At 69.6% G+C, this 113,314-nt stretch carries 106 protein-coding genes and 1 pseudogene (1 of these 107 running past the window's edge); 48 read left to right on the top strand and 59 right to left on the bottom strand.

What is annotated here, in order from left to right; genetic code table 11:
* Positions 1-452: 452 nt before the first annotated feature.
* Positions 453-1,022: a Uma2 family endonuclease gene (locus OG801_RS26800; protein WP_355016978.1), complete on the top strand. Its 570-nt coding sequence runs from the start codon at positions 453-455 to the stop codon at positions 1,020-1,022.
* On the opposite strand, the gene betT is transcribed toward OG801_RS26800, so the two are convergent.
* From betT to OG801_RS26785, 3 genes are all read right to left on the bottom strand, one after another.
* A complete protein-coding gene (gene betT, locus OG801_RS26795) occupies positions 1,003-3,150 on the bottom strand; it encodes a choline BCCT transporter BetT (RefSeq protein WP_406032073.1) in 2,148 nt (715 codons plus the stop codon). The two genes, OG801_RS26800 and betT, sit on opposite strands and share 20 nt — an antisense overlap.
* A gap of 71 nt (positions 3,151-3,221) precedes the next feature.
* Positions 3,222-4,958, bottom strand: a complete 1,737-nt coding sequence (betA, locus tag OG801_RS26790) for a choline dehydrogenase (protein ID WP_406032072.1) — start codon at positions 4,956-4,958, stop codon at positions 3,222-3,224.
* A gap of 5 nt (positions 4,959-4,963) precedes the next feature.
* Complete coding sequence (locus tag OG801_RS26785) at positions 4,964-6,466, bottom strand: aldehyde dehydrogenase family protein (protein ID WP_406032071.1); 1,503 nt, start codon at positions 6,464-6,466, stop codon at positions 4,964-4,966.
* Positions 6,467-6,633: 167 nt separating this feature from the next.
* On the opposite strand from OG801_RS26785, the gene OG801_RS26780 reads away from it, so the two are divergent.
* The 4 genes from OG801_RS26780 (at position 6,634) to OG801_RS26765 (ending at position 11,750) form a co-directional block, all read left to right on the top strand.
* Positions 6,634-7,206: a TetR/AcrR family transcriptional regulator gene (locus OG801_RS26780; protein ID WP_406032070.1), complete on the top strand. Its 573-nt coding sequence runs from the start codon at positions 6,634-6,636 to the stop codon at positions 7,204-7,206.
* Positions 7,207-7,527: 321 nt separating this feature from the next.
* Positions 7,528-9,432, top strand: a complete 1,905-nt coding sequence (locus tag OG801_RS26775; protein WP_406032069.1) for a family 20 glycosylhydrolase — start codon at positions 7,528-7,530, stop codon at positions 9,430-9,432.
* 98 nt (positions 9,433-9,530) lie between these two features.
* Complete coding sequence (locus tag OG801_RS26770) at positions 9,531-10,736, top strand: NAD(P)/FAD-dependent oxidoreductase (RefSeq protein WP_406032068.1); 1,206 nt, start codon at positions 9,531-9,533, stop codon at positions 10,734-10,736.
* Positions 10,737-10,892: 156 nt separating this feature from the next.
* A complete protein-coding gene (locus OG801_RS26765) occupies positions 10,893-11,750 on the top strand; it encodes a phosphatidylinositol-specific phospholipase C/glycerophosphodiester phosphodiesterase family protein (protein ID WP_406032067.1) in 858 nt (285 codons plus the stop codon).
* 104 nt (positions 11,751-11,854) lie between these two features.
* Here the strand turns inward: OG801_RS26765 and OG801_RS26760 are convergent, their stop codons facing one another.
* Complete coding sequence (locus tag OG801_RS26760) at positions 11,855-11,980, bottom strand: hypothetical protein (RefSeq protein WP_406032066.1); 126 nt, start codon at positions 11,978-11,980, stop codon at positions 11,855-11,857.
* Positions 11,981-12,089: 109 nt separating this feature from the next.
* Between OG801_RS26760 and OG801_RS26755 the strand changes: the two genes are divergently transcribed.
* Entirely contained in the window at positions 12,090-13,037 is a 948-nt protein-coding gene (locus OG801_RS26755) for an RNA polymerase sigma-70 factor (protein ID WP_406032065.1), read from the top strand.
* A gap of 36 nt (positions 13,038-13,073) precedes the next feature.
* On the opposite strand, the gene OG801_RS26750 is transcribed toward OG801_RS26755, so the two are convergent.
* From OG801_RS26750 to OG801_RS26740, 3 genes are all read right to left on the bottom strand, one after another.
* The gene (locus tag OG801_RS26750) at positions 13,074-14,405 is read right to left on the bottom strand and encodes an MFS transporter (RefSeq protein ID WP_406032064.1); all 1,332 of its coding nucleotides are present in this window, start codon (positions 14,403-14,405) and stop codon (positions 13,074-13,076) included.
* Between the two features lie 66 nt (positions 14,406-14,471).
* On the bottom strand, positions 14,472-15,332 hold the full coding sequence (locus OG801_RS26745; protein WP_406032063.1) for a shikimate dehydrogenase: 861 nt from the start codon (positions 15,330-15,332) through the stop codon (positions 14,472-14,474).
* A 134-nt stretch (positions 15,333-15,466) separates the two neighbouring features.
* Positions 15,467-16,099, bottom strand: coding sequence for a TetR/AcrR family transcriptional regulator (locus tag OG801_RS26740; protein ID WP_355016966.1), 633 nt, complete (start codon positions 16,097-16,099; stop codon positions 15,467-15,469).
* Positions 16,100-16,182: 83 nt separating this feature from the next.
* Between OG801_RS26740 and OG801_RS26735 the strand changes: the two genes are divergently transcribed.
* Complete coding sequence (locus OG801_RS26735) at positions 16,183-17,988, top strand: bifunctional sugar phosphate isomerase/epimerase/4-hydroxyphenylpyruvate dioxygenase family protein (protein ID WP_406032062.1); 1,806 nt, start codon at positions 16,183-16,185, stop codon at positions 17,986-17,988.
* Between the two features lie 81 nt (positions 17,989-18,069).
* On the opposite strand, the gene hppD is transcribed toward OG801_RS26735, so the two are convergent.
* Positions 18,070-19,275 carry a 4-hydroxyphenylpyruvate dioxygenase gene (hppD, locus tag OG801_RS26730; RefSeq protein ID WP_406032061.1) on the bottom strand — a complete coding sequence of 402 codons (1,206 nt, stop codon included), beginning with the start codon at positions 19,273-19,275 and terminating at the stop codon, positions 18,070-18,072.
* A 119-nt stretch (positions 19,276-19,394) separates the two neighbouring features.
* On the opposite strand from hppD, the gene OG801_RS26725 reads away from it, so the two are divergent.
* The 7 genes from OG801_RS26725 to OG801_RS26695 all read left to right on the top strand — a co-directional run bounded on the left by OG801_RS26725 (position 19,395) and on the right by OG801_RS26695 (position 26,271).
* The gene (locus OG801_RS26725; protein ID WP_355016963.1) at positions 19,395-19,865 is read left to right on the top strand and encodes an Lrp/AsnC family transcriptional regulator; all 471 of its coding nucleotides are present in this window, start codon (positions 19,395-19,397) and stop codon (positions 19,863-19,865) included.
* A gap of 119 nt (positions 19,866-19,984) precedes the next feature.
* Complete coding sequence (locus OG801_RS26720) at positions 19,985-21,106, top strand: 4-oxalomesaconate tautomerase (RefSeq protein WP_406032060.1); 1,122 nt, start codon at positions 19,985-19,987, stop codon at positions 21,104-21,106.
* On the top strand, positions 21,103-22,140 hold the full coding sequence (locus OG801_RS26715) for an amidohydrolase family protein (RefSeq protein ID WP_406032059.1): 1,038 nt from the start codon (positions 21,103-21,105) through the stop codon (positions 22,138-22,140). The genes OG801_RS26720 and OG801_RS26715 overlap by 4 nt, the downstream gene beginning before the upstream one ends.
* Before the next feature lie 120 nt (positions 22,141-22,260).
* Entirely contained in the window at positions 22,261-22,944 is a 684-nt protein-coding gene (ligK, locus tag OG801_RS26710; RefSeq protein ID WP_406032058.1) for a 4-carboxy-4-hydroxy-2-oxoadipate aldolase/oxaloacetate decarboxylase, read from the top strand.
* A 4-nt stretch (positions 22,945-22,948) separates the two neighbouring features.
* Complete coding sequence (locus tag OG801_RS26705; protein ID WP_406032057.1) at positions 22,949-23,860, top strand: amidohydrolase family protein; 912 nt, start codon at positions 22,949-22,951, stop codon at positions 23,858-23,860.
* Positions 23,853-25,232: an MFS transporter gene (locus tag OG801_RS26700; RefSeq protein WP_406032056.1), complete on the top strand. Its 1,380-nt coding sequence runs from the start codon at positions 23,853-23,855 to the stop codon at positions 25,230-25,232. The genes OG801_RS26705 and OG801_RS26700 overlap by 8 nt, the downstream gene beginning before the upstream one ends.
* 10 nt (positions 25,233-25,242) lie before the next feature.
* Entirely contained in the window at positions 25,243-26,271 is a 1,029-nt protein-coding gene (locus tag OG801_RS26695) for a VOC family protein (protein WP_406032055.1), read from the top strand.
* 49 nt (positions 26,272-26,320) lie between these two features.
* On the opposite strand, the gene OG801_RS26690 is transcribed toward OG801_RS26695, so the two are convergent.
* Both OG801_RS26690 and OG801_RS26685 read right to left on the bottom strand, forming a co-directional pair.
* Positions 26,321-27,409, bottom strand: coding sequence for a sensor histidine kinase (locus OG801_RS26690; RefSeq protein ID WP_406032054.1), 1,089 nt, complete (start codon positions 27,407-27,409; stop codon positions 26,321-26,323).
* A 10-nt stretch (positions 27,410-27,419) separates the two neighbouring features.
* Positions 27,420-28,085 carry a response regulator transcription factor gene (locus OG801_RS26685; RefSeq protein ID WP_141804182.1) on the bottom strand — a complete coding sequence of 222 codons (666 nt, stop codon included), beginning with the start codon at positions 28,083-28,085 and terminating at the stop codon, positions 27,420-27,422.
* Positions 28,086-28,170: 85 nt separating this feature from the next.
* On the opposite strand from OG801_RS26685, the gene OG801_RS26680 reads away from it, so the two are divergent.
* Together OG801_RS26680 and OG801_RS26675 are read left to right on the top strand one after the other, a co-directional pair.
* Positions 28,171-29,298 (top strand): lipid II:glycine glycyltransferase FemX, encoded by a 1,128-nt coding sequence (locus tag OG801_RS26680; protein WP_406032053.1) that lies wholly within the window; start codon positions 28,171-28,173, stop codon positions 29,296-29,298.
* Complete coding sequence (locus OG801_RS26675; RefSeq protein WP_406032052.1) at positions 29,298-29,879, top strand: VanZ family protein; 582 nt, start codon at positions 29,298-29,300, stop codon at positions 29,877-29,879. The genes OG801_RS26680 and OG801_RS26675 overlap by 1 nt, the downstream gene beginning before the upstream one ends.
* On the opposite strand, the gene murF is transcribed toward OG801_RS26675, so the two are convergent.
* Positions 29,835-31,163 (bottom strand): UDP-N-acetylmuramoyl-tripeptide--D-alanyl-D-alanine ligase, encoded by a 1,329-nt coding sequence (murF, locus tag OG801_RS26670; protein ID WP_406032051.1) that lies wholly within the window; start codon positions 31,161-31,163, stop codon positions 29,835-29,837. The genes OG801_RS26675 and murF overlap by 45 nt on opposite strands.
* Positions 31,164-31,370: 207 nt before the next feature.
* On the opposite strand from murF, the gene OG801_RS26665 reads away from it, so the two are divergent.
* The 3 genes from OG801_RS26665 to vanX are packed head-to-tail and all read left to right on the top strand — an operon-like array spanning position 31,371 to position 34,010.
* A complete protein-coding gene (locus tag OG801_RS26665; RefSeq protein ID WP_406036309.1) occupies positions 31,371-32,366 on the top strand; it encodes a D-isomer specific 2-hydroxyacid dehydrogenase family protein in 996 nt (331 codons plus the stop codon).
* The gene (gene vanA / locus OG801_RS26660; protein ID WP_406032050.1) at positions 32,359-33,399 is read left to right on the top strand and encodes a D-alanine--(R)-lactate ligase; all 1,041 of its coding nucleotides are present in this window, start codon (positions 32,359-32,361) and stop codon (positions 33,397-33,399) included. The genes OG801_RS26665 and vanA overlap by 8 nt, the downstream gene beginning before the upstream one ends.
* Positions 33,396-34,010 (top strand): D-Ala-D-Ala dipeptidase VanX, encoded by a 615-nt coding sequence (gene vanX / locus OG801_RS26655; RefSeq protein ID WP_406032049.1) that lies wholly within the window; start codon positions 33,396-33,398, stop codon positions 34,008-34,010. Before vanA ends, vanX begins: the two co-directional genes overlap by 4 nt.
* 1 nt (position 34,011) lies before the next feature.
* Here vanX and OG801_RS26650 read toward each other — a convergent pair whose 3' ends face one another.
* Both OG801_RS26650 and OG801_RS26645 read right to left on the bottom strand, forming a co-directional pair.
* Entirely contained in the window at positions 34,012-34,854 is an 843-nt protein-coding gene (locus OG801_RS26650; protein WP_406032048.1) for a CHAD domain-containing protein, read from the bottom strand.
* A 10-nt stretch (positions 34,855-34,864) separates the two neighbouring features.
* Positions 34,865-35,857 (bottom strand): hypothetical protein, encoded by a 993-nt coding sequence (locus tag OG801_RS26645; protein ID WP_406032047.1) that lies wholly within the window; start codon positions 35,855-35,857, stop codon positions 34,865-34,867.
* Between the two features lie 112 nt (positions 35,858-35,969).
* Between OG801_RS26645 and OG801_RS26640 the strand changes: the two genes are divergently transcribed.
* Positions 35,970-36,584 carry a TetR/AcrR family transcriptional regulator gene (locus OG801_RS26640; protein ID WP_355016948.1) on the top strand — a complete coding sequence of 205 codons (615 nt, stop codon included), beginning with the start codon at positions 35,970-35,972 and terminating at the stop codon, positions 36,582-36,584.
* Here the strand turns inward: OG801_RS26640 and OG801_RS26635 are convergent.
* From OG801_RS26635 to OG801_RS26610, 6 genes are all read right to left on the bottom strand, one after another.
* Positions 36,572-37,075, bottom strand: a complete 504-nt coding sequence (locus OG801_RS26635; RefSeq protein ID WP_406032046.1) for a hypothetical protein — start codon at positions 37,073-37,075, stop codon at positions 36,572-36,574. The genes OG801_RS26640 and OG801_RS26635 overlap by 13 nt on opposite strands.
* The gene (folP, locus tag OG801_RS26630; protein WP_406032045.1) at positions 37,072-37,932 is read right to left on the bottom strand and encodes a dihydropteroate synthase; all 861 of its coding nucleotides are present in this window, start codon (positions 37,930-37,932) and stop codon (positions 37,072-37,074) included. Before folP ends, OG801_RS26635 begins: the two co-directional genes overlap by 4 nt.
* Positions 37,932-38,846 (bottom strand): glucosyl-3-phosphoglycerate synthase, encoded by a 915-nt coding sequence (locus OG801_RS26625; protein WP_355016945.1) that lies wholly within the window; start codon positions 38,844-38,846, stop codon positions 37,932-37,934. The genes folP and OG801_RS26625 overlap by 1 nt, the downstream gene beginning before the upstream one ends.
* A gap of 69 nt (positions 38,847-38,915) precedes the next feature.
* Positions 38,916-39,428: a DUF3830 family protein gene (locus OG801_RS26620; protein ID WP_406032044.1), complete on the bottom strand. Its 513-nt coding sequence runs from the start codon at positions 39,426-39,428 to the stop codon at positions 38,916-38,918.
* On the bottom strand, positions 39,425-40,876 hold the full coding sequence (locus OG801_RS26615) for an amidase (protein ID WP_406032043.1): 1,452 nt from the start codon (positions 40,874-40,876) through the stop codon (positions 39,425-39,427). The genes OG801_RS26620 and OG801_RS26615 overlap by 4 nt, the downstream gene beginning before the upstream one ends.
* A complete protein-coding gene (locus OG801_RS26610; protein WP_406032042.1) occupies positions 40,873-41,802 on the bottom strand; it encodes a D-2-hydroxyacid dehydrogenase in 930 nt (309 codons plus the stop codon). Before OG801_RS26610 ends, OG801_RS26615 begins: the two co-directional genes overlap by 4 nt.
* 161 nt (positions 41,803-41,963) lie before the next feature.
* On the opposite strand from OG801_RS26610, the gene OG801_RS26605 reads away from it, so the two are divergent.
* The 4 genes from OG801_RS26605 (at position 41,964) to OG801_RS26590 (ending at position 45,745) form a co-directional block, all read left to right on the top strand.
* Positions 41,964-42,674 carry an Asp/Glu/hydantoin racemase gene (locus tag OG801_RS26605; RefSeq protein ID WP_406032041.1) on the top strand — a complete coding sequence of 237 codons (711 nt, stop codon included), beginning with the start codon at positions 41,964-41,966 and terminating at the stop codon, positions 42,672-42,674.
* Positions 42,671-43,390, top strand: coding sequence for a maleate cis-trans isomerase (locus OG801_RS26600; protein ID WP_355016940.1), 720 nt, complete (start codon positions 42,671-42,673; stop codon positions 43,388-43,390). Before OG801_RS26605 ends, OG801_RS26600 begins: the two co-directional genes overlap by 4 nt.
* Positions 43,391-43,548: 158 nt before the next feature.
* Complete coding sequence (locus OG801_RS26595) at positions 43,549-44,925, top strand: MFS transporter (RefSeq protein WP_355016939.1); 1,377 nt, start codon at positions 43,549-43,551, stop codon at positions 44,923-44,925.
* A 163-nt stretch (positions 44,926-45,088) separates the two neighbouring features.
* On the top strand, positions 45,089-45,745 hold the full coding sequence (locus tag OG801_RS26590) for a GntR family transcriptional regulator (protein WP_406032040.1): 657 nt from the start codon (positions 45,089-45,091) through the stop codon (positions 45,743-45,745).
* On the opposite strand, the gene OG801_RS26585 is transcribed toward OG801_RS26590, so the two are convergent.
* Complete coding sequence (locus tag OG801_RS26585) at positions 45,742-46,557, bottom strand: helix-turn-helix transcriptional regulator (RefSeq protein ID WP_355016937.1); 816 nt, start codon at positions 46,555-46,557, stop codon at positions 45,742-45,744. The genes OG801_RS26590 and OG801_RS26585 overlap by 4 nt on opposite strands.
* A gap of 94 nt (positions 46,558-46,651) precedes the next feature.
* On the opposite strand from OG801_RS26585, the gene OG801_RS26580 reads away from it, so the two are divergent.
* Positions 46,652-48,079, top strand: coding sequence for an aldehyde dehydrogenase family protein (locus tag OG801_RS26580; protein ID WP_355016936.1), 1,428 nt, complete (start codon positions 46,652-46,654; stop codon positions 48,077-48,079).
* Positions 48,080-48,135: 56 nt separating this feature from the next.
* On the opposite strand, the gene OG801_RS26575 is transcribed toward OG801_RS26580, so the two are convergent.
* On the bottom strand, positions 48,136-49,602 hold the full coding sequence (locus OG801_RS26575) for an NAD-dependent succinate-semialdehyde dehydrogenase (protein ID WP_406032039.1): 1,467 nt from the start codon (positions 49,600-49,602) through the stop codon (positions 48,136-48,138).
* Between the two features lie 107 nt (positions 49,603-49,709).
* On the opposite strand from OG801_RS26575, the gene OG801_RS26570 reads away from it, so the two are divergent.
* From OG801_RS26570 to OG801_RS26560, 3 genes are read left to right on the top strand one after another with little or no spacing between them, the layout of a single operon-like run.
* A complete protein-coding gene (locus OG801_RS26570) occupies positions 49,710-50,963 on the top strand; it encodes an aspartate aminotransferase family protein (RefSeq protein WP_406032038.1) in 1,254 nt (417 codons plus the stop codon).
* A 16-nt stretch (positions 50,964-50,979) separates the two neighbouring features.
* Positions 50,980-51,165, top strand: coding sequence for a hypothetical protein (locus OG801_RS26565; RefSeq protein WP_091046932.1), 186 nt, complete (start codon positions 50,980-50,982; stop codon positions 51,163-51,165).
* A 43-nt stretch (positions 51,166-51,208) separates the two neighbouring features.
* Positions 51,209-51,856, top strand: a complete 648-nt coding sequence (locus tag OG801_RS26560; protein WP_406032037.1) for a GNAT family N-acetyltransferase — start codon at positions 51,209-51,211, stop codon at positions 51,854-51,856.
* Positions 51,857-51,862: 6 nt separating this feature from the next.
* Here the strand turns inward: OG801_RS26560 and OG801_RS26555 are convergent, their stop codons facing one another.
* Genes OG801_RS26555 through OG801_RS26545 form a run of 3 tightly spaced genes read right to left on the bottom strand, consistent with a single transcriptional unit; the run spans position 51,863 to position 54,516 of the window.
* The gene (locus OG801_RS26555; RefSeq protein ID WP_406032036.1) at positions 51,863-52,609 is read right to left on the bottom strand and encodes a DoxX family protein; all 747 of its coding nucleotides are present in this window, start codon (positions 52,607-52,609) and stop codon (positions 51,863-51,865) included.
* Positions 52,610-52,650: 41 nt separating this feature from the next.
* On the bottom strand, positions 52,651-53,772 hold the full coding sequence (locus OG801_RS26550; RefSeq protein ID WP_406032035.1) for an FAD-dependent oxidoreductase: 1,122 nt from the start codon (positions 53,770-53,772) through the stop codon (positions 52,651-52,653).
* 48 nt (positions 53,773-53,820) lie between these two features.
* Positions 53,821-54,516, bottom strand: a complete 696-nt coding sequence (locus tag OG801_RS26545) for a polysaccharide deacetylase family protein (RefSeq protein ID WP_406032034.1) — start codon at positions 54,514-54,516, stop codon at positions 53,821-53,823.
* Positions 54,517-54,649: 133 nt separating this feature from the next.
* Between OG801_RS26545 and OG801_RS26540 the strand changes: the two genes are divergently transcribed.
* Together OG801_RS26540 and OG801_RS26535 are read left to right on the top strand one after the other, a co-directional pair.
* Positions 54,650-55,066 carry a hypothetical protein gene (locus tag OG801_RS26540; protein ID WP_406032033.1) on the top strand — a complete coding sequence of 139 codons (417 nt, stop codon included), beginning with the start codon at positions 54,650-54,652 and terminating at the stop codon, positions 55,064-55,066.
* Between the two features lie 34 nt (positions 55,067-55,100).
* Entirely contained in the window at positions 55,101-55,487 is a 387-nt protein-coding gene (locus OG801_RS26535) for a nuclear transport factor 2 family protein (protein WP_355016928.1), read from the top strand.
* A 5-nt stretch (positions 55,488-55,492) separates the two neighbouring features.
* On the opposite strand, the gene OG801_RS26530 is transcribed toward OG801_RS26535, so the two are convergent.
* Together OG801_RS26530 and OG801_RS26525 are read right to left on the bottom strand one after the other, a co-directional pair.
* Positions 55,493-55,804: a hypothetical protein gene (locus OG801_RS26530; RefSeq protein WP_357352657.1), complete on the bottom strand. Its 312-nt coding sequence runs from the start codon at positions 55,802-55,804 to the stop codon at positions 55,493-55,495.
* 82 nt (positions 55,805-55,886) lie between these two features.
* A complete protein-coding gene (locus OG801_RS26525; RefSeq protein ID WP_406032032.1) occupies positions 55,887-56,504 on the bottom strand; it encodes a TetR/AcrR family transcriptional regulator in 618 nt (205 codons plus the stop codon).
* A gap of 86 nt (positions 56,505-56,590) precedes the next feature.
* Between OG801_RS26525 and OG801_RS26520 the strand changes: the two genes are divergently transcribed.
* Positions 56,591-58,831, top strand: a complete 2,241-nt coding sequence (locus tag OG801_RS26520) for an MMPL family transporter (RefSeq protein ID WP_406032031.1) — start codon at positions 56,591-56,593, stop codon at positions 58,829-58,831.
* A gap of 5 nt (positions 58,832-58,836) precedes the next feature.
* On the opposite strand, the gene OG801_RS26515 is transcribed toward OG801_RS26520, so the two are convergent.
* From OG801_RS26515 to OG801_RS26475, 9 genes and pseudogenes are all read right to left on the bottom strand, one after another.
* Entirely contained in the window at positions 58,837-60,096 is a 1,260-nt protein-coding gene (locus tag OG801_RS26515) for an alpha/beta hydrolase family esterase (protein ID WP_406032030.1), read from the bottom strand.
* A gap of 131 nt (positions 60,097-60,227) precedes the next feature.
* Complete coding sequence (locus tag OG801_RS26510; RefSeq protein ID WP_406032029.1) at positions 60,228-60,851, bottom strand: flavin reductase family protein; 624 nt, start codon at positions 60,849-60,851, stop codon at positions 60,228-60,230.
* 58 nt (positions 60,852-60,909) lie between these two features.
* On the bottom strand, positions 60,910-62,214 hold the full coding sequence (locus tag OG801_RS26505; protein ID WP_406032028.1) for a hypothetical protein: 1,305 nt from the start codon (positions 62,212-62,214) through the stop codon (positions 60,910-60,912).
* A 39-nt stretch (positions 62,215-62,253) separates the two neighbouring features.
* Positions 62,254-62,637 (bottom strand): DUF6508 domain-containing protein, encoded by a 384-nt coding sequence (locus OG801_RS26500; RefSeq protein ID WP_406036308.1) that lies wholly within the window; start codon positions 62,635-62,637, stop codon positions 62,254-62,256.
* A gap of 72 nt (positions 62,638-62,709) precedes the next feature.
* A pseudogene (locus OG801_RS26495) lies at positions 62,710-63,186 on the bottom strand (O-acetyl-ADP-ribose deacetylase); the annotation flags it as partial.
* The gene (locus OG801_RS26490) at positions 63,183-65,648 is read right to left on the bottom strand and encodes a non-ribosomal peptide synthetase (protein ID WP_406032027.1); all 2,466 of its coding nucleotides are present in this window, start codon (positions 65,646-65,648) and stop codon (positions 63,183-63,185) included. The gene OG801_RS26490 and the pseudogene OG801_RS26495, both read right to left, overlap by 4 nt.
* Positions 65,645-66,682, bottom strand: a complete 1,038-nt coding sequence (locus tag OG801_RS26485; protein ID WP_406032026.1) for an ABC transporter ATP-binding protein — start codon at positions 66,680-66,682, stop codon at positions 65,645-65,647. Before OG801_RS26485 ends, OG801_RS26490 begins: the two co-directional genes overlap by 4 nt.
* Complete coding sequence (locus OG801_RS26480) at positions 66,679-68,220, bottom strand: iron ABC transporter permease (protein ID WP_355016919.1); 1,542 nt, start codon at positions 68,218-68,220, stop codon at positions 66,679-66,681. The genes OG801_RS26485 and OG801_RS26480 overlap by 4 nt, the downstream gene beginning before the upstream one ends.
* 5 nt (positions 68,221-68,225) lie before the next feature.
* Entirely contained in the window at positions 68,226-69,230 is a 1,005-nt protein-coding gene (locus OG801_RS26475) for an iron ABC transporter substrate-binding protein (protein WP_406032025.1), read from the bottom strand.
* 206 nt (positions 69,231-69,436) lie between these two features.
* Between OG801_RS26475 and OG801_RS26470 the strand changes: the two genes are divergently transcribed.
* On the top strand, positions 69,437-70,828 hold the full coding sequence (locus tag OG801_RS26470; protein ID WP_406032024.1) for a purine-cytosine permease family protein: 1,392 nt from the start codon (positions 69,437-69,439) through the stop codon (positions 70,826-70,828).
* Between the two features lie 33 nt (positions 70,829-70,861).
* Here OG801_RS26470 and OG801_RS26465 read toward each other — a convergent pair whose 3' ends face one another.
* The 5 genes from OG801_RS26465 to OG801_RS26445 are packed head-to-tail and all read right to left on the bottom strand — an operon-like array spanning position 70,862 to position 75,515.
* On the bottom strand, positions 70,862-71,779 hold the full coding sequence (locus tag OG801_RS26465; RefSeq protein ID WP_355016916.1) for a LysR family transcriptional regulator: 918 nt from the start codon (positions 71,777-71,779) through the stop codon (positions 70,862-70,864).
* A gap of 20 nt (positions 71,780-71,799) precedes the next feature.
* Entirely contained in the window at positions 71,800-73,254 is a 1,455-nt protein-coding gene (locus tag OG801_RS26460) for an aspartate ammonia-lyase (RefSeq protein WP_406032023.1), read from the bottom strand.
* The gene (locus OG801_RS26455) at positions 73,251-74,390 is read right to left on the bottom strand and encodes a M20 family metallopeptidase (protein ID WP_406032022.1); all 1,140 of its coding nucleotides are present in this window, start codon (positions 74,388-74,390) and stop codon (positions 73,251-73,253) included. The genes OG801_RS26460 and OG801_RS26455 overlap by 4 nt, the downstream gene beginning before the upstream one ends.
* 4 nt (positions 74,391-74,394) lie before the next feature.
* Positions 74,395-75,063: a DUF1028 domain-containing protein gene (locus OG801_RS26450; protein ID WP_355016913.1), complete on the bottom strand. Its 669-nt coding sequence runs from the start codon at positions 75,061-75,063 to the stop codon at positions 74,395-74,397.
* Complete coding sequence (locus OG801_RS26445) at positions 75,060-75,515, bottom strand: RidA family protein (RefSeq protein ID WP_406032021.1); 456 nt, start codon at positions 75,513-75,515, stop codon at positions 75,060-75,062. The genes OG801_RS26450 and OG801_RS26445 overlap by 4 nt, the downstream gene beginning before the upstream one ends.
* 167 nt (positions 75,516-75,682) lie before the next feature.
* On the opposite strand from OG801_RS26445, the gene OG801_RS26440 reads away from it, so the two are divergent.
* The 3 genes from OG801_RS26440 to OG801_RS26430 all read left to right on the top strand — a co-directional run bounded on the left by OG801_RS26440 (position 75,683) and on the right by OG801_RS26430 (position 79,308).
* Complete coding sequence (locus OG801_RS26440; RefSeq protein ID WP_406032020.1) at positions 75,683-76,942, top strand: flavin-containing monooxygenase; 1,260 nt, start codon at positions 75,683-75,685, stop codon at positions 76,940-76,942.
* A 411-nt stretch (positions 76,943-77,353) separates the two neighbouring features.
* On the top strand, positions 77,354-78,595 hold the full coding sequence (locus OG801_RS26435) for a DUF222 domain-containing protein (protein WP_406032019.1): 1,242 nt from the start codon (positions 77,354-77,356) through the stop codon (positions 78,593-78,595).
* 272 nt (positions 78,596-78,867) lie between these two features.
* On the top strand, positions 78,868-79,308 hold the full coding sequence (locus OG801_RS26430; RefSeq protein WP_406032018.1) for an AAA family ATPase: 441 nt from the start codon (positions 78,868-78,870) through the stop codon (positions 79,306-79,308).
* Positions 79,309-79,428: 120 nt separating this feature from the next.
* Here OG801_RS26430 and OG801_RS26425 read toward each other — a convergent pair whose 3' ends face one another.
* The 3 genes from OG801_RS26425 to OG801_RS26415 are packed head-to-tail and all read right to left on the bottom strand — an operon-like array spanning position 79,429 to position 84,505.
* Positions 79,429-81,480: an FAD-dependent oxidoreductase gene (locus OG801_RS26425; RefSeq protein WP_406032017.1), complete on the bottom strand. Its 2,052-nt coding sequence runs from the start codon at positions 81,478-81,480 to the stop codon at positions 79,429-79,431.
* The gene (locus OG801_RS26420) at positions 81,477-82,991 is read right to left on the bottom strand and encodes an APC family permease (RefSeq protein WP_406032016.1); all 1,515 of its coding nucleotides are present in this window, start codon (positions 82,989-82,991) and stop codon (positions 81,477-81,479) included. The genes OG801_RS26425 and OG801_RS26420 overlap by 4 nt, the downstream gene beginning before the upstream one ends.
* 29 nt (positions 82,992-83,020) lie before the next feature.
* Entirely contained in the window at positions 83,021-84,505 is a 1,485-nt protein-coding gene (locus tag OG801_RS26415; protein ID WP_406032015.1) for an aldehyde dehydrogenase family protein, read from the bottom strand.
* A 99-nt stretch (positions 84,506-84,604) separates the two neighbouring features.
* Between OG801_RS26415 and OG801_RS26410 the strand changes: the two genes are divergently transcribed.
* Positions 84,605-85,258 carry a TetR/AcrR family transcriptional regulator gene (locus tag OG801_RS26410; RefSeq protein WP_406032014.1) on the top strand — a complete coding sequence of 218 codons (654 nt, stop codon included), beginning with the start codon at positions 84,605-84,607 and terminating at the stop codon, positions 85,256-85,258.
* Positions 85,259-85,260: 2 nt separating this feature from the next.
* On the opposite strand, the gene OG801_RS26405 is transcribed toward OG801_RS26410, so the two are convergent.
* The 4 genes from OG801_RS26405 to OG801_RS26390 all read right to left on the bottom strand — a co-directional run bounded on the left by OG801_RS26405 (position 85,261) and on the right by OG801_RS26390 (position 88,158).
* Positions 85,261-85,848: a GNAT family N-acetyltransferase gene (locus tag OG801_RS26405; RefSeq protein ID WP_406032013.1), complete on the bottom strand. Its 588-nt coding sequence runs from the start codon at positions 85,846-85,848 to the stop codon at positions 85,261-85,263.
* Between the two features lie 65 nt (positions 85,849-85,913).
* Positions 85,914-86,477: a PIN domain-containing protein gene (locus tag OG801_RS26400; protein WP_406032012.1), complete on the bottom strand. Its 564-nt coding sequence runs from the start codon at positions 86,475-86,477 to the stop codon at positions 85,914-85,916.
* Positions 86,474-86,860 (bottom strand): excisionase family DNA-binding protein, encoded by a 387-nt coding sequence (locus tag OG801_RS26395; protein ID WP_378837717.1) that lies wholly within the window; start codon positions 86,858-86,860, stop codon positions 86,474-86,476. Before OG801_RS26395 ends, OG801_RS26400 begins: the two co-directional genes overlap by 4 nt.
* Positions 86,861-86,934: 74 nt before the next feature.
* Positions 86,935-88,158 carry an MFS transporter gene (locus OG801_RS26390; protein ID WP_406032011.1) on the bottom strand — a complete coding sequence of 408 codons (1,224 nt, stop codon included), beginning with the start codon at positions 88,156-88,158 and terminating at the stop codon, positions 86,935-86,937.
* A 26-nt stretch (positions 88,159-88,184) separates the two neighbouring features.
* On the opposite strand from OG801_RS26390, the gene OG801_RS26385 reads away from it, so the two are divergent.
* The 8 genes from OG801_RS26385 to OG801_RS26350 all read left to right on the top strand — a co-directional run bounded on the left by OG801_RS26385 (position 88,185) and on the right by OG801_RS26350 (position 96,043).
* On the top strand, positions 88,185-88,841 hold the full coding sequence (locus tag OG801_RS26385) for a FadR/GntR family transcriptional regulator (RefSeq protein ID WP_406032010.1): 657 nt from the start codon (positions 88,185-88,187) through the stop codon (positions 88,839-88,841).
* A 133-nt stretch (positions 88,842-88,974) separates the two neighbouring features.
* On the top strand, positions 88,975-89,664 hold the full coding sequence (locus OG801_RS26380) for a sensor histidine kinase (protein WP_406032009.1): 690 nt from the start codon (positions 88,975-88,977) through the stop codon (positions 89,662-89,664).
* Positions 89,665-89,728: 64 nt separating this feature from the next.
* Positions 89,729-90,496 (top strand): ANTAR domain-containing protein, encoded by a 768-nt coding sequence (locus OG801_RS26375; protein ID WP_406032008.1) that lies wholly within the window; start codon positions 89,729-89,731, stop codon positions 90,494-90,496.
* 61 nt (positions 90,497-90,557) lie between these two features.
* Entirely contained in the window at positions 90,558-91,157 is a 600-nt protein-coding gene (locus OG801_RS26370) for a chemotaxis protein CheB (protein ID WP_406032007.1), read from the top strand.
* Positions 91,157-93,082 carry a CheR family methyltransferase gene (locus tag OG801_RS26365; RefSeq protein WP_406032006.1) on the top strand — a complete coding sequence of 642 codons (1,926 nt, stop codon included), beginning with the start codon at positions 91,157-91,159 and terminating at the stop codon, positions 93,080-93,082. The genes OG801_RS26370 and OG801_RS26365 overlap by 1 nt, the downstream gene beginning before the upstream one ends.
* Before the next feature lie 26 nt (positions 93,083-93,108).
* Positions 93,109-93,957 carry a GAF domain-containing protein gene (locus tag OG801_RS26360; protein ID WP_406032005.1) on the top strand — a complete coding sequence of 283 codons (849 nt, stop codon included), beginning with the start codon at positions 93,109-93,111 and terminating at the stop codon, positions 93,955-93,957.
* A gap of 80 nt (positions 93,958-94,037) precedes the next feature.
* Positions 94,038-94,916 carry a DUF1295 domain-containing protein gene (locus OG801_RS26355; protein WP_406032004.1) on the top strand — a complete coding sequence of 293 codons (879 nt, stop codon included), beginning with the start codon at positions 94,038-94,040 and terminating at the stop codon, positions 94,914-94,916.
* Positions 94,913-96,043 carry an FAD-dependent oxidoreductase gene (locus OG801_RS26350; RefSeq protein WP_406032003.1) on the top strand — a complete coding sequence of 377 codons (1,131 nt, stop codon included), beginning with the start codon at positions 94,913-94,915 and terminating at the stop codon, positions 96,041-96,043. Before OG801_RS26355 ends, OG801_RS26350 begins: the two co-directional genes overlap by 4 nt.
* On the opposite strand, the gene OG801_RS26345 is transcribed toward OG801_RS26350, so the two are convergent.
* The 8 genes from OG801_RS26345 to OG801_RS26310 all read right to left on the bottom strand — a co-directional run bounded on the left by OG801_RS26345 (position 96,040) and on the right by OG801_RS26310 (position 106,844).
* Positions 96,040-98,157: a hypothetical protein gene (locus OG801_RS26345; RefSeq protein WP_406032002.1), complete on the bottom strand. Its 2,118-nt coding sequence runs from the start codon at positions 98,155-98,157 to the stop codon at positions 96,040-96,042. The genes OG801_RS26350 and OG801_RS26345 overlap by 4 nt on opposite strands.
* 95 nt (positions 98,158-98,252) lie before the next feature.
* A complete protein-coding gene (locus OG801_RS26340) occupies positions 98,253-98,390 on the bottom strand; it encodes an RICIN domain-containing protein (RefSeq protein ID WP_406032001.1) in 138 nt (45 codons plus the stop codon).
* Between the two features lie 59 nt (positions 98,391-98,449).
* Positions 98,450-99,301 (bottom strand): class II fructose-bisphosphate aldolase, encoded by an 852-nt coding sequence (locus OG801_RS26335; RefSeq protein WP_406032000.1) that lies wholly within the window; start codon positions 99,299-99,301, stop codon positions 98,450-98,452.
* 1 nt (position 99,302) lies between these two features.
* Positions 99,303-100,211, bottom strand: coding sequence for a hexose kinase (locus OG801_RS26330; protein WP_406031999.1), 909 nt, complete (start codon positions 100,209-100,211; stop codon positions 99,303-99,305).
* Positions 100,208-101,146, bottom strand: coding sequence for an ROK family protein (locus OG801_RS26325; RefSeq protein ID WP_406031998.1), 939 nt, complete (start codon positions 101,144-101,146; stop codon positions 100,208-100,210). The genes OG801_RS26330 and OG801_RS26325 overlap by 4 nt, the downstream gene beginning before the upstream one ends.
* A gap of 4 nt (positions 101,147-101,150) precedes the next feature.
* On the bottom strand, positions 101,151-102,071 hold the full coding sequence (locus OG801_RS26320) for an SIS domain-containing protein (protein ID WP_406031997.1): 921 nt from the start codon (positions 102,069-102,071) through the stop codon (positions 101,151-101,153).
* Between the two features lie 91 nt (positions 102,072-102,162).
* The gene (locus OG801_RS26315; RefSeq protein WP_406031996.1) at positions 102,163-102,945 is read right to left on the bottom strand and encodes a DeoR/GlpR family DNA-binding transcription regulator; all 783 of its coding nucleotides are present in this window, start codon (positions 102,943-102,945) and stop codon (positions 102,163-102,165) included.
* Positions 102,946-102,983: 38 nt separating this feature from the next.
* A complete protein-coding gene (locus tag OG801_RS26310) occupies positions 102,984-106,844 on the bottom strand; it encodes an endo-alpha-N-acetylgalactosaminidase family protein (protein ID WP_406031995.1) in 3,861 nt (1,286 codons plus the stop codon).
* Between the two features lie 105 nt (positions 106,845-106,949).
* On the opposite strand from OG801_RS26310, the gene OG801_RS26305 reads away from it, so the two are divergent.
* Together OG801_RS26305 and ilvD are read left to right on the top strand one after the other, a co-directional pair.
* Complete coding sequence (locus tag OG801_RS26305) at positions 106,950-108,719, top strand: glycoside hydrolase family 35 protein (protein WP_406031994.1); 1,770 nt, start codon at positions 106,950-106,952, stop codon at positions 108,717-108,719.
* Positions 108,720-108,745: 26 nt separating this feature from the next.
* Positions 108,746-110,440 carry a dihydroxy-acid dehydratase gene (gene ilvD / locus OG801_RS26300; protein ID WP_406031993.1) on the top strand — a complete coding sequence of 565 codons (1,695 nt, stop codon included), beginning with the start codon at positions 108,746-108,748 and terminating at the stop codon, positions 110,438-110,440.
* On the opposite strand, the gene OG801_RS26295 is transcribed toward ilvD, so the two are convergent.
* The gene (locus OG801_RS26295; RefSeq protein WP_406031992.1) at positions 110,430-111,245 is read right to left on the bottom strand and encodes a helix-turn-helix domain-containing protein; all 816 of its coding nucleotides are present in this window, start codon (positions 111,243-111,245) and stop codon (positions 110,430-110,432) included. The two genes, ilvD and OG801_RS26295, sit on opposite strands and share 11 nt — an antisense overlap.
* A gap of 18 nt (positions 111,246-111,263) precedes the next feature.
* Here OG801_RS26295 and OG801_RS26290 point away from each other — a divergent pair, with 18 nt between their 5' ends.
* Both OG801_RS26290 and OG801_RS26285 read left to right on the top strand, forming a co-directional pair.
* Positions 111,264-111,629: a DUF4345 family protein gene (locus OG801_RS26290; RefSeq protein WP_406031991.1), complete on the top strand. Its 366-nt coding sequence runs from the start codon at positions 111,264-111,266 to the stop codon at positions 111,627-111,629.
* 143 nt (positions 111,630-111,772) lie between these two features.
* The gene (locus OG801_RS26285; protein ID WP_355016884.1) at positions 111,773-112,210 is read left to right on the top strand and encodes an NUDIX domain-containing protein; all 438 of its coding nucleotides are present in this window, start codon (positions 111,773-111,775) and stop codon (positions 112,208-112,210) included.
* On the opposite strand, the gene OG801_RS26280 is transcribed toward OG801_RS26285, so the two are convergent.
* The 3 genes in view from OG801_RS26280 to OG801_RS26270 are tightly spaced (at most 52 nt apart) and all read right to left on the bottom strand, a layout consistent with a single transcriptional unit that may run on beyond the window.
* Entirely contained in the window at positions 112,173-112,502 is a 330-nt protein-coding gene (locus OG801_RS26280; protein ID WP_406031990.1) for a hypothetical protein, read from the bottom strand. The genes OG801_RS26285 and OG801_RS26280 overlap by 38 nt on opposite strands.
* Positions 112,483-112,887 (bottom strand): RidA family protein, encoded by a 405-nt coding sequence (locus tag OG801_RS26275; RefSeq protein WP_406031989.1) that lies wholly within the window; start codon positions 112,885-112,887, stop codon positions 112,483-112,485. Before OG801_RS26275 ends, OG801_RS26280 begins: the two co-directional genes overlap by 20 nt.
* A 52-nt stretch (positions 112,888-112,939) precedes the next feature.
* On the bottom strand, positions 112,940-113,314 hold the 3' portion of the coding sequence (locus tag OG801_RS26270; RefSeq protein WP_406031988.1) for a nitroreductase family deazaflavin-dependent oxidoreductase. The gene runs 3 nt beyond the window's last position; 375 of the gene's 378 nt are visible here — the last part of the coding sequence; the start codon falls outside the window, past its right edge; it ends in the stop codon at positions 112,940-112,942.

The raw sequence follows: 113,314 nt of genomic DNA, 5'->3' as shown, positions 1-113,314 counted from the left end.
ACACTCGCGGTTCCCTCCTGGCGGGGACACTTCCCCACCCCGGTGAAGGTTCCCCACGCTCCGGAGGGTGGGGAACCTGCGCGCCCGTGGGGATCTCTTCGAATCAGTGGGGAACTCCTCACCCTGCCAGCACCGAGCCGCCCGCGCACGACCAGCCACAGCCCCAAGCACGCACCCAACTGAAACCGCTGCGCCACACCCTCGCCGCCGACCCGATACAGGCCAAATCTTTCTCGATCGCGCGCCGGGTCAAGGATCGCCGGAGGCGACCGGCGAAGCCGGCGGCCGAAGGCCGTCCTTGACGCGGTGCGTGATCGAGAAACAATCGAACCAAGGGTCGGCGGCGAACCCTGAAACGAAGCCACGGCGACTTCCGCGCGGCGAACCGAGACCAAACCAAGACTCGACAAAGCCCCACCACCGACCCCACCAACAGGCGGTATCCTCGAAACATGACCGCGTTGCCCGAGTGGATGCACCCTCCCCGTGAGGAGGGTTGGTACTCCGAAGACCTCGACATGCTCGTCGAGGCGCCGCGTCATACCGAACTCATCGACGGAGCCCTGGTCTTCAATATGTCACCGCAGCGCCGCTGGCACAGTCGGCTCGTCACGGCCCTGACCAACTCGCTGACGGCGCAGGCGCCGGACGGGTTCGAGGTGGATCGGGAGCTGACGGTGGTGCTGGACCGGCGCAACCGGCCGGAGCCGGACGTGCTGGTGAGCACGGCACGGATCTCCGACCAGGCGTCGTTCTACGATGCTGATTCCGTGGTCCTGGTGATCGAGGTGGTCTCGCCGGAGTCCGAGCACCGCGACCGGTCGGTGAAACCGCAGAAGTACGCCGAGTCGGGCATCTCCCACTACTGGCGGATCGAGAACGAGGACGGCGCGCCCGCGATCCATGTCTACGAGCGCGACGACCTCACCAACGCCTACGTCCCGATCGGGATCTTCCGCGACCGACTCGACGTCCCGGTGCCGTTCCCGGTCAAGATCGACCTCACCGATCTGCTCCGCTGACGTCCTCCGTCGGCACCTCGGGCACCTCGGCGTGTAGCTGTTCCTGCTGGACGAGGTGGAGGTAGGAGAGGTGGCGCTCGTACTGGTCGAGGACGTCACCCATCAGCTGCTCGTGTGAGTAGCCGTTGACGTCGTAGCCCTGGGTGCCCTCGGCGAGGTGGACCTCGGTGCGGAAGTAGACCTCGCCGGTGACCCGGCCGACCGCGAAGGTCGGCGCCGGGCACGGCAGCGGGGTGAGCTTGTAGACGAACGCCGGCGCGTCCTCGAGATCGGTGTGGAGCTGGACACCGGCGATGCCGCGTACGGCCTTGGTCTCGGTCACGACCGAGGACAGCCCGTGCGAGGAGAGCTCGGCGGCGACCTCCTCGAGGACCGGCTTCGCGACCGTGCCGATGAACCGCTCGGTGTCCCTGGCCGTGGGATAGGTGACCGAGCGGCGCAGCCGCTGCGACAGCGACGGACGTACGCCTCCCTCGGCTGCCCCGACCAGGCGGGCCGAGGAGATCGCGGCCGGGAGGGCGTAGCGCACACTGTCGGTCTTGAACGACTCCAGCCGTAGCGATCGGTAGAGGCCGACCGCGACCAGCGCCAGCACTATCGAGAACGGCAACCCCATGATGATCGTCGCGTTGGTCAGTGTTGTCAGCCACGCGTCCCCGCCGGCGAACATCAGGGCGAGGGTGAGCGCGCCGATCGCGAACGACCAGAAGATCCGTACCGGGATCGAGCAGTCGGCCATCGGGTGCGGCAGCCGCGAGGTGAAGTTGCCCATCACCAGCGCGCCGGAGTCGGCGGAGGTGACGTAGTAGAGGAAGCCGGTCAGCGTGGCGACCGCGATCACCAGGGTCGCCGCCGGGTAGGCGTCCAGGAAGGCATAGAAGCCCTGGGCGTAGTTGCTGTTGGTCAGCTCGCCGAACTCGGCGTCCCCACCGCGGATCCGGCCCAGAGCGCTGTTGCCGAAGATCGAGACCCACAGCAGGATGAAGCCGAACGGGATCATCATCACGCCGACCAGGAACTGCCGGATCGTGCGCCCACGCGAGATCCGCGCCAGGAACAGCCCGACGAACGGCGACCAGGCCACCCACCAGGCCCAGAAGAAGAGGGTCCACAGGTTCTTCCAGACCCCGACGTCGGGGTTCTCGACGGTGTCGTACGGCATCGTGTCGAAGCTCATCCCGGGCAGGTGCACCAGGTAGTCGCCGAGGTTCATCACCAGCGAGTTGAGCAGGAACGCGGTGTTGTCGGAGAAGAGCACGTAGAGCATCAGCGCCAGGGACAGCAGCACGTTGAGCTCGGAGAGCCGGCGGATGCCCTTGTCGACCCCGGAGACCGCCGAGATGGTGCCGAGCAGCACCGCGACCACGACCAGGCCGACCTGCGCGCCGCGGCCCTCGGGGATGTCGAAGAGGACGTTGAGCCCCGCGTTGAGCAAGGCGATCGAGATGCCGAGCGAGGTCGCGATGCCGAAGATGGTGCCGAGCACCGCGGCCATGTCGATGCCGTCACCGAGGCGCCCGTGGACCCGCTTGCCGAAGATCGGGTAGAGCGCGGAGCGGATCGAGAGAGGCAGCCCGTGACGGAAGGAGAAGTAGCCCAGCGCCATGCCCATGACGGCGTACATCGCCCAGCCGGACAGGCCGTAGTGGAACAGCGTCCAGCCCACCGCCTGCTCGGCGGCCGCGATGGTGCTGCCCTCGCCTGTCGGCGGGGTGAGGTACTGCGAGACCGGCTCGGCGACGGAGTAGAACATCAGGTCGGCGCCGATGCCGGCCGCGAAGAGCATCGCGGTCCAGGTGAACATCGAGTATTCCGGCCGGGACTCCTCCGGGCCGAGCCGGATCCGTCCGTAGCGGGAGAGGCAGATGAACAGCACGAAGGCGATCAGCCCGGCGGCGAGGGCGAAGTACCACCAGCCGAAGTACGTCGAGATCCACCCGACCACGTGGCCGATCGCATCGCCTGCGGTGTCCGGCGCGAGCAGCGTGAAAAGCGTGAACGCGACCACCACCCCGGCGGAGCCGAAGAAGACGGTCTTGTTCAGCTCCGGCTTCGTCGTCGGCATCTGGTCTGGGTCCGCGGCGGGTTCGCCCAGGGGCGTACGCGACGGGTCGATTGTCTCCGGCATGAGCTGTCTCCTCCGGTTCGGGTGCCCGGCAGGCTAGTCCACCCGGTGCCGGTTCGGGTCACGATTGGATTTCAGGACTGGTTGCGCGGGTCCCCCGCGGGCCACAGCGGCGAGTCGTCGCGGTGGCGGTAGTAGGGAACGTCAGAGGGCGCCAGCGGAGTGTTCCCGGCGATCAGGTCGGCCGCCTTCTCCGCGACCATCATCACGGGCGCGTAGATGTTGCCGTTGGTGACGTACGGGAAGACGCTCGCGTCCACGACCCGTAGGCCTTCCGTGCCGTGCACCTTCATCGAGGTGGGGTCGGTGACGGCCATCTCGCCGGTCCCCATCGCGGCGGTGCAGGAGGGGTGCAGCGCGGTCTCGGCGTCCTTGCGGACCCACTCGAGGATCTCCTCGTCGGTCTCCACGCTCGGCCCCGGCGACATCTCGCCGGCGTTGAACGGCGCGAAGGCCGGCTGGTTGAGGATGTTGCGCGCCACCCGGACCGCCTCCACCCACTCCTTGCGGTCCGTCGCTGTGGAGAGGTAGTTGAAGAGCATCGAGGGCTTCTGCATCGGGTCGGCGCTCTTGATCCGCACGTAGCCGCGAGTGTCGGCGTACATCGGGCCGATGTGCACCTGGTAGCCGTGCTGGCCCTTCTCCTGGCCGGGCGCCATCGACCCGTCGTAGCGGATCGCGATCGGCAGGAAGTGGAACATCAGGTTGGGCCAGTCCACGTCCTCGTTGGACCGGGCGAACCCGCCGCCCTCGAAGTGGTTGGTCGCGCCCAGACCCTTCTTCTGGAAGAGCCACTGCCAGGCGATCTTGGGCCGCTGGTGCCACACCAGACCGGGTGCGATCGAGACCGGCTGCTTGGAGGCGTACTGGATGTAGACCTCGAGGTGGTCCTGGAGGTTCTCCCCAACGCCGGGGAGGTTGTGCACGACGTCGATCCCGTGCTGCCGCAGCAGCGACTCCTCCCCCACGCCGGAGAGCTGGAGGAGCTGGGGCGTGTTGATCGCGCCGCCGCAGCAGATCACCTCGCCGGCACTGACGGTGTGCTCCCGGCTCGCCCGGCCGACACCGCGTACGTAGTCCACGCCGGTTGCCCGCGGGACGTCACCGGAGGTGTCGAAACGGATCTTGGTGGCGTACGCGAAGGTCTCGACGTCGAGGTTGGGGCGGTTCATCACCGGGTGCAGGTAGGCGCGCGCGGCCGACCAGCGGCGGCCGTCCTTCACGTTGCGGTCGAAGGGGGCGAACCCCTCCTGGCGGTAGCCGTTGACGTCGTCGGTGAGCGGGTAGCCGGCCTCCTGGGCGGCCTCGAAGAACGCCGAGAAGAGCGGGTTGGAGGCCGGGCCGCGCTCGAGGTGGAGCGGCCCGGAGCCACCGCGCCACTGGTCGGCGCCGGAGGTGCCGTCCTCGAGGAAGCGGCTCTCCATGCGCTTGAAGTAGGGCAGGCAATGGCGGTAGTCCCAGGTCTCCATGCCGGGGTCGGCGGCCCAGCGCTCGTAGTCCATCGGGTTGCCGCGCTGGAAGATCATGCCGTTGATCGAGCTCGAGCCGCCGAGCACCTTGCCGCGGGCGTGGTAGACCTTGCGGCCACCCAGGTGCGGCTCGGGGTCGGTCTCGTAGGCCCAGTCGTAGAACTTCGAGCCGATCGGGAACGGCAGCGCTGCCGGCATGTGGATGAACGGGTCGATCTTGAAGTCGCTGTGACCGGCCTCGAGGACCAGAACCCTCGTGGACGGGTCGGCGCTGAGCCGGTTGGCGAGCGCGGAGCCGGCCGAGCCACCGCCGACGATCACGTAGTCGTAGGTCTGGGTCATCGTCTTCACTTCTCCTCGGCGGTGCTTGTTTTGGGGGAGGTCGGGGCGAACCAGTGCTGCGGGCTCGGGTCGATGTTGTGCCAGATGTGCTTCGTCTCGCGGTACTCCTCCAGCCCGGCCTGGCCGAGCTCGCGCCCGATCCCGGACTGCTTGTAGCCGCCCCACTCGGCCTGGGCCACGTAGGGGTGGTAGTCGTTGATCCAGACCGTGCCCATCCGGAGCCTGGCGGCGACCCGCTCCGCGCGGCCGGCGTCGGAGGTCCACACCGCGCCGGCGAGGCCGTAGATGGAGTCGTTGGCGATGCGGACGGCGTCGTCCTCGTCGGTGAAGGTCTCCACGGTCAGAACCGGCCCGAAGGACTCGTCCTGGGTGACGGACATGTCGGTGGTGCAGTCGTCGAGGATCGTCGGCAGGTAGTAGAAGCCGTCGGCGAGCGCGGGGTCGTCGGGGCGCTTGCCACCGGTGCGGAGGGTGGCACCCTCGGCGAGACCCTTCGCGACGTACGCCTCCACCTTGTCGCGGTGGGCGCTGCTGGTCAGCGGGCCGGTCTCGGCCTCCTCGTCGAAGGGGCCGCCGAGACGGATCTGCTCGGCCCGGGCGACGAGCTCGTCGACGAAGCTGTCCTTGATCGACTCCTCGATGATCAGCCGCGCTCCGGCGGAGCAGACCTGCCCGGAGTGCAGGAAGACGGCGGTCAGCGCGAAGTCGAGCGCGGTCTCGCGGTCGGAGTCGGCGAAGACGATGTTGGGGTTCTTGCCGCCGAGCTCGAGGGCCACCTTCTTCACCGTCGCCGCGGCGTTGGCCATCAGCCGCTTGCCGGTGGCCAGGCCACCGGTGAAGGAGACCAGGTCGACGCGGGGGTCCTCGGACAATGGGGCGCCGGCGGTCGGACCCTCACCGAGAACCAGGTTGGCGACACCAGCCGGCAGGCCGGCCTCCTCGAGCACCTTCATCAGATGGATGGCACTGTGCGGCGTGATCTCGCTGGGCTTGAGCACGAACGTGTTGCCCGCGGCCAGGCACGGCGCGACCTTCCAGGCGACCTGCAGCAGCGGGTAGTTCCACGGGGTGATCAGCCCACAGACCCCGATCGGCTCGTGCACGATCCGGCTCTTCACCGTGCTGGATCCGGTGTCGACGACCCGGCCGGCGTCCTCGGTGGCGATGTGACCGAAGTGGCGGAAGACGGAGACCACGTCGGCGACGTCGTACTCCCCCTCGACCAGCCGCTTCCCGGTGTCGAGCGACTCCGCGCGGGCGATGATCGCGGTGTCCCGCTCGAGCAGGTCGGCAACCCGCAGCAGCAGGTCGCCCCGCTCCCGCGCGGGCGTCGCCGGCCACTCGCCACTGTCGAAGGCGTTCCGCGCCGCGGCGATCGCGGCCCGGGTGTCCTCCGCTCCAGCCTCCGCAACGGTTCCGACGACCGCGCCGTCGGCGGGACAGCGGATCTCCCGCTGCTCGCCCGACTGCGCAGGCAACCAGCGCCCGTCGATGTAGATCTGGCTCATGCAAACCTCCGACGTCGGGTTGCGCAACAGGCAACCGCGGGTGAATTACAAATGATCCTGCGCCGACTGAAGGGCCAGGTCAAGGGCTGGGAGAACAAAGTTGTTGCAGGTGGTACAAATTTGTTGCAGCCGATACAAATGGCTCAGCCAGTTGTTACAGTCGCCGCATGACGACCGCTGGGACCGCGCCCGCGAAGGATCCACAGCGCCGCGCTGCCTGGGCCGAGCTGGCGACCGACTACGTCCACGAGCACGGCCTGATCGGCCTGAGCCTGCGCCCACTGGCGGCCGAGCTGGGCACCAGCAACCGGGTCCTGCTCTACCACTTCGGCACCAAGGACCAGCTGGTCGCCGACGTGCTCCGCACATCCAACGAGCGGTCGGTCGCCGAGGTCGCCGCGCTCGAGCCCTCCAAGGACCTGCGTTCCGCCGTCCACGACCTCTGGTCAGTGATGGAGGGCGACCGGTGCAGCTGGATCTATGTGGAGGCGGCCGCGCTCGGCCTATTCGGCAGGGAGCCGTACGTCTCCGCCGTCCAGGAAGCCAACACACTGTGGATCGCCGGTCTCATCGCGCATCTGAACAAGTCCGGAGTGGATCCCGCCGTCTCCGAACGGGCAGCCCACGTCATCGACGCCGCCTTCATGGGGTTTCAGCTCAGCCAGGGTCCCGACGGCAGCCTCCCGGAGCGTGCCCGGTCCGTCGACGATCTAGCGGACGCCGTCGCCGCTCTGGCCTGATCGGCGCCCCGCGACGCGGATCGCTCCAGTCGATGTCACACCGCCGGGTCCTGGACAGAGATCGAACCCCGATCGCTTGATTTCGCGACGCTGCGGCGCCGACGCCGTTAGCCTCGATGGTTGACCGAGTTGGCCGCTGATGGAGGCATGCGCATGATTCGTTCGGGCTCTATCCAAATTCTGACAACGGCGTTGGCCGTCGGCGTCACCACGATGCTCCTCGCCACTTCGACGACGTCATCCGCCACAGCTCAACCCCGGGCCGAGCGCCCGAGCAAGGCGGAGACACCACTGCCAGGCCTGGTGCCGAAGCCGCTCCAGGTGAGCGCGAGAGGCGGGTCCGGTTTCGTCCTGACCGAACAGGCCCGGATCGTCGCGCGTGGCACTGACGCCGACGAGGTCGGTGTCCTCATGGCCGCCGAACTGCGCCCGGGGACCGGCTTCGACCTCCCGGTCGTCGCCGGCAGGCCGACCCGTCGCGATGTCGTCCTGACCATCGACCCCAAGGCCGGGTTCGGCGAGGTCGAGGGCAACCCGGAGGCGTACAAGATCTCCTCGACGGCCAACGGGGTCAGGGTCACCGGGGCGAGTCGCCACGGGCTGTTCAACGGCACCCAGACGCTTCGGCAGCTTCTGCCGGCGTTCGCCGCGTCTTCCTCGCGCGTCAACACGACGTGGACGGTGCCAGCGGTCTCGATCCTGGACGCGCCGCGATTCAGCTATCGCGGACTCATGCTCGATGTTGCCCGCTCGTTCCTCGAGGTCGACGAGGTCAAGCAGGTCATCGACGCCGCGGCGGCGGCCAAGATCTCGGTGCTGCACATGCACCTGGCCGACGACCAGGGATGGCGGATCGACATCACCAACTCCGGTCGGGCGGCCGGTGACGACATCGACTACACGGCGCTGACCCGGGTCTCGGGCGCGACCGCGGTGCTCGGCAACCCGTATCAGAGCGCCGACGGTCACACCGGGTTCTACACCCAGGACGACTACCGCTCGCTGGTGCGGTATGCCGCCGAGCGCGAGATCGAGATCATCCCCGAGATCGACATCCCTGGCCACACGAATGCCGCCCTGGCCTCGATCCCTCAGCTCAACACCGCAGGGTCGAGCCACCCGGCGACCGAGGACGAGCCGGTTGCGCCCCACAACGGGACCATCGACGTCGGCTACTCCTACCTCGATCCGACCTCCGAGGTGACCTACACCTTCATCGAGCACGTCTTCTCGCAGCTCGCTGCGCTCACGCCGTCCGAGTTCCTGCACGTCGGCGGCGACGAGTCGCATGCGATGACGCAGCGCTATGGCCACGCCGGCTACGTGGCGTTCGTCGAGCGGGCGCTCGCGATCGTCCACGGACTCGGTAAGAAGACGATCGGCTGGAACGAGTACGCCGAATCCGGGCTCACCGCGGGTGATGGTGTTCAGTACTGGGCCGGCACGACCGAGCACGCGAAACGCGCCGTCATCGAGGACGGCGCCAAGCTGCTCGTCTCGCCGGGCAACATGTCCTACCTCGACATGAAATATCACCCGAAGACGCCGATCGGGCTCTCCTGGGCGTGCTCGGGCGACTGCGACGTCGCGCACTACTACGACTGGAGCCCGCAGGAGGTCATCGCGGGCGTCGGGGACGAGCACATCCTCGGCACCGAGGCGCCGCTGTGGTCCGAGACGATCCGGGGCGTGGACCAGGCCGAGTTCATGATCTTCCCACGCGTCCTCGCGCACGGGGAAACCGGCTGGACCGCCGAGTCGCTACGCTCGCCGTCGGACTTCGCGGCGCGGCTCGCCTCGGTCGGTCCGCGACTGGCCGCCGCCGGCACCAACTTCTACGACGGGCCGCAGATCGCCTGGTCGACCGAGTTGGCCGGAACCGATGCTGCGCTGTCGGTCGGCTCGGCCGGATCGGTGTCGGTCGGACTGCTCGCCGCCCCCGGGACCAAGACGGACGGGACCGCGGTCACCGTCGACGAGGTCGACGACGCGGACAGCACCGGTGGCTCGTCGCTGACCGCACCGCTCACGGCGACGGTCGACTTCGGGGACGGGTCGGCTCCGGTCCCCGCACGGTTCACCGTGTCTGAACCCCGGGATTCGCTCCACGCTGCCGGGGTCTATGCGGTGACGGCCGCTCATGCGTACGACTCCCCGGGGACGTATCGCGGCAAGATCACGGCCTCCGACGGCTCGAGGGCGAGGTTCACCATCACGGTCTCCTGATCGAGTGGAGGTTGTGAAGCTGAGAGTGACCTATGGCTCACTCTCGGCTTCACAACCTCCCGATGTCACAGACCTCGCGGGACCGGTGTCCTTGGGGTATGAGCAACCAAGAAACCTTCAGCAGGAGCCGGGTCGTGGTCATCGGCGGCGGATACGCCGGTGTGATGGCCGCCAATCGGCTCACCAAGCGCGACGACATCGCCATCACCCTGGTCAACTCGCGCGACCACTTCGTCGAGCGGATCCGGCTGCACCAGCTGGTAGGCGGGACCTCGGAGGCCGTGGTGGCCTACACCGACGTGCTCAGCCCGCGCGTGGAACTGGTGGTCGACACCGTGGCGTCCATCGACGCGAGCGCGCGGACCGTCGCGCTTGGGAGCGGGCAGGTGATGACGTACGACTACCTGGTCTACGCCGTCGGCAGCACCGGCGAGACGCAGGTAGCGGGAGCGAAGGAGCATGCCTTCGGCATCTCGACCTACGAGGAGGCGACCCGGCTGCGGGCCGCGCTGGCGACGACGCCGGCCGACGCCCCGGTGGTCGTCGTCGGCGGCGGCCCCACCGGCATCGAGGTCTCCTCCGAGCTCGCCGAGGCCGGCCGGAACGTGGCGCTGATCTGCGGAGACAGGCTCGGCCCGTGGCTGCACGAGAAGGGCCGTGCGGTGGCCGAGCGCGACCTCCGGCGGCTCGGGGTCGGCATCGTCGAGGGCGCCCGGGTGGCGGAGGTGCTGGACGGCCGCGTACGTCTCGACAACGGCCGAGAGCTGCCCAGCTCGGTGACGATCTGGACCGCCGGTTTCGCCGCGCCCGACCTGGCACGCGCGAGCGGGCTCTCCACCGACGAGCTCGGCCGCCTGGTCACCGACGAGACGCTCACCAGCGTCGACGACGACAGGATCGTCGCCACCGGCGACGCCGCGGCGCCGTCGGGCGTGGCGTACCGGATGAGCTGCCAAGCCGCCAACCAGCTCGGGCCCCTAGCCGGCGAGACGGTGCTCGCCCGGCTCGCCGGCGCGACCCCGAAGCCGGTGAGCATCGGGTTCGTGGGTCAGTGCATCAGTATCGGCCGTGAGCTCGGGTTGACGAACCTCTCCCGCCGCGACGACTCCGCCGTCGCCGGCCGCGTCCGCGGCGTGCCGGCGGCGAAGATCAAGGAGCTGGTCTGCCGCAGCACGGTCTGGGTCATGTCGATGGAGGCACGTCGCCCCGGGTCCGCGTTCGGGCTCAAGGACCGTTCGCGTGCCGGAAAGGTGCAGGCGGCCGCCGTGCCTCTCGCCTCAGCGACACCACCGGCGGCGTCGTGACCAGGGGCATCGTCAACCTCGCGTACGCCGGGCTGGCCCTCTTCGTCTGCCTCGGCTGAGCCTTCGGGAGGAGTTCAGGCAGGCGACGTACGGCGGTTGCCACGGGATCACGCGGTCCGGCCAGGTTGAGGGCCTCCCCCACCGAAAGAGATCCCGATGCGTCCCTTCGTCCGGTCGCTGACCGCGGTGCTCGCCGCGGCGGCATTCCTCTCCCCCACCGCCGCCACGGCGAGCACGACCGAATCCGCGCGGACCTCCGCCGAGCTCGGTACGCCGCACGCGCAGGCGCATGCCCACAACGACTACGAGCACGAGCGTCCGCTGCTCGACGCCCTGGAGAACGGCTTCACGAGCGTCGAGGCCGACGTGTGGCTGGTCGACGGCGAGCTTCTGGTGGCGCACGACGCGGAGGACCTCGACCCGGGGCGGACACTGGAGGGTCTCTACCTCGCCCCGCTCAAGAAGCTCGTCAAAGGTAAGGGGCGCGACGTCTATCCGGGCTACGACGGGACGTTTCAGCTCCTGATCGACATCAAGAACACCGGCGAGGCGACCTACGCGGCGATCGAGAAGGAGCTCGGAGACTACGAGGAGCTCTTCACCCGCTACGAGAACGGCGCCGTCAAGGACGGTCCGGTCGGGGCGGTCATCAGTGGCGACCGGCCGCTGGAGACGATGCGGAGCGCGACCGAGCGGTTCGGCTTCTACGACGGCCGGATGAGCGACCTCCACTCCCGCATCCCGGCCTCGCTCATGCCGTTGGTCAGCGACAACTGGACCAAGGTGTTCGTCTGGCAGGGCATCGGCCCGATGCCGGAGACCGAGCGCCGTAAGCTCCACGAGATCGTCGACCACGCTCACGCCCAGGGCTACCGAGTGCGCTTCTGGGCGACGCCGGACACAGACGGCCCCGCACGCGAGGCGGTCTGGACCGAGCTGCTCGCAGCCGGTGTCGATCACATCAACACCGACGACCTCGCCGCCCTCGACGCCTTCCTGACCGACAGAGCCTGACCGCGAACCGATAGCCGGAGCTCACCGCCGGATCGGCGGCCATCCAGCGACGTCACACTGACCGTGCACGTTGCTGCCGGCCGCGAGAGCAGCGTGGTGATGGGTCAGGCCGTCGCCTCGTTGGCGAAGGCGCGAACCATCTCGTGATTGACCCCGTCGATCATCTCGACCCGCATGCCGGTGTCGAAGTAGCCGCACTTGCGATAGGCACCCTGCCCTGCGTCGAACATTTTCGGCAGACGTACGGCTCAACGGGGCGCCGCGCCCGGGCACCATGTCACAGTCCCGGGCGCCGTCTCGTCCCAAGGGTGGAAGATGTGGACCTGAGGGAGGACGACCGTGACACCTGAGACCGAGATCGAGTTCGAGGAGCTGCGACCGCTGCTGTTCTCGATCGCCTACCGGATCCTCGGCAGCGTGACCGAGGCGGAGGACGCCGTGCAGGAGACCTGGCTCCGACTGGAGGGGACCTCGACGCAGCCCGACTCGCTCAAGGCCTACCTGTCGACCGTGGTCACCCGGATCTCCCTGGACGTGCTGCGCTCCGCGCGCGTGCGGCGGGAGGCGTACGTCGGGCCGTGGTTCCCCGAGCCGCTGCCGACCGACACCCACGTCGATGACCATGCGGGTCTCTACGCCAGCCCGGAGCGCGCGACGGAGCTGGCCGACTCGGTGTCGATGGCGGCGCTGCTGCTGCTCGAGCGGCTCAGCCCGCTGGAGCGGGCGGTCTTCGTGCTGCGCGAGGTCTTCCACTTCGGCTTCGCCGACATCGCCGCGGCGGTCGACCGTTCCGAGTCCGCCTGCCGTCAGCTCGCCTCCCGGGCGCGGCGACACATGGACGAGGGCAAGCCGCGGTTCGAGGCCGACCGGCGCAAGCGCGTCGAGCTCTCCAGCCGGTTCTTCGAGGCGCTGCGCGACGGCGACCTGGACCAGCTCCAGGCTCTGCTGGCGGCCGATGTGGAGACCGTCAACGACGGTGGTGGTGTCGCCGGTGGCGCCGGCGGCCGGTTCGGTGCGGAGAAGGCCGCGCGCATCCTGATCGCGGCGGTGCCGCCCCTGCTCGCCATCGGTGCTCGCCTGGAGCAGCGCGAGCTCAACGGCGAGCCGGGCGCCATCCTGCGCGATGCCGACGGTGCCATCCTCGGCACCTGGACCCTCGACATCCTCGACGGCCAGATCCAGCGGATCCGCTCGGTCACCAACCCCGAGAAGCTGGGGCACCTGGGCCCGGTCGCCGACCTGAAGGACGTCGTACGCCGCCGCAACCGCCACCGCCGCGGGCTGTGACCGGTGGCCACAGCCCGCGACGCGGGGGTCAGCGGGTCAGACCGTCGCGCCCTGCGGGGTCGGGGCCGGCCGCACACCGAGGTCGGCGGTGCGTACGTCCTTGGTCTCGCGGGCGGTCAGAGCGGCGATCGACGCGACGAGGCAGACGACCGCGGTGTAGCCGGCGGTGACGACCCAGCCGCCCTCCTGCACGCCACCCAGAGCGGTGACGATCGACGGCGTGAACCCGGCAAGCAGGAAGCCGATCTGGGTGCCGATCGCGACACCGGAGAAGCGCACCGGGGTCGGGAACATCTCGCCGTAGAAGGACGGCCAGGTCGCATTCGCGGCCGCGTAGCCGAACGAGAAGGTCAGGACCGCGAGCGCGAAGACGAGCAGCTCGCTGCCCTGGCTCATCGAGAGCAGGTAGAACGGCATCATCACCGCGCTGGCCACGGCGCCGTAGATGAAGACCGGCTTGCGCCCGATCTTGTCCGCGAGCCGGCCGAACATCGGCTGGGTGAACAGCGCGACGACGTTGGCCGCGACGACCAGCCACAGCGTGATCGAGTCGACCATGCCGACCGCGACTCCGTAGGCGATGGCCAGGTTGCCGAAGACCGTGGAGACGGCCGCGATGAAGGCGCAGCAGATGACTCGCACAACGTCGACCCAGTGGTCACGCAGCAGCACCGCGAGGGGCAGCTTGGCGACCTCGTTGTTGGCCTTGGCCTCCTCGAACTCCGGAGTCTCGTTGAGGCGGCTGCGGATGAAGAACGCCACCAGGACCACGATCGCGGAGAGCCAGAAAGGGATCCGCCAGCCGATGCTGTACTTGATGTCGTCCGGCAGCGCGACGACCGGGATGAAGACGAGCGCGGCCAGGATCTGGCCGCCCTGGGTGCCGGTGAGCGTCCAGGACGTGTAGAAGGAGCGCTGATCATCGGGGGCATGCTCGAGCGTCAGCGAGCTGGCACCGGCCTGCTCACCAGCGGCCGAGAGCCCCTGGAGCAGCCGGCAGAAGACCAGCAGTGCGGGCGCGATCCAGCCGGCCTGGTCGAACGACGGCAGACAGCCGATCAGGAACGTGCTGCCGCCCATCAGCAAGAGGGTGAACAGCAACACCTTCCGGCGGCCGATCCGGTCACCGAAGTGACCGACGAAAACCGCACCGACCGGGCGGGCGACGTACGCGAAGGCGAACGTCGCGAACGACATCACCAGCGCGGCGTCGCCGGCGCTGGGGAAGAAGACGTGCGGAAAGATCAGCGCCGCGGCAGAGCCGAAGACGAAGAAGTCGTAGTACTCGACGGCACTGCCCATGAAGCTGGCCAGCGCGGCCCGGACCGGGGTCTTGCCTTCTTGGTTCTCGGTGTCAGGTCCCGCCATCGGGTCCTCCTCGGGTAGGCCCGCGGTTCCTGACCGCGGACGGGTGGGGGGTGTCTGAAGTTTGGGTCAGCCGGCCGCGGCCAGCTCGCGCAGGTGGGCGAGCATCCGTTCGGCATCGGGGTCGATGCCGGTGATCAGCCGGAAGGCGTCGACGGCCTGGTAGACCGCCATGTGGCCTCCGTGGAGCGTCCGGCAACCGACCTCACGCGCCGCCTGCAGCAGCGCGGTGTCCAGAGGCCGGTAGACGATGTCCGCCACCCACAGGTCGGGGCGGAGGAGGCTCGTCTGGAGCGGCGTACCGGGGTGGTCGGCCATGCCGACCGGGGTGCAGTTGACCAGTCCGTCGGCGTCAGGCAGGAGCGCCGGCACCTTGTCGACGTGGCTCGCCTCGACGGTGCTCTCCGGGTGGTGACGCCGGATCTCCTCCACGCGCGCCTGGGCGCGGTCGAGGTCCATGTCGGCGATGACCAGCCTGTCGACGCCCTGGCCCACGAGCGCGTGAGCGACGGCCGAGCCCGCCCCGCCCGCGCCGAGCTGCACGACGGTGCCGAGCGGGGCATCCGGCATCCCGGTACGCAGCGCGTGGCCGAAGCCGGTCGTGTCGGTGTTGTAGCCGACCGCACCCTCGTCGGTGAAGACCACGGTGTTGACCGCACCGAGCCGGGCCGCGGTCTCGTCGAGCCGGTCGAGGTGCTCGATCACGAGCTCCTTGCACGGGTGGGTGATGTTGAGCGCGTCGAAGCCGAGTCGCCGGGCGTCCCTCAACAGGTCGCCCACGCCCTCGGCCGGGATCCCCAGATCGGTGATGTCGAGCGTCTTGTAGACGTACGACAACCCGTGCTCGAACCCTTCGCGCATGTGCAGCGCCGGACTCAGCGAGGGTCCGACGCCCGCGCCGATCAGGCCGACAAGAAACGAAGACTTCATCCAGGCGATCCTTAATGTACGAACTAGTACGTTACGAAAGTGAAGGGGATCACATCCCGCCCCGGATCGTCAACCCGACACCGGAAAGAGCCCGTCCCCGCGGCGCGGGGACGGGCTCTTTCGCGGGCATGTGTTCAGTGAGCAGTGAGCCAGCCGACGACGATGTCGCCGAGGATGCGGCGGTGGCGCTCGCGTACGTCGGGGGCGAGCATGTCGCGACCGAAGAGGTAGCCGAAGGTGGCGCTGTTGGCGACCTGGAAGACGCAGTAGGAACTGATGAGCATGTGCACGTCGATGGCGTCGACGTCGGCGCGGAGCTCACCGGAGGCACGGCCGCGAGCGAGGACCACGTCGAGGAGGGAGGCCGCCGGGGTCCCGAGGTCACGGAGCGACTCGACCTTCCCCAGATGCTGGCCGTGATGGATGTTCTCGACCGAGACGAGACGGATGAAGGCGGGGTGGCCATGGTGGTGGTCGAAGGTCAGCTCGGCGATCCTCCTCACCGCCTCGACCGGCGCCAGGTCGTCTGCGTGGATGCTCTGCTCCGTCTCACGGATGCGCCGGTAGGCGGCCTCGAGCACGGCGAGGTAGAGCCCCTCCTTGCCGCCGAAGTAGTAGTAGATCATCCGCTTCGTGGTGCGGGTGCGCTCGGCGATCTCGTCGACCCGCGCACCGGAGTAGCCCTGCTCGGAGAAGATCTCGGTCGCGATCTCGAGCAGATCAGCCCGGGTGCGTTCGGCGTCTCGTAGCCGCTCTGCCGACTTCATGTCCCCGAGCCTAGAGCACGGCCGGCTTCCCAACCCACAGCATTGTATGTACCGTTTCGTACATTAGCGACGAACGGAGAACCATGCGCACCTCGATCGCCACGGTCTGCCTCAGCGGCGGCCTGGTCCAGAAGATGTACGCCGCGGCCGAAGCCGGCTTCGACGCGATCGAGATCTTCGAGCCCGATCTCATCGCCGCACCTCAGTCCCCCGAGGAGATCCGGGCGCTCGCCGACCGGCTCGGGCTCACCCTCGACCTCTACCAGCCCTTCCGCGACGCCGAGGGCGTCGACGAGACCGCCTTCCAGGACGTGCTGCACCGCGCCGAGGCGAAGTTCCAGCTGATGAACCGGCTCGGCATCGACCTGATGCTGGTCTGCAGCAACGTCGGCACCGCGACCGTCGACGACGACGAGGTCTCCGCCGGACAGCTGCGGCGCCTGGGTGATCTGGCTGCGACGTACGACATCCGACTCGCGTACGAGGCGCTCGCCTGGGGACGGTTCGTCGACGACTACCGGCGCTCGTGGCGCATCGTCGAGCTCGCCGACCACCCCAACGTCGGGATCTGCCTGGACAGCTTCCACATCCTCTCCCGCGGCCACGACCCCAAGCAGATCGAGGAGATCCCGGCCGAGAAGATCTTGTTCCTGCAGCTCGCCGACGCTCCGGCGCTCAGCATGGACGTGCTCTCCTGGAGCCGGCACCACCGGCTCTTCCCCGGTGAGGGCAGCTTCGACCTGCCGGCCTTCCTCGGCCACGTCCTGCGCGCCGGCTACGACGGCCCGCTGTCGCTGGAGGTCTTCAACGACACCTTCCGCCAGACCGACCCGGTCCGCACCGCCCGTCAGGCCCAGCGCTCGCTGCGCTGGCTCGCCGACCGCACCGCCGATCTGCTCGGCGAGGAGGCCGACCGCGAGGCGGGTCCGCTCCCCCGGCTGCCCCAGGTGGCCGCGCCCGAGGCCTTCGACTTCGTCGAGATCAAGGCACCGGACACCTCCGGTGTCGAGGTGCTGCTCGAGCAGCTCGGCTTCGACTTCGGCGGCCGCCACCGCAGCAAGCAGGTGCGCCTGTGGACCTGGGGCGCGGCCCGCGTCGTGTGCAACGACGTACCCAGCGCCACCCCTGAGCCGCGCATCGCGGCCGTCGGCTTCGATCTCGCCGACTCGGACCCGGCCGCCGAGCGCGCCGCCCGGCTGATGGCGCCGGCGGTCCACCGCCGGACGTACGCCGGTGAACAGGCTCTGCGCGCCTTCACCTCCCCCGACGGCACCGAGGTCTTCCTCTCGCACGCGGAGGACTGGATCGGCGAGTTCGACGGCGGAGTGTCGAGCACCGGGCGCGGCGCCCAGATCGACCACGTCAACCTGGTCCAGCCCTGGCACAGCTTCGACGAGGCGGTCCTCTTCTACACCAGCGTGCTGTCGCTGACGCCGCAGGCGACCCAGGAGGTCGCCGGCCCGGCCGGTCTCGTACGCAGCCAGGTGATGAGCTCACCGGCCGGCGGCGTACGTCTTCCGCTCAACCTGCTCCCGAGCGGGCAGCTCCCCAACGATCAGCAGGGCCATGCTCAGCACATCGCGCTCGCGTGCCACGACATCATTGGCGTCGTCGCGGCCGCCCGGGAGCGCGGCCTGCGCCCGCTCGAGGTCCCGGGCAACTACTACGACGACCTGGTCGCCCGGTTCGGCCTGCCCGACGACCTCGTCGCCACCCTGCGCGAGCTCGACCTGCTCTACGACCGCGACGCCGACGGTGAATACCTGCACTGCTACACCGAGACCGTCGGCGAGGTCTTCTTCGAGCTCGTCGAGCGCCGCGAGCGCTACGACGGCTACGGCGCAGGCAACGCCCCGGTCCGCCTGGTCAGCCAGGCGACCGCTGGTTGAGCCCGGCGAGCGCCAGCGAGCCGGTGTCGAGACCAACACAGTTCGTACACGACTGTGTTGGTCTCGACACGACCAGCGGGATCAGAAGTTGCCGCGGCGCTCCTGCTCACGCTCGATGGCCTCGAAGAGGGCCTTGAAGTTGCCCTTGCCGAAGCCGAGGGAGCCGTGGCGCTCGATCATCTCGAAGAAGACCGTGGGGCGGTCGCCGATCGGCTTGGTGAAGATCTGCAGCAGGTAGCCGTCCTCGTCGCGGTCGACCAGGATGCCGCGCTTCTGCAGCTCCTCGATCGGCACGCGCACCTCACCGATCCGGGCGCGCAGCTCGGGGTCCTCGTAGTAGGAGTCGGGGGTGTTGAGGAACTCGATCCCGGCGTCGCGCAGCGCGTCGACGGTGGCCAGGATGTCGCCGGTGGCCAGCGCGAGGTGCTGGGCGCCGGGGCCTTGGTAGAACTCCAGGTACTCGTCGATCTGCGACTTCTTCTTGGCGATGGCCGGCTCGTTGAGCGGGAACTTCACCCGGTGGTTGCCGTTGGCGACGACCTTCGACATCAGCGCGGAGTAGTCGGTGGCGATGTCGTCGCCGATGAACTCGGCCATGTTGGTGAAGCCCATGACGCGGCCGTAGAAGTCGACCCACTCGTCCATCTTGCCGAGCTCGACGTTGCCGACGACGTGGTCGAGCGCCTGGAAGAGCCGCTTGGGGGCGCCCTCGGGCTTCTTCAGCGTCGAGGCGCGGGTGACATAGCCGGGCAGGTAGGGGCCGTCGTAGCCGGACCGGTCGACCAGCGTGTGGCGGGTCTCGCCGTAAGTGGCGATGGCGGCGATGCGTACGGTGCCGTGCTCGTCGCTCACATCGTGGGGCTCCTCCAGGACCCGGGCGCCCTGCTTTCGAGCGTGCTCGATGCAGCGGTCGACGTCGGGCACCTCGAGGGCGATGTCGATGACGCCGTCACCGTGGCGGGCGTGGTGGGTGATGATCTCGCTCTCGGGCGCGACGCCGCCCTTGATCACGAACCGCACTCCCCCGCTGCGCAGCACGTAGGAGTGGTGGTCGCGGTTGCCGGTCTCGGGACCGGAGTAGGCGACCAGCTCCATGCCGAAGGCGCTCTGGAAGAAGTGGGCGGTCTGGGTGGCGTTGCCGACAGCCCATACGACCGCGTCCCAGCCGGTGACCGGGAAGGGGTCGGAGGTGTCGTCGTAGGCCACCAGGCCGACGAGCTGCTCCAGCTCGGCCAGCCCGAGTCCGGCGAGCTTCTCTTGGTTGGTCAGGGTGTCTGCAAGCGTCATGCGGGCAAGTCAAGTGGGCCGAGTCACACCAAACAAGTTGACCACCGAGCACTGGTCAATCTGTCAGATCGGACCAGCCCTGCCCACGCTTTGCTAGGCAATCTGACTACGATTGAGCCATGAACCTCGATGACCTCGACGTCACCCTGCTGGAGACCCTGCACGCCCACCCGCGAGTGGGCGACCTCGAGCTCTCCCGGGTCGCCGGCGTCGCCCGCGCGACCGTGCAGAGCCGTCTGCGCAAGCTGACCGAGGCGGGCGTGATCCGCGACTGGGCGCCGACGGTCGACCCGGCCGCCGCCGGCCACACGGTGCAGGCGTTCGTGACCCTGGAGATCTCCCAGGGAGCCCTCGAGGACGTGCGTCGCGACCTCGCCGAGATACCTGAGGTACTGGAGGCGTACGTCACCACGGGCTCCTTCGACGTCTTCTGCAAGGTGGCGACCGGGTCGCACGCGAAGCTCCAGGAGGTGCTCGTACGCATCGACCAGTCCCACGCCGTGGTCCGCTCTACCAGCGTGGTCACCCTCTCCACTCTCATCGAGCCGCGCACTCTGGACCTGCTGCGCACCGGAGCCACACCGCGCTGATCTCCGCCTGGCGAGATTTTCGTTGACGAGATTGCTAACAATCTTGTGAATGATCTATGGTCTGTGACGTGCGTCATGCCTCAGACCTCCGACCCCAGACACCCGTGCGGTGTCTCCTCATGCGCGGCGGGACCTCTCACGGGCCGTTCTTCGACGCCCGCGACCTGCCCGCGGACACCGCGCAGCGCGACGCGGCGCTGCTGGCGGTGATGGGCTCACCCGACCCGCTCCAGATCGACGGGATGGGCGGCGGTCACCCGCTGACCAGCAAGGCCGGCATCGTCGCGCCCGGGCCTGCCGGGGACGAGCGGCGCATCGACGTCGAGTGGACCTTCGCCCAGCTCCAGCCCGACTCGGACCGGGTCGACACGACACCCAACTGCGGAAACATGCTCGCCGCGGTGCTGCCGTTCGCGATCGAGACCGGCATGGTGATCCCCGACGGCGACACCACCACGGCACGCGTCCTCACCCGCAACACCGGTGCGGTCGCCGAGATCACTGTGCAGACACCCGCCGGACCGGACGGGCAGCGCTTCGTACGCTACGACGGCGACGCCCGCATCGACGGCGTCCCCGGCACGGCGGCGCCGGTGCGGATCGGGTTCCTCGACACCGCCGGCTCGGTGGCCGGTAGCCTGCTGCCGACGGGCAACGTACGCGACACCGTGGACGTCCCCGGTGTCGGCTCGATCGACGTCACCCTGATCGACAACGGCCAGCCGCTGGTGATCGTCGACGCCCGAGACCTCGGCGCGACCGGCGCCGAGAGCCCCGAGGAGATCGACGCCGACGACGCGCTCCGGGCGCGGATCGAGGCGCTGCGGATCGTCGCCGGCCACGCGATGGGGCTGGGTGATGTGACCAGCAGGCCCTTCCCCAAGATGACGCTCGTCTCCGCCCCGGGGAACGGCGGCGCGATCAGCACCCGCAGCCTCATCCCTCACCGCACCCACCGATCGATCGGTGTCCTGGCCGCCGTCACCGCCGCCACCGCGGCCGTGCTGCCCGGCTCCGTGGCCCACGACCTCGCGGTGCTGCCTTCGGTCACCACCACGCCGGACGGGGGCGAGACCACGCTCAGCGTCGAGCACCCCACCGGCGAGTTCAGCGTGACGCTGGGCCTCGACCCCGACGACCCGACGCACGTGACCCGATCCGCCCTGCTGCGTACGGCTCGCCTGATCATGGCCGGCCAGGCCATGGTCCCGAGCGCCGTCCTCCGAGGAGACTCCGCATGATCATCGACATCCACGGCCACTACACGACCGCGCCGGCGCCGCTGGGCGAGTGGCGCGACGCGCAGGTCGCGGCACTGACCGACCCGAGCGTCGCGCCGGACCCGGGCGGGCCGCGGATCTCCGACGACCAGATCCGGGAGACCATCGAGGCCAACCAGCTGAGGCAGATGGACGAGCGCGGTATCGACCTGACCGTCTTCTCGCCGCGGGCCTCGTTCATGGCCCACCACATCGGCGACCTCTCGACCTCCACGGAGTGGGCGCGGATCTGCAACGACCTGTGCGCCCGGGTGGCCGAGCTCTACCCGACCCGGTTCGCCGCCGGCGCGATGCTGCCGCAGTCGCCCGGCGTCTCCCCCGCGACCTGCGTCGCTGAGCTCGAGCGGGCGGTCACCGAGCTCGGCGCGGTCGCGGTCAACGTCAACCCCGATCCCTCCGGCGGCCGCTGGGACTCCCCTCCGCTGACCGACAGGTCCTGGTATCCGGTATGGGAGAAGCTCTCCGAGCTCGACGTACCGGCCATGATCCACGTCTCCACCAGCTGCAACCCGGCCTTCCACACCACCGGCGCCCACTACCTCAACGCCGACACGACCGCGTTCATGCAGCTGCTGACCGGCGACCTCTTCGGCGACTTCCCCGACCTGCGCCTGGCGATCCCGCACGGCGGCGGCGCGGTCCCCTACCACTGGGGCCGCTTCCGCGGACTGGCCCAGGCCCTCGGACGCCCCGACCCAACCGAGACCCTGATGAAGAACGTTTTCTTCGACACCTGCGTCTACCACCAGCCCGGGATCGACCTCCTCCTCGACGTCGTTCCGCACAGCAGCGTGCTGTTCGCCTCGGAGATGATCGGCGCCGTACGCGGCATCGACCCGGACACCGGTCACCACTTCGACGACACCCGCCGCTACGTCGAGACGTACGCCGCCCGCAACGCACTCACCGAGGCCGAGGTCGCCGCCCTGACCGAGACCAACGCCCGCCGGGTCTACCCCCGCCTCGACCAGCGGCTCACCGCTCAGGGCCGCTGAAGCCCATGTAACACGTCGTTCGTAGGACTACTCGCCCTAAATGAACGACCGGATAGTCCGACGAACAGCGTGTTACACCCCGCCGCCCCGCGCGAAACCCCCAGCAAGGAGACCCACCACGTGTACGAGCTCGGAGTAGTTCACACCAAGATCCGCCGCGCCGACCGCGCGGCCGTCGACGCCCTGGCGCAGTTCGGCGTCGCCACGATCCACGAGGCGATGGGGCGGCTGGGGCTGATGCGGCCATACATCCGCCCGGTCTACGAGGGCGCGAAGCTCTGCGGCACGGCCGTGACCGTGCTGCTCCAGCCCGGCGACAACTGGATGCTGCACGTCGCCGCCGAACAGGTCCAGGACGGCGACGTCGTCGTGGCCGGCTGCGTGACCGAGTCCGAGGACGGCTTCTTCGGCGAACTGCTGGCCACCTCGCTGCGCAGCCGCGGCGCCAGCGGCCTGGTCATCGACGGCGGCTGCCGAGACGTCGATGAGCTGCGCGAGATGGGCTTCCCGGTCTTCTCCCGGGCGATCAACGCCAAGGGCACCGTCAAGGCGACCCTCGGCTCGGTCAACGTCCCGGTCAACGTCGCGAACGCGCTGGTCAACCCCGGTGACGTGGTCGTCGCCGATGCCGACGGCGTGGTCGTCGTCCCGGCCGCCCGCGCGGCCGAGGTCGCCGAGGCCTCCCGCAGGCGCGAGGAGGCCGAGGCCGACAAGCGGACCCGCTTCGAAGCCGGCGAGCTCGGCCTCGACATCTACGACATGCGCCCGAAGCTCGCCGAGCTCGGCCTCACCTACAAGGACTGATCCGATGGTCACCCCCGGCTGGCTGCACTGGTTCGAAGGACCCACGAAGCCCACCTTCAAACTCCCCGAGGGAGCGGTCGACGCGCACTGTCATGTCTTCGGTCCTGCCGAAGAGTTCCCGTTCGCGCCCGAGCGCAAGTACACCCCCGTCGACGCCTCCAAAGACCAGCTCTTCGAGCTCCGCGACCACCTCGGCCTGGCCCGCAACGTCCTCGTCCAGGCGACCTGCCACGGCGCCGACAACAGCGCGCTTCTCGACGCGCTCGAGCACTCGGACGGAAGAGCCCGCGGGGTCGCGACCGTCCGAGCCGATGTCAGCGACGAGGAGCTCGTGAGGCTCCATGAGGCAGGGGTGCGCGGCGTACGTTTCAACTTCGTCAAACGCCTCGTCGATGCCACTCCCACCAAGGAGCTGGAGACGATCGCGGCCCGGATCGCCCCGCTCGGCTGGCACGTGGTGATCTACTTCGAAGCCGCGGATCTGCACGACCTGAAGGACTTCTTCGCGAGCCTGCCGGTGCCGCTGGTCGTCGACCACATGGGCCGCCCCGACGTGACCAAGGACCCCGACGGTCCCGAGTTCGCGGAGTTCCTCGACTTCGTCGCGGCCAACGACGTCTGGGTCAAGGTCTCGTGTCCCGAGCGCCTCACCGTGACCGGCCCGCCGGCCCTGGACGGTCAGCGGCAGGCCTACCGGGACGTCGTCCCGTTCGCCCGCAAGGTCGTCGAGCGCTTCCCCGACCGCGTGCTGTGGGGCACCGACTGGCCCCATCCCAACCTGAAGGACCACATGCCCGACGACGGGCTGCTGGTCGACCACATCCCGCACATCGCCCCCACCCCCGAGCTGCTGCAGGCGCTGCTCGTGGACAACCCCATGCGCCTGTACTGGCCCGAAGGAGAGCGCAGTGCCTGACCTCACCCCCACCAGCACCCCCACCAACGCAGCCAACCGGCTCGACCGGCTGCCCATCTCCAGGTTCCACAAGCTCGCCACCGTCGCCCTCGCGTTCGCCTACTTCTTCGAGTTCGCCGACATCAACACCTTCGCCACGACGGCTCCGGTGATGCGCGAGCAGTGGGGCGTGACGATCAACCACATCGCGTACGTCACCTCCCTCTCGTTCGTCGGCATGTTCATCGGGTCCGTGGTGGCCGGCGGCCTGGCCGACCGGCTCGGCCGGAAACGTACGCTCGTGGCGACCACGATCTGGTTCTCGATCTGGTCCTTCGCCAGCGTCTTCGCCTGGGACATCGTCTCGATGGGCTTCTTCCGGGTGATGACCAGCGCCGGGCTCTCCGCGATGACCGTGGTCGCCGTGGTCTACATGAACGAGCTCTTCCCCCGCGCCAAGCGCGGCAAGTTCCAGGCGTACGTCATCATGATCGGCATCTGCGGCACCCCCGCGACCAACCTGATCGCCTCCGCGGTGGTGCCGATCGCCGACTGGACCTGGCGCCTGGTCTTCCTGTGGGGCGCCTTCGGCGTCCTCTTCCTCTTCTTCGTGCGCCGCCTGGTGGAGTCGCCGCAGTGGCTGGAGTCGCGAGGGCGCCATGCGGAGGCCGAAGAGATCCTGGTCGGCCTGGAGCGCGACGCGACCGCCGAGCACGGCACCCTCCCCGAGGCGCTGCCGCCGCTCGACGCCGGCCCTGCCACCCGGGCCGGGCTGGGGATGCTGAAGGACAAGCGGTTCCTCTACCCGACGATCCTGCTCTCGGTGCTGTGGATCTCCCAGACGATCGGCTTCTTCGGCTTCTCCTCCTGGGCGCCCACCCTGCTGGCGGCCGAGGGCGTCAGCGTCGAGGACTCGATCTTCTACGTCGCACTGACCACCATCGGCGCCCCGCTCGGCTCCTTCCTGGCCTCGCTGGTCACCGACCGCTACGAGCGCAAGTGGTGCCTGGTCGTCTTCGGCCTGATCATCGCCGGGTCCGGTCTGCTCTACGGGCTGACCTTCACGCCACTGCTGATCGTCGCCTTCGGGTTCCTGGTGAACCTGTTCGAGCGCGGCTACACCGCGCTGGCCTACGCCTACTCCCCCGAGCTCTACGACACCAGGGGCCGCTCCCTCGGCACCTCGCTCTCCTACGGTCTCGGCCGGCTCTCCAACGCCGCCGGACCGCTGATCATCGCCGGTCTCTACAGCGGGCTGGGCTACCAGGCCGTCTTCTTCTTCATCGCCGGCACCTGGGTGGTCGGGGCACTCGTCCTGGCGATCTTCGGCCCGGCCACCCGCAAGGCCCGTCTGGCCGCCGAGGCCGCGGCCGTCCCGGCAACGTCACGCTGAAGGACTGAACATGACCAACCCAGTTCCGGAGAACCTGACCACGCTCAAGCGGATGGTCGCCGACACCCCCACCCGCCCACCGCTGGGCGATGTGGCGCACATCGGTCACGCCCAGCTCTTCACCCCCACCCCTGCGGCGACGGTGGCGTTCTTCACCGACTTCCTCGGCCTGACCGTCTCGGGGCAGGACGGCGAGAGCACCTACCTGCGCACCTGGGACGACTACGAGCACCACAGCGTCGTCGTCACCGAGCGCGCCACACCCGGCATCGGACGTACGGCACTGCGCTGCTCGTCCCCGGAGGCGCTGGAGCGCCGGATCGATGCGGTCGAGGCCACCGGGGTTCACGGTGAGTGGACGAATGACGAGCCGGGCATCGGGCCGCTGTGGGTGACCCAGGATCCCGACGGACACGAGTTCGCGCTCTACCACGAGACCGAGTACTGGGAGGCACCGAGCGACGAGCTCCGGCCCGGACTGAAGAACCAGCCCCAGGCCAAGCCCGGCCACGGGGTCGCCGTGCGGCGTCTGGACCACATCAACTACCTGGCCCGCGACGTCGAGACGACGACCGGCTTCGTGATCGACGCCCTCGGCGCCCGGCCCACCGAGCAGATCAGGCTCGACGACGGCCACATCGGCGCGCGCTGGTCGACCTTCACCCAGAAGTCGTACGACGTCGTCTACACCGAGGACTGGACCGGGTCGACCGGCCGGCTGCACCACCTGGCCTTCGCCACCGACTCCCGCGAGGACATCCTCCGGGCCGCCGACCTCGCCCTGGACACCGGCGTGTTCATCGAGACCGGACCGCACAAGCACGCGATCCAGCAGACGTTCTTCCTGTACGTCTACGAGCCCGGCGGCAACCGGATCGAGCTGTGCAACCCGCTGACCCGCCTGGTCCTCGCCCCCGACTGGCCGCTGATCACCTGGACCGAGGCCGAGCGGGCCAAGGGCCAGGCGTGGGGCCTGAAGACGATCTCGTCCTTCCATACCCACGGCACTCCCACGTTCGACGAACCGCCTGGGTTGTGAAGCTGAGAGTGGCCCAGGGGTCACTCTCAGCTTCACAACCCGAGGCCACCTAGTCGCGCGTCCTGGGCAGCTCCACCGAGACCCGGAGCCCGCCCCCCGAACGCGCGAGGACGGCGAGGTTGCCGTCGTGGGCGCGGGTGATGCTCTTGACGATCGCCAGGCCCAGACCGACCCCGGCGTGGTCACCGTGGATGCGCTGGGTGCCTCGCTGGAACGGCTCGGTGAGCGTGGCGACGAGGTCGCGGGAGAGCTCCTCGCCGGTGTTCGCGACGGTGAGGACCACGCTCCTCTCGTTGGCGGCGATGGTGACCGACACCGACCCGTTCTCGGGCAGGTTGTGGACGATCGCGTTGTGGATCAGGTTGGTCGCGACCTGCAGCAACAGCGCGGGCGAGCCGCTGACCGATGCCTGGTCTCCGGCGGTCTCGATCCGCACGCCACGCTGCTCGGCCAGCGGGAGCAGCGTCTCGACCGCCTCCTCGGCGACCAGCGACAGGTCGACCGGCTCGCGGGCGAAGGAGCGCTGGTCGGCGCGGCTGAGCACGAGGAGGGCCTCGGTGAGGTCGATCGCGCGGGAGTTGATCAGGCGCAGCCGTTCGAGGAGCTCGTCGACGTCGCGGTTCGGGTCCTTGCTCGCCACGTCGAGGAGGGTCTGCGTGATCGCGAGCGGGGTACGCAGCTCGTGGGAGGCGTTGGCCGCGAACCGCTGTTGCTCGGCCACCTGCGACTCGAGCTTCGCGAGCATGTCGTCGAAGCCGTCGGCCAGCTCACGGAACTCGTCGCCGGGGCCCTCGAGCTCGATCCGGTGTGAGAGCGACCCGGTCGCTGCCGTACGCGTGGCCTCGGTGATCTTCGTCAGCGGCGCCAGCATCCGGCCGGCGAGAATCCAGCCTCCTACCAGCCCGAACACGACGAGGAAGCCCATCATCGTGGCCGCCCGCGGGACGAAGGCGCGCTCAAGATCCGACCGGTTCGGGACGAAGGGAGCGCTCGGACTCCCCGGCTGCTGCGGCCACTCCAGCCATACCCCGTCGGGGACGTAGCGCAGCAGGAAGACCCACACGACGGCGAGCAGCAGCACGCCCGTGACCACGATGACTCCGGCATAGCTGAGCGTCAGCTTGAGCCGCACGCTCATCCCCGGGCGTCTAGGAATCGACATCGATCCGGTATCCGACGCCCGGCACGGTGGCGATGATCGCCGGCTCGCCGAGCCGTTTACGCAGTGCGGAGACGGTGATGCGTACGGCATTCGTGAACGGGTCGGCGTTCTCGTCCCAGGCCCGCTCCAACAGCTCCTCGGCGCTGACCACGCCGCCCTCGGCGGCGGCGAGCACCTCGAGCACCGCGAACTGCTTGCGGGTCAGCGCCACGTAGCGGCCGTCGCGGTAGACCTCACGCCGGAACGGATCGACCCGCAGGCCGGCGATCTCGCGCACCGGCGGGCGGTTGTAGGCACGCCGCCGGTCGAGCGCCCGCAGCCGCAGCACCAGCTCACGCAGCTCGAACGGCTTGGTCAGGTAGTCGTCGGCGCCGAGCTCGAACCCGGACGCCTTGTCGTCGAGGCGGTCGGCGGCGGTGAGCATCAGGATCGGCATCCCCGTGCCGGAGGCGACGATGCGCTTGGCGACCTCGTCGCCCGAGGGCCCGGGGATGTCGCGGTCGAGCACGGCGATGTCGTAGGCGTTGACGCTCAACAGCTCCAGAGCCGTGTCGCCGTCACCGGCGATGTCGGCGGCGATCGCCTCCAGCCGCAACCCGTCCCGGATCGCTCCAGCCATCAACGGCTCGTCCTCGACCACCAGCACCCGCATGCTCTGATCCTAGGTTGATGACATATCGCCGACGTATCCGAAAGGCCATACGCCCCGACGACATCGCCGCGGGTTTACTGGCACGGTGACCTTCACTGTCCGACCGATCAGTCCTGCCGAGCACCTCGACCACGTCCGGTCGCGGCGGTCGGTCAGCTTCCTGCAGACCCCGGCCTGGGCCGATGTGAAGACCGAGTGGCGCAGCGAGTCGCTGGGTTGGTACGCCGGCGACCGGCTCGCCGGGACCGGGCTGGTGCTGCACCGGCCGGTGCCGCGGCTCGGCTACACGCTGGCCTATCTGCCGTGGGGCCCCGACATCGACTGGGCCGGCGGCCTCACCGTCTGGTTCCCGCCGCTGGTCTCCTACCTGCGCTCGCAGGGCGCGTTCGCGATCCGGGTCGCTCCCCCGGTGCCCACCGACACCTGGAACGCCGCACAGGTCAAGGAGGGCATCGCCGACCCCGAGGTCGTACGCCTCACCGACATCCCGGGGCGGACCGATCCGGTCGGCGACGAGGTGACCCGCTTTCTCCGCGACTCCGGCTGGATCCCGCAGAACCCCGTGGACGGGTTCGGAGCGGGGCAGCCGCAGTTCACGTACGAGATCCCGCTGCGCCACCGCGACGGGACCGCCCGGTCCGAGGACGACGTGCTCGCCGGGATGAACCAGCTCTGGCGGCGCAACATCAAGAAGGCCGCCAAGGCCGGCGTGGAGGTGACCACCTCGGTCGGCGGCGAGGACCTGAAGGCGTTCCACGACCTCTACGTCCACACCGCCGAGCGCGACCACTTCACGCCACGGCCGCTGGCCTACTTCGAGAAGATGTTCACGGCGTTGTCCTCCGAGGACAACGAGCGCATCAAGCTCTATCTGGCCCGTCACGACGGCGACCTGGTGGCCGCGACGATCTACGTCCGCGTCGGCGCCCACGCCTGGTACGTCTACGGCGCCTCCTCCACGGAGAAGCGGGACGTACGCGGCTCCAACGCATGCCAGTGGGCGATGATCCGCGACTCGCTGGCGGCCGGCTGCGACGTCTACGACCTGCGCGGGATCACCCCCACCCTGTCCATCGACAACTCCCACGTCGGCCTGATCCAGTTCAAGGTCGGCACCGGCGGGCAGGCGGTGAGGTACGTCGGCGAGTGGGACCTGCCGCTGCGGCCGATCGTCTACCGGGCCTTCGACCTCTACATGAGGCGGGGCCGGTGATGGTGAACGATTCGGGCTCACTCACCTTCACGGGCATCGCCCTGCTCACCATCCTGGCTCTGCCCGTGGCGGTGCTGGCGGTGCCGGTCCTGGCGCTGTTGCGCCGGGCACTCGGTCTCGCGCCGGGCCGGGAATGGCGTACGTCGCTGGCCGAGGTCGCGATCGTCTACGGCACCGTGCCGTTCGTACTGCTGACGATGGTCCCCGGGCCGATGGCCGGCCTGGTCGACGGCAGCGTGAGCCTGGTGCCGCTCGAGGACCTGCCGACCATGACGACCATCGGTGTCGTCGGCAACCTGCTGCTCTTCGCCGCGGCCGGCTTCTTCGGCCCGATCCGCTTCCGGGCGCTGCGCTCGGTGGGGCGGGTCCTGGCGCTCGGCGTGGCCGGCTCGGTGACGATCGAGACCCTGCAGTACACCCTGCGGCTGGACCGGGTCTCCTCCATCGACGACGTACTCCTCAACGCCGGCGGCGCCACGCTGGCCGCGATCTTGTCGTGGCCGTGGTGGCGCCGCCGGCGATCCGTTCCGCCGACCTCAGACCAGCGCCGCGGCGACCTGGTCGAGGCGGGCTCCGCGTGAGGCCTTGACCAGCACCACGTCGCCGGGAGCGAGGTGGCCCCGCAACCAGTCGATCGCGGCGGCGTTGTCGGGCAGGGCGACCGCCCGCTGACCCGCGCCATCCGCGATGACGGCGGCGGCCTCGCCGACGGTGAGGACCAGGTCGGCCCGGGTGGCGGCGTACGTCCCGATCTCGTGGTGCGCGTCGCGGCTCGCCTCGCCGAGCTCGAGCATCTCGCCGAGCACGGCGATGCGGCGCCTGGCGTCGATCGAGGCGAGCGCGTCCAGACCGGCGCGGGTGGACTCGGGGTTGGCGTTGTAGGAGTCGTTGAGGAGGGTCGCGCCGCTGGCGAGGGCGCGCAGCTCCATGCGCCATTTCGAGATCGAGGCGGTGTTCAGCGCGGTCGCGGCCTGCTCCAGGGGGACCCCGGCGGCCAGCCCCGCCGCCGCGGCGGCCGCGGCGTTGAGCGTCCAGTGGGCGCCCACGAACGGGAGCGCGACGACGGCCGTGTCGTCCACGTGCTGAAAGGTGAAGGTGGGCCGGCCGAGCCGGTCCAGGGCGAGGTCACGCACTCGTACGCCTGCCCGCTCGCCGGCACCGAAGGCCAGCACCGGACCGTCGGTGAGCTCGCCCATCGCGAGCACCCGCGGGTCGTCGGCATGGAGCACCGCCGTGCCGTCGATCGCCAGCCCCCGCACCAGCTCGCTCTTGGCGGTCGCGATGGCCTCGCGGGACCCGAACTCGCCCAGGTGGGCCTGGCCGACGTTGGTCACGACGGCGATGTCCGGCGCGACCAGTCCGGTCAGCTCGGCGATGTCGCCGATGTGCCGGGCCCCCATCTCCAGGACGAGGAACCGGGTGGTCGCGTCGGCGCGCAGCATGGTGAGCGGTACGCCGAGCTCGTTGTTGAACGAGCCGGAGGTCGCGACGGTCGGTGCCGCGCTCGACAGCACCGCCTCGATCATGTCCTTGGTGCTGGTCTTGCCCTGGGAGCCGGTGACCGCGACGACGGTCATCTCGTCGCGCAGCAGCGCGATGACGTGGGCGGCCAGGCGTTGCAGCGCGGCCTGCGCGTCGTCGACGACGACCGTCGGGAGCGTCGTCGGGCGGGAGCCGAGCACGGCGACGGCACCGGCCGCGGCGGCCTGGGGTGCGTACTCGTGGCCGTCGGTGTGCTCGCCCGCGAACGCGACGAAGATGCCGCCCGGGTCTGCCTCGCGGCCGTCGATCACGGCTGGCGCGCTCACGGTCACCGAGCCGTCGCCGACGACCTTCCCGCCGACCAACGAGGCGATTTCGTCCAAGCTGAGGGGAATCATCCCATCAGTCTTCGAAATCCCACGTTGCCGGCGTGTATCCGCTAATCGATATACGGACGATAACTCTGCCCAGGTCCGCGATCTACCTATCGTCGGCATATCAGAAATTCCATACGGGCCCGCAACTTCTCCTGAGGTTTGCTGGCGTCGATGATCTACCACGAGCCGACCCTGACGGCACCGACCGAGCCGATGGAGCAGACCGTGATCTCGCCGACCGTCGGGATCACGGTCTACGGCTGCGCCCCTGATGAGAGCCGCATTTTCGACGTGTTGGCGCCTGGTCTCGGGGTCTCGCTGAGGACCACGACCGAGCCCGTCTCCCAGGACAATGTCGAGTTCGCGGTCGGAGACCGGTGCATCAGCGTCAGCCATAAGTCGCCGATATCGAACGACACGCTTCTCGCCCTGCAGAAGTCTGGTGTCAGGTATATCTCGACGCGAAGCGTCGGTTTCAACCACATCGACGTCGACTTCGCGAAAAGCATCGGGATAACGGTCGGAAACGTCTCCTATTCACCGGACTCCGTGGCCGACTACACGTTGATGCTGATGCTCATGTCGGTGCGTCAGGCGAAGTCGACGATCCGGCGCACCGACGCCCACGACTACCGCCCGGCGGACACGCGCGGCCGCGAGCTGCGCGACCTGACCGTCGGCGTGGTCGGGACCGGGCGGATCGGCGCGGCGGTCATCGACCGGCTGCGGGGCTTCGGCTGCGACGTACTCGCCTATGACATCCGGCCCCGGCCCGCGGCCACCGGCGTGGAGCACGTCGATCTGGGCACGCTGGTCGAGCGCAGCGACATCGTCACGCTGCACGCGCCGCTCAGCGCGGAGTCGCACCATCTCCTCGACCGGCGGCGCATCGACCGGATGCGCCCCGGTGCGTACGTCATCAACACCGGTCGCGGAGCGCTGATCGAGACCCCGGCGCTCATCGAAGCCCTCGAGGAGGGCCGGCTGGGCGGTGCGGCCCTCGACGTCATCGAGGGCGAGGAGGGCATCTTCTACGCCGACCTCCGTGGGCGGGATGTCCCCAACACCTGGCTGGCACGGCTCCAGGAGATGCCGAATGTGCTGGTCAGCCCCCATATCGCCTACTTCACCGACCATGCCCTCATGGACACGGTCGAGAACTCCATCGTGAACTGTCGTGAATTCGAAAGCAGGTTTCCGCATGTCTAAGGTCAAGGTCGGCATCATCTTCGGTGGCGTCTTCGAGGAGCACCCCGTCTCGGTGAAGTCGGCGCAGGAGGTTGCCAAGAACCTCGACGCCGACAGGTACGAGGCCTACTGGATCGGCATCACCAAGAGCGGTGACTGGCGCCTGTGCGACGGCCCCGAGGCGAGCTGGGAGGACGGCGCGCACCGCCCGGTCGTACTCTCCCCCGACCGCAGCGTCCATGGCTTGCTCGTCCTCGACGGGGGCAGCTACGAGACGATCCGGCTCGACGTCGTGCTCCCGGTCCTGCACGGCAAGCTCGGTGAGGATGGCGCGATCCAGGGGCTCTTCGAGCTCTCCGGGATCCCGTACGTCGGCTGCGACGTGCAGAGCTCGGCGCTGTGCATGGACAAGTCGCTGGCCTACACGGTCGTCGGCGAGGCGGGCATCCCGACGCCGAACTTCTGGATCCTCGGCCCCGGCGAGTCGGTCGACCCCGGTGTACTCCCCTATCCGGTCTTCGTGAAGCCTGCCCGCTCCGGGTCCTCCTTCGGGGTCAGCAAGGTGACCTCGGCCGAGGAGCTGGCCGACGCGGTGGCGACGGCGCGGCAGTACGACGAGAAGGTGCTCGTCGAGGAGGGGGTCGTCGCCGAGGAGATCGGCTGCGCGATCCTCGGCAACGGTGCCGAGCTGGTCACCGGAGAGGTCGACCACGTCGCGCTCTCGCACGGCTTCTTCAAGATCCACCAGGAGGACGCCCCCGAGACCGGCTCGGAGAACGCGACCTTCATCGTGCCCGCCGACATCCCGGCGGAGGCGCAGGAGCTGGTCAAGGCCGAGGCGCAGCGGGTCTACCGTGCGCTCGGCTGCCGTGGCCTGGCGCGGGTCGACATGTTCCTCAAGGCGGACGGCACCGTGGTGCTCAACGAAGTCAACACCCTGCCCGGTCTCACCTCGTACAGCCGCTATCCACGGATGATGGCCGCGGCCGGGATCTCGATGACCGAGTTCCTCGACCGCGCGGTCACCTTGGCTCTTGAAGAGACCCGGCGATGAAGGACGGGTTCGGCTTCGTCGACGAGCTGGCGCCGGGCATCCGCTGGGACAGCAAGTACGCCACCTGGGACAACTTCACCGGCAAGCCGGTCGACGGCTACCTGGTCAACCGCATCGTCGGGACCCGCGAGCTGTGCGCCGCGCTCGCCCAGGCGCGGGACAAGGCCGCCGCCCTCGGGTTCGGGATCCTGCTGTGGGACGGCTATCGCCCCCAGCGCGCCGTCGACGCGTTCCTGCGCTGGGCCGAGGAGCCCTCGCCGGACGACGACGAGCGCAAGCGGGTGCACTACCCCTCGATCACCCGCCCGGAGATGTTCGAGAAGGGGTACGTCGCCACCAAGTCCGGTCACAGCCGCGGCAGCACCGTCGACCTGACCCTCTTCTCCTTGGCCACGGGGGCGCTGCTGGACATGGGCGGCGACCATGACCTGATGGACGAGATCTCCCACCACGGCGCGGCCGGGGTCTCGGAGGCCGCGGCGCGCAACCGGTCGCACCTGTGCTCGGTGATGGAGTCGTGCGGGTTCAGCCGCTACGAGAACGAGTGGTGGCACTACTCGCTGATCGAGGAGCCTTACCCGGACACCTACTTCGACTTTCTTGTCGGCTGACTCAGGGACTCAGCCAGCCGTGGACCTTCGAGCGGTTCGCCTTCTTCCAGACGGAGGCGAACCGCTCCTCGGCGGCGTCGGCGGCGGCCTCCTCGGCCTCGAGGAGCTCGCGGATGGCGTCGTCGGGCGCTGGGACCTGCCCGATCGTCGAGATCATGACGGCGGCGTCGTTGAGGTCGCCGAGGGTCGACTGGACCGACTTTGCTGCCTCGGCGAGACGCTCGGCGTCATTGCCGAAGACCGCGCCCAGTGACTCGGCCGCATAGCGGACCCGCTTGGCCTTCTTGCGCACCTCGTGGAGCCGCCGGCGACGCTCGTCGGCATCAGCGGCCTCATCGGCGGCATCGACCGCGGCCACCAGACGTCGCCAGCTCCGGCGGAGCCGCTTGCGCAGAGCCTTCTTGCCCGGGTCCGCCTCTGACCAGGGCGGACCGTCGGCGAGGGCCGCGATCAGTGCGCGGTAGCGGTCGCTGTCCAGCTCCGGCAAGAGCCGGGCGCGCCCCTGGGCCTGGCGATCGGCGAGCGCCGCCCGCAGTGCGTCGACACCGGTCGGTCCCGGGCCGTGCTCGGCTGCCCAGCGTGTCAGCCGTTTGCGGAGCACCTCTGCGTCGCGTACGTCTCCGAGGAGAGCAGCCAGCCACTTCAGCTCCGCGCGCAGCGGCTCGGTCTGCTCGGTCTCGAGGAGCGGGCGGTACGTCGCCAGGACGCTGCGGAGCCTGCGTACGGTCACCCGCATCTGGTGGACCGAGTCGTCCTCGTCACGCAGCACGAGCCGGCTCCAGCGGTGGAGCGCCACCACTTGGTCGCGCCACCACTCGCCGACCGGCTCGCGTGGATGACTCATCCGTACTGTTCTACCGTGCCACGGCGTCCAGGTCACGCTCGTCTCCAGCTCCCGCGTCCTCCGCGCTGCCCTTCTCGCGGTGCGGGATCAAGGTCAGGAGCAGGCCGACACCGGCCCAGCAGGCGAGGACGATCAGCGGCATCGTGGTCCCGGCGCCGTCGAAGAAGGAGAAGCCGCGAAGCGCCGACCCGGCCGCGCCCGGGGGCATCAGCTGGCCGAGCCAGCCGAACGGCACCATCTCCGGCGCGGAGGTGATCCCGGAGAGCGGGTTGCCGACGAGCAGGATCAGCAGCGCGACGATGCCGACGCCTGCGGGGCCGATGAGGTGGCGCAGGCCGATGATCGGGAGTGCGACGGCGAGGATGCCGAGGGCGACGACTCCGGCGTTGGCCAGGTAGCTGCCCTCGAGGGCTCCGAGCCAGCCCTGGACCACGCCGGTCATCGCGAGACCGCCGCCGATCGCGATCAGGAAGGCGGCCGCGACCCGGTCACGGGTGCGGGTCAGCACCAGCGAGGTGATCGCGCCGGCCATGATGCCGCCGATCACCAGCGGCAGCGCGGACGCACCGAAGACGATGCCGCGCGGGTCGTCCTCCGCACTCGCCACGACGTCGGTCACCTGGAGCTGCGTGCCGGTCTCGGCGCCCATCGCGGTGGCCATCTGGGTGAGCTGCTGAGCGACGTTGGCACTGGCGGCGGAGGCGACCAGGAACTCCGGGCCCTGCGGGCCGACGACGATCGCGCCGTACGCCTCCCGGTCCTCGATCGCCTCGACCGCCTCGTCGCGGTCCTCGACCGCGGTGATCTCGAAGGCGTCCTCCCCCGCGTTGGCGGCGAGCTGGGTCTCGATCTGGGTGACCGCGGCCTCGGGGCCGGCGACGACCAGCGGTAGCGACCTGGGCTCCAGCTCGCTGGTGGGCCAAGCGAACGCGGAGATGAGCAACGTGAGCAAGGTGACCAGACCGAGGCTGACCCCGATCACGGCTTTGGCTGACTGGGACATGGCAGGTTCCCTTCAAAAAAACGAATGTTCATTCTCTTTGAAGGAACTCTCCTCCACATCGCCGGATTTATCAAGAATGAATATTCGTTTTCTTTTGAGGTATGCTTCCGGTATGCCGAAGATCAGTGAGGAGCATCGCGCCGAGAAGCGCCAGCAGATCATCGCGGCGACGCTGCGCTGCGTGGAGCGTGATGGCTTCCACAAGACGACGATGGCCGCCGTGGTCAAGGAGTCCGGGCTCTCCGCCGGCTCGGTCTACACCTACTTCCGCGGCAAGAACGACATCATCCGCGCGATCGCCGAGTCGGGCCTGACGACCATCGTGGAGGCGATCACTCGTTTCACCCCGGACCCGAGTTCCGATGAGGACGCTCTCCCGCCTTCACGGGCGATCGAGGCCGCGACCCAGCACTTTCTCGACGTCTCCGAAGAGCTCGGTGTCGACCTCCCCCGGATCGCCCTGCAGACCTGGGCCGAGGCCGCCCGCGACCCGGAGATCCGAGAGGTGATGGCCCCCGAGGCGCGCCGCATCCGGGCCGCCTGGCGCAGCTACGCCGAAGGCGCCATCGCGGCCGGCCGGTTCCGCAAGGACGCTGATCCCGAACGGATCGCGATGGTCCTCACCGGCCTGCTGCCCGGCTTCATCCTGCAGCGGCTCATGCTGGGCGACGTCACCCCGAAGATCTACGCCGCTGGGCTCACCGACCTGCTCGACTACGCCGACTGAGACCAGCGGGCGACCCAATAGCGCACCCCATAGGGGTCGTCGTCGTAGTCGACCGCCACCGTCTCGACGCTGCGCAGCAGGTCGGCCGCCTCCCTGATCGGGCCGACGTCGGCCCAGAGCTCATCGGCGAACCCGAGATCGAGCGCGCCGAGCGCCTCGGGGTCGGGCGTGACCAGCGCCTTGCCGAGCGCCTCGTCGAACCCGGCAGCCCGCGGGTCGAGGTGGCCCGGCGCCTTCTCGCTGCGGCAGGCCGAGCCGTTGCCGACGATGAGGTACGCCGCCTCGCCGCTGGTCACCGGAGCCGTGCCGACCTCGGCCAGCAGCGAGGAGGCGACCCGGGCACCCTGCGCACCGGCGATCACGCGTACGTCCTCGCCCAGCCAGGCCACCGCGGCCAGGCAGGCAGCACGGAGCTCGTCGACCGGGTCGTCGAGCGAGGCGTACTCCGGCAGCAGGGCCAGGCATCCCGGAACCAGCGCCACTCGAGTCACTGCAGTCCCCTGATCGCTCGCTTCGGACGTCGCCGGCCGGCGATCGTCCAGACCATGTCGACGGTCTGCCGGGTCTCCGGGACCTGGTGGACGCGGTAGATGCGGGCACCTGCCAACGCACAGACCGAGGTCGCGGCCAGGGTGCCGAGGAGGCGCTCTCCGACCGGCTGATCGAGCGTCTCCCCCACGAAGTCCTTGTTGGAGAGCGAGACCAGCACCGGCCAGCCGGTCGCGACCATCTCGCCGAGCCGGCGGGTGATCTCGAGCGAGTGGAAGGTGTTCTTCCCGAAGTCGTGGGCCGGGTCGATGACGATCGAGTCCTTCGCGACACCGGCGTCCAGGGCGCGCTGGGCGTAGCCGAGGGTGGAGTCGATCGCGTCGCGGACCACGTCGTCGTACTCGATCCGGTAGGGCCGTGTCCGCGGAGTCACGCCTCCGGTGTGGGTGCACACGATCGCGGCGCCGTGGGCGGCGGCGACGTCGACGAGCTCCGGATCGGCCCCGCCCCAGGCGTCGTTGATGACGTCGGCACCGGCCGCGCACACCGCGTCACCGACCTCGGCGCGCCAGGTGTCCACCGAGATCACCAGCGCCGGGAACTCCTCGCGTACCCGAGCGACGAAGTCGACCACGCGGGCCTTCTCCTCCGCCGCGCCGATCTCGGCCCCAGGCGCCGCCTTGATCCCGCCGATGTCGACGATCTCCGCACCCTGGGAGGCCACCAGACGTACGCGCTCGAAGGCCGCGTCCTCGGCCCAGGTCGCTCCCTTGTCGAAGAACGAGTCCGGGGTGCGGTTGACGATCGCCATCATCAGCGCGTCGTCGTCGCCGAAGGAATGTCGTCCAAGGCGCAGCATCAGGCGACCATACCGCCCGCGCCGTCGCGCACCGGCGGCCGCTCCAGAAGGCTCACGGAGCGGTCGACGACCTTGGTCGAGCCGTCGATCGGGATGTACTGCCGCAGCTCGACGTCGTCGCCCGCCGGACCGGTGCCTAGGCGGCGCGACATCATGCCGACGATCTGGGTGGCCATCAGGCCGAGATCGAAGAGATCCTGGTGGCTGTGGTCGCGCTGGCCCAGGTCGACCTGGGCGATCGCCTCCATCCCTCGCGTGTCCAGGGTGTCGACGAGGGCGGCGAGCTCCACGCCGTAGCCGATCGGGACCCGCAGCCGCTCGAACAGCGAGCGCCGGATCGACCACTCCCCCGCCAGCGGCTGGATCAGGTCGCGCAGCGGCCTGCGATGGAGGGCCAGCAGCGGGCGAGCCACGAGCTCGGTGACCCGACCGCCGTCGAGACCGTGCTCCCCCGGGCGCCGGTAGAAGCCCTTGACCAGCTCGATCGTCGGATTGTTGACAAGGGGGCCGATCAGGCCGCGTACGAAATGGGTGTCCCAGTCGGTCAGGTCGGCGTCCATGAAGACGATCAGCTCGCCGGTGGTCACGAACTGCGACTTCCACATCGCCTCACCCTTGCCAGGGTAGGAGCCGAGCTCGGGCCGGATCGCGGCCGAGGCGTAGACGTCGGCCCCGGCGTCGGCCGCGATCCGCGCGGTGTCGTCGGACGAGTCGGAGTCGATGACGACGAGCTCGTCGACCAGATCGGAGGTCTCCATCAGGCTCGTGCGCAGCTTGTCGACCAGGCCGCCGACGGTCGCGGCCTCGTTGCGCGCCGGCACCACGAGGCTCACCCGCTGCCCCTGCTTGGCCGCGACGAGGTCGGCCAGCGACCAGTCGTCCCAGTGATGGGTGTTGCTCTCCGACCACGACATGTCCAAACCCTATCGACGGTGTCCTCGAACACCGGATCGATACCCGATCCGTCCGGTTCCCAGCCGTCGCTACTGTGCGTCGTCGTGCGAGCGCGCGAAGGTGAGGATCTCGTCGGTGGCGCCGTTCATCCAGACGTCCTGGCAGGCCTGCGCCATCTCCTCGAGGCCGTCGACGATCGTGCCGAACACGTTGCCCGGCACCCATCCCTGGTCGCCGTTGATCAGCAGGTTGTTGCGGCCGTAGAAGAGCGCGAGGTCGACGATCTCGGTCATTTCTCCCGGTCCGCGGTCCTCCGGGTAACCGTAGGACGGATTGCCGAGGTCGTCGGAGGAGAAGGCGAAGTAGCACAGGTCGCCGGGGATCGGGGTGACCGTCGTGTTCTCCTTGCCCGGATCCTTCGCGGCGAAGGCAGGCACGAGGTTGTAGATCTCGTTGCGGGCGTACTTGCCGTGGAAGACCTGGCCGCCGAGCGGCAGTGCGTCCCACACGGCGCCGGCCGTGCGTGGCGCCTCCTCGTCGAGCAGGCGGGCTAGACAGGAGACACCGCGGCGCTCCAGGGTGACGGTGATGTAGCGGCTCATCGCGCTCCTCGAGGATTGTCGACAGGTCGGACGAACAGCTCGCCGCTGGCCCGCTCATAGGCCCGCGCCGCGCGCAGCACCCGGGCATCGTCGTGGCGGGCACCGACGATCTGGAGGCCGACGGGCAGCCCCGCCTCGGTGGTGCCGCAGGGCACGCTCGCCGCCGGCTGCTGGGTCATGTTGAAGGGGTAGGTGTAGGGCGTCCAGCTCGGCCACCACTGCGAGGGCCAGCCCTTGGGCGCCTGCAGCCCCCGCTCGAAGGCGGTGATCGGCATGGTCGGGGTGACCAGCAGGTCGTACGTCTCGTGGAACCGCCCCATCAACCGGCCGAGGTCCATCCGGACCGCGGTGGCGTCCAGGTAGTCGGCCGCGGAGCCTCGGCCCTTGGTCTCGATGCCTTCGCGCAGCAGCAGATCGATCTTGTCGATCGAACCAGGAGGATAGGCGTCGATCACCTTCGCCGCACCGCAGAACCAGAGCACCTCGAACGCCTCGACCGGGTCGGAGAAACCGGGGTCGACCTCCTCGACCCGGGCACCCTCGGCCTCGAGCACGGCGACCGCCTCGCGGACCAGCCGCTCGACCTCCGGGTCGTTCTCGACGTACCCGAGCGTGGGTGAGAACCCGATCCTCAACCCTTCGACGCCGTCCTCCAGGCCGGCCAGGAACGAGGCTCCCGGTGTGGGCATCGCCGACCAGTCGCGAGAGTCGAAGCCGGCAATCACGTCGAGCAGCGCCGCCGCGTCGGTGACGGTCCTGGTCATCGGGCCAGCGTGCGAGAGGGTGCCGAAGGGGCTGGCGGGATGGAGCGGGATCAGCCCGTAGGTCGGCTTGATCGTCACCGTGCCGGTGAAGGAGGCCGGGATCCGGACCGAGCCGCCGCCGTCGGTGCCGAGCGCCCACGGGCCCATGCCGAGACCGACCGCCGCCGCGGCACCGCCGCTGGAGCCGCCCGAGGTCAGGCCCGGGTCCCAGGGGTTGCCGGTGGAGCCGTGGCGGAGCGAGTCGGTGACTCCCTTCCAGGCGAACTCGGGAGTCGTCGTCTTCCCGGTGACCACCGCACCGGCCTCGCGCAGCCGCGCGACCGCGGGCGCGTCCTCGAGCCACGGCCCGGCCTCGTCGATGAGCCAGGTGCCGCGGATTGTCGGCAATCCTGCGGTCCACAGGATGTCCTTGACCGAGGTCGGTACGCCGTCGGCGCTGCCGAGCGGATGCCCGGCCCGCCATCTCTCCGTGGACGCGGTCGCCTGCGCCAGCGCGCCATCGGGGTCGACCCGGACGAACGCGTTCACCGCGGCGTCGCGTTCCTCGATCGTGTCGAGCACCGACCGTGTCGCGTCGAGCGGGGTGAAGGCGCCCGAGCGATATCCGGCCACCAGCTCGACGGCGGTCAAGGCGCTGAGCTCGGACCCGGACGCGGTCTTCGGGTCGGTCATCGGGTCGGTCACGACCTCTCCCCCTGCTCCGCGACGACGAAGCCGCGCTGCTTGTCGACGACGTTCATCAGCGGCTCGCCGCTCAGCCAGCGCCGGGCGTTGTCGATGAACTGGTCCGCCAGCGCCTCCCGCCAGCCCTCGTAGTCGCCGGACATGTGTGCCGAGACCGCCACCTCTGGCATGGTCCACAACGGACTTTCGGCCGGCAGCGGCTCGACCTCGAAGACGTCCAGGGACGCCGCCTCGACCGGGCCGTCTCGGAGCGCGGAGACGAGCGCGGCCTCGTCGACGATCTGCCCGCGCCCGACATTGACCAGGTGGCTGCCCGGCTTCATCGCCGCGAGCACGTCTTCGCTGATCAGGCCACGGGTCTCGTCGGTCAGCGGCGCCGTGACGACCACATGGTCGGCCCAGCCGACGTGTGCGGCCAGGTCGGCGCTGGCGAGGACCTCGCCGAAGTCGGGATCACCGCTGCGGGCAGTGCGGCCGGCACCGCGTACGTCCATCCCGGCCGCGCGCAGCAGCCGGGCCGTCTCGCGACCGATCGCGCCGGTGCCGACCACGAGCGCGGTCTCGGCGCTGATCAGCCGAGTCTCGCGGCGCAGCCACTTCCGGGCCGACTGCAGGTCGTGGCTGAGGTGGATGTCCTTGGCCACGGCCAGGATCGAACCGAGCACGAACTCCGCCATCGCCCGGTCGAAGATCCCGCGGGCGTTGGTGACGACCACGTCGGAGGCGACCAGCTCCGGGAACAGCAGCTTGTCGACCCCTGCGGCGGCGACATGAAGCCAGCGCAGCGAGCCGGCGCTCGGCCAGGCGTCACGGACGGCCTCGGAGAAGTAGTCCCACAGCAGTAGCGCCTCGGCTCCGCGAAGTGCTTCGGCCAGGCCGGCGGCATCGGTGTAGGTGAGCTCGGCATCCGCCTCGAGGCGTTCCACCCCAGCGGGTCTGCCGCCGCCAGGCGGACAGAGGATCGTGATCGCGGGGCGCCGGGACGTCTCCAAGAAAAATCCTCCGTCGCATCGACACACCTCCGCAATAATCCGAGACTACGCTAGGAGAGCCGATTGCAGATTGTCAACAATCTTAGCGAGGTGCGATGTCCCCGACGGTACGCATCGCCGTGGTCGTTCCGCATGACATGGTGCTCGACCACGAGCTGTGGCGGTGGGCCCCGGCCGACACCTGCCTGCTCTTCAACCGAACGCCCTTCACCGACCGTGCGGTCACCCTCGAGATGGCCGAGGAGATCAGCGAGACCGCGGCCGTCGAGCAGGCCGTACGCGACCTCGCGGCCGCCGATCCCCACCTCTACGTCTACGCCTGCACCTCCGGCAGCTTCGTCCACGGCCGGCACGGCGAGCGGAGGCTGGCCGCGGCGATGAGCCGCGCCGGCGGCGCACCCGCGATCACCACCTCCGGCGCGGTGCTGGAGTCGCTCTCCGCTCTCGGCGTCTCCCGGGTCGCGGTCGCCACCCCCTACGACGTCGCGCTCGCCGCCAGGTTCGGCAGCTTCCTGGCCGAGGCCGGGGTCACCGTGGTGAGCACAGGCGACCTCGGGCTGGGCCACCACATCTGGGAGGTTCCCTACGAGACCACGCTCGCCCTGGTGCGGGCCGCCGACACCGACGCCGCCGAGGCGGTCGTCGTCTCGTGCACGAACCTGGCGACGTACGACATCATCGGCCGGCTCGAGGCCGAGCTCGGAAAGCCGGTGATCTCCGCGAACCGGGCGACCATGGAGGCCGCGCTCCGGATGGTCGGACGCACCCCGCCGACCGCCGAGGATCTGTTGGGGCATGCCTCATGACCCGGCCGCCGGTCGTTGGGCTGCTCTATCCCGGCTACGCGGCCGAGGACGACTTCCCGGCGCTCGAGAACGCGCTCGGCGGTGCGATCTGGCTGCCGCTGGTCCACACCTCCATGGGTCGCGACGAGCACACCGTCGAGGCCCTCCTCGACACCGGCTCCGAGGACCGGCTCGCCGCCGGCGCCGATGCGGTCGCGGTCCACTCCCCCGACGCAGTGATCTGGGCGTGCACCTCGGGCAGCTTCGTCTACGGCCCGGACGGCGCCGCAGCCCAGGCCGCCGCGATCAGCAAGCGTCTCGGCGTCCCCGCCTCGTCGACCTCGATCGCGTTCGTCGAGGCAGCCAGGGCCCTCGGGCTCGGTGAGGTCGCCGTCGCCGCCTCCTACCCCGAGGATCTGGCCGGACACTTCACCTCCTTCCTGGCAGCAGGCGGGATCGACGTGGTCTCCTTCGGTGCCAGCGGGATCTTCACCGCCGTCGACGCCGGCCGTCTGGGCCCGGACGCGGTCCTGGAGATGACCCTGGCCGTCGACGTTCCCGAGGCCGAGGCCGTCCTCGTCCCCGACACCGCGCTGCACACGCTGACCTGCATCGATACGTTGGAGAAAGCCCTCGGGAAACCCGTGCTGACGGCCAACCAGGTGACCGTCTGGGAGGGCCTGCGCCTCGCCGGGTCGCCCCGCCCCCTGCCCGGGCTCGGGGCGCTCTTCAGGTAAAGTCGCGGCTTTACATAAACCTCCCGTCGCACCCCGCGCCACCTAGCCATGTCGCACAGACAGCGCTAACGTGGCGCGAATTGTTGACAAACCTACAGTCGACACTGCGGGTCAAACGCGGTCCCCAGCCATCAATCACACCGAATAGGTGAGAAGAAATGTCAGGAACCCCAACCATCCCCTCCGACGAGGCACAACCCGACAAATCGAAGCTCCGAAGAGCGATCACCGGCTCAGCGGTCGGCAATGCGACAGAGTGGTTCGACTACGGCGCCTTCGCCTACGTCGCGACCGAGATCACCGCGAACTTCTTCCCCGAGCAGGGCTTCACAGGCACCGCTCTGACCTTCGCGATCTCCTTCATCCTCCGCCCGCTCGGCGGCATCTTCTGGGGCCCGCTCGGCGACCGCATCGGGCGCCAGCGTGTCCTCGCGATGACGATCATCCTGATGGCGGCTGCCACATTCTGTGTCGGCTTGCTCCCGACGTACGACTCGATCGGCATCTGGGCCGTGGTCCTGCTCGTACTGCTCCGGGTGATCCAAGGCTTCTCGACCGGTGGCGAGTACGGCGGCGCGGCGACGTACATGGCCGAGGTCGCCCCCGACAAGAAGCGTGGGTTCTACGGCAGCTTCCTGGAGTTCGGCACCATCGTCGGCTTCACCGCCGCCATCGCCGTCGTCTTCACCACCGAGTCGATCATCGGTGACGCGGCGATGACCGAGTGGGGTTGGCGGATCCCGTTCCTGATCGGTGGTCCGATCGGCCTCATCGGCCTCTACATCCGGACCAAGCTCGAGGAGACACCTGTCTTCCAGGAGCTCGAGTCGCAGGACGCCATCGAGGGTGGCGCCGGCGCCGCCCTGAAGGACCTCTTCGCGCTGTTCTACAAGCCGATCCTCACGCTGATCGGCCTGGTCGCCGCGCTCAACATCGCCAACTACACGCTGCTCGCCTACATGGCGACCTACCTGCAGGAGGAAGCCGGCTTCAGCAGCACCGACGCCGACCTGCTGGTCATCTTCGGACAGGTCGCGATGCTGGTCTTCCTGCCGATCGCCGGAGCGCTCTCGGACAAGGTCGGCCGCAAGCCGATGTGGGGCGGCTCCTTCATCGGGCTGATCATCCTGTCGGTCCCGATGTTCCTCCTGATCGGTCAGGGCTTCTGGCCGGCGGTGCTCGGGTTCACCGTGCTGGGCATCGTCTACGTCGCCCAGCTCGCGACGATCTCGGCGACCTTCCCGGCGATGTTCCCCTCGCAGGTGCGCTACGGCGGCATGGCGATCGGCTACAACATCTCCACCGCCGCCTTCGGTGGCACGGCGCTGTACGTCAACAACGCGCTGATCGGCGCCACCGGCGACGTGCTGATGCCGGCCTATTACATGATCGCCGGATCCGTGGTCGGTCTGATCGCGCTGTTCTTCGTCGTCGAGACGGCGGGCAAGTCGATCCGGGGCACGGAGATCCCGGGTACGCCGGAGTCCGAGGCGGAGCTCGCCGAGCTCGACAGTCTCGACAACAAGACCGTCTGACCGGCGTCTGCGAACGAGCGTGCCGGGTCCGTCCCGCGTACCCGGCACGCTCGGTCGATCCGCTCACTGCCGGACCGACCACATGCAATGATTGTCAACAATCAAACTCTTTCTCGGTGACCCATCGGAGACCACGTTGACAGTGACATCGAGCTTCGAACCCGTGCACAGGGAGTCGACGGCCTCGGTCATCGCTCGCCAGCTGCGCACGGCGATCATGGAGCGCACCCTGCAGCCCGGTGCACAGCTGAGCGAGACCGCGCTCTCGGCCCAGTTCGGCGTCAGCCGCGGCCCGCTGCGTGAGGCGATGCAGCGCCTGGTCCAGGAGGGCCTGCTCCGCAGCGAGCCCAACCGCGGGCTCTTCGTGATCGAGCTCGACGAGGCCGACATCCGAGACATCTACCTGGCCAGGGCAGCCGTCGAAGGTGCCGCCGCCACGATGATCGCCAAGGCACGGGTCCCCGCGGCGCTGCGCGAGCTACGCGCCGCCTGCGACGCGATGACCAAGTCGCTCGAGCTGGGCGACCCCGCGGCCCTGAGCGATGCCGACTTCCACTTCCACGACGTGCTCGTGCAGTGCTCCGGGAGCCGGCGCCTGGCCCGGATGCACCAGACCCTGATCGTCGAGACGCGGATGTGCCTGACCGCGCTGGAGGGCACCTACCAGCAGCCTCTCGAGCTGGTCGAGGAGCACAACCAGATCGTCGACGCCATCGAGGCGGGCGACGTGAAGCTGACCCTCAAGCGCGTCGAGCTGCACATGGACGAGGCGCTGCGGCGCCTGATCCACGCCGAGGACAACGACGAGGGCTACGTCTAGACCCGTGACAACATCCTGAGTCGACGCTCGCTCTCACTCCCGGGCTCGGCCGTGAACACTGTCAGAGCCTGGGGTCGCTCGGGGTCGTGCAGAGTCTGGCCGTGCAGCTCGAGCTCGCCGACCTCGTCGTGGATCAGGCGTTTCGCATCGCAGTAGGGCCCGACCACTGGGTGTTGGCTCCACAGCTCCTCGAACTCGGGGCTCGAGCGCCGCAGCTCGGGGATCATCGCGTCGGCGCGGGGACACCTGTTGGACGCGGCGGTGTGCGCGAGCTGGGCAACCAGCGCGCGGCTGTGAGCGGGATGATCCTCGGTCGGCGTGCGCCGGCGCGTCGCAGGGTCGGTGAACCATCGATAGATGCGGCTCCGCATCATCCCGGAGTAGCGGGTCTCGTCCCCGAGCAGGGCGACCGCCGCGGGAGTCTGCAAGAGGGTCTCGCCGACCTCGTCGACGATGAGAGCCGTCTCGTCCTGGAGCCGGTCGAAGATCCGCCGCAGGCCCGGGCTGATCCCGTGCGGCGGGTCCGCCGGACGTACGGGTGGATGGCCGGCCAGGCGCTGAAGATGATCGAGCTCGTCGGAGTTGAGCTGCAACCCCCGGCCGATGGCCGCGAGCACCTGTGCTGACGGCACCGGGCCACGCGGTTGCTCGATGCGGGTGTAGTAGTGCGTCGAGATCCCACTGAGCTCTGCGACCTCGTCGCGCCGGAGTCCTGGCGTACGGCGGTGACCACCCCTGGGAACTCCGACGTCCTCTGGTTGAAGCGCCTCGCGGCGCGTGCGCAGAAACTCTGCGAGTCGTACGCGATTCACGTCGTCCCAACAACGGCAGGCGATCTCTTACTCCCCGCCAGCCTTGTCATGACCGGGCATGGATGGGGTCCGTCGGGCGAAGCACCGTAGTGGCATGACAAGCATCGACCTGACCTATGACGTTCCCGGCCACTGGGTGGCCGGCACCGTCGTCCCCGCGACCACCACGATGGAGATCGTCAGCCCCGTAGACGGGCGAGTGGTCGCCATCGCTCCGCTCGGCACCGCCGCCGACGTCGACCGGGCGGTCGAGGCCGCTCGTACGGCACTTCCGGGTTGGGCCGGCCTCGGCCCCGCCGCCCGAGCCGATGTGTTGGGAGTCCTCGCGGACGAGCTGACCGCTCGCAGCGAGCGAATCGCTCACGCCATCTCGACCGAGATCGGCGTTCCGATCGGGTTCTCCCGGCTCGCGCAGGCGGCTTTCCCACCGTTGGTGACCAAGGCAGTCGCCGCCCTGGCCGCCGAGGTCTCGTGGGAGGAGCGGGCCGGCAACGCATTGCTCGTCCGTGAGCCCGTTGGTGTCGTCGGCGCCATCACCCCGTGGAACTTCCCGCTCCAGCAGGTCGTGACGAAGGTCGTCCCGGCGCTGCTGGCCGGCAACACGGTGGTCCTCAAGCCGGCCGAGACCGCTCCGCTGACCGGACCGATCCTGGCCGAGGCAGCAGTGGCCGCCGGGATCCCGGCTGGCGTGTTGAACATCGTCTACGGCACCGGAAGCGTCGTCGGCGAGGCCATCGCGGCGCACCCGGGCATCGACATGGTGTCGTTCACGGGCTCGACGGCCGCGGGCAGGCGTGTCGCAGCGGTCGCGGCCGACACGGTCAAACGAGCGGGGCTCGAGCTCGGCGGCAAGACCGCCAGCATCGCGCTCGACGACGCCGACTTCGACGAGGTGGTCGCGGAGACCCTGCAGTACGCCTGGAGCAACAGCGGTCAGGCCTGCGGCGCCTGGACGCGGCTGCTCGTCCCCGCCGCACGACGCGATGAGATCGTGGCGAAGCTGCGCGAGGCCGCCGCCGAGTACACGGTAGGCGACCCTGCCGATGAGACGACCAGACTGGGACCGGTGGCGTCCGAGGCCCAGTGGCAACGGGTGAACGGCTACATCGAGAAGGGAATCGCGGAGGGAGCCGAGCTCGTCGTCGGCGGGCCTGGACGGGTTCCCGGCCTCGAAGGCGGTGCGTTCATCCGCCCGACGATCTTCGCGAACGTCGACCCGGACTCGACGATCGCCCAGGAGGAGATCTTCGGACCGGTGCTCGTCGTCATCGACTACACCGACGAGGACGATGCGGTGCGCATCGCCAACGGCACGCCGTACGGCCTCACGGCGGCGGTGTTCGGGAGTCCCAGCCGAGCTCTCTCGATCGCACGGCGGCTCGAGGTCGGCCAGGTCCATGTCAACGGCGGGGCGTTCACGCCGCTGGCGCCTTTCGGTGGACGCAAGCAGTCCGGGACCGGCCGAGAGATGGGCAAGGCCGGGATCGAGGAGTTCACCGAGCTGAAGGCGATCCTGCTCTGAGGTGGCCCATGCCAGCGCCTCGGTTCCGGGGCGCAGGCATGGGCCAGGTCTTCGGCTCACATCGCGATCCCGACGTACTTGGTCTCGAGGAACTCCTCGATCCCGGTACGCCCGCCCTCCCGCCCCAGTCCCGAGGCCTTGACACCCCCGAAGGGCGCGGCCGGGTTGGAGACCACGCCCTGGTTCAGCCCGACCATGCCGGACTCGAGCGCCTCGGCGACCCGCAAGCCACGGCGCAGGTCGTTGGTGAAGACGTAGTTGACCAGGCCGTACTCGGTGTCGTTGACCGCCTCGACCACCTCGTCCTCGGTGTCGAACGGCGTCAGCGGCGCGACCGGCCCGAAGATCTCCTCGCTGCCCATCTTCGCGGAGGCGGGGACGCCGGTGAGCACGGTCGGCGGGTAGAAGTAGCCCGGCCCGTCAGGAGCGGTGCCTCCGGTCAGCACCCTCGCGCCGCCGGCCACCGCGTCGTCCACGAGGGTCTGCACCTTCTCCCTGGCCGCCTCGTCGATGAGTGGCCCGACGCGTACGCCCTCCTCGACGCCACGGCCGACGGGCAGCTCGGACATCGCCTTGGCGAGCCGGTCGCCGAACTCCTCGATGACCGAGCGCTGTACGAAGATCCGGTTGGCGGCCGTGCAAGCCTCCCCCGTGTTGCGCATCTTCGCGGCCATCGCGCCGGCGACCGCCTCGTCGATGTCGGCGTCCTCGAAGACGACGAAGCCGGCGTTGCCGCCGAGCTCCATGGACGTACGCAGCACCTGCTCCGCGCTCTGGGCGAGCAGCACCCGCCCGACCGCCGTGGAGCCGGTGAAGGAGAGCTTGCGGATCACGCCGGAGCGCAGCAGCGGCTCGGTCAGCTCACCTGGCCGGGTCGTCGGCAGAATGTTGACAACGCCGTCGGGCACGCCGGCCTCACGCAGGATCTCCCCCAGCGCCAGCATCGAGAGCGGCGTCTGCTGGGCCGGCTTGATGATGCTGGTGCAGCCGGCCGCGATCGCCGGCCCGATCTTGCGGGTCCCCATCGCCATCGGGAAGTTCCACGGCGTGATCAGCAGCGCCGGCCCGACCGGCTGCTTCGTGATCAGGAACCGGGAGCCGCCGGCGGGCGCGGTCTGATAGCCGCCCTCGATCCGCACCGCCTCCTCGGCGAAGTGACGGAAGAACTCCGCTGCGTACGCGATCTCGCCCCGCGCCTCGGCCAGCGGCTTGCCCATCTCGAGCGTCATCAGCAGCGCGAGGTGGTCGATCCGCTCGTGCAGGAGGTCGAACGCGGCCATGAGCATGTCCGCCCGGGCCCGCGGCGCGGTCGCGGCGAACGCCTTCTGCGCGCCCGCCGCGGCGTCGAGCGCACGGCGGCCGTCCTCGAGGGTCGCGTCGGCGACGGCACAGAGCACTTCTGCCGTCGACGGGTCGAGCACGTCGAAGGTCGCTCCGTCGCCGGCATCCACCCACTGACCTGCGACAAGAAGCCCCTTCGGCACCTCTGCCACGACCCGTGCCTCGTTCGGTTCTCCGCCCATCCCGCATCAGCCTCCAAGGTCAGCGTCCGACTGTCCTACTGACAGCCACCGGACGCTCGCCTACTGTAGTAGCCAGTCGGATTGTCGACAATCAACAGGAGGTCACGGTGGCCAAGCTCTCCCCCATCCTCAAGCAGGCAACTCCGGTCGTGGCGGCTCGCGGCGAAGGCGTCCAGCTCTTCGACGAGGACGACCGCCGCTATCTCGACTTCACCGCCGGCATCGGCGTGACCAGCACCGGCCACAGCCACCCGAAGGTCGTCGAGGCCACCCAGCGCCAGATCGCCAACCTGGTCCACGGGCAGTACACGACGGTCAGGCACCGCCCGCTCCTCGACCTGGTCGACCGCCTCGGCCCCGTCCTCCCCGAAGGACTCGACAGTCTCTTCTTCGCCAACTCCGGCTCGGAGGCCGCCGAGGCCGCGATCCGGCTGGCCCGCCAGGCCACCGGCCGCCCCAACATCGTCGTCTTCCACGGCGGCTTCCACGGCCGGACCGTCGCGGCCGCCTCGATGACCACCTCGGGCACCAAGTTCCGTGCCGGCTTCAGTCCGCTGATGGCCGGCGTCGTGGTCTCTCCCTTCCCCGACGCACCCCACTTCGGCTGGCCGCAGGAGCAGGCGACCGAGTTCGCGCTGCGCCAGCTCGACTACACGCTGCAGACCCAGAGCGCCCCGGCCGACACGGCTGCGTTCCTCGTCGAGCCGGTCCTCGGCGAGGGCGGCTACGTGCCCGCCGACGAGACCTTCCTCAACGGCCTGCGCGAGCGCGCCGACCGACACGGCATCGTGCTCATCATCGACGAGGTGCAGACCGGCTTCGGCCGCACCGGCGAGTTCTGGGGACACGACCACTTCGGCGTACGTCCCGACATCATCATGACTGCCAAGGGCCTGGCCTCCGGGTTCCCGTTGTCCGCGATCGCGGCGAGCGAGGCGCTGATGTCGAAGGCCTGGCCCGGCTCGCAGGGCGGCACCTACGGCGCCAACGCCGTCGCCTGCGCCGCGGCCCTCGCGACCCTCGACGTCATCGAGGAGGAGGGCCTGGTCAAGAACGCCGCCGAGCGCGGCGCCGAGCTCCGCACCGCCCTGGAGCAGGTCGCGAGCAAGCACGAGGCGATCACCGACGTACGCGGCCTGGGGCTCATGCTCGGCAACGAGTTCCGCACCCCCGACGGCGAACCCGACGGCGCCACCGCCGCCGCGGCCCAGCAGGAGGCTGTCCGACGTGGCCTGCTGCTGCTCACCTGCGGCGCCTGGGGCCAGGTCGTGCGGTTCATCCCCGCCCTCGTCGTCGACTCCGCGGCCATCGACGAGGCCGCCGGCCTCTGGGCCCAGTCCGTCGACGCCGTCCTCGGCTGACCGCACGGACCACGAGATGACGTACGACCTCGAGCGACTGCTCCGCTGGGAGCAGGCCGGCGCGACCTGGGAGGCGATCTGGCCACGCGCCGGCGAGGTGACCATCGTGCTGTGCACCTGCGACAGCGGCGAGGAGGTCGACCGCTACACCTCGGCGGCAGCCGACCTGCTCGACCACGTGAGGAGTCACTCCGAGGAGTGATATCCGGTTGCCCGCGGCGTACGCGCTCTCGAATGATGGCCGGATGACTCCGACCGAGGTGTGGCCGCTGTTCGGCCTGGTGATCCGGACCCCGCGCCTGGAGCTGCGGCTCCCGACCGACGTCGAGCTCGCGCGCTTGGCGCAGGTCGCGGCCGACGGCGTGCACGAGCCGACCCAGCGGCCGTTCCTGACTCCGTGGGCAGAGCGGCCACCGCTGGAGCGGGCCCGCCACGTGATGCGCGGCGCCTGGTCCAGCCGAGGCGACTGGAAGCCCGACGACTGGAGCCTGGGGCTGGCCGCCTTCCTCGACGGCGACCCGATCGGGGTCGTGTGGGTCTCGGCGAGCGAGTTCGCCACTCGGCGCGAGGTCAGCACCGCGTCCTGGCTCGGCCTGCGACACCACCGCCGCGGCTTCGGCGCCGAGGCCCGCCTCGGTGCCCTCACCCTGGTCTTCGACCACCTCGGCGGTGCCTACGCCACCTCCGAGGCTTTCCCCGACAACGCCGCCTCGGTCGGGGTGTCGACCAACCTCGGCTACCAGCCCGACGGCATCTCCCGCGACGTACGCGACGGCGAGGTGCTCGTCTCCCACCGCCTCCGGCTCGGCCGGGAACGGTGGGAGCTGAACGACCGCAGCGAGATCGAGGTCAGCGGCCTGGAACCGTGCCTGCCCCTGTTCGTCGCCGCGTAGACCGGCTCAGCCGAGGAAGCAGAAGACGAAGACGGCCACGCACAGGACCAGTGACCCCGTTGCGTTGAGGACGAAGTTGCGGCCGAAGTCGCGGGCCCGGATGTGGGCCGAGACGGCGAGCACGAAGTAGACCACCAGTGCCGCGCTGGTCAGCGCGCCGACGTACGGCACCCACAGCCCGGTGACCAGGCCGGCGGTGGCGGCGACCTTGACCCACGGCATCACCGGCCACAGCGCCCGCGGCAGCCCGACATCGGTGAAGCACCGGGCGATGAAGCTGGCCGGCTTGAAGCACATCGCCGCGTCGCCGATCTGGATCACCGCGAGCAGCACGACCGGCCACCACGGGTCCGGAAGATCGTTGACGTACGCCGCGACGACCCCGCCCAGATCGTCCCGCCCCGCCGCGTACATCCCGGTGACGACGAGCGTCGCCAGCGAGAGCGCGAGCCCACCGCCCGCGCGGCCCAGGCTCCGGTCCTCCACTCGCAGGTGCGCCCCGATCGCGAGCACGAAGAAGACCACGAACCCGGCGGCGGCGACGATCCCGACCGCCGGGACAGCCAGTCCGATGAGCAGGCCCAGGAAGCCCAGCGCGTAGGACGCCCCGATCGGGAACCTCAACCATTCCATCGGCACCGAAAGCCGTTGGGCCTCGGTCACCGGTATCCGGTGACCGGTCAGGTTGAGCACCGCCCCGCCAAGCGCGGCGATCGAGGCGATGAGCGTCAGAGTGAGATAGGTAGCCGTCATGGCCATCCAGACACCGGCGGCGCCGCGGCTGTGACGCCGACCTACCTGCTCAGCAGTCCCGCGATCGCGCCGAGCCCCGCGAGGCCCGCGTCACGGACGGCCACCACCGTGCCGTTCTCGACCTGGCCGAGCGCTCCGACCAGCCTGGAGGCCCGTACCAGCCGCTGGGTTGCTGGCCGCCGGGTGCGGTCGTAGGCCACCAGCGCACTCTCGATGCGGGCATGGCCGGCGAGCTGCGCGGCCAGCACTGCGGCGTCCTCGATCGCGGCGCAGGCGCCCTGGCCGAGGTTGGGCGTCGTCGCGTGCGCGGCGTCACCGAGGAGCACGACCCGCCCGTGGTCGAACCGCTTCAGCGGCAGCCGCAGGTCACAGATGTCTCCTCGGAGCACGGCGCTCGGCGGCGTCGCCGCCAGCAGCTGCGGGATCGGCTCGTGCCAGTCACCGACCAGCGCGGTGACGTCGGCGTGGTGGTCCCCGCCAGTCTCCCCCGCGGGCCGGTTGGCGGTCACGAACCAGTACGTCCGGCCATCCACCAGCGGGACATAGCCGACGCGCACCCCGGTCCCCCAGGTCTCGCCGCCCGTGGTCGACGCCTCACCCGGCACCGGCTCCGCGGTGACGCCGCGGTAGGCGGTGTAGCCGGCATAACGTACGTCCTCGCGCTGGTGCAGCTCGTTCCTGATCGTGCTGCGGATCCCGTCGGCGGCGACCACCACGTCGGCCGGACCGCGACCGTCGACGGCGTCGATGTCATCGAGATCGGCCAGACCGGTGACGGTCACCCCGGTGCGTACCTCGATCCCCTCGCGCGTCTCCAGCTCGCCCACCAGAGCCTCGTGCAGCCGGGCCCGATGCACCATCACCGGGGTCCGCTCGGCGGCGTCGGGACCCACCTTCGCCAACCAGCGCCCGTCGGGCCGCCGCAACCCCGCCTGGATCGCCGGCCGGGTCCCGTCCACGAGCCGATCCGCGACCCCGAGATCGGCGAGGATCTTCCACGCCCGCGGCCAGATCGAGAGGCCGGCGCCGACCTCGCCCAGCTCCGGCGCGCGCTCCAGCACGGTCACCTGCCACCCCACCCGGGACAGCGCGAGCGCCGTCGTGAGCCCGCCGATCCCCGCACCGACCACCAGGGCACTCCGGCTGCTCGTCGATCCACTCACGACGCGCAATCTAGCCGACGTCGCCGGCCCCGGCCGAGGCCGAGCCGCCTACGGCCTGGGCGTCCAGTCTGCGCCCGGGATCCCGCCCTGCGGCAGGGTGAAGGTGTATCCCTCCGCAAGCTTCTCCGGGAGCACCGTCTCGATCGCGTCGACGGTGTTCTCGCGGTTGCCACCACCGTCGTGGGCCAGGGCCACCGCGCCGGGCTGGATCGCCGCGCGGAGGTTGCTCGCCAGCGTCTCCTCGGACAGGTCGTTGCCGTCCCAGTCGAAGATCACGTTGCCCAGCCCGAGCGGCTGCATGCCGAGGGATGCGGCGACCTCTCCGGTGTTGCCCCAGCTGCCGTTGGGAGCCCGGAAGTAGGGCACCTTCTGAGCCGGGTTTCCCAGCACCTCTCGGATCGTCGCGAGGTTGGCCTTGAGATCCCGCTCGACCTGGGCGTGCGACCAGCTGCCCATGTCGGCGTAGGACGTGGAGTGATTGCACAGCGTGTGGCCTGCGGCGACGATGCGTCTCAGGATCTCGGCGCCGCCGGGGGCGGCGATGTTCTGGCCGATGACACAGAACACCGCGGTGACCTGGTGAACCGCCAGGATCTCCAGCAAGCGATCCGTTTCGCCGGGGTTCGGGCCGTCGTCGAAGGTGAGGGCGGCGACGTTGCCCGTGCCTCTGGCTGCGGCGAGCGGCGCCGACGTCGGACGGACCGCGCCTCCCGGCACGAACCCGGGGTCCTGGCTGGCAGTCATGGCACGGACTCCTTCGAAATCGTTGTCGAACACGATCGAGGCGTAACCGACCCTTGTCAAGGGTCGAGTCGTTCCCGCAAGTCTGAGTATTCGCACTCATGCGCCCCGCAGCCCGATCAGCGAGGCTGGAGACATGAAGCTCCTCGTACGCCTCGCCGTGATCCTCGGCGGCAGCCTCCTGTTCTCGATCGTGATGACCAACCTCTTCCCCACGGAGGACGCGAACATCGGCGCCGGCCTGATCTACTTCGCGCTGCTGCTCACCGTCTCGGGAATCTGGGGGCTGTGGGACGGCCACCACGCGAAGGCCCTCCCGCCCGTCTTCGTACGCTGGGCGCTGATCGCCTGCGTGGTCGGCCTCAGCGGCCCGTTCCGGATCTGGTTCGAGGAGGGTCGCGACTTCGGCGTGCTGTGGAGCGACCTGTGGAACCTGACCCCGTTCCTCCCCGGGCTCGTCCTCGCTCCCGCGGCGGTCGGGATCGGTATCGGCTACGCCCTCAACAGCGGTCGGAGGCTCGCGCGGAGCACGCCGCACCACCCGTCCCTCTAGGCTCTCCCCAGCAACCGACCCAGGAGGAGCCCAGATGACCACCTTCCGTGAGGCGATCGAGGCCAAGGACATGGACGCCGTGGAGGCGATGCTCGCCGACGACGTCGTGTTCACCAGCCCGGTCGCGTTCAAGCCCTACCCCGGCCGGGCGATCACCGCCGCGATCCTGCGCGCCGTGGTGAAGGTGTTCGAGGACTTCACCTACGTCCGCGAGATCCACGACGGCGTCCACCACGCCTACGAGTTCACCGCCAAGGTCGACGGCCTCGAGCTCAACGGCTGCGACTTCCTCACCTACGACGACGAAGGCCGGATCGTCGACTTCAAGGTGATGGTCCGCCCGCTGCGTGCCGCCGAGGCCCTCGCCACCCGGATGGGCGAGCAGTTCGAGGAGATCAAGGCCGCCGCCATGCGAGGCTGACGCCGTCAGTCGACGGGTCGCCCCTGCCGGCGCTCCTCGAGCCGCTGCTGTGCCTCGGGCAGGAACTTCAGGCACGGCGCGTCCGCCTCGGGATGCTTCTGCGTCAGATGGAAGATCCATCGGTCCATCGCCGCCATGAAGCCGTTGTCCTCACCGGCACGGTAGGTCGCCCACTTGATCCTGTCCCTGACGACGCACTCCGTGCAGGTGATCTTGTAGACGAACTGCTCCTGCGCGTCGAGGTCGATCCTCACCGTGGCCAGGGGCCCGGCCTGCGAGGCTGCCTTCCGCTCACGAGCGGACCTGCTCGCTGTCATGCTGCACCTCGTTCTGATCGGGAGACGAAGCCTACGTCAGCCACGCCGGACAGTTCGCCTCGGAGTCAGCACGACGCGGGGTTCAAGCGCGAGTGAGATAGCCGGCCAACGCAGTGCGGAGCTCGGCCGTGAGCGCCTCACGGGTTGCCGGATCGGGAGCCTCGGTGATCAGCGGCATCATGCCGCGAACGATCTGGATCGCGACGGTGGCGATGCGATCGACGTCTGCCGGGTCGCGCTCGGTCATGAACCGTGCGATCAACGTCGCGACCGTCTGGTGCATGGCCTGCTGAACCGGGGCGACGGCATCGCGCATGTCGGCCGGAAGGTCGGATCGCGCGAAGAGGGCCTTGAACCCGGGGTGAGCGAGGCTGAACGCAACCAGCGGACCGACCACGGCGTCGATCGACGCCTCGATCGACGTCCCCTGGCCGACGTCCATGATCGTCTGGCGCACACCGGAGAGCTCGGCGGCGTAGTGCTCGCTGAGCGCGCGGGCGATGTCGGCCTTGCTGCTGAAGAACTGATAGAGCGAGCCCGGCGAGATCCCGGCCTCGGCCGCGATCGCGTTGGTCGTCGCCGCTTCCGGTCCGCGTTCGGCGAAGACCACCGCGGCGGCACGCACGATCTCGCGGATTCGCTCTTCCCCACGCGCCTGCCGCTTGCGGCGTGTCCGGATCGGAACCGCAGGATCGGTCATCGTCGCCCTTCCTTGAAATATACGAGTAGATACTCGTATATTTATCGCGAGCATCTACTCGTAAAACTAGCAGGGAGAGCGCGACAATGGTCGAGCCGATCCGCGAACTGATCCCCACCTCCGCCCCCACCACCCCCACCGCGCCGGCATTCCGCTCGACCTGGCTGGCGAAGCTGGGCCGCGTTGTCGCCCGTCGTCCCGGATGGATCCTCGGCATCGCGATCAGCGCGTTGCTCGTTCTCGGGTTCGTCGCCTCCGGGGCGATGTCATCGTTCGTACTGTCTCGCTGGGAGGTGCCCGGCACCGAGTCGGTGGCAGCACAGGACGAGCTCACCGAGCGCTTCGGCACCGGCACCGCGAACGTCATCCTGCTCGTCGAGGCGACCGGCGGATCGGTCGATGACCCCTCGGTCGAGCGGGAGGCCATGGCAGTCTCCGCCGACCTCGCCGATGAGTCGCGGGTGGCGGAGGTCTGGTCCTACTGGTCGAACGGACGGGACCCTTCCATGCGCAGCGACGACACTGGCTCCGCGGTTGTTCTCGCCCACGTCGCCGGCGACGCCACGAGTGCGCGTGAGGTGATCGCGGGCCTGATCCCCGCCTACACGGTGCACGGCGAGGCGATCGACGTACGCGTGGCCGGCGGAGAGGCCGCCTCGACCCAGATCAGCGAGCAGGCGGCGCTCGACTTCGTGCGCGCCGAGCTGATCATCCTTCCGCTGATGTTCGTCCTCCTGCTGATCATCTACCGCCGGCTCAGCTTCGCGCTGCTGACCCTGGGCGTCGGTGTCTTCGCCGTGGTCGGCACGCTGGCCGGACTGCGCGCCCTGACCGGCGTGACCGAGATAGCCTCGTTCGCCGCGAACATCACCCTGGTGATGGGCATCGGCCTGGGCGTCGACTACAGCCTGTTCGTGATCTCCCGATTTCGTGAGGCCCTCGGCGCAGGTCGATCGGTGCCGGACGCTCTGGCCGAGACCCTGGACACCGCCGGACGTACGGTGATCTTCAGCGGTCTGACGGTCGCGGCGGCGATGTCGATGCTGTTCGTCCTGCCGTACGACTTCCTGCGCTCCTTCGCATGGGCCGGCGTCCTCACCGTCCTCACCACGGGCATCGGCGCCATCGTCGTCCTCCCGGCTGCGCTCGCGCTCATCGGCGCGCGAATGGCCCGGCGCGGCAGCACTCCCCCCGCCGCAAGGCCGGTCGAGGCCGGGCGCTGGTACCGGCTGGGGCGACGGGTGATGGATCGTCCGCTCGCCTGGGGTGGGATCGCGCTGATCAGCCTGATCGCTCTCGCCGCGCCCGCGGCAGGGGTTCAGATCGGAGTCCCCGACGACCGCGTACTTCCTCCAGGACATTCCGTGCGCGACACCTACGACGAGCTGCGCGCAGGCTTCTCGGCCGAACCCAACGATGCCCTTCAGGTCGTCAACACCGGCCCCACCGTGGCTCCCCAGGACATCGTCGAGTACGCGATCGCCCTCTCCGCCGTGGACGGGATCGTGCAGGTCAACTCCCCCGCCGGGGTCTTCGCCGACGGCACCCGCATCGCCCCGGCACCCGATCGCCTCGACCAGGCCGACGGGCAACGCCTCGAGGCGGTCCCGTCACGCGCTGCGCTCGATGCCGGTGTCCCGACCGAGCTCGTCCACGAGGTGCGTTCTCTGGACAGCCCCTTCACCGAACAGGTGGTCGGTGGTGACCCGGCGGAGCTGGTCGACTTCCGCGACGCACTGATGGAGCGGCTCCCGCTGGCCGGCGTCCTGATCCTGATGGTCACGTTCGTGCTGCTGTTCCTGTTCAGCGGCAGCCTGCTGATCCCTCTGAAGGCAGTGCTCCTGAACATGGTGAGCATCGCCGTGATGTTCGCGGTGCTCACCGTCGTCTTCCAGAACGGGATGTTCGCGGACCTCCTCGGCTTCACCCCCATCGGCACTCTCGATCCCGCCTTCCCGATACTCATGTTCTGCGTCGTCTACGGGCTGTCGATGGACTACGAGGTGTTCATGGTCTCCCGCATCCGCGAGGAGTACGACCGAACCGGCGACAATCGGCAAGCCGTGCTCCTCGGCCTGCAACGCTCCGCCCCGCTGATCACGGCTGCCGCCGTGACCCTCGCGGTCTCCTTCGCCGTCTACGCCTCCGGCGAGGTCATGTATCTGAAGATGATCGGCATCGGTACGGCCGTGGCCATCCTCGTCGACGCCACCATCATCCGCGGTGTCCTCGTCCCGGCGGCCATGCGGCTGGGCGGCAGCGCCAACTGGTACCTGCCGCCCTGGCTCAACCGCATCTTCGGCCGCCTCAGGCTCCGCGAGTCGTGACCCGATCAGCAGGCGGTGACCACGTCGAAGCGGCCGCCCGCCGACTCCTGCAAGGTCGTCACGGTGACGTCGCCCTGCCCCAGGTAGTCCTCCGAGACGTTCGCGTAGAACGGGTTGTACGGGTTGGTGCCGTAGGAGTGGGCGCGGCCGGCGGCCTCGTGCTGGGCGTTGGTCGCAGCGCCGCAGTAGAGGCCCGGCTCGGTCGGCGGGTCGGTGGGCTCCTCCGTCGGCGGGTCGGTCGGCTCGGTGCCCCGCTCGACGCGGCGGTTGTTGTCGAAGAAGAAGTCCGTGACGTACGCCGGGTAGTCGATCGAGTTCGTCGTGACGTACGAGCCACCGGGGCCGCCGCCGGCCGGCCAGTTGTGTCCCATCCCGGTGTTCTGGATCAGGGATACCCTCGCGCCGGTGCCGTCCGACCACAGCGTGCCGGAGCCGGCGGTGTTGTTGCCTGCCAGGCCGGACAGGGAGAAGGACGACTGCGACCCGGCACCGTAGATTCCGGCCATGACCTGCGCGTTCAGGGTGTTGTAGCCGGGGGCGACTGTGGTGTCGTTGGAGCCGTAGATCACCGAGGTGAGCTGGCTGCCGAATCCCGAGGAGGCAGAGCCGGCGAACGTACGGCAGGTGTTGGTGACCTGCGACTGGGTCACTGCCACCGAGCCGATCTGCCCCGAGGTCGTCCCGACCGAAGGGCCGGCGTTGATCCCGATCCCGGCGAACACGTCGGGCGCGAGACAGCCCATCACCATCGTCTCGCCACCACCCGAGGACAGCCCGGACAGATAGACCTGGTCGGGGTCGATGTCCAGGGCCGGATCGGCGAGCAGGTCGCTGACCAACTGGAGGAGGTTGTCGTCGTGCCGCCCCGGCGAGGTCCGGGAGTGGTTGCTGTCGTAGTAGTCCCAGCAGCCGAGGAGTACGCCGCCGTTCGGTGCCGCGGGGATCGCCACGACCATCCCGCGCGCGTCCGCGGTCGCGGTCCAGTTGCCGCCGTCGCGCAGGGCGGCCGAGGTCTGGACGCAGCCATGCAGGTTGACCATGAGCGCCCGCCCGGTGCCGAGCGTCGGAGCGGTGCTGGGGACGTACAGCTGGGTGGTCATCCCGCCCGCCGTCCTGGCCGACCAGGAGCCCGCCGCAGCCGTGGAGGCCTCGGTCGGGGCGATCGCCACGGCCGCTCCCCCGGCCAGCACCAGGCCGAGGCCCGCGAGCGCGGCGCCGATCCGTTGCTGCCGAAGCCTGGACGAGATCCGAAACCCGAGACCCATGACCGATCCTCCTGAGCGAGACCAGCCCACCGCCTCCCGGCAGGCAGACCGACCGTAGATGTGACGCCCGCCACAGGTCTATGTCGACGCGGACCACAATCCGGTGCCCGGACGTGTCGATCCGGCGCCGCTCACCGATAGAGCTCCTCGTCGATGCTCGCCAGCCTCGACGGATGGACCCGCTCCCCCAGCCCGTAGAACTGCTGGAAGCTCATCACCAGTGGCCGCCAGCGATCAGGATCGATCCGGTGGTCGTGGCCGTCGAGGCGTAGCTCCGGTGCGACCCGCACCGCGGTCACCGCGACCTCCACGGCCAGCAGCTTCGGCTCACCGAGATCGTGGAGCGCTGCCACCGTTCCCTCGATGTGCACCGGGCACTCCGTCACCGACGTCGGTAGCACGGTGTCGGATCCGTACGCCGTCAGCCCGGCGTGCGCGTACTTGTCGGACACGTGCACATACCCGCGCTCGGCCTTCGCCGCCGACATCGCCGCGTTCCCCGTGGTCAGCGCGAGCCGGTCGACCTGGGTGACGAGGTCGACATTCGGAAGGTTGAGCACGATCTCAGGCCGCTCCCTCACGTTGCGCGCCGTCTGCGATGACCCGCCGATCCCGAGGACCGCCGTACGTCCCAGCCAGAAGACCGACGACATCGGCATCAGGTTCGTGGTGCCGTCCTCGTTGAGAGTGGAGAGCAATACCACCGGCGTACCGAAGTAGAGGATGGCCGGATCGATGTCGACATGCGTACCCATGCCTCGAAACTAGGGCCCCTCAGCGGCGACTTCCGGCGGTTATCCGACGGCGCAGCGTTCACCCCGTCCACGCCCTCGAGATCGCGTCGAGCAAAGGCCGGACCTCCTCGCGCCGTTCCGCTTCGGACACCTCGATCTTGTCTCCGGCGCTCCGGAAGGTGACCTCCCGCCCCTGGTCGTCACGGACGGTGACCAGCCTCCCGAAACCAGCGAGGGGCTTGATCACCTCCACCATGTCGGAAACCTCGTCGATGGCCACGTGTACCGAGAGGACGTCATCAGCCAAAGCGAACGGCGCGTACGCAGCAAGCCGCGGTGCCGCAGCGACTCGCTCAGCGACCACGTCCGGGGGTCCGGCAATCTGGTATCGCTCATCCCCGGCGACGGTGCCGGAGATCGAGATCCGGCTGAGACCAGCGGCCTCCGGGTCCTGTGCAGCCTGCTGATGGATGGCGACGACGTCGTTCACGTCGACGCCACCGATCTGGAGGCCGCGAACATCGCTGCTGACCGACCCCACCGACGAGAGCGCAGCGAGATCGAGGACGAGCTGAGCAGCGGGCACGTCCCGGCTCCAAGCGTTGATCTTGCCGCCGCTGACGCTGACCCGTTGACCGGGCGTCTTGCGCGCGAGCTCGTCGGCCGCGACCACGTCCTCACCGCGACTCATCCCCAGAACCAGCGAGCCCGGCCTGATCGCATAGCTCACGACGTCGAGCCGATCCCGGATCTCGCGGAGGCTGACGATGGGCTTCGATATCGAAACCGCTTCAGGCAACGTGTCGACGTGCTCCCAGTAGTCAGGCGCATCGGTGACGCTCTGATCCTTTCCGTGGGTCACCAGCACACCGGCGCGCTCACAGCCCGGCGTCGCGGCCCGGAGCGAAACCAAGCCGTCATAGGCCGTCACTGCATCCGCACTCGCTTTCGCCGCGACGACACAGGCCTGTGACCCGGCACCGTAGGCGATCGTCGCGCTGCTCAGATCGGTGCGCTGCCGCACCTCGTCGAGCAACCGCAACCCGCTCGCGTTGCTCTCCTCGGATGGGCTCACCTGGAGATCGACGCGGTCGATCCCGAGCATGAGCTCGTAGTCGGGACTCTCCCCGGACACGTAGGGCTCGAGGATCGCGGCGATCTCAGCGGCCCGCGCCGTGCTGATCCCGTCCTCCAAGACGATGGTTCCGCTGGCGTCACCCGCGAACGGCAGCACGTTGTTGCCACCGACCTCCACCCGCTCGATGCCGTCGACACCCTCGAGCCGTTCGCTCAGCTCATCGGCCAGCTGGTCGCCCCGGTTGGCCGCACACGACGACGCGATCAGCGCGATCGCGAGCGCCATGACGACAGTGCGAGTCCTCACAATGCTTCCTTTCGGTCCCGAAACATGGGTCATCGCTGCTCAGCGCTCGCTCTCGAACCACGTACGCAGCCGGCCGACGATAGCGTCGATGGACCCGTCTTGAAGAGCATGCCCGAAGACACCGTCGTTGAACCGTTCGCCCCGCGTGTAGACCGTGGCCAGGCGGGCGGCGTCGGCGATCGGCGCGGCGGTGAGTAGCGAGGGGTCGGAGAGAAGCGGATTGCCCCGCATCCACTTCATCCAGTCGATAGAAGCACCCGGGAGCGAGCGGTAGAGCTGGCGGACACGGTCGCTGTAGGCGGGATACGGCATCTGGATCGCGCCGCTCTCGGTCTTCTGGCCGCCACCCCAGGCGAAGTCGCGGTCCTCGGCGGTCAGCGCATCGGCGGCCTCGAAGGCCTCGAGCCACGTCGCATCCGGCACGCTCCGCAGCTCGGCCTCGACCAGGGCATCGGAGGGATCGAGGGCCTCGCGCGCGCGGTCGAAGGTGTCGTACGCCTTCTGGTCGAAAAGCACGACACGAACCTCTTCGACAGAGGTCGGGGTCCGGGCGAGGGTCCACAGGGAGACGTACGCAGCCTCCTCGAGCGGGTAGCGGTAGACGCCGGTCGAGATCGCCGGGAACGCCACCGTGTGCGCCCCGAGCTCGTCGGCCACCCGCAGCGATTCACGGAAGCACGAGGCCAGCACGGCGGCGTTGTCCTGGCCGTCTGTATAGACCGGCCCTACCGTGTGGATCACCCACCGCGCCGGGAGGTCGCCGGCCGTCGTCGCGACCGCCTGCCCGACCGGCAGACCTCCGCCGAGATATCCGGCCCGCAGCCGCCGGCACTCCTCGAGGATGGCCGGGCCGCCGCGCCGGTGGATCGCCCCGTCCACCCCTCCCCCGCCCAGCAGCGAGGAGTTGGCGGCGTTCACGACCGCGTCGACCTGCTGTTCGGTGATGTCCCCGCGTACGACCGTGATCCTCACGCGGTCAATCTAGCCACCCGGGCTCGGGCGACCCACGCCGCCGGGCCGAGCGCGGCGGCGACGCCGGCCGCGACCGAGCAAAGGACGCCCAGCCACCCCAGCCCGGCGGCCTCGAGGCCGGGATAGATCTGCCAGTGGACGAGGTAGATCCACAGCGACGCCGCGGCGAGCACGGCGGCCAGCCGGGCCAGCGGCCAGGGCAGCAGGGGCGGCCACGGGACCAGCAGGACGAGGATGCCGAGGGCGACCGTCGCCTCACGGACGGGGTCGCCGAAGAAGCCGTACGTCGCGACCACTGCCGTCACCGCGACGAGCACACGCTGCCAGGGCCGCTGCGCCTCGGCCGCCGCCCATCCCAGCGCGAGGCACCACAGGACGCAGCCGATCGTGTAGCGCTCGGTGGCGCCGGCCTCGAGGCCGACCCACAGGTACCGCACCAAGAGGGTCGCACCCACCACCACGACGGCCGCGCCGAAGCGGTGGCGCCGCTGCCACCGGTCGAGGACGGGCACCAGCAGCAGGAGGGCGAGACCGGCGAAGGACCAGGTGATGACCTCCAGGAACCACAGCTGCCAGTCGCGGGTCCACCCGTCGCTGCCGAGCACCTGGTTGAGCCCCAGGGCGGTCGGCCAGTGGTAGCGGTCGCTGACCAGGGCCACCGTGCCCACCCAGAGGGCCGCCGGGAGCGCGATCGCGGCGGCGCCCCGGAGCAGGCGACGCGCGCGCAGGGTCCGGGTGGGAGCGGTGAGCCCGAAGCGGGCGAGGTTGAAGCCGGCCACCGCGAGCAGGATGTGGGCGCCGCCGAGGAGGGTCCAGACGTCCGCATGGCTGCCGACGATGGCGACGATGGTCACCGCGCGCAGCAGCACCGGGATCTCGACGGGCCGCAACCACCGCCGCGGGCTCCGCGCGCTCGCGGCGAGCTCGGCGATGCTCCGGTGCTGCCACCCGGTCGGCAGGGTGCCGAGCCGTTCGCCGAGCTGGGTGGCGATCTCGACGAAGGAGAGCGAGTCGCCGCCGAGGGAGACGAAGCTGTCGGCCACCGTCGCATCGGGGCGCCTCAGTACCGCTGCATAGACCGTACGCAGCGCCTCGGCGTCCGCGCCCTCCGCCAGCCCCGCATCTGGCGGCCCGGCCGCGTCCGCCACGCTCGCCCAGGCATTGAGGGTGGCGTAGTCGACCTTCCCGTTCGGCGTACGCGGCACCTCATCGATCAGGTGGACCTGGACTGCCGCCCGCGGCAGGGCCACGATGCTGCCGACGCCCCCCGGCAGTCGGGCCGCGGACCCCGGATCGTCGGTGAACAGATGCAGGCGGCCACCCGGAGCGACGGCACGCGCCGACCCGAGCTCGGACTCGATCCGGTCGAGGTCGATACGCAGCCCGAGGATCTTGCCGAACCGGCTGCGTCGGCCGGTGATCTCCCACAGCCCGTCGTCTGCCTGCCGGGCGAGGTCGCCGGTGCGGAGCTCGGTGAGCTCGGGGCCGCGGGCGAGGTCGGCGACGCTCTCGGCGTACCCCATCATCACGTTCGGACCGGTGTAGACCAGCTCTCCGACACCGTCGGCCAGGCCGTCGCGAGCGCCGTCGACGGGATCGAGGTGGAAGTGCCCGCCGGGGATCGGGATGCCGATCGCCTCGGGCCGGCTCGCGGCCAGGGCGGGTGGGAGGTAGGCCATCCGGGCGGTGGCCTCGGTCTGGCCGTACATCACAACCAGGTCCCAGCCACGCGACTCCCCCAGCGCGGCATAGCGACGGACGGTCTCGGCCGGCATCTTGCCGCCGGCCTGGGTGATGTAGCGCAGCGACGGCAGCGAGCGGTCGGAGAAGCCCGAGGTGTCGAGCAGGTCGAAGGTGTAGGGAACACCCGCGAACGAGGTCGCGCCGTGACGCGCCGCGGCGTCCCAGAAGCACTCGTCGGCGACCGATAGGTCGGTGAGGATCACCGCGGCTCCGACGCTCAGGTGGGAGTTGAGCACCGAGAGGCCGTAGCAGTAGTGCAGCGGCAACGAGCTCATCGCCCGGTCGGCGGAGGTGAGCCCGAGGTAGGCAGCGATGCTGGCGGCGTTGGCGGCCAGGTTGTCCCGGGAGAGCCGGACCAGCTTCGGCGACCCGGTCGAGCCCGAGGTCGACAGCAGCAGGGCAAGGTCGGGATGGAGCGCGGCGCGGCCCTCGAACGCGGCCCGATAGCGCGCCCGGAGCTCCTCCATGTCACCTCCGGGCGGAGTCAGCAGCACCGGACGACGAGCGGCGAGGGCAGCCAGGTAGCCGATCACCGAGTCAAGGTCGTTGCCCGCCTCGAGCAGCACGACACCGTGGGCGGGACCGTACGCCGCCGCCCGGTCCATCACCGCCTGCTCCAGCTCCGCGTAGGTCAGCGTCGTCTCGTCGGTGATGACCGCCGGATCGCCCGGCCGCCCCTTCAGGAGCAGCTGCGCTCCGGTAACGATCGTCGAGCTCATCGCATGTTCCCGGGATAGCCGACCAGCGGCCCGACGACGTCGAGCGCGACGGTGGCTCCGATGTCGGGGATCCCGGTGCCCGGGACCCGGGCGGTCACGCGTACGTCATCGCTCAGCCGCACCCGGATGGTGGCGTCGTGGCCGAAGAAGGAGACCTCCTCGACGACGCCCTTGGTGCCCGAGGTGGCGTCGACCGAGACCTGCACCTGCTCCGCGCGGACGACCAGCGTCACCGGTCCGGCGGGCCGCGGCGTGGTGAGCGCGACCTCGCCGAGCGGCGAGTCGACCCGCCCGGCGCCGTCGACCTCACCGGTAAGCAGGGTCGCCGAGCCGAGGAAGGCCGCGACCCCGGGATGCTCGGGGGTCAGGTAGACGTCCACCGCCGAACCGACCTGCAGGAAGCGCCCGGCAGCCATCACGGCCACCTGGTCGGCCAGCGAGAGCGCCTCGCCCTGGTCGTGGGTGACCAGCAGCGCTGCCGCGCCGGCCGTACGCAGCGCACGCACGACCGCTCGCCCGGACTCCTCGCGCAGCCCAGCGTCGAGCGAGGAGAAGGGCTCGTCGAGGAGCACCAGGTGGGGCCGGGGCGCGAGCGCGCGGGCCACGGCGACCCGCTGCTGCTGGCCGCCGGAGAGCTCGTGGGGATGCCGATCGGCCAGCTCGGCCGGCAGCTCGAGCAGCCGGAGCAGCTCGGCGACACGGTCCTGCCGCTCGGCACGGCCCACGTTCCGGCGCAGCCCGAAGGCGATGTTGCCGCCGACGTCGAGATGCGGGAAGAGGGCACCCTCCTGCGGGACGTACCCGATCCCGCGACGGCGTGGCGCCAGCCCGGCGACCGAGCGGCCGCCGATCCTGATCTCGCCCGCTGTCGGCGTCATGAACCCCGCGACACATCGCAGCAGCGTCGTCTTGCCGCAGCCCGAGGCACCGAGCACCGCGGTCACGCCGCCCTCGACGGTCAGGTCGAGCCCGTCGAGCACCTGGCGCCGACCGTGTCCGGCCCGCAGCCCGCTGATCTCCAACGCGGCGGTCATCGAACCTCCCCTCTCGACGAGCGACCCAGCAGGATCGTCGCCGGCATCGCGAGGAGCACCAGCGCCAGCGCGTAGGGCGCCGCGGCACCGTAGGCGACCGAGGACGCCTCGCTCCAGAACTCCGTGGCCAGCGTGGTGGTCCCGATCGGGGCCAGCAACAGCGTCGCGGTCAGCTCCGTGGAGACCGCGAGCGCGACCATCGCGGTCGCCGTCGCGAGCCCGGGCAGGAGCAGCGGCAGGGTCACCCGGCGCATCGCCCCAGCTCTGCTCAACCCCAGGCTGAGCGCGACCTCCTCCAGCCGCGGCGGCACCAGCTCCAGCACCCCGCGCACGGCGACGAGCGCGCGCGGCAGGAACAGGATGACGTACGCCGCCACGAGCAGCGGCACCGTCTGGTAGAGCCCTGGCAGCCAGCCGATCGCGACGGTGACCAGGGCGAGTGCGACCACCACACCGGGCAGTGCGCTGGTGACGTACGCGACCCGCTCGACGCCCAGCGACCAGCTCGTCCGGCGGCGGACGGCCTGCCAGACGACCGGCACCGCGGCGGCGGTCGCGACGACTCCGGCGACGGCCGCCAGCGCGATGCTGGTGCCTGCGGCAGGCAGCAGGCGGCTCAGGTCGAGCTCGGCCGAGGCGCCCCGGACCAGCCAGCGCACCAGGCTCGCTGCCGGGAGGCCGACGGCCAGCGCGACGAAGATCCCGAGGGCGACGACCACCGGAGCGGTCCCCCGCCCCAGCCGCAGCCGGCTTGAAGGACGCGCGGTGCCGCTCCCGACGCGGGCGCGCCGGACAGGACCGCGGATCAGCATCTCCAGGGCCAGCAGCCCGAGGCAGGCCATCAGCAGCACGCTGGCCAGCAGGGTGGCGGCCGGACCGTTGAAGGCGGTGCCGTACTGCTGCAGGATCGCGGTCGTCAGGGTCGGGTAGTTGAGCAGCTGAAGCGCGCCGTACTCGGCCAGCAGGTGCAGCCCTACCAGCAGCGCACCACCGAGCACCGCCGGTGCGACGGTCGGCAGGACCACGCGGAGGAACACCTCCCGCGGCCGCCGCCCGAGGGAAGCCGCGACCTCCTCCAGCGACGGGTCGAGGCGTCGCAGCGCCGCCACCGCGGGCAGGTAGACCAGCGGGTAGTAGGAGAGCGAGACGACCAGCACTGCCCCGGGATAGGACTGGACCGCGTGGGTCGTGGCGACCCAGGCGTAGCCGTTGACGAAGGCTGGGATGGCCAGCGGCGCGCACAGCGCTCCGTGCCACCAGCCGGCCAGGGGCAGGGAGGTCCGCTCGACCACCCACGCCCCGCTGACCCCGAAGACGACGGACAGCAGTACACCGCCGACCAGCAGCCGGCCGGTGTTCCACAGCAGCTCACCGATGCGCGGCCGGACCAGGAAGTCGTACGCCTCCGCCGGCCCCAACGAGGCGGTCGACCACACGACGTACGCCACCGGGAGCAGGCAGACGGCGGCGATCGCGCCGGCCACCGCCGGCATCAGCCACCTTCCTGAGGAGGCGGCCGGAAACGTGCCGAGATGCACGCTGCTCAGAGGAACCCGACTTCCGTCATCATCTCGACCACGGCGTCGCTGTCGAGCTCGGAGACCGAGACGGCGGGCGGTTCGAGCTCGGAGAACGGCTTGACCGGCGGGTCGAGCTGCACCTCGGGGTTCAGCGGGTACTCCAGCGCATAGCTGTCGGCCAGCCCCTGCTGCCCGGTCTTGCCGGTGAGATAGCCGATGAACTTCTCGGCGTCGGTCTTGTGCTCGGCCGAGGCCAGCACGCCCGCCCCGGAGACGCTCACGAAGGCGCCGGGGTCCTGGTTGCCGAAGAAGTGGAGCTCGGAGCTGTCGCTGACCTCGCCGGACTCGGCCTGATCGCGGTACCAGTAGTAGTGGTAGATGATCCCGACCGGCACCTCACCCGCGTTGACCGACTCGAGGACCACGTTGTTGCCGTCGTAGACGGTGCCGTTGGCCTTGATCCCCTCGAGCCATGCCTTCGTGGCCGCCTCGCCCTCGAGGGCCAGGACTCCGGCGACGATCGCCTGGAAGTCGGCGCCGGTCGGCGAGAAGGAGATCTTGCCCTTCCACTCCGGCTCGGCCAGTTCGAGCAGCGAGGCCGGCAGCTCGGCCTCGGTGATCTGGTCGGTGTTGTAGACCAGCACGGTGGAGCGGGCCACGAACCCGGTCCAGGCGTTGCTGTCCGGCCGGTACTGCTGCGGGATCGGCGCGGTCACGTCCTCCGGCAGGGTGGCCAGCAGACCCTCACGCTCGACCGCGGCCATCGCCGGGGAGTTCTCGGTGAGGAAGACGTCGGCCGGCGACTTCTCGCCCTCGGCGACCAGCTGTGCGGCGAGCTCGAGGTCCTTGCCGTTGCGCAGCTCGACGTCGATCCCCGTCTCCTTCTCGAACGCCGGCACCAGCTCCTCCATGAGCTGCTCGTGCTGGGCGTTGTAGACAACCAGCGCGTCGCCGGAGGAACAGGAGGTGAGCGTTGCCCCGAGAAGGGCAACCGAGACCGAGACCACAACAGCTGAGATAGGCTTCACGGCCGTCCTTTCAATTGGTAAGCCTCACCTTAGAAAGGTTTACCTAAGAACGCGAACGTGAGGGTATCGGGTGTTCGGCCGGCGCTCGGTCTCGTACCGAGCGAGCATCGGTTCTGCTGATGCATTGCGCCAAAAGGATTCGTTTGCCAGAGGAACTACCGAGTCACGACCATGGTGGGGCGCCTCACACCCTTTGGAGAATGACCATGTCTGACCAGCCAGTCGTCGAGAAGCACACCATCGGCTACGTCCCACCCGAGGACCGCCATGGCAAGGTGCGCGACCTCTTCACCCTGTGGTTCGGGACCAACATCGCTCCCCTGCCCGTCGTCACCGGTGCCGCCGGAGTCACCGTCTTCGGCCTCGACCTGTTCTGGTGCGTCGTCGCCATCGTGGTCGGCCACCTCGTCGGCGGTGTCTTCATGGCGCTGCACTCGGCCCAGGGCCCACAGATGGGCATCCCGCAGATGATCCAGAGCCGTGGCCAGTTCGGCTCCTACGGGGCACTGATCGTCGTGGTGATCGCGGCGGTCATGTACCTGGCCTTCTTCGCCTCCAACATCGTCCTCGCGGGCCAGTCGCTGCACGGCATCGCCGACCCGATCCCGGTCGAGGCGGGCATCGTCCTGGGGGCGCTCGGCTCAGGCCTGATCGCGGTGATCGGCTACAAGGTGATCCACTCGCTCAACAAGGTCGCCACCTGGGTCCTCGGCATCGGGATCGTGCTCGGCACCGTCGCGATCTTCGTCTCCGGCGTGCCCGCGGGCTTCTGGACGCAGGGCGGCTACAGCACCGCCGGGTTCCTCGCGACCGTCTCGCTGGGTGCCCTGTGGCAGATCGCGTTCGCGCCGTACGTCTCGGACTACTCGCGCTACCTGCCGGCGAGCGTCGGGGTGAAGGCGACCTTCACCGCCACCTACCTCGGCTGCACCCTCGGCTCGATCCTGCCGTTCGTCTTCGGCGCGATCGTGGCGCTGGCGATGAAGCCGGGCGTCGAGGTGATGACCGGGGTGCGCGACACGACCGGCGCGTTCGGTACGCCGCTGCTCATCCTGTTCCTGCTCTCGGTGATCAGCCACAACGCGCTCAACCTCTACGGCACCGTGCTCTCGGTCATCACCTGCGTGCAGACGTTCGTCGCCAACTGGATCCCGACCGCCCGCAGCCGCGTGGTGCTCTCACTGGTGGTGATGGCCGCCTCGACGTACTTCGCCATCGGCGTCTCCGGCAACTTCATCTCGCACTTCGTCGACATCGTGCTCGCGCTGCTCGTCGTGCTGGTCCCGTGGACCGCGATCAACCTGATCGACTTCTACCTGATCCACCGCGGCCACTACGACCTCGACTCGATCTTCGCGGCCGACGGCGGCATCTACGGCCGCTTCAACGGCCAGGCGATCCTCGCCTACGTGATCGGCATCGTCGTCCAGATCCCGTTCATGGCGACGCCGCTCTACACCGGTCCGGTCGCGGACAAGCTCAACGGCGCCGACCTGAGCTGGATCATCGGCCTGGTCGCGACCGCGCCGGTCTACTACCTGCTGGCTCGCGGCCGCAAGCTCGCGCCGAGCGAGATGGCGCTCGCCTCGCACGCCTGAGGCACCGAGCGCTCCCACGGCGGGGAGGTCGCGTCAGCGGCCTTCCCGCCGTCGTGCTGCCCGGCCCGAGGAGCGGACGAACGCCTGGGCGCGGGCGGTGAGGCGTACGCCCTTCATCGAGGCCAGCACGACCTCGAGGGGCTCGACCGGGTCGGTGATCTCGAGGGTCACGATCTGCGCACCGTCGTACGTCGTGTCGCTGGCCGGGCGCTGGTTGAGGACCGACCATCCCTGGCCGTTGGCGACCATCGCCCGGACGGTCTCGAAGCCGGCGCTGCGGTGGCGGATCCGCGGACGGAAGCCGGCCGACTCGACGAGCCGCTCGAAGTACTGCCCGCTGTGCGGCAGGTCCAGGAGCACCATCGGCTCCTCCTCGAGCTCGGCGAGCGCGACCTTCTTGCGGCGCGCCAGCCGGTGGCCCTTGCCGATGAGGACGTACGGCGCCGCGAGGCCGACCCGGACGTGGTCGATGTCGTCGTCGAGGTCATAGCCGTACATGAGCGCCAGCTCGCAGCTGCCCGAGCGCAGCGCGTGCTTGAGCGCGGCGTGCTCGTCCTCGACCACGGAGACATGGATGCCGGGGTGGTCCCGCTCGCAGGCGGCCAGCAGCCGCGGCAGCTCGAAGGGACCCAGGGTGGTGAAGCAGCCGATGGCGAGGTCGCCGACGAGCGCCTGACCGGCGGAGCGCGCCACCTCGACCAGCTCGCTGGTGTGCACGAGGTAGCTGCGCAGCTCGCGGAAGAACTCCTCGCCGGCCGCCGTCAGGGTCAGGCCGCGCGCGTGGTGGCGCAGCAGCAGCTGGACGCCCAGCTCCTTCTCGAGCTGGGCGACGGCCGTCGAGACGGCCGACTGCGAGACCACGAGCTGCCGCGACGCGGCGGTCATGCTGCCCAGCTCCGCAGCCGCGGCGAAGTAGCGCAGCTGGGTCAGGGTGAAGGACGGCTCGGCCATGCGAGCCATCCTGCCCGAAGTCACTCCCGTTTCGCCCGATTCGCCCAGTTGACGCCTTCGCCGTTCGCGTCCAGGTTCGCGAGCGTCTCGGGTCGCAGCAGCGCGTCGAGCACGACCGGGTCGAGGCCACCGGCGGCAAGCGCCAGATCCCGTACGTCACCCGCACCGCTCAGCGCGGCCTTGGCGATCTCGGCGGAGCGCGCGTAGCCGAGCAGCGGGGTCAGTGCGGTGGCGAGGCCGGCGTTGCCGGCGGCAGCGGCGGCGAGCTTGGCGGCGTCGACGGTGATCCCGTCGACGCACAGCTCCCGCAGCGAGTCGAAGGCGGCGGCGGTCCAGGTGAAGCCCTGGAGCAGGCCGTGCGCCATCACCGGCTCGAACGCGTTGAGCTGGAGCTGGCCGCCCTCGGCCGCCATGGTGACGGTCAGGTCGTTGCCGATCACCCAGAAGGCGACCTGGTTGACCATCTCCGGGATGACCGGGTTGACCTTGCCGGGCATGATGCTCGACCCGGCCTGGCGGGCGGGGATCTGGAGCTCGCCGAGCCCGGCCTGTGGGCCGGAGCTGAGCAGCCGGAGGTCGTTGCAGATCTTGGACGCCTTGACGACGATCCGCTTCAGCACGCTGGAGACCTGCACGAACGCGCCGGTGTCGCTGGTCGCCTCGACGAGGTCGCCCGCGCCGACCACCGGCAGTCCGGTGATCTCGGCGAGGTGCCGGACGGCGAGCCGCCGGTAGTCGGGGTGGGCGGTGATCCCGGTGCCGATCGCGGTGGCGCCGAGGTTGATCTCGCACAGCAGCACCCGCGAGTCGGCCAGCCGGGCCAGCTCCTCGCGCAGCGTGATGGCGAAGGCGCCGAGCTCCTGGCCGACCGTCATCGGGACGGCGTCCTGGAGCTGCGTACGGCCGATCTTGGGGACGGCACGGAACTCGGCCGCCTTGCGGGCGAACGAGTCGGCGAGGGCCTCGGTGGACTCGACCAGGCGGTCGATCGCCCCGACCAGGGCGAGCCGGACGGCGGTCGGGTAGACGTCGTTGGTCGACTGGCAGCGGTTCACGTGGTCCAGCGGGTGGATCTCGTCGTAGCTGCCGAACGGCAGCCCGAGGATCTCGAGCGCCCGGTTGGCGACGACCTCGTTGGCGTTCATGTTGGTCGAGGTGCCGGCGCCGCCCTGGATCACGTCGACGACGAACTGGTCGTCGAGTACCCCGTCGCGGACCTCCTGCGCGGCGGCGGCGATGGCACCGTGGCGCCGGTCGTCGAGCAGGCCGAGCTCGTGGTTGGCCCGGGCGGCGGCGAGCTTGACCGCGCCTAGGGCGGCGACCAGCGAGCGGTGGCTCCCGACGGTCGTGCCGCTGATCGGGAAGTTCCGCAGCGCACGGGCGGTGTGCACGCCCCAGTAGGCGGTCGCCGGGACCTCGAACGGGCCGAGCGAGTCGTGCTCGGTGCGGGTCGGTGGGGCGTCGACGGTGGTCATCGTGCGGCCGCCTCCTCTGCGACGTCGAGCGCGGTCCAGGCCAGCGCGGTGGCGGCGTCGAGGAGCGCCTTCTCGGCGTCCCCGCCGACGCAGTGCGCGGCGAACTCGGGCTGGTGGTTGAGGGCGGTCCCGGAGTTGATGCCGACGTAGGGGTGGATCGCGTTCACGACCTGGGAGACGTTGCCCATGTCGGTGGAGGCTCGGTTCATCCGGCGAGCGGGAGTTCCCGGGTCGAAGACCCGGCCGATCTCCTCGGCATTGCGCCGGTACGCCGCCAGCGCGGGCGCGAAGGTGCGGAACTCGGCGTACGGCTTGCTCTCGGGTTCGACGGTCAGCTGCGCGCCGGTGGCGAGCGCGCCGGCCTCGAAGCAGCGCCAGACCTTCTCCTCGGTCTCGGCGAGCTGGGCGAGGCTCTCGGCACGGACGTACCAGCGGCCCTCGGTCCGCGCGGGGATGGCGTTGGGTGCCTCTCCCCCGTTGGTCATCACGCCGTGCACGCGTACGGTCGGCGGCAGCTGCTGGCGGAGGAGGCCGATCGCGACCTGGGCGATGGTGAAGGCGTCGGCGGCGTTGACGCCCTGCTCGGGATAGGCCGCCGCATGGGCCGCCTTGCCGCGGTACTCGACGTGCGAGTGCGACACCGCGAACGGCTCGGCCTCGGCGACGTCGACGGGAGCGGGGTGAGCCATCATGGCCAGGTCCAGGCCGGCGAAGGCCCCACGCTCGAGCAGCTCGATCTTGCCGCCACCGCCCTCCTCCGCGGGGGTGCCGTAGACCTCGATGGTGAGCCCCGCGGCGTCGGCCAGCGGGGCGAGGGCACGGGCCGCGCCGACGGTGATCGCGGAGATCAGGTTGTGGCCGCAGGCGTGGCCGAGACCCGGGAGGGCGTCGTACTCGGCGCACAGGCCGAGACGGAAGGGGCCGCTGCCGAAGGTCGCCAGGAAGGCTGTCTCCAGCCCGAGGTAGGCCGGAGTGACGGTGAACCCGGCCTCCTCGAGGGACTCCGCGACCCAGCGCGAGGAGTTGTGCTCCTCCCAGCCGGTCTCGGGGTTCGCGTGCAGCTGCTCGGAGAGCCGGACGAGGCGCTCGGCGTCGCTGCTGACGGTGGTCGCGGCGTACTGCTTCGAGGTGGTCATCGACTCACTCGTCCCCGGGCACGCCGTAGGACGGGGCGACGGTGGGGTCGAGGCCGCGGGTCACGTAGTCGTCACGCTGCGGCATCCAGACCTTCAGCAGGTCGCGGAGCTCCTCGACCGGGCGCTCGCTCCAGTCGACGCGGAGGTCGGTGACCCGCCAGGCGACGTCGCGTACGACGGACAGGCCTGCCGAGTGCAACGGCCCGGCCTCGCCACCGGCGGCCAGCCCGGCCTCCAGGGCAGCCAAGAGCCGCTCCTCGAGGTCCCCGGTCGCGGCCTCGAAGCCGGCGACGACGGCGTCAACGACCTCGGTGCCGGCCAGCAGGTTGCCGGCGGCGACGACCTGCGGCGCGACGGCGTGGTGGTGGATGCCGAGCGACCCGGAGCCGCTGTACGCCGCACCGGCGCCGTCGAGGCCCAGCACGGTCAGCTGGCGGTGGTCGATGTGCTCGCGGCCCTGGGTGACCGAGGCGAGAGCGGCCCGGGCGTCGAGGCCCGAGGCGAGCGCGTCGAGCAGCTCGGTGCCCAGGCGCGGGTCGGTGATGTTCTGCGAGGAAGCGCCGCCGACGCCGGGACGCAGGTGGATGCAGCGCGCGGCGACGGCCGGGCTGGAGGAGGTCACGGCGATGCCGACGGCGCCCTTGCCGTCGGTGGCGAGGACGGAGAAGGTCACTTCGTCACCTCGGGGATGACGGCGATCGCGTCGACCTCGACCAGCCACTCCGGGCGGGCCAGGGCGGAGATCACGATGCCGGTGGAGATCGGGTGAACGCCCTTCGTCCAGCGGCCGATCGTCCGGTAGACGGTCTCGCGGTAGCGCGGGTCGACGATGTAGATGGTGAGCTTGACCAGGTGCTCCATCTCGGCGCCGGCCTCCTCGAGCAGCATCTTGATGTTGGCCATCGCCTGCTCGGTCTGCGCCTCGACGTCGCCGATGCCGACCGACTCGCTGGTGTCCAGGTCCTGCCCGATCTGACCGCGTACGTAGACGGTGTTGCCCGCGACGACGGCCTGGCACAGGTCGTTGTCGAGGTTCTGCTCGGGGTAGGTGACGCTGGTGTTGAACGGGCGGATCCGGGTGTGTCCGCCGACGACGATGCTGCTGCTGGGTTTGTTGGTCTCCACGACGACCAGTCCACCTCGTCCGACGGCATGTGTCCAACAGATGTTTCCAAGGACTATCGTCAATGAAACAGATGCAATGGCGGCGCGGTGATTGCATCGGCCGATCCGATGGGTAAGGCCAACAACATCTGTTGGACACGAGCAATGCGGCGGCTCAGGATCTGAGTATGTCCAACGAACAGATCGAGGTCCTCGTCGTCGGCGCCGGTCAGGCCGGTGTGGCGATGAGCGAGCACCTGAGCGACCACGGCGTACCCCATCTCGTGCTGGAGCGTGACCGGATCGCCGAGCGCTGGCGCACGATGCGCTGGGACTCGCTCGTCGCCAACGGCCCTGCCTGGCACGACCGGTTCCCGGGCCTGGAGTTCCAGGACGTCGACGCCGACGCCTTCGCCACCAAGGACCAGGTCGCGGCCTACTTCGAGGCGTACGCCGAGAAGATCGCCGCCCCGATCAGGACCGGCGTCGAGGTCACCTCGGTGACCCGCAACCAGGGCCGCCCGGGCTTCCGGGTCGAGACCTCCGACGGCGTCATCGACGCGCGGTACGTCGTCGCGGCGACCGGGCCGTTCCAACGGCCGGTCTACCCGCCGATCGTCCCGGACGGCGCGGTCGCCGTGCAGATGCACTCGAGCGACTACCGCAACCCCGACCAGCTCCCCGAGGGCAACGTCCTCGTCGTCGGCGCCGGCTCTTCCGGCGTCCAGATCGCCGACGAGCTGCAGCGCTCCCGACGCCAGGTCCACCTCTCGGTCGGCCCGCACGACCGTCCACCGCGCAGCTACCGCGGCCGCGACTTCTGCTGGTGGCTCGGCGTCCTGGGTCTGTGGGACCTGGAGACCCCGGCCGCCGGCGCCGAGCACGTCACGATCGCCGTCAGCGGCGCCCGCGGCGGCCACACCGTCGACTTCCGCGCCCTCGAGGCGAGCGGGATCCAGCTCGTCGGCATGACCGACACCTACGACGCCGGCACCCTCACCTTCCGCAAGGATCTGGCCGAGAACATCGCCCAGGGCGACGCCAACTACCTCGCCCTCCTCGACGCCGCCGACGAATACGTCACCCGCAACGGTATCGACCTCCCCGAGGAGCCCTCGGCCCGCGATCTCGGCCCCAGCCCTTCAGCTGCGACCACGCCCCTGCTCTCCCTCGACCTGGCCGAGGCCGGCATCACCACGGTGATCTGGGCGACCGGCTTCGCGACCGACTACGGCTGGCTCCAGGTCGACGCGCTCGACGAGAACGGCCGCCCGGCCCATCGCCGAGGCGTCTCCACCGAGCCCGGCGTCTACTTCGTCGGCCTCCCCTGGCTCTCCCGCCGCGGCTCGTCCTTCATCTGGGGCGTTTGGCACGACGCCAAGCACGTCGCCGGCCACATCGCGACGCAGCGAAGCTACGCGGCATACGACCGCCAGGCGCGGGGCTGATCCACGGCGCCAGTGGTGTCTGAGTTCCAGCGTGGGTGGGGCCAATACCGGGTTTGGGCTGGGAGATTTAGAAGCAGGGTGCCTGGGCTGGGTGCCATTTACCTGTCTTGCGGGCTTCCAGCAGCGGTCTGGGTTTTCGTGGGATATCTGTCCCTGATTGGGTTCTTTGGTTTTGCTTTGCGTGGTAGGCTCGGCGCAGGCGTACACGTGAAGGCCGACCACCTCGGAAGAGGCGTGCCCTATCTGCCCGAGACACAACGGGTACGGGGTAATCCAGGGGAACCAGGGGCGTGAACGCTGAGCTGCGAGGGTAAGTAATAGCCCGTACTGCCGGGCCTCCGAGACCAGCGAACCAACCGGGATTCTGCACACGCAGAAACCCTTGAGTTCGTACGTCGGGAGGTGACCGTGATGACCACGCTGCAACAACCCCAACACCCTGTGCTGGGGGCCGTGGTCGCGGTCACCGCCTCCCTTGGCGAGGTTGCTGAGTCGAATCCGGCGTTCATGGCCACCGACCAGAAGGCCGCCACCCTGCTCGAGATCGCCCGGGCCAAGGCACAACTGGCTGAGCTCGAACTGCGAGTTCTCGCCGCCGCTGACGACGTCGCCGCCGAGTCCGGGGCGCGGGATGTGGCGGCGTGGTTGCATCACCACACCCACCAGCGCCCCGAGACCCTGCGCGCCGACCTCCGGCTTGCCGACGCACTGGACCGTTCCTACGGCCTGGTCGCGGCCGCGATGCGCGCCGGCGCCTGCAACTCGGCCCAGGCCCACGTCATCGTCAATGCCCTCGATGACCTGCCAGCCGACCTTGACCCCGAGATCAAGACGAAGGCCGAAGAGGCGCTGGTCGGCTACGCGACCCGATTCGATCCCACCCAGCTGCGCCGCCTGGGCCGCCGGATTCTGGATGTGATCGCCCCGGAGATCGCCGAGGCCGAGGAAGCCCGCCGCCTCGCGGCCGAGGAGGCCCACGCCCGGAAGAAGACCCGGCTGAGTATGCGGCGCCTTGGTGATGGCACCACCCGGATCACCGCGGTGGTCCCGGACGCGGCCGCGGACCGGCTGGCCACCAACCTCGAGGCCTTCGCCTCACCCCGACGCGACGACGGCACCCGCACCGACACCGGCGAGTACCTCCCCTACGACCGCCGCCTGGGACGGGCGTTCTGCCAAATGCTCGAGACCCTCGACCCGGCCCGGCTCCCGATCCACGGCGGGGACGCCACCACCGTGATCGTGACCATCGACATCGACCAGCTCCGCAAGGAAGCCGGCATCGCCCAGATCCTCGGCGGCACCCCGATCGCCGCCGCCGAAGCCCGGCGCCTGGCCTGCACCGCCAACATCATTCCGGTCGTCCTCGGGGGTGCCTCAGAGGTGCTCGATTTCGGCCGCAAAGAGCGATTCTTCACCGCTGCTCAACGCCGTGCCCTCCTGCTGCGGTCTGAGACCTGTGAGGCCGAGGGGTGCGACATCCCCGGCACCTGGGCCGAGGCCCACCACTGGATCGCCTGGGCCCAAGGCGGCCTGACAGACATCGATAACGCGTCACTGCTCTGTGCCCATCACCACCACCGCGCCCACGACGCGGCATATCTCCACGAACGCCTACCCAACGGCGATGTTCGCTTCACCAGGCGCAGATAGGCCGACTCATCGAGCAGAATCATCGCGACCCGTCGGCTTCGAAGCGGCGCGGCTCCGGCATGCCTTCGCGACGCGGTAATGCCGAAGCGCCCTTTGTCCGCGCCCTCGCCTCGCGGCGGCGCCATTGTTCAGCAGCCTCCTAGGGCGCGCTGATCAAGTCCGATCCGTCCAGATCAGCGATGAGCGGAGCGCTGCGAGTCTCAACGTCAGTGGCGGGGCGTAACCTCCGCCCAGTGGCAGTGAACAGGACTCCTGGACCCCGCGTCGTGATGATGTGCGGGCCAGGTGGTGCAGGAAAGACCACGTATGCCAAGCGCCTGGAGCGCGAGGGCTGGACGCGTTTGTCGTTCGAGGTGGAGTTCTGGGATCGCGGAATCGCGGCGCTGCCCTCCGCCGAAGTGGTCGCCGAGGTGGCGGCAGACCTGAAGGCGCGCTTGCTGCACCATGTCGCGGCGGGGAACGATGTCGTGCTCGACTTCGGATTCTGGTTCCGGCGACAACGCGATGAGTTCCGCGCACTACTCGCACCCCACGGCATCGTGCCGGAGACGGTCTACATCGCGACGAGTCTCGAGACCATCCTGGACCGAGTCGGTGATCGACACGGCAGGTGGGCGGACGATTGGCCACTCACCGAGCAGACGGCGACTGAATACTTCGAGAGGTTCGAGCCGCCGACGCCCGAGGAGGGACCGCTCAAAGTGGTCCGCTAGGCAGTGTGAGTGCGGTTCGCGCGCGCTGGGCTGAGGACGACACCTGGTTGAAGGCTCGGACCCACGAGGACGGTCCGAGCCTTCAACGTTTCCACACCCGCGCAACCGCGCCGCCCGACCTCAGGCCAGCTGGGTCACCTCCCGCCGGAACGGCACCTCGTCGTTGGAGGGCAGGACGGCGTCGAACTCCTCGGCGGCGCGGCGGCCGGACCAGACGGCGGCCGCGATGGTGCCGGGGCCCCAGGAGTCGCCGATGCCGCGTACGGAGGCGATCTCGCCGGCGTCGCGACGGGCGAGGAGGTCGAGGTAGAGCTCCTCGCGCGGGAGGCGGGCGGTCACCATGACGACGGCGTCGCAGTCGAGATCACGCTCGATGCCGGCGTAGACGTCCTGCACCCGGACGCCGCCGGTCCCGACCGATGTGACCGCGTGGTCGGTCACCCGGGTGATGCCGTTCTCGATGAGGCGTCGCTGGATCCGGTTGATCTCGAAGGTGTTGTTGGTCCACGACGACACCTGCGCGCCGGTGGTGACGATCGAGACGTCGTAGCCCTTCTGCACGAGCAGCTCGGCGAGGACGCCGCCCAGGTAGTAGTGGTCGTCGTCGTAGACGACCACTTTCTTCCCCGAGGGCAGCCGGCCGGCGAAGAGATCGTCAGGCCCGAGCACCTGCGCGCCCTCGGCGATCGGCATCGCGGTGGTGTGGAAGCGGGCGACGCCATCGGTACGCCAGGTGGCGCCGGTCGCTGTGATGACGTGCTCGAAGCCGAACTCGACGATGTCCTCGGCGGTCATCGGGCTCTCGCGGTAGATCTCGACGTTGGGGAGGTCGGCGAGGACCGCCTCGCGGTACTCCTTGACCCGGCCCCAGGCCGAGAGCCCGGGCAGCTTCGACTCCGCCGTCACCCGGCCGCCGAGGTCGCGGCCGGCCTCGGCCAGCACGACGTCATAGCCGCGTACGCCGAGCGCCCGGGCCGCCTCCAGCCCGGAGGGACCGGCGCCGACGACGAGGATGCGGGAGTCGCTCTCCTTGGCCCGGATCCGCTCCGGGTGCCAGCCGCGGCGCCACTCCTCCCCCATGCTCGGGTTCTGGGTGCAGCGGATCGGCGACATGGTGAGGTCGCCGGAGACGCAGATGTTGCAGCCGATGCACTCGCGGATCAGGTTGAGCCGGCCGTCGCGGATCTTGTTCGGCAGGAACGGGTCCGCGATCGACGGGCGCGCGGCGCCGATCAGGTCGAGGATGCCGGCCTTGACCTGGCGCACCATCGCGTCCGGCGAGGTGAACCGGCCGACGCCGACGACGGGCTTGGAGGTGAGCTTCTTCAGGCCGGCGACGAACTCCTCCTGGCGCCCCTCCGGAGCGAACCGCGAGGTGACCGAGTCGCCCTCCCAGCTGCCCATCGCGAAGTCCCACAGATCCGGCAGCTCGCCGAGCTCGCGCAGCACGCCCTCGATGTCCTCGCGGGTGATGCCGCCGTCGATCTCCTCCTCGACCGTGATCCGGCAGGCCACCGCGGCCCGGCCGGCGACCTCGTCGATGGTGTCCTCGAGGAGCTCGCGCAGCAGTCGCATCCGGTTCTCGAGCGAGCCGCCGTACGCGTCGGTGCGGTTGTTGTAGCGCCGCGAGAGGAAGTGGTGCGGGGTGCCGTAGCCGTGGGCGCCGTAGACGTAGACGACGTCGTAGCCGGCCTCGAGGGAGCGGCGTACGGCATTGCGGTGCCAGCGCCGCAGGTCCTCGATGTCCTGCAGCGACATGGCCCGGGCCTGGACCGGCGCGATGGTGTCGGGCGCGACCGGGAGGTGCGCGGGCCCGAGCGGGGTCTCGCGGCTGAGCTGGTTCGGCGCGTTCATGCCGTTGTGGGCGAGCTCGATGCCGGCCAGGCCACCGCCCTCGTGGATCGCGTCGGCGATCCGGGTGAGCGCGGGCAGGTCCTGGTCGTCCCAGATCCGCAGCTCGATGAACGGCGCGATGTCGGAGGTCGCGTGGATCTCCACCTGCTCGGTGCACACCACCGACCAGCCGCCCTCGGCCTTGATCTTGCGCATCGCCGCCTGGGCGCTGGGGTCGCGGTAGCCCATGCCGTTGCAGTGGGGCACCTGGTAGAAGCGGTTCTTCGTGGTGAACGGCCCGATCTGCACGGGCTCGAACAGGATGTCGTACGCGTTCATCGGGTTGGCTCCTCGGTGGGAACGGACTGGACTGGGGCGCCGACCTCGGCGCGGACGCGGGCACCTCGGACGTATCCGATGCCGCACAGCAGGAGCAGGCAGCCGAGGGTGCCGAGCGTGAAGACCTCGAAGGTCACCTGGCTCACGCCCCAGATCTCCTTGAACGGGTACGCCTCGCCGAACAGCCGCTCGAGGGTGCCCGGGAACACCGCGACCCACGAGCCGAGCAGGACCCAGGCGAAGGCCACCCAGCCGAGCACCGCGAAGCCGCGGTCGGAGACGGGGACCCGGAAGGGGCGAGGGCGGTCGGGGTAGCGGGTGCGCAGCCGGATCGCGGCCGGGATGACCAGCAGGTAGCTGAGCAGGAAGGTGGAGATCGAGATGGTCAGGACGACGCCGAAGATCGAGGCGCCGTCGCCGGTGACCTGCATGGCGACGAGCAGGAACACCGTGGCCACGACACCGGAGAGCATGTTGACCCGCACCGGCGTACCGAGGCCCTGGTGGAAGCGGCCGAAGAACCCGCCGAAGAAGGCACCGTCCGCCGCGGTCATCGCCTGCATGCGGTCGGAGATGATCATCCACGCCGCGCCCTGGCTCATCAGGATGTAGACGAAGACGACCGCGGTGAGCGTGAGCAGCGGCTCGGCCGCGGCGCCGTAGACGGAGTAGACGGTGCCGACGGCGTCGAGGAGGCCGCCGATGCCGGTGATGTCGTCGCTGGGGACGACGAGCAGGATCGCGAAGATCGGCACCAGGTAGCAGACCGCGGCGGTGGCGCAGGAGCGGAAGATCGAGACCGGCACGTCGCGGGCCGGGTTCTCCATCTCACCGGCGGCGCTGTTGGAGGACTCGAAGCCGAGGTAGGCGAAGAGCAGGATCGGGACCGACCCGAACAGGCCGAGCAGGGTCGGGCTGAAGTCGCCGGCGCTGAGGTCGACCACGCCGTTCTTCGCGGCGTAGATGATCGTGGTCAGCACGAAGAAGGCGAGCAGACCGACCTTGAGGATCGCGCCGCTGGTCGGCAGCCACTTGCCCTTGGCGAGGCTGGCGATCGCGGCGACCACGGTGATCCAAATGAAGACGATCTTGAACAGGTAGTCACCGAGCGAGCCGTGCTCGAGCGGGGTGATGTAGACGCTCACCGTCTCGGCGGCGAGGAAGGCCATCGAACCGCCGACCCACACCGGCTGGGTGATCCAGGTGAGGATCGCGGCCACCGCGGCGGCCGGGCGCCCGAAGGCGTCCCGGACCCAGGTGTAGGCCCCACCCTCCTCGCTGAACGCCGCGCCGGTCTCGGCGAAGATCAGGCCGTACGGCACGAGGAAGAAGACCGCGAGCACGAGGGCCCACGTGAACGCCTCGGCGCCGTAGAGCGAGACCTGCCCGAGGGTCTCGAGGCCGACGACGGCGGCGATGAGCAGGAAGACGATGTCGAAGCGTCGCAGCGTCTTGCGTAGATGTGACTGTTGCTCGGCCGCGAGGGCGGTCGGCTGGTTGGTCTGCGTCATGGTGTGTCCCTGGCTGGTCGGGCGGGAGGTCAGTGGTTGATCCAGACGGTCTTGAGACCGACGTACTTGTCGAGAGCGTGCAACGAGAGATCGCGCCCGAAGCCGGAGCCCTTGAACCCGCCGAACGGGGTCCAGGCGCTGAAGGCGTCGACGCCGTTCACGGTCACGGTGCCGGCATGGATCCGCTCGGCGAGCCGGTGCGCGCGGCTCAGGTTGCTGGTCGCGACCGAGGCGGCCAGGCCGTACGGGGTGTCGTTGGCGAGCGCGACGGCCTCGTCCTCGGTGTCGAAGGCGGTGACCGCCAGGACCGGCCCGAAGACCTCCTCGCGGGCGAGGGTGGAGGACGGGTCGACATCGTCGAAGACTGTCGGCTGGACGTAGCAGTCGCTGCCGTCGCGGGTGACCCGCTCACCGCCGGTGACCAGGCGCGCCTTCGAGGTCTTGGCCTCGTCGACGAAGCCCATGATCCGGTCGGTCTGCTCGGGCGAGACGATCGCGCCCATCCCGGCGGCCGGGTCGAGCGGGTCGCCGGGGGCGTACGCCGCGGCCTCCTTCGCGACGAGGTCGACGAACTCCTCGTGGACCTCGCGCTGGACCAGGACACGGGAGTGCGCCGAGCAGACCGCGCCCTGGTTGAACCAGATGCCGAAGGCGGTCTGCTTGGCCGTGGTGGCGAGGTCATCGGCGTCGGCGAAGACGACGTGCGGGCTCTTGCCGCCGCACTCGAGCCAGACCTGCTTGAGATTGGACTGGCCGGCGTACTGCAGGAAGTACGCGCCGACCTCGGTCGATCCGGTGAAGGCGAGCACGTCGACGTCGGGGTGCAGGCCGAGCGCCTTGCCGGTGGTCTCGCCCAGTCCGGGGACGACGTTGAGGACACCGTCAGGGATGCCGGCCTCGGCGGCGAGCTCGGCGATCCGCAGGGCCGAGGACGGCGACTGCTCGGCGGGCTTGAGCACGACGCTGTTGCCGGCGGCCATCGCCGGGGCGACCTTCCAGGCGAGCATGTCGACCGGGTAGTTCCACGGCACGACCGCGCCGACGACGCCGAGCGGCACGCGGCGGACGAGTGCTGTCGTGCCCGGCGGGGTGGGGGCGACCTCGTCGTTGATCTTGTCGATCGCCTCGGCGTAGTAGCGGAACAGGTTCACCGAGAACGGCAGGTCGAGGTCGTACGCATCCACGACCCGCTTGCCCATGTCGAGCGAGTCCAGGACGGCGAGCTCGGCGGCATGGTCGGCGAGGAGGTCGGCGAAGCGGAGCATCCGCTCGCGGCGGAAGGCGACACCCGCCCGCGACCAGCCCCCGTCGTCGTACGCCGCCCGTGCCGCACGCACGGCCGCGTCGACACCGGCGGCGCCGGCGTCGGCGACCTCCGCGAGCAGGGCGCCGGTGGCGGGGTTGCGGTTCTCGAAGGAGCCCTCCGCGGTGTCGACGGAACGGCCGCCGATGAACGGTCGGGTCCGGAGTCGGACCTCGGCGGCAATCTCTCGCCAGTCCTGGTGGGTACGCACAAGCAAATCCTTTCTTTGCGCTTAACCGCAAATATGAGCCCCGCCACACCAGGTGTCAATCATTCGCCCGCAGATTTCACATACGCGTTACGGTTGAGCATGGCTCGACGCAAGGACCAGGCCGCTCGGCGCGAACATCTGACCGCGGCAACGCTCACCGTGATCGCGACCCACGGCCTGGCGGGCGCGACGATGAAGAACATCGCCGCGGAGGCCGGGATCTCGCCGCGCCTGATCGCCTACTACTACCCCGAGCTCGACGGCCTCATCGAGGCCGCCCACCAGGCCGCGACCGACCGGTACTACTGGTCCCGACAGCGTGCGATCGAGGGCGACCTGTCCCCCGCCGAGAAGCTCGGCCGCCTGATGTATTCGGGTCTTCCCCGAGGTGAGGACCTACTCCTGAGCCAGGTCCTCGACGAGATCTCCGTCAACGCGAGCCGCAGCCCGATGCACGCCACCCTGATGACGCTGCTCTTCGACCGCGAGGTGTCGCTCTACATCGCCGTGCTCGAGGTCGGGCGCGCGACCGGCGTCTTCACGCTGACCGACTCGGCCGAGGCGATCGCCCGCAACTTCGTGGCCCTCGAGGACGCCTTCGGCCTCCACCTGCTCGCTCACAACTCGTCGCTGACCCTCGAGCGCGCCGAGCAGCAGCTGGCCAGCTACGCCCACTCCGCCCTCGGTGTCCGGGTCGCCCCGATCGACCCGGAATTGCCCAGGGACGCAAAGAATCTCGGCCTACGACCCTGACATCAGGCAGGTTCGACAGTCTTCACCATGACGCAGTTCTTCAGGCCCTTGGGCCGGTCGTAGGTGAAGCCGAGCCGCTCGTAGAGCCGACGGGTGCCGTTGTAGAGGAACGACGACGACATCTTCTTGGTCTGCTCGGTCAGGTCATGCGGATAGCTCTCGACCCGGCCACCACCGGCTTGGGCGATCTGCTCGAGCGCACCGGTGATCGCGAGTTCCGTCACGCCCTGTCGCCGGTAGCGCTTGTCGACGAAGACGCAGGTGATCCGGTAGTCGGGGTCCACCGTCTTCGTCGCGTCATACTGCTTGAGGTGGTGGAGCGTGGGCAGCTCGGCCGGGGTGCCGTACTCGGCCCAGGCGACAGCCTCGTCCCCGTCCATCACCAGCGCTGCATGCGCCTCGCCCTTCTCGACGTACGCCTTCTTCAGCGCCCGGTTCGCCTCCGCACCCTGGCCCCGCTCCGGTCCGTCCGGATGGAACCAGATGCACCAGCAGCCGCCGAAGATCCCGTTGTGCCGCTGCACCAGCGCATCGAACGCCGGCCAGGTCTGAGGGCTGAGCGGCGCGATGGTGTATGACTCGGTAGCCATGCCGCCCACGGTATTCGATCCCGCGAGCCGAGGTGGGTCTACGACCCTTCGCGCATGATCCCAGATCATTCCTCGGCTAGCACTCGGCGGAGCGCAGCAGCAGCAGGATCGCCAACGCACCGCGCCAACGTGGCGAGGAGGTCGTTCTCATCCTTCTTCGAGTGCCGCAGGGTCATGTCGTGCGCTGAACGGACCTTTCCGGGCACCGACTCGGCCAGGCGGATGAGCAGGTCCCCGGAGCCGATCAGCTCGATTCCACGACCATCCATCCATGCCCTCGGAAAGTGCCGGATGTTGTCGGTGAGCAGGATGTCGGCCTCCGCCGAGACCGCGGCAGCGAGAACGTGTCGGTCCTTCGCATCCATCTCGACATCGGCGACCTCGTTCGTCGCTTCGTCGCTGATCTCGACGAGGGCGTACTCCAGATACGCGTTCATCAGCTGTTCGAGCCGATCGGTGTGCTCGGTGTCGATCCCGAGACCGGCGCGCAGGTTGCGTGACATCTCATCCAGGATCTCCTGGGACCAGTGGAGCTCGATGGCACCGGCATCAGCGGCGTACAGGAAGTAGTCCCGAAGCGTGCGGGAGTAGAGGATGTTGGCGTCCGCGAGGACAACGCTGAGGGTCAATCGACGAAGCCGATCTCGTTCGAGAACTCCGCGAGTGCCTCCGCTGCCTTCGCTCGCCGGGCTCGTCTCGCCCGCTCGAACGCCACCAAAGGCTCAGCGGGAATCCGATGGTGAGAGCCCACCATGATGTGCTCGATGTCGCCGGCGGCGATCATCTTCATCAGGGTCGGGCGAGAGACACCGAGGAAGCTGGCTGCCTCCGTCGTCGTGAACGCCTCTTTGATCGGTACGACAACCGCACCCGACGTACGCTCCGCATCCAGGAGGGCCAGCACCTTCTCGGCGCTGGCTCGCGGCAGGCTCAACGAGACGTGCACCGTCTCGTCCGCGTCGTCGAGTGCCGCGCGGAGCATCCGCACATCGTCGTTCAGCATCTCCGACATCTCGGAACCTCCTACACCCATTTGAAGCCAACTGATGCAAGTGTAACCCGGTTCCGGAGCGGCTGACGAGTGCTTCAGTCCTCGGCACGGGCGCCGATGACGACCGGGCGGCCGGCGACGTACCCGGCGAAGATCTGGACGACCGCGAGACACAGGAGGAGTGCGATCGGGACCGACCACGAGCCGGTGGACTCGCGCAGCAGGCCGACGAGGAACGGGCCGGCGGCAGCGAGCAGGTAGCCGATGCTCTGTGCCATCGAGGACAGCGCGGTGGTGCCGGCGGTCGTCGCGGTGCGGATGCTGAACAGGGTCAGGGCGACCGGGAAGACCGCGCCACCGATGCCGACGAGCACCGCCCAGAGCCAGGCGCCGGCGACGGGAGCGAGCCAGAGGCCGGCGAATCCGATCGCCAGCAGCGCGGTCAGGACCGCGATCAGGTGGCCCTGTGTCGAGGCCCGGATCGCGATCGTCGGCGCCAGGAAGAACACGGGTACGCCGACCAGGATGCTCACCGCGAGCAGCAGCCCGGCCGTCTCGTGACTGAAGCCGGCGTCGGCGTAGATGCTCGGCAGCCAGCTCATCACGACGTACGCGAACAGCGACTGGGTACCGAAGACGACGGTCACGGCCCACGCCACCGGCTCGCGCCAGAGCGACACCCGGACCGCGCCGTCTCGGCGCAGGCCGCGGTCGCGCAGGTGCGGTACCCACGCCAGCAGGGCCAGGGCGGCGAGCAGGGCCCAGACGCCGAGGCCGATCCGCCAACTTCCGGCCGCATGCGCGATCGGCACCGTGACCCCGGCTGCGATCGCCGCGCCGAGCGACATCACCGCACTGTAGGCACCGGTGACCGCGCCGACCCGGTTCGGGAAGCCCTCCTTGACCACGGCGGGAAGAAGTACGTTGGCAAGCGCGATGCCGGCACACGCGACGAACGTGCCGGCGAGCAGCAGCCAGGGGTCGCCGATCACCCGGACCAGCAGCCCGGCCACCAGGAGGCCGAGCGCGACGCCGATGCCACGATGTACGCCGAGCCGGCGCGCGAGCGTCATCCCCGTCGCACCGACGACCGCGAAGCAGAGCACCGGCAGCGAGGTCAGGAACGCCCGGGTACCGGCCGAGAGCCCGTCCAGACTGTCGAGCAACGCACCGAGGGACGTGATGCCCCCACGCAGGTTCGCGGCGACCAGCAGGACCGCGACCAGCAGCCACACCGTCGACCGAACGGCTGTGTTCGACGGCGGAGAATCGGGGCGGGACTGGATGCGGGAGTTCACGCCCTCTAGGATGCCAGACATCGGATGATTGGATGAAAGGACGGCACGTGCCGCTCTCCACCACCACGCCTCGCTCCCTGGTCGACCAGGCGATCGATGGCATGCGCGCTCTGCTCGCCGACGGCGAGTGGGCCGTCGGCGCCCGCATCCCGCCCGAGCCCGAGCTCGCCGCGGCTCTCGGCGTCAGCCGCAACACGGTCCGCGAGGCCGTACGGGCGCTGGCCCACACCGGCGTGCTGGAGGTGCGACGAGGCGACGGGACGTACGTCGCCGCCTCCAACGAGGTGGCCGCGATGATGCGTCGTCAGGTCGGCCTGGTCGACCTCGCACACGTCCTCGAGGTCCGTCACGCGATCGAGACTCGCGCCGCGGCACTGGCCGCCGAGCGTCGTTCCGAGGACGACCTGCGATCCCTGACCGCGATCATGGAGCGGCGCGCCACTGCCGTCGCGGCCGGGGACGCCGATGCCTTCGCCGAGGCCGACGCGGAGTTCCATCTCGGCGTGGTCACCGCGACCCACAACCCACTCCTCATCGAGCTCTACGCCGGCTTCGAGGACACCCTGCGCGCGACCATCCACCTAGTCGACGAGACAGCCGAGATCGCCGACGAGCACCTCGCCGTCTTCGACGCCATCCGCGCCCAGGATGCCGACGCCGCGGCGGCCGCCGTCACCGGCCTCCTCCACACGCTCGCTCGCTAGCCACCGGATCGTGTCACTGGCGTCGCCCGGCTGATAGCCTGCTGTTGGGCTCGCGGTCCCCCCGTGACCACGAGCCCAACGCCCCTGACCCCGGTAGTCGATCCGTTACGTCTCGGCTCTTGGGGGAGCAGCGATGTCAACACCATCCTCGGCCAACGATGCCGGCCGAGACCTTCTGCAAGAGCGCGAGCGCATCGCCGACGAGCTTCGGGACGTGGCGATGGCGCGCCTACTCACTCTCGGCTTCGAGCTCGTCTCGATCAACAGCTCGGTCCAAGGACCCGCGGCGGACCGGCTGCGAGACGCAGTCGGCGACATCGACGACATCATCCGAGGCCTTCGCAGACTGGCGTTCGGGCTCGACCGGCGCGACGGTCACGACATCGACCACGATGCGGACGGACTCATCCTGCAGGCACTGCTCGACGCGAGCGCCGACTTGTCGGCGCCCGGCGCGAGCGTCTCGGTGCACGGCGACCTCGCCCGGCTTCCAGCGACCGTGGCCCGAGGCCTGGCCGAGCTCCTCGGGGGTGTGGTCGTCTCAGCGGCCGCGGGTTCGGGCCGCGGCCGGCCCGACATCAAGATCGCGATCGGTGAGCGCGCCATCGACGTCATGGTCACCGACCGCGGCGCCTGGCAGCGCAGATGCGGCGCCGGCCTGGACCTCGTCGGGATGCTCGACCGCGCCCAGCACCTGGGCGGAAGCTGTACCTTCACGCTCGACCCGGACGGCGGCTCCGTCGTGCACTGGGACATCCCGTACGCCCCGGCGGGCACCACCTCGGTGCCTGCTCCTCGTGCCGACTCGCGCCTGGCCCTGTGACACAGAGCCAGTGGCGCGACGCGTCCCGAAGGGGCATGATCGAGGCGAGGAAAGAGACGCGAGCGTGAGCAACCCGGAGACACCCTGGCCAGACCTGAGCGACCTTGTCACTGTGCTCGCTGCAGGCGAGTTACCGTCCAACGACCTCGACGTGATCACCGCAGCGGCATGCCGTCTCATGTCCGTCGACGCGGCGGTGCTCAGCAACGCCCACGACGCCGTGCTCTCTCGGGCCACACCTCGGCTCACCTCGCTGAGGGACCTCCCTGCCCCACCGCTGCTCGGGGACCGGCTCATCGCGATGGCCGACACCCGCACGGCCACCGTCGCCGTGGTGCGGGACCTGCGCCACCTGTCCCCCACCGATGAGTCGATGAGGGCCGAGCTCGAGGTCGCGGACAGTCTCGGCATCCGTACGATGGCGCACGTCCTCCTTCCCCTCGGCCAGGAGGACGGCGAAGGCGGCCTCACCCTCTACTCCCAGGAGCCGCACCTCTGGACCACCGAGGATCTCGGTCTCGCCGGCTTCATCGGTGCGCTGACCTCGGCATGCCTGGCCTCCGCGACGCGCTTGGCCCACGCGAAGACCGCCGTCGGCCAGCTCCAGCACGCACTCGACTCCAGGGTCATCATCGAGCAGGCCAAGGGGGTCCTGGTCGCCAGCGAGTCGATCGATGCCGACGAGGCCTTCGACAGGCTCCGCGACCAAGCGCGCCGCCGGGGCGTCACGGTGAGAAGCATCGCCGAAGCGGTCGTGAACAACGGATATCGGCCACGTCCACAGCAGTTCCCGATGCCACCTCGGCCACGCTCCCCACATGCGTCTGGATAGATCGTGCCGGACCCATGCCGAAGGCCCGATCTCGAACGGATCCTCCGCTATGCTCGATGATGTGTCTGCTGCCCCGGCGCGATCCACGACGTTCGACGTCATCGCGATCGGCTCTTCGGCGGGCGGAATCACCGCCTTGGGTCTCCTGCTCGCGGAGCTCGCCGCGGACCTACCGGTCCCGCTCCTCCTCGTCCAGCACCTCGACCGGCGCCACGAGACCGTCATCGCCGAGGTTCTGCAACGCCGGTCCCGACTGCGCGTCAAGCTCGCCGAGGACGGTGAGAGCGCAGCACCGGGGATCGTGTACATCGCGCCGCCCGACCGCCACCTCCTGGTCCGCGAAGGCGGCGTGCTGACCCTCACCGAGAGCGAGCTGGTCCACTTCGTGCGTCCCTCTGCCGACCTCTTGTTCGAGTCGGTCGCCGCGACGTACGGTGACCGTGCGATCGCCTGCGTACTGACGGGCACCGGGGTCGACGGCTCGATGGGGGTGACCGCGGTCAGCGACCGTGGCGGTACGGTGATCGTCGAGGACCCGGAGACAGCTGAGTTCAACGGGATGCCCGAGGCCGCAGCGGCCACCGGAGCGGCGGCCTTCGTCCTCCCCCTCGACCAGATCGCCAGCGTCCTCGACGGGCTGGTCAGACAGCGGAGAGCATGATGACAGACGACCAGGAGCCCACGAACCAGGGCCCACGCGCCGAGTCACCGATCGATGGACAGGCCGATGGACAGGCCGATGGACAGCTCGATGGACAGCTCGAGGAGCTGCTCGTGTTCATCCGCGACGCCCGCGGGTTCGACTTCACCGGTTACAAGAGGTCGTCGCTTGCGCGTCGGATCCAGAAACGGATGACCGACATCGGCGTCGAGAGCTGGACCGACTACCGCGACCGACTCGAGACGGACGCCGAGGAGTTCAGCTACCTCTTCAACACCATTCTCATCAACGTCACGAGCTTCTTCCGCGATGCCGAGGCCTGGACGTACCTCCAGGAAGAGATCATCCCGAAGATCCTCGCGACCGCCGAGGGTGAGGAGGAGATCCGGATCTGGAGCGCGGGCTGCTCCAGCGGCGAGGAGCCGTACTCGCTCGCGATCGCGTTCGCCGAGGCCATGGGCCTTCAGGAATGCCTCGACCGGGTGAAGATCTACGCCACCGACGTCGACCAGGAAGCGCTGCTGCAGGCGCGGGCGGGTGTCTACGGTACGCGAGCGCTGAAGAACCTGCCCGAGGAACTGCGAGACCGCTACTTCGAGCAGAACGGCACCAGCTACGGCTTCCGCTCGGACCTCCGTCGCAGGGTGATCTTCGGGCGGCACGACATCACTCGGGATGCGCCCATCTCTCGGCTCGACCTGCTGGTGTGCCGCAACACGCTGATGTACTTCAACGTCGAGGCCCAGCGCGAGATCATGGACCGGTTCAACTTCGCCCTGGGCGAGGGCGGCTTCCTCTTCCTCGGCAAGGCCGAGATGCTCACCTCGAGCGACCGGTTCGGTGTCGTGAACATGCGTCAGCGGATCTTCCGGCGCAACAGCCGCCACGCCCTGGGAAGGGCGCCGGCCGTACGGCCGCGACCCGGGTCCGCTTACGGCGAGGTCACCACCGGTGCCAACGGCCGAAAGCGACAGCTGCGGGACAGCCTGATCGACGTCGCACCGTACGCCGTTCTCGGCATCGACTACGACGGCATCCTGGTCTCCGCGAGCAGCGCCGCACGGACTCAGTTCGGGATCGGGGTGCAGGACATCGGCAGGCCGTTCCGCGATCTCGAGCTCTCCTACCGACCGGTGGAGGTGCGCTCGGTCATCGAGCAGGCGACCAACGAGCGTCGCACGATCCGGCTCACCGGGGTGGAGCGCCGCAGCGCCGACACCTCCGAGTCCCAGTTCTACGACGTCGTCGTGCAGCCGTTGACCACCGCGAGCGGCCAGCTGCTCGGTGCCTCGATCGCGTTCGTCGACTGTTCCGCCCAGGTGCTGCTCGAGCAGGAGGTCAAGCGCGTGCGCGAGGACCTCGAGACGGCCTATGAGGAGCTGCAGTCCACCAACGAGGAGCTCGAGACCACCAACGAAGAGCTCCAGTCCGGGATGGAGGAGCTGGAAACCACCAACGAGGAGCTCCAGTCCACCAACGAGGAGCTCGAGACCACCAACGAAGAGCTCCAGTCCGGCAACGAGGAGCTCGAGACGATGAACGATGAGCTCCGGATCCGCTCAGGCGAGCTCGACGAGACGCACACCTTCTTGCAGAGCGTGCTCTCGAGCGTGGGGCTCGCGATCGTCGTGCTCGACGACCGGCTCACCGTACGCAGCTGGAACGCCGCCGCTGAGGACATGTGGGGTCTGCGCGCCGACGAGGTGCGGGACGAGGTGTTCTTCGGGCTGGACTTCGGGCTGCCTGTCGCCGAGATCCGCGGCATCGTCGACCGGGCCCGCACAGACGACGTCCGCACCGGCCCGGTCGAGGTGCCGGCGATCGACCGCAAGGGCCGCGCCCTGGGTTGTCAGATCACCTGCTCGCCGCTCGTGGGCGAGAGCGGCGGCGTGGTCATCATCATGGAGCCGATCGACCGGCCCTGATCCACCGGCAGGCGTATCCTGGACAGGTGGCCCGCTCCGGTCGATGGGATCTCAACCTGCTGCTGACGCGTGCGGCCGCGGAAGACATCCGCGCCGACTCGGCGGCCGCTCGCGCCGCCGAAGCCGAGCTGCGCGCCATGAGATGCGTCCCGGAGATGCACGACATCCACGTTTCGGCCGCCAGGGTCCACCGTAGTAACGAGGAGCTCCACCGGGCCACCGCCCGGCTCCACCGGTCGCTTGCCCGCCAAGTCACGACCCAGGCGGTGGGCGCCTCGGTCGTCACAGCCATCTCGGAGGCGACGGATGCACCCGATGTTGCACTGCTGCTCCTCACCAGCGACGGAGCAGCGGCGGGCTCTCAGGCCACCGACGGTCTCGGCGAGACGGCGCAGGACCTGGAGCTGGTGCACGGGGAGGGCCCGTCGCACTCGGCCTGGAACTCGCGGCAGCCGGTCCTGAACGAGGGCGACGAGATCGCGCATCACTGGCCCCACCTCGGACCGCCGCTGCGCAGTCTGGGGATCAGCACGGTCCTCGCCGTCCCCATCCGCGTCCCCCACGGGGTGCTCGGCGCACTCACGCTGTACAACCCCCCGGCCCGAATTCGCTGCGGCAGCGCGTTGCAAGGGGCCGCCGATGCCTTCGCTCACCTCCTGGCCCGCACTGTCGATGTCGGCCAGGCCCCGGACTCCCTCGATCTGGCCGACATCGACGGGGTGAGCCGGCTCCACCGGGCTGCCGGCGTCGTCGCCGTCGACTGCGACTGCAGCGTCAACGATGCCCTTGCACTGATCCGCGCGCGTTCCTTCGTCGAGAACTGCGCCACGAGCGCCATCGTCGAGCGCGTCCTGAGCGGCGACCTTCGGCTCTGACCGAGCGACACCGCATCACCGAGCCGGCCCCACCGCTAGAACATGTTCCAATTCGTCGGAAGGTCCACTACCGTCGAGCGGTGAGTAAGACAGAGTCTCTCGTCCGCGTCGCCGCGGCGTACGTCGTCGCCCTCGCTGTGGCTTCGGCTTGGCTGATCTGGGGACTCGACACGCGTCACCTGTGGCTCGACGCCCTGATCGCAGACGTCCTCGCGACCCTCGTCATCTTCGCTGCAAGCCGGTTGCACAAGAACTCCAGCTTCTACGACGCGTACTGGAGCGTCGTTCCTCCGCTCCTCCTTCTCTATTGGTGGGCCTCGGCGGGCGAGGACGTCCCCGATGTCCGCGTCATCCTCGTAGCGCTGGTGGTCCTCGGTTGGTCGATCCGGCTGACCGGCAACTGGGTGTACGCGTTCCCCGGGCTCCATCACGAGGACTGGCGCTACCCGCTGTTTCGCGAACGGGCCGGCAGATTCGAATTGATCGTGGACCTCGCCGCGATCCACCTCATCCCGACCTTCCAAGTGTTCTTGGGATCGTTGCCGATCTACGTCGCGGTCACCAGCACGGGTCAGGACGTCGGCTGGCTCGACCTCGCCGCCTGCGCGCTAGGCCTTGGTGCCGTGGCTCTGGAGTTCGGCGCCGACCGTCAGATGCACCGGTTCACCCGCGACAGCCAACCGGGCCAGGTGATGGACCGCGGACTCTGGGGCTGGTCGCGGCACCCGAACTACTTCGGAGAGATCAGCTTCTGGTTCTCCCTCGCGCTGTTCGGCCTGGCCGCCTCGCCCGACAACTGGTGGTGGCTGTTCGCCGGCACCGTCGCGATGACGGCGATGTTCCTGGGCGCGAGCATTCCGATGATGGAGAAGCGCAGTCTCGAGCGGCGGCCGGCGTACCAGGACGTCATCGACCGGGTGCCCCGCCTCGTGCCGAGACCACCCAAGGCGGCCGGATGAGGCGCAAGCGGGTCATCATCGCGGGGCTCGGCGACTCGGGTGTCCTGACAGCGGTACGCCTCTCGAAGCACGCCGACGTCGTCGGGATCTCCACCAAGCCAGGGCTGATCAGCGGCCAAGAGCTCGGCGCTCGACTCAGCAGGCCGGCCGAGTGGGAGCGCGACTACCGGATCTCGTTCGACCGGTTCCGCGGACTTGATCGGGCCGATGCCATTCACGGCACTCTCGTCGGTCTCGACCTTGCGCACAGGGCCGTCCATGTCGAGCGGCCGGACGGCACAACCCACCCTGAGCCGTACGACCTGCTGGTGATCTCGACGGGGGTCACCAATGGGTTTTGGAGAAAGCCGGACTTCCAGACGGACGACCAGATCGATGCCGACCTGCAGCATGTCCACCAACAGCTGCGGAGAGCGGCCTCGGTGATCGTCATCGGCGGTGGCGCAGCGGCCGTCAGCAGTGCAGCCAACATCAGCGGCACGTGGCCGGACAAGCAGGTCGACCTCTACTACCCGGGCCAGCACGCCCTCCCCCAGCACCATCGAAAGACGTGGCAGCGTCTGGAGAAGCGTCTTGTCGACGGAGGCGTCGGGCTGCACCCGGGCCATCGCGCCGAGCTTCCGCGCGGCTTCGTCGGGGACGAGATCACCAGCGACGCGGTCACGTGGAGCACCGGCCAACCACCGGCCAAGGCCGACGCGGTCCTCTGGGCCATCGGCCGCGTGCACCCCAACACCGGCTGGCTTCCCGCCGAGATCCTCGACGACCGCGGGTTCGTCGTGGTGGATCCGAATCTCCAGGTCAAGGGGCAGAGCGGCGTCTTCGCGGTGGGCGATGTCGCGGCCACCGACGAGCTGAGATCCTCCGCAAGGAACCGCGCCGACCGACTCCTCGCTCGCAACATCAAGGCAGTTCTCAAGGGGAGGCCGCTCGACAGCTACCAGCCACCCCGTCGCCGCTGGGGCTCGGTGATCGGCGTTCAGCGAGACGGGCTCCAGATCTTCGCGCCCGACGGACGCCCGTTCCGCCTCCCCGCGTGGACGATCAACACCGTGCTGCAGCCTTGGATCGTGCGTTGGGGCATCTACAAAGGAGTACGCCGCGGCCGCAGGCGCCGGCTTCGCTAGCCGTCCGGGAGGTCGACCCGGATGAACTTCGGCCGATACAGGAGCGGGTTGCGGAGGACCGCACCGAAGTCCGTGCTGTTGCGGCTGTAGGAGACGATCACCGAGCCGGGCTGCTCGAGGATGTCGGGATGGGCGAGCGGCATGTAGCGGAGCTCGCCTCGGGCCACTCCGGAGGGAAGGGTGCCGACAGGCGGTTGGGCCCGGAACGGACCGGTCGGCGACGACGAGGTCCAGAAGACCAGGTCGTCGCCCAGGAACTCGTCGCTCTTACTGAACGCGTACCAGCGCCCGTCGCGCTCGAAGACGCTCAGCGTCTGGGAGACGCCGTCGGTCGCGGGGATCAGCTCGCTCGAGGAACCGGCCCGCTTGTTCCAGCCGGTGCCGTCCCAGTAGGTCCATCGGTCGGGGTCGGCGACGTGGTCCGGCGCGACGCGGGCGACGTGCAGGGCGAAGCCGGTGCCGAGGGGCGGGTCGGGCTCGCGGGCGGTGCCGTAGAGGTAGAGCCACTCCCCCGACACCGCCGCCGCGGCGCCCCACATCGGCCGTCGGGTGTCTGCGTCGTCGGCACCGATGTCGGTCACCGCGATCAGCTGCGGAACTCCCCCGTCGGGGACCACGAACTGGGCGATGGCCGGTCCGAGTGCCTCGAAGCCGAACGCGTCGTCGGAGTCGGTCGTACGCACCCGCTGCGCGGCCACGACGACGAGGGCATATCCCGGCTTGTCGAGCGTGGTCACCGACATCGGCCAGTAGCCGACGCCGTCCTCCCGGTCGGGGATGATGGCGCCGCCGGACTCGGGGAGGACGACCTGCAGGCAGTCGGGCTCGACGAGCAGCATCGAGTTGCGTACGAAGCCGGCGCCGGAGAACTTCTCGTCCCGCAGGGTGTCGCCGAACATCCAGATGCTGCGCCCATCACTCAGATGGGCGCTCACTCCCACGTCGCCGCCTTGGAGCGCCGGCTCGGCGCGGAGCCTGGTGATCCGGTTGAGGTCGTCGACGTCCTCGACGGGTCCCGCCGGGATGCACTGGGTCGTCGAGGCGAGGCTGGCCAGCGGGCGCGGTACGGCTTCGCTGTGCAGCGCGGAGGTCAGCGCGGTCGCGAGGATCGTCAGGCAGGTGGCGGAGGCCAGGACCAGGCCGAGGTTTCGCCGCCACGACCGCACCTCCGCGAGAGCGCCATGGTGTTCGACGTCGATCCGAACGAGCCACCGGATCGCCACCAGCACGGCCAGACCGAGCAGCGCCGACCCCGCGATGGTCACCACCGGTTGAGCGATCCCGGTGACACCGTCCCCGGAGGCCGCCCACAACAGCGACTCGCCGGCCCCCGTGATCGTCCATCGGGAGCCGATCGACCACGCATCCGCGAGCAGCAGGCGGTCCCCGGCGAGAAGGAGAGGTACGGGTCCGGCGACGATCACCGTCGCCGCGAGCAGCAGCCCCGGCAACCCGCCGATGATCTCGCAGGCGAAGGTCAAGGCGCCTGCGGCGAGCACCGTGGCGGCGAGGACCGACGCCACCAGCATCCGCTCCCCCGCCGGTGCCGGCGCCGCGAGCAGCCAGCCGAAGACGCCCGCTGCCACCGCCAGCGAGGCGAGGGCGGTCAGCCGCGCCAGGAGCCGAGGCAGCGTACGCGCGAACGGGCCCCACACGAGCGAGACGACGCACACCAGCAGGAAGCCGGCCAGCGCGGTCGCGAAGGTGACCCAGGACAGCGGCCGCCCCTCGAGCCGATCAGGCGGCGCAGCGAGCACGACCGTGCGTCCACGGGTCTCCTCGATCCGCTCCACCTCGGCCTGGACCGCGCGAGCGAGCGCCGGCCGGTGTGCCGTGGCCAGACGCAGCTCGTCCTGGGTGCCGGACAGGTCGAGGTCGAGCTCCGCGACGACGTCACCACGCTCCAGCAGCTCCGCCGCCTCGGCCCGATCTGCGACCGCCCCGGCCGAGAACGGACGCCCCGGGACCGCGTTCACCTGCTTCACCAGCGGAACCGTGACGACGTCGGGCCCGACCAGGACCACCGGAGCCTCGTGCAGCTCTCCGGAGTCGGCGCGGAGCCCGGTGACGATCCAGCCCAGGGCGATCAGCACGAAGACGGCGCAGAGCGCCACCTCACGACGACTCCCTGGTCGCACTGCTCACCACCGTCCTCCGTCACCGCGGCGCGCGGTTCATGAGGCCATGTAAGCAGTGCGACCGGGTGGGTCTAGTTCGGGGTGGCGCGCCACCGCTGCGAGCCGACCGCCAGGCTGAGACCGCTGTGCTTCGCCGAGACCTTCAGCGCCGCACCGTCGGCCGCGATCACCCAACGCTGGTTGGGCGTGCCCGTGCAGGTGTACTCCACGACCGGGTCGCCCTAAAGAGTCAAAATCAATCGCAAATTGGAGGCGACTCCAACGCAGGTCACACTGCGCGGTCCACCCTCGGTCCACCGATCAGCGCGAGGAGGCGGGCGGCCTCGCCGGCCACCGCATCGCGGCCGGCGCCGAGGTACTTGCGGGGGTCGACCTTCGCCTCGTCGGCGATCGCCGCGCGGACGGCGCGGGTGAAGGTCGCATTGAGGTGGGTGGCGATGTTGACCTTGGTCATCCCCGCGGCGATGGCCGCGACGATGCCCTCGTCCGGGACCCCGGAGGAGCCGTGCAGCACGAGCGGCACGTCGACGGCAGCGGCGAGCCGGGTGATGAGCTCGTTGTCGAGGCTGGCCGTACGCGTCGTCATCGCGTGCGAGGAGCCGACCGCGACCGCGAGCGCGTCGACCCCGGTGGCCTCGACGTACGCCGCAGCCTCGGCGGGCTGGGTGCGGACCCCTGGTGCGTGCACGCCGTCCTTGCCGCCCACCTCCCCGAGCTCGGACTCGACCGAGGCGCCGCGCTCGTGACACCAGGCCGCGACCTTGGCGGTGGCGGCCACGTTCGAGTCGTAGTCGAGCTTCGAGGCATCGAACATCACCGAAGGGCACCCCAGCTCGACGGCTTCCTCGACGAGCTCGACCCGGGTCGCGTGGTCGAGGTGTACGCAGACCGGCACCGTGGCACGCTCCGCGATCGCGATGCTCGCCCGCAACAGGGGCGCCACCGCGCCGCGGTAGTCGACGGTGTTCTCGGAGATCTGCAGCACCACCGGACGGCCGGCCTGCTCGGCGCCGGCGACGATCGCCTCGGCCAGCTCGAGCTGGATGACGTTCATCGCGCCCAGGCCGCGGCCGGTGCCGCGGGCGTTGTCGAGCAGCAGCGACATCGGTACCAGGGGCATGTCAGTCTTCCTCGTGGTCGATTCGGCTGACCCTGACGTCGGCCAGGAACGATGAGTACGCGTCGGGGTCGATCTCGCCGGCGACCGGGGTGACCACCGCGGCGGCGCCGAGCGCGGCGGCGTCGCGAAGGATCTCCGGCCACGGTCTGCCGTTGGCGAGACCTCGGGCGAGCCCGGCGGCGGCCGCGTCCCCGGCGCCGGTCGGGTTCCCGGTGACCCCGGCGGGCGGGCTCACCTCCCAGCAGCTGCCGTCGGCGTACGCGAGCAGCCCGTGGTGGCCGCGGGTCAGCACGACCGGACCACCATTGCGGGCGGCGAGCGCTGCGACCGCGGCGGCCGGGTCGTCGAGCGGCCGGCCCAGCAGGCGCGCAGCCTCGTCCTCGTTGGGAGTCAGGACGGCGCCAGTGCCGACCGCGGCGGCCAGCGCGGCGTCGTCGAGATCGAGGAGCACCGGTACGCCGGCGGTTGTCGCGAGCCGTGCGATCCGTGCCGGGAGGTCGGTGGGCACTCCGGGCGCGAGGCTGCCGGAGACGACGACGGCCGTCGCAGCTGGGATCCGGTCGGCCAGGAGGTCGAGAAGTCTGAGATCGGCGCCGGCAGCCGCCTGTCGGCCCGGTTCCCACAGCGAGGTCGTCGACTCGGCGACGACGACGAGCGTGCGGCGTACCTCTTCCAGCTCGGGCAGGAAGGTCGCCGGCAGCTCCCGGGCGAGGGCTTCGCCGAAGTCGTGGTCGGCGAGGCCGACGGCATGGGTCGGCTCGCCGAGCTGGTGCAGCACCCGGGCGACGTTCACGCCCTTTCCGCCGAGCCGGCTGGTGACCTCGGCGACGCGGTGGACCTCGCCCACCCGCAGCTGGGGCAGCCGGTAGGTCACGTCGATCGCCGGGTTGAGCGTGACGGTGATGATCATGCGCTCGTCCCCGTCGCCGCCAGGGCCAGCCGGGCAGCGCCGACCAGGCCCGCTCGGCCGCCGAGCGCGGAGAGACGTACGGGCGGGACCGCGGTCACGCCGGCGCGCTCGCGCATCCGGACCCGTAGCGGTTCGAGCAGGTAGCCCCTGGCCTCGGCGACGCCTCCGCCCAGGATGATCTCGCCGGGCGCGAGCAGCGCACCCACCGCGAGGAAGCCGTCGGCGAGGGCGGTGATCGCCTCGGACCAGACCCGAGCGGCGCGCGGATCGTGCTCGACCCGCGCGACGAGCTCGGCGACGCCGGCGACCCCGGAACCGCCCAGCGACGCGTATCGCCGCAGCATGCTCCGAGCACCCGCGCGCGTCTCCACGCAGCCGTGAAGCCCGCAGATGCACAGCGGCCCGGCCGGGTCCACCACCAGATGGCCGAGCTCACCGGCCTGACCCGAGACGCCGACGGTCGGCCTCCCTTCGACGTACGTCACCGCAGCAACACCCGTCCCGAGGACGGCGACAAACGCGGAGGCCGGCGAGCCGGCGTCCGCCCAGATCGCCCCCGCGGCCGCGGCCGTGTCGTGCGACACCGAGACCGGAAGACCGAGCCGCTCAGCCAGCGGGGCTGCCACGGGCGTGTCGACCAGACCGAGGTTGACCGCCTTGAGGGACGTCCCGGACTCGGTGTCGACGAGGCCGGGGAAGGCGACCCCGACCCCTGCGACCTGCGACCGGGCCAGGGGGCTCAGGCCGGCGAGCAGCTGCTCGCCCAGCTGCGCGATGTCGTCGAGCACGGCCGGGCCGGTGCGAGTGGCCACCCGCGACTCCGCCAACGACACGTCGCCGGCGCCGACCACGGCTCCGCGCACGGAGGTGCCGCCGACATCGAACGCGAGGGCGAGAGCTCGCTCCGCGGCTGGTTGCGTAGGAGACTCGCTCATCGATTCACTCGGCAGGAGCAGCAGCCGGGCTCAGGATGATCGAGCGCGTGAGGTTGCGCGGCGCGTCGGGATCGAGACCGGCCCGACGGGCCCGCTCCACGCAGAGCAGGTGCACGCGCACCAGCTCGGCGAGCGGGTCGATCTCGTGGTGCACCAGATCGGCGCCGGTGACCGCGACGTCCTCGGCGAAGCCCGGAACCAGGTCGCCGAAGGCCCACACGACCCGGCCGGGGGCACTGATCGAGAGCGGGCCGTGGCGGTACTCCATCATCGGGTAGGACTCGGTCCACAGCTGCGCGGACTCCCGGAGCTTGAGCGCCGCCTCTTGCGCGACTCCGTTGGTCCAGCCTCGGCCGACGAAGGTCAGCTGCTCGGCGGTCAGCGCCGGACCGAACGCGCTCTCGCCGGCGTCGATGATCTGCTGGGCCTGCTCGGCGGCCCGGCTCAGGTCCTCGCCGAGGTGCCAGCGCAGCATGGCGAGCGCGGTGGTCGCGAAGCGGGTCTGGACCACCGACTTCTCGTCCACCTCAGGCATGAGGATCGGCTCAGCGAGATCGAGGGCCGGAGTGCCGGGAGAGGAGGAGATCACCGTCGCCGGGATCCTGCCCCGGATCGCGGCAAGCAGGTCGACGACCTCGGTCGTGGTCCCGGACCGGGTGATCGCCAGCAGCCGGTCGTAGTCCCGGTCGAGACGGGCCTCGGTCGGCGTCCAGGCGTCGGTGATGCCGTGACCCTGCTCCTCGCGCAGCGCGGCGTACGCCTGGGCCATGTAGAGCGAGGTCCCGCAGCCGATGACCGCGACCTTCTCCCCCGGCTTCGGCAGAGCATCGGCCGATCGCTCGGCGGTGCTCCTGGCAGCCAGCCAGTTGGCGGGCTGCGTCGCGATCTCGGCTGCGAGATGCGTCGTCGGTGCAGATGCGGTCATGGTGTTGGGTCACCCTCCGATGTGTTGCCGGCTGGACCCGAATCATCCAACGCGCTGCGCGTTTCTGTCAATAAAGCACCACAAATGATCATTATCGCTCAGTCGTGACGATGATCTCCGTGCCGCCATCGGTCAGTGCCTTCGCGAGCGACTCCGGCACCGGTTTGTCGGTGACGAGCATCGAGACACCAGAGAGGTCGCCGATGCGCGCGAAGGTCGGATGCTCGAGCTTGGTGCTGTCGGCCACGACGATGGTGCGCTGCGCCGCCGCGATGAAGTCGGCGCTGATCTTGGCCTCGGCCGGGTGGATCGTGGTGAGTCCGGCCCGGGTGCTGATGCCGTCGACGCCGAGGATCGCGGTGTCGATGTGGATCTTCGACAGCACCCCCTCGCTCAGCGGGCCGACCAGCTCGTAGGACTGGGTGCGCGCGGCCCCGCCGGTCACCACGATGTTGACGTTGGGCCGGATCGAGAGCTCGTAGGCGATGTTGAGCGCGTTGGTGACCACGGTGATGCTGTCGTCCTCGGCCAGGTCGGGGTGACGCCCGATCGCGCGCGCCACCTCGCTGGTCGTCGTACCGCCGTTGAGCGCGACCGTCTCACCCGGCACGAGCAGGTCGGCGACCGCGGTCGCGATCGCCCGCTTCGCATCGGCCTGGCGACCGATCTTGTACTGCAACGGCAGCTCGTACGCCGAGCCGAGCGCGGTCGCGCCGCCATGTGTCCGGGTGACCAGCCGCTGCTCGGCGAGGTGCCCGATGTCGCGGCGGGCGGTCGCCGCCGAGACACCGAGCGCGCTCTCCACCTCCGCGATCGACACGTGCCCGTGCTCGCTGATCAGCTCGAGCAGCTGGTTGAGTCGCTGTTGTCTCATGGGCTCCCTTCCTGGGTCCCGGACAGCCTACGCAGATCTCAGGGGCCGCAGTGGAACCTCGCATCGGCCCAGTCGGCGTGGTCGTTGCCGTTCCCGTCGCCGGCATCGCCGGCCACCAGATCGACATAGTCGGCACCGGTGACATCGGCGGTGATCGGAACGGTGGCGCTGGCCGGCCCGAGAGTGCCGGTCTCGGTGACCGTCGTCCCGTCCGCGACGACGGAGAACCTCACCGAGCCGCGCGAGGTCTGGACGTCGTCCACCCCGACGTCGGCGGTGAAGCTGGTGCAGTTGCCGGCCAGGTAGTAGCGGACCTTCGAGACCGCGTGCGTGCCCAGCCCCTTGGTGTAGATCTTGCCGGCGAGCGTGATCGGCCCGCCGTCGCCGGCACCGTTCTCCCCCACGCTGGTGTCGCGCTCGACCGGTCCCCAGCCGTTGGTGGCCGAGATCCAGCCGAGGTCGCTGGCGTAGGTGTCCGCGGTCGGCGGGGGCGGCGCGGTCTTCACCGTGGCCGAGCGGGTCACCGTGCGCGTCTCGCCACCGAAGTCGTACGTCGCAGAGCCGGTGAGCGGATAGCTCGACTCGGCCGCGTCGGCCGGCGGCGTGACCTTCCAGGTCACCGAGTGGCTCGCCCCGGGAGCGAGCGAGTCGAAGGCCGCCGGCGTGGTGGCCTCGGCCGTCCAGCCCTCCGGCACCTCGAGAGCGACCGTGCCGGCGCCGGTCTCCGAGGCCTCGTCGCTGGTCAGCGTGGTGGTGACCTCGCCGGCCGCGCCCGGAAGCAGCTTCTCGTCTCCGGCGTCGACGGCGAGGGTCGCGCAGGCCGGCAGGTCGCCGGCCGCACCGAGGTCCTCGACGGTGAAGTCATCGATGCTGATGTCGCCGTTCGCGCCGTTGTCTTCGGCGGTCCGCAGACCGACCCAGTAGTCGCCGCAGCCGCCGGCCACGAACTCCTCGCTGAACCGAGCCGTCTCGACCTGCTTGCCGATCGGGCGAGCCCCGACCTCGACCGTGCGCGGGTCGCCGCTCGCGACCGAGTCGTAGCCGGTGACCCACTCGTAGTCGTCGGCCCGCTCGGTCTGGTGGTCGAAGGAGACCCGGTAGCGGTGCCCGGGCTCGAAACGTACGGACTGCGGGACCGTGCGGTAGACGAGGCCGCCGTTCTCGGCGTGCGACTTGAGCGACCAGTCGCCGCTGATCACATCGTCGGTGACCTTGCCGTTCCAGCCGCTCTGCGTGTACGGCTCGTGCCGCTCGGCCAGGTGGGTGCGCGGGTCCGTGACGCCGCCCGAGGTGCCCTTGACGAACGGCGACCAGCCCTGGACGACCTCCTCGAAGTCCTCCTTCACGATGACCCTCGCCCCGGGCGCGGCCGGCAGGTCGCGCTTGACCGCGACGACGCGTACGTCATCGAGGCGGACACTGCCGGAGCCTGCCTCCGCGGAGATCTTGACGGTCGCCGTGCCGTCACGGCCGGCGTCGAAGGGGACCTCGACACGCTGGAAGTAGGTGCTGTGCAGCTCGTCGGCGGCGACCAGGTTCTTCGCGGTCGATCGCTCGACACGGTTGGTGTAGGTCTTCCCGCCGGAGGTGACGCTGACCGAGGTGGCGCGGCTGTGGCCGGGCTCGACCTCCACCCAGACACCCAGAGCGTTGCGTCCGCTGCGCAGGCCCTGGAGGCGCTGGCTGATCGTGGCGCGCTCACCGGCGCCCAGGACGGCGACCTGCTGGCCGGTCGCGGTCCGGCCGGTCGTGGCCGGTCCGCTCGGGTGCCAGGCATCGAGGTCGCCGGCGTTGAAGCCCGGGTCGGCGATGTGACTGCCCTGGCCCCACTGCGGGTCGGGCGAGCTGTCGGGAGACTTCGTCAGGACGTACGCCGTGCCTGCCTTCGCCTCGAGGGTGACCTTGCCGCCCCGAACCGGGACGCTGCCCGCCTCGACCCGGCCCTGCTCGGTGAGCTCGTAGACGTTGAGCCGGCCGCTCCGGCTCCACGCGTCGGTCAGGTCCCAGGTGGTGCGCCCGCCGTCGGCGTTGTAGTGGTAGAGCTTCGCCCCGTCCTGCTGCCTGTCCTTCCACGGGAGGAGGTAGGCGTCGCCGTCGAGCACGACGTCGCCGTTCTGATAGATCTTCCGGGTCGCGTCGGTCTGGCCGGTGTTGACGACGCGTACGCCGCCGTCCTGGACGATCTCGTCCGGGCTCCAGCGCAGGATCGGGTGCTTCTGCAGGTACTTGGTCGGCAGGTTCGTCTGCCAGATGTTGTCGTAGAAGGCGTCGACGTCGTTCTCGCCGGTCCATCCCTCGAACTCGACGATCTCGGTGTGCCCGAGCAGCTTGTCCGGGTTCCAGGTGTCCTTCTGCCCGTTGCGTACGAACCGGATCATCTGGCTGTTCAGGCCCTTGTTGGTGGCGCCGCCGTAGGACTCGTCGTTGGCCCAGTGGGACCAGAGCGCGTCCTCCTCGAAGTGGTAGGACCACTCGGTGCCGATGTTCCAGCCCTGCCCGCGCAGGTCCTGGGCGAGCCGCTCCTGGAGCCAGCCGTAGGAGTAGTAGACGTCGATGTAGAGGAAGTCGAGGTTCGGGTGCGTCTCGCGGCGCAGCTGGGCGAAGCGGTCGACGATGTTCTTGGTCGCGAGGTCGGTGCGCTGGTCGATGTAGTAGGACTGGTCGATCCAGTCCCAGCCGGGCTTGCTCTCCTCGACGAGCGTCTCGTCGAAGGTCTTGGCCTCGGGGTAGGCCTCGGTCGCGTTGACGTGGACGCCGAAGTCGGCGCCCCACTTCTCGCCCGCGCGGACCAGGGTGTTGAGGTCGTCGAGCCCGCCGGCGCGGGTGTTGTAGTTGCCGCCGTAGTCGGGGTGCGCGGAGTCGTGGCCCTCGGAGCCGTACCCCTTCAGCACCGCCAGCTGACCCAGCCCGTCGGTGGCCAGCGAGACCCGCTTGACGTCATCGAGCGTACGCAGGAACGGGTGGGTCGCCTGGCTGGCGAAGTTGAACGGGATGTGGGTGACCACCCGCTCAGGAGTCTCCTCCGCGCCGTTCATCGGCCGCTGGATGTCGCGCAGCGCGATCGCGCCGTCCTGCCAGTCGACGGCCTGGTCACCGTTGGCGTCGGGGGTGATGGTGACCTTCGCCCACGGGAGCTCCTCGGTGTAGGGCGAGCCGGTCGCCCGGTAGGTCCACTGGCCGCTCCACAGCCCGACCCGGCGGCCGCTGTCGGTGGCGCTCACGCTGCGCCAGATCCGGCCACGCTCGTTGGTCGAGTCGCCGCCGCTCTGGTCGTAGACCGAGTTGGTCTCGATCGCGGCGGCGAGCTGGTCGGTGTCGACGATGGCGTACGCGGATCCGACCGGCTTCTCGGTCGTGGCCAGGTCCGCGGTGACCTCGGTGTGGGTGTCTCCGTTGGTGGTGCGGTCCGCGCTCACGACGGCGGTGTTCACGGTCGCGCCGGCCTGGTCCGAGCTGACCGAGAGGAGGTCGTGTCCGGGGATGTCGAGGGTTCCGACCCGGTGCTCGGCGGTGTCGGTCACCTTGGTGACCGCGAAGGTGACGACGTCGCCGGCCACCTCGAGCTTCGCGTCGAGCTCGACGCCGGGCAGGTCGGCGAAGGTCAGCCGGTAGGTCGCGGTGTCTGCGTCGACCTGGGTGCCGGTCACTTTCGCGGTGTGCGTGGTGCCGTTGATCCGTACGCCGGTCGGCGTTGTCGTGGCGCCGCTGATCTCACCACCGGCAGTGTGCCGGTAGCCGAGCACGGCCGGGAAGTCCTCGGCCACCTGGACGCTGAGGACGGGCGAGGTCAGCGTGAAGCCGCCGCCCGCGGGGGCGGCATGGCTTTCGGGCGCGATGGCGGCCACGCCGGCGAAGGCCGTCACGGACGCGAGGAGGGCTGTGGGGAAACGCTTCGGCATCGTGACTCCCGAGGGTGGGGGTGGGCCTGACGAGGTCCGACCATCATGCAGAATTTTGCGCGGATTGGCTAGGTTGTGCTCAAAAGTTGTCATAACCTCGGGCGGGTGACCCCCACCTTGACCTGGCGCGACGGCGAGTTCCTGAAGCACGGTGCCCCCCACCGGATCCTGTCCGGGTCCATCCACTACTTCCGCATCCACCCGGACCTTTGGGAGGACCGGCTGCGCCGGGTCGCCGCCACCGGGTTCAACACCGTCGACACCTACGTCGCCTGGAACTTTCACGAGCCCGACGAGGGGCTCTCCCCCGACTTCACCGGGCCTCGCGACCTGGCCCGCTTCATCACGATCGCCGGCGATCTCGGGCTTGACGTGATCGTGCGCCCCGGCCCTTACATCTGCGCCGAGTGGACCAACGGCGGGCTGCCGTCGTGGTTGACCGCACGCACTCGCGCACCGCGCAGCAGCGATCCGGTCTACCAGGACGCCGTCTCACGCTGGTTCGATGTCCTGCTCCCCCACCTCGTCCCGCTTCAGGCCGGCCACGGCGGGCCGGTCGTGGCCGTGCAGGTGGAGAACGAGTACGGCTCCTACGGCGACGACGCCGCCCACCTCACCTGGCTCCGGCAGGGGCTACTCGACCGTGGCATCACCGAGCTGCTCTACACCGCCGACGGCCCGACCGAGGTCATGCTCGACGCCGGAATGGTCGAGGACACGCTCGCCACGGCAACCTTCGGAAGTCGCGCCGAGGAGGCCCACTCGATGCTGCAGTCACGACGACCCGGCGAGCCCTTCCTGTGCGCCGAGTTCTGGAACGGCTGGTTCGACCACTGGGGCGAGAACCACCACGTGCGCTCCCCCGAGAGCGCCGCCGCGACGCTGCGCGAGATCGTCGATCTCGGCGGCTCGGTCAGCGTCTACATGGCGCACGGCGGCACCAACTTCGGGCTCTGGGCGGGCGCCAACCACGACGGCCGCCGCATCCAGCCCACCGTCACCAGCTACGACTCCGACGCCCCGGTCGGCGAGGACGGCCGGGTCTCGGAGAAGTTCCGTCTCTACCGCGACATCCTGGCGCCCGCCACCGGGCGGACGGTCGACGCGCTGCCCGCGCTGCCGCCGACTGGTCCACGTCACGCGTTCTCCTCTGCGCCGCTCTCGCGCGGCACCGACCTGCTGTCACTGGTGACCCGCGGACCGGCGACGCGCGCGGCCAGGCCTTTGAGCTTCGAGGAACTCGGCATCGACACCGGCCTGGTGACGTACCGCTCCTCGATCACGCTCCCCAGCCACGACGTCCATCTCACCGTGCGCGGGCTGCACGACCGGGCGTACGTCTTCCTCGACGGGCGCGCCCTCGGCCTGCTCGAGCGGGACGACGCCGAAGCCGCGGTGCTGACGCTTCCCGGTCTCGGCAAGGTCGCCGAGCTGACCCTGGTCGTCGAGGCGCTCGGCCGCGTCAACTACGGCCCGCTGCTCGGCGAGCACAAAGGGATCCTCGGCGGAGTCCAGGTCGACCGGCGTCTCGTCCACGGCTGGGAGCACCACCCCGCACCCCTCGACCGTTGGGCCCCTGACGACCTCGACGGCCTCGCCCGTGCCCTCATCGAGGTCGACGGACCCGCCGACGGCTGGCTCGCCATCCCCGGTGACGGCGACCGGTTCGTCTGGCTCAACGGCACGCTGCTCGGCCGGTTGTGGAGCCGCGGCCCCCAACGCCGCCTCTACGCCCCCGCTCCCCTTTGGCGCACCGGCGCCAACCAGATCTCCGTCCTCGACCTCACCCACCCCGCGACGTACGTCGAGGTCCACCCGGACCCCGACTTCGGACCGACCGAGGAGTACATCGAGTCCCTGCCGACCGGCGTCTAGGTCACGACACGGTTAGCCTCGTACATGTGAACTCACTCAGCCCCGACACACCTGACATCAAGCCCAGGTCGCGCGCCGTCACCGATGGCCTGGAAGCCACGGCTGCCCGAGGCATGTTGCGGGCCGTCGGTCTCGGAGACGACGACTTCGCAAAGCCGCAGATCGGCGTCGCATCGTCGTGGAACGAGATCACCCCCTGCAACCTGTCCCTCGACAGGCTCGCAAAAGCAGTGAAGAACGGCGTTCACGCGGCCGCCGGCTATCCACTGGAGTTCGGCACCATCTCCGTCTCCGACGGAATCTCGATGGGCCACGAGGGCATGCACTTCTCGCTGGTGTCGCGCGAGATCATCGCCGACTCGGTCGAGACCGTGATGAGCGCCGAGCGGCTCGACGGCTCCGTGCTGCTCGCGGGCTGTGACAAGTCGTTGCCCGGCATGTTGATGGCAGCTGCTCGGCTGGATCTCGCATCGGTCTTTCTCTACGCCGGCTCGACCATGCCCGGGCAGGTCGACGGCCGCGACGTCACGATCATCGACGCCTTCGAGGCGGTCGGGGCCTGTATCGCGGGGAAGATGAGTCGCGATGAGGTCACCCGCATCGAGAAGGCGATCTGTCCCGGCGAGGGCGCCTGCGGGGGCATGTATACGGCCAACACGATGGCTGCTGTCGCTGAGGCGCTCGGCATGTCGTTGCCCGGCTCGGCCGCGCCGCCCGCCGTCGACCGACGACGCGACGGCTTCGCCCACCGCTCGGGCGAGGCGGTGGTCGGGCTCCTGCGGAAGGGCATCACCGCGCGTCAGATCATGACCAAGGAGGCTTTCGAGAACGCCATCGCCGTCGTGATGGCCCTCGGCGGTTCCACCAACGCCGTACTGCACCTGTTGGCCATCGCCAACGAGGCTGAGGTCGACCTGACTCTTGACGACTTCACCCGGATCGGAGAGAAGGTCCCCCACCTCGCCGACCTCAAGCCTTACGGCAAGTACGTCATGAACGACGTCGACAAAATCGGCGGGATCCCGGTCGTGATGAAGGCGCTCCTGGACGCAAACCTGCTCCACGGCGACTGCCTCACGGTGACCGGGAAGACCATGGCGCAGAACCTCGCCGAGCTGAGCCCGCCCGCGCTCGATGACGACGTGATCCACTCCTTCGAGCGGCCGATCCACCGCACCGGTGGTCTCACCATCCTGAAGGGCTCGCTCGCCCCTGAGGGCGCTGTCGTCAAGACAGCAGGCTTCGACGACACCGTCTTCCGCGGCACTGCCCGGGTCTTCGACGGTGAGCGGGCCGCGATGGACGCCCTTGAAGAGGGGCTCATCGTCGCGGGCGACGTCGTGGTCATTCGGAACGAGGGCCCGAAGGGTGGCCCGGGCATGCGGGAGATGCTTGCCATCACGGGAGCCATCAAGGGCGCTGGTCTCGGCAAGGATGTCCTGCTGATCACCGACGGCCGGTTCTCAGGAGGAACCACGGGCCTCTGCGTCGGCCACATTGCCCCAGAGGCCGTCGACGCCGGCCCGATCGCCTTCGTCCGCGACGGCGACCCCATCGTCCTCGACGTCGTCAACCGCACCCTCGAGGTCGGCGTGGAACCCGAGGAACTGGAGCGGCGGAAGGTCGGCTGGGAGCCACTCCCCTCGAGGTATCAGCGCGGGGTGCTCGGCAAGTACCGGCGTACGGTGCAGTCGGCCGCGGTCGGCGCAGTCACGAGCTAGTCAGGGTTTCGTCGACCGCGCGGTGCTCCATCACGATGATCCGGAGCTGGTTGGAGAGCAGCTGGGTGGCGGTGAGTCCGAACATCGCCCGGAAGGCGTCGCTGAAGTGGCTCGGTGAGGCGAACCCCGCATCGCTGGCGGCCGTCGAGAGGTCTGCGCCCTGGCTGACGGCCGCAGCCACGTACCGCATCCTTGCCCAGAGCCGGTAGCGGCGAAAGCTCGTCCCCGAGTGGGCGGAGAACAGATGCAGGAAACGGGACTGGGAGAGGTTGACCGCGGCGGCCAACTCCGCCGCGCTCTCCCGCTCACCGGGCCGGTCGCGAAGAAGACGCATCGCGACGCGGATCCGCTCGTCGGTCGGGTTCGCCTCACCAGCATCGAGGAGACGTTGCCGCAGCATCTCGGGATCCATGACGGGTCTCCAGTCGGCGAGCAGCGCCGCCTCGTCGCGATGGTCGTACGCGATCGTGCCCGCCCGGTCGGTCATCGCCGCCAACAGATGCGCTGTCCCCGATGCGCCCGGGTCGACGTAGAAGAAGAGCATCGTCTGCTCCTCCCCCACGACGATCTGATGGGACGTACGCGCAGGGATCAGCGCGCTCCGAACCCGCCGTGGCTCCGCCGGACCTGATCGCAGCAGGAAAGGAGCATCCAGGCCCAGCGCGAAGCAGGTGACCGACCCGGAATGCGTGCCCAGCCGCAGCGACGGGCCCCGGTACGCCGCATGTCCCGACCAGAGCCACACCGTCGGCCGCGCGTCGTCGCAGCACGAATCCGGAAGCGGCTCGGTCGCCATGCGCGTCATGATCCCACGGTGAATACCGTGGCCAGCCTGACCATCGCCGTCATCGGCATCTTCTTCCTCGCGATGGGGACGTACGCCCTCGTCACCCCGGGCGCACTCGCCGCCCCGTTCCACCTCTCGGCGAAGACGCCCGAGTCCCGCTCCGAGATCCGCGCGGTCTACGGCGGGTTCGGCATCGCCATGGCCGCCGTGCTCGGCGCCGCCGCTCTCGACATCGGCGACATCCGGACCGGCGCCGTGACCACCGTCGGCCTCGCCCTGATCGGGATGGCAGGTGGCCGACTCGTCTCGCGCCTGCTCGATACCCCCGTACGTTTCTATCCGATCTGGTTCTACTTCGGGGTCGAACTCTTGACCGGCACGGCCCTGCTTGTGTGCGTTTGACCTCGCTAAATTCGGCTATGCTCGGCGCCGTGGGATCTCGGCCGACATCAGACACGTCTGTACATACGCCACGTCCGCGCGCGCCCAGGGCGAGCCACCTGGGCCAGCGAGTCGACTGGCACAACGATCCCTCGGCCCCCGAGGTGAACAGCATCCGACCCAGCGCCGGCGCCTTCGTGCTCGACGACCCGGGCAGGATCCTGCTGATCCGCCGCAACGACACCGGCAACTGGACGATGCCCGGCGGGGCGATGGAGCCCGGCGAGTCTCTGACCGCGGCCGCGGTCCGCGAGACGCTCGAGGAGACCGGCATCACCATCGAGGTGACCGGCCTGGTCGGGATCTGGACCGACCCGCGCCACCGCATCGAGAACACCACCAACGGCGAGGTACGCCAGGAGTGCTCCATCATCTACGCCGGCCGCTACCTCGCCGGCGAGCCCACTCCCTCAGCTGAGAACACCCACGCCGAATGGGTGTATCCCACGATCGTCCCCAGCCTTCAGATGGACCGGAGCCAGCGCGTGCGGATCGACTGGGCCCTCAACCGCAACTTCCCCCACCTCGATCCCAACCCCTGATCGCAGCCGCCGCGCGAGCGATCCTCTCCTCCGACGCGCCGCAGATCCGAAGACAGGTCGCCGCGATCGCCTGCGCATGGTCACAGGTGACCTCGTCGCCGCGTGACCGCATCCGGATCACCACCTCGACCGCCTGGATCAGCAGCCCACCCAGCTGGTTCACGCCCACCGTCGCGGCCACGGGGTCACTGACCACGCCGACACCCAGCCGACCGTACGCAGCGGTCAGCTCCTGAAATGCCGGCTGGAACTCCTCGAAGACCTCGCTGTGGTCACCTGGAAACCGCGGCAATGGCCTCGATCTCGACCAGCTGATCCTCATAGCCCAGCACTGTCACGCCCATCAGGGTGCTGGGCACGTCATGATCCCCGAACGCGTCCCGCACGACTCCCCACACCGCGACGAGATCCGACCGCTGAGAAGATGCCACCAGAACGCGAGTGTTCACCACGTTCTCCAGCGTTGCGCCCACTGCCCGGAGAGCCTCGCTCAGAGTCTCAATGCATTTCGCAGCCTGGCCTGCGTAGTCACCGACGGCTGCCGTCGTCCCGTCCTTCTCGAGAGGGCACGCCCCGGCGAGGAAGACCAGGCGCACGCCGCTATCCACGACCGACGCGTACGCATAGGGTGCGGCACTGAGTTCGGCAGATCGAATGAGACGGATTGCAGGATTCACCTGGGGATCCTCTCACCTGCGGTTGAGCGACATGACCCAGTTCGCCACAGGATCAGGCCGTACGCAGCAGCCTGAACTCGTGCTTCTGCAGCACCTGCAGCACCAGCTTCGCCGGATAGCCGAATGCGTCTCGCCCCGCCTCGGACGTATAGGGCTCGATCGCGGAGACCTGGTGCCACTGCCCGTCCACGAACAGCTCGCAGCCTCCGGCGGCGACGATGTTGCGGTACCAGTTGACGTCCTCGCCGTACGTCAGCTCCGCGATGAATCCTTCCGGCACCCGCGCGACGACGATCGGCGTCTCGTACGTCTTCCCCGACTTTCGCCCCACGTGGCGCACGAGCGAGAACGGGCCGTGTCCGGTACGAGCCACCCGCATCGCCACCTTGTTGAGCGTGTTCTTGATCAACCACAGCCACTTGCGACG

The organism is Nocardioides sp. NBC_00163, from assembly GCF_045206295.1.
Classification (GTDB): domain Bacteria; phylum Actinomycetota; class Actinomycetes; order Propionibacteriales; family Nocardioidaceae; genus Nocardioides.
Note: the sequence above shows the minus strand (reverse complement) of the source record. Positions and strands in the feature narration are given on the sequence as shown.

What these genes read in the sequence shown, in the direction of transcription:
- OG801_RS26800 (WP_355016978.1), top strand. Translation starts at nt 453, where the DNA reads ATGACCGCGTTGCCCGAGTGGATGCACCCTCCCCGTGAGGAGGGTTGG.
- betT (WP_406032073.1), bottom strand. Translation starts at nt 3,150, where the DNA reads ATGCCGGAGACAATCGACCCGTCGCGTACGCCCCTGGGCGAACCCGCC.
- betA (WP_406032072.1), bottom strand. Translation starts at nt 4,958, where the DNA reads ATGACCCAGACCTACGACTACGTGATCGTCGGCGGTGGCTCGGCCGGC.
- OG801_RS26785 (WP_406032071.1), bottom strand. Translation starts at nt 6,466, where the DNA reads ATGAGCCAGATCTACATCGACGGGCGCTGGTTGCCTGCGCAGTCGGGC.
- OG801_RS26780 (WP_406032070.1), top strand. Translation starts at nt 6,634, where the DNA reads ATGACGACCGCTGGGACCGCGCCCGCGAAGGATCCACAGCGCCGCGCT.
- OG801_RS26770 (WP_406032068.1), top strand. Translation starts at nt 9,531, where the DNA reads ATGAGCAACCAAGAAACCTTCAGCAGGAGCCGGGTCGTGGTCATCGGC.
- OG801_RS26765 (WP_406032067.1), top strand. Translation starts at nt 10,893, where the DNA reads ATGCGTCCCTTCGTCCGGTCGCTGACCGCGGTGCTCGCCGCGGCGGCA.
- OG801_RS26760 (WP_406032066.1), bottom strand. Translation starts at nt 11,980, where the DNA reads ATGTTCGACGCAGGGCAGGGTGCCTATCGCAAGTGCGGCTACTTCGAC.
- OG801_RS26750 (WP_406032064.1), bottom strand. Translation starts at nt 14,405, where the DNA reads ATGGCGGGACCTGACACCGAGAACCAAGAAGGCAAGACCCCGGTCCGG.
- OG801_RS26745 (WP_406032063.1), bottom strand. Translation starts at nt 15,332, where the DNA reads ATGAAGTCTTCGTTTCTTGTCGGCCTGATCGGCGCGGGCGTCGGACCC.
- OG801_RS26740 (WP_355016966.1), bottom strand. Translation starts at nt 16,099, where the DNA reads ATGAAGTCGGCAGAGCGGCTACGAGACGCCGAACGCACCCGGGCTGAT.
- OG801_RS26735 (WP_406032062.1), top strand. Translation starts at nt 16,183, where the DNA reads ATGCGCACCTCGATCGCCACGGTCTGCCTCAGCGGCGGCCTGGTCCAG.
- hppD (WP_406032061.1), bottom strand. Translation starts at nt 19,275, where the DNA reads ATGACGCTTGCAGACACCCTGACCAACCAAGAGAAGCTCGCCGGACTC.
- OG801_RS26725 (WP_355016963.1), top strand. Translation starts at nt 19,395, where the DNA reads ATGAACCTCGATGACCTCGACGTCACCCTGCTGGAGACCCTGCACGCC.
- OG801_RS26720 (WP_406032060.1), top strand. Translation starts at nt 19,985, where the DNA reads ATGCGCGGCGGGACCTCTCACGGGCCGTTCTTCGACGCCCGCGACCTG.
- OG801_RS26715 (WP_406032059.1), top strand. Translation starts at nt 21,103, where the DNA reads ATGATCATCGACATCCACGGCCACTACACGACCGCGCCGGCGCCGCTG.
- OG801_RS26705 (WP_406032057.1), top strand. Translation starts at nt 22,949, where the DNA reads ATGGTCACCCCCGGCTGGCTGCACTGGTTCGAAGGACCCACGAAGCCC.
- OG801_RS26695 (WP_406032055.1), top strand. Translation starts at nt 25,243, where the DNA reads ATGACCAACCCAGTTCCGGAGAACCTGACCACGCTCAAGCGGATGGTC.
- OG801_RS26690 (WP_406032054.1), bottom strand. Translation starts at nt 27,409, where the DNA reads ATGAGCGTGCGGCTCAAGCTGACGCTCAGCTATGCCGGAGTCATCGTG.
- OG801_RS26685 (WP_141804182.1), bottom strand. Translation starts at nt 28,085, where the DNA reads ATGCGGGTGCTGGTGGTCGAGGACGAGCCGTTGATGGCTGGAGCGATC.
- OG801_RS26675 (WP_406032052.1), top strand. Translation starts at nt 29,298, where the DNA reads ATGGTGAACGATTCGGGCTCACTCACCTTCACGGGCATCGCCCTGCTC.
- OG801_RS26665 (WP_406036309.1), top strand. Translation starts at nt 31,371, where the DNA reads ATGGAGCAGACCGTGATCTCGCCGACCGTCGGGATCACGGTCTACGGC.
- vanA (WP_406032050.1), top strand. Translation starts at nt 32,359, where the DNA reads ATGTCTAAGGTCAAGGTCGGCATCATCTTCGGTGGCGTCTTCGAGGAG.
- vanX (WP_406032049.1), top strand. Translation starts at nt 33,396, where the DNA reads ATGAAGGACGGGTTCGGCTTCGTCGACGAGCTGGCGCCGGGCATCCGC.
- OG801_RS26650 (WP_406032048.1), bottom strand. Translation starts at nt 34,854, where the DNA reads ATGAGTCATCCACGCGAGCCGGTCGGCGAGTGGTGGCGCGACCAAGTG.
- OG801_RS26645 (WP_406032047.1), bottom strand. Translation starts at nt 35,857, where the DNA reads ATGTCCCAGTCAGCCAAAGCCGTGATCGGGGTCAGCCTCGGTCTGGTC.
- OG801_RS26640 (WP_355016948.1), top strand. Translation starts at nt 35,970, where the DNA reads ATGCCGAAGATCAGTGAGGAGCATCGCGCCGAGAAGCGCCAGCAGATC.
- folP (WP_406032045.1), bottom strand. Translation starts at nt 37,932, where the DNA reads ATGCTGCGCCTTGGACGACATTCCTTCGGCGACGACGACGCGCTGATG.
- OG801_RS26625 (WP_355016945.1), bottom strand. Translation starts at nt 38,846, where the DNA reads ATGTCGTGGTCGGAGAGCAACACCCATCACTGGGACGACTGGTCGCTG.
- OG801_RS26620 (WP_406032044.1), bottom strand. Translation starts at nt 39,428, where the DNA reads ATGAGCCGCTACATCACCGTCACCCTGGAGCGCCGCGGTGTCTCCTGT.
- OG801_RS26605 (WP_406032041.1), top strand. Translation starts at nt 41,964, where the DNA reads ATGTCCCCGACGGTACGCATCGCCGTGGTCGTTCCGCATGACATGGTG.
- OG801_RS26600 (WP_355016940.1), top strand. Translation starts at nt 42,671, where the DNA reads ATGACCCGGCCGCCGGTCGTTGGGCTGCTCTATCCCGGCTACGCGGCC.
- OG801_RS26595 (WP_355016939.1), top strand. Translation starts at nt 43,549, where the DNA reads ATGTCAGGAACCCCAACCATCCCCTCCGACGAGGCACAACCCGACAAA.
- OG801_RS26580 (WP_355016936.1), top strand. Translation starts at nt 46,652, where the DNA reads ATGACAAGCATCGACCTGACCTATGACGTTCCCGGCCACTGGGTGGCC.
- OG801_RS26575 (WP_406032039.1), bottom strand. Translation starts at nt 49,602, where the DNA reads ATGGGCGGAGAACCGAACGAGGCACGGGTCGTGGCAGAGGTGCCGAAG.
- OG801_RS26565 (WP_091046932.1), top strand. Translation starts at nt 50,980, where the DNA reads ATGACGTACGACCTCGAGCGACTGCTCCGCTGGGAGCAGGCCGGCGCG.
- OG801_RS26560 (WP_406032037.1), top strand. Translation starts at nt 51,209, where the DNA reads ATGACTCCGACCGAGGTGTGGCCGCTGTTCGGCCTGGTGATCCGGACC.
- OG801_RS26555 (WP_406032036.1), bottom strand. Translation starts at nt 52,609, where the DNA reads ATGACGGCTACCTATCTCACTCTGACGCTCATCGCCTCGATCGCCGCG.
- OG801_RS26545 (WP_406032034.1), bottom strand. Translation starts at nt 54,516, where the DNA reads ATGACTGCCAGCCAGGACCCCGGGTTCGTGCCGGGAGGCGCGGTCCGT.
- OG801_RS26540 (WP_406032033.1), top strand. Translation starts at nt 54,650, where the DNA reads ATGAAGCTCCTCGTACGCCTCGCCGTGATCCTCGGCGGCAGCCTCCTG.
- OG801_RS26535 (WP_355016928.1), top strand. Translation starts at nt 55,101, where the DNA reads ATGACCACCTTCCGTGAGGCGATCGAGGCCAAGGACATGGACGCCGTG.
- OG801_RS26530 (WP_357352657.1), bottom strand. Translation starts at nt 55,804, where the DNA reads ATGACAGCGAGCAGGTCCGCTCGTGAGCGGAAGGCAGCCTCGCAGGCC.
- OG801_RS26525 (WP_406032032.1), bottom strand. Translation starts at nt 56,504, where the DNA reads ATGACCGATCCTGCGGTTCCGATCCGGACACGCCGCAAGCGGCAGGCG.
- OG801_RS26520 (WP_406032031.1), top strand. Translation starts at nt 56,591, where the DNA reads ATGGTCGAGCCGATCCGCGAACTGATCCCCACCTCCGCCCCCACCACC.
- OG801_RS26515 (WP_406032030.1), bottom strand. Translation starts at nt 60,096, where the DNA reads ATGGGTCTCGGGTTTCGGATCTCGTCCAGGCTTCGGCAGCAACGGATC.
- OG801_RS26510 (WP_406032029.1), bottom strand. Translation starts at nt 60,851, where the DNA reads ATGGGTACGCATGTCGACATCGATCCGGCCATCCTCTACTTCGGTACG.
- OG801_RS26490 (WP_406032027.1), bottom strand. Translation starts at nt 65,648, where the DNA reads ATGAGCTCGACGATCGTTACCGGAGCGCAGCTGCTCCTGAAGGGGCGG.
- OG801_RS26485 (WP_406032026.1), bottom strand. Translation starts at nt 66,682, where the DNA reads ATGACCGCCGCGTTGGAGATCAGCGGGCTGCGGGCCGGACACGGTCGG.
- OG801_RS26470 (WP_406032024.1), top strand. Translation starts at nt 69,437, where the DNA reads ATGTCTGACCAGCCAGTCGTCGAGAAGCACACCATCGGCTACGTCCCA.
- OG801_RS26465 (WP_355016916.1), bottom strand. Translation starts at nt 71,779, where the DNA reads ATGGCCGAGCCGTCCTTCACCCTGACCCAGCTGCGCTACTTCGCCGCG.
- OG801_RS26460 (WP_406032023.1), bottom strand. Translation starts at nt 73,254, where the DNA reads ATGACCACCGTCGACGCCCCACCGACCCGCACCGAGCACGACTCGCTC.
- OG801_RS26455 (WP_406032022.1), bottom strand. Translation starts at nt 74,390, where the DNA reads ATGACCACCTCGAAGCAGTACGCCGCGACCACCGTCAGCAGCGACGCC.
- OG801_RS26440 (WP_406032020.1), top strand. Translation starts at nt 75,683, where the DNA reads ATGTCCAACGAACAGATCGAGGTCCTCGTCGTCGGCGCCGGTCAGGCC.
- OG801_RS26435 (WP_406032019.1), top strand. Translation starts at nt 77,354, where the DNA reads ATGACCACGCTGCAACAACCCCAACACCCTGTGCTGGGGGCCGTGGTC.
- OG801_RS26430 (WP_406032018.1), top strand. Translation starts at nt 78,868, where the DNA reads ATGTGCGGGCCAGGTGGTGCAGGAAAGACCACGTATGCCAAGCGCCTG.
- OG801_RS26425 (WP_406032017.1), bottom strand. Translation starts at nt 81,480, where the DNA reads ATGAACGCGTACGACATCCTGTTCGAGCCCGTGCAGATCGGGCCGTTC.
- OG801_RS26420 (WP_406032016.1), bottom strand. Translation starts at nt 82,991, where the DNA reads ATGACGCAGACCAACCAGCCGACCGCCCTCGCGGCCGAGCAACAGTCA.
- OG801_RS26410 (WP_406032014.1), top strand. Translation starts at nt 84,605, where the DNA reads ATGGCTCGACGCAAGGACCAGGCCGCTCGGCGCGAACATCTGACCGCG.
- OG801_RS26405 (WP_406032013.1), bottom strand. Translation starts at nt 85,848, where the DNA reads ATGGCTACCGAGTCATACACCATCGCGCCGCTCAGCCCTCAGACCTGG.
- OG801_RS26395 (WP_378837717.1), bottom strand. Translation starts at nt 86,860, where the DNA reads ATGTCGGAGATGCTGAACGACGATGTGCGGATGCTCCGCGCGGCACTC.
- OG801_RS26390 (WP_406032011.1), bottom strand. Translation starts at nt 88,158, where the DNA reads ATGTCTGGCATCCTAGAGGGCGTGAACTCCCGCATCCAGTCCCGCCCC.
- OG801_RS26380 (WP_406032009.1), top strand. Translation starts at nt 88,975, where the DNA reads ATGTCAACACCATCCTCGGCCAACGATGCCGGCCGAGACCTTCTGCAA.
- OG801_RS26365 (WP_406032006.1), top strand. Translation starts at nt 91,157, where the DNA reads ATGACAGACGACCAGGAGCCCACGAACCAGGGCCCACGCGCCGAGTCA.
- OG801_RS26350 (WP_406032003.1), top strand. Translation starts at nt 94,913, where the DNA reads ATGAGGCGCAAGCGGGTCATCATCGCGGGGCTCGGCGACTCGGGTGTC.
- OG801_RS26335 (WP_406032000.1), bottom strand. Translation starts at nt 99,301, where the DNA reads ATGCCCCTGGTACCGATGTCGCTGCTGCTCGACAACGCCCGCGGCACC.
- OG801_RS26330 (WP_406031999.1), bottom strand. Translation starts at nt 100,211, where the DNA reads ATGATCATCACCGTCACGCTCAACCCGGCGATCGACGTGACCTACCGG.
- OG801_RS26325 (WP_406031998.1), bottom strand. Translation starts at nt 101,146, where the DNA reads ATGAGCGAGTCTCCTACGCAACCAGCCGCGGAGCGAGCTCTCGCCCTC.
- OG801_RS26320 (WP_406031997.1), bottom strand. Translation starts at nt 102,071, where the DNA reads ATGACCGCATCTGCACCGACGACGCATCTCGCAGCCGAGATCGCGACG.
- OG801_RS26315 (WP_406031996.1), bottom strand. Translation starts at nt 102,945, where the DNA reads ATGAGACAACAGCGACTCAACCAGCTGCTCGAGCTGATCAGCGAGCAC.
- OG801_RS26310 (WP_406031995.1), bottom strand. Translation starts at nt 106,844, where the DNA reads ATGCCGAAGCGTTTCCCCACAGCCCTCCTCGCGTCCGTGACGGCCTTC.
- OG801_RS26295 (WP_406031992.1), bottom strand. Translation starts at nt 111,245, where the DNA reads ATGACGCGCATGGCGACCGAGCCGCTTCCGGATTCGTGCTGCGACGAC.